Origin of the sequence: Roseomonas genomospecies 6, from assembly GCF_008365375.1 — a bacterium.
GTDB lineage: Bacteria > Pseudomonadota > Alphaproteobacteria > Azospirillales > Azospirillaceae > Azospirillum.
Genome location: NZ_QOKW01000005.1, coordinates 1 through 112,169, shown reverse-complemented (window position 1 = coordinate 112,169; position 112,169 = coordinate 1). Strand labels below are relative to the sequence as shown.

Annotated in this window: 111 protein-coding genes and 1 tRNA gene (1 of these 112 running past the window's edge); 56 read left to right on the top strand and 56 right to left on the bottom strand. The window is 69.6% G+C overall.

The window, feature by feature from the left end; translation table 11 throughout:
• From DS843_RS08680 to leuC, 3 genes are all read right to left on the bottom strand, one after another.
• Window positions 1-225 carry the 5' portion of a VOC family protein gene (locus tag DS843_RS08680; protein ID WP_149468492.1) on the bottom strand. The gene continues 153 nt to the left of window position 1, outside the view, so only the first 225 of its 378 coding nucleotides appear in the window; its start codon is at window positions 223-225; its stop codon lies off the left edge, out of view.
• A gap of 105 nt (window positions 226-330) precedes the next feature.
• On the bottom strand, window positions 331-1,020 hold the full coding sequence (locus DS843_RS08675; protein WP_149468491.1) for a helix-turn-helix transcriptional regulator: 690 nt from the start codon (window positions 1,018-1,020) through the stop codon (window positions 331-333).
• A gap of 86 nt (window positions 1,021-1,106) precedes the next feature.
• Window positions 1,107-2,510 (bottom strand): 3-isopropylmalate dehydratase large subunit, encoded by a 1,404-nt coding sequence (gene leuC / locus DS843_RS08670; protein ID WP_149468490.1) that lies wholly within the window; start codon window positions 2,508-2,510, stop codon window positions 1,107-1,109.
• A gap of 249 nt (window positions 2,511-2,759) precedes the next feature.
• Here leuC and DS843_RS08665 point away from each other — a divergent pair, with 249 nt between their 5' ends.
• Together DS843_RS08665 and DS843_RS08660 are read left to right on the top strand one after the other, a co-directional pair.
• On the top strand, window positions 2,760-2,957 hold the full coding sequence (locus DS843_RS08665) for a hypothetical protein (protein ID WP_149468489.1): 198 nt from the start codon (window positions 2,760-2,762) through the stop codon (window positions 2,955-2,957).
• Window positions 2,958-3,066: 109 nt separating this feature from the next.
• Window positions 3,067-3,981, top strand: coding sequence for a DMT family transporter (locus DS843_RS08660; RefSeq protein ID WP_167525243.1), 915 nt, complete (start codon window positions 3,067-3,069; stop codon window positions 3,979-3,981).
• Window positions 3,982-4,075: 94 nt separating this feature from the next.
• Here the strand turns inward: DS843_RS08660 and rplS are convergent, their stop codons facing one another.
• From rplS to ffh, 5 genes are all read right to left on the bottom strand, one after another.
• Complete coding sequence (gene rplS / locus DS843_RS08655; protein WP_109070757.1) at window positions 4,076-4,468, bottom strand: 50S ribosomal protein L19; 393 nt, start codon at window positions 4,466-4,468, stop codon at window positions 4,076-4,078.
• A gap of 40 nt (window positions 4,469-4,508) precedes the next feature.
• Window positions 4,509-5,309: a tRNA (guanosine(37)-N1)-methyltransferase TrmD gene (gene trmD / locus DS843_RS08650; protein ID WP_149468487.1), complete on the bottom strand. Its 801-nt coding sequence runs from the start codon at window positions 5,307-5,309 to the stop codon at window positions 4,509-4,511.
• Window positions 5,306-5,902, bottom strand: a complete 597-nt coding sequence (rimM, locus tag DS843_RS08645; RefSeq protein ID WP_149468486.1) for a ribosome maturation factor RimM — start codon at window positions 5,900-5,902, stop codon at window positions 5,306-5,308. The genes trmD and rimM overlap by 4 nt, the downstream gene beginning before the upstream one ends.
• Window positions 5,903-6,001: 99 nt before the next feature.
• Window positions 6,002-6,355 (bottom strand): 30S ribosomal protein S16, encoded by a 354-nt coding sequence (rpsP, locus tag DS843_RS08640; RefSeq protein ID WP_149468485.1) that lies wholly within the window; start codon window positions 6,353-6,355, stop codon window positions 6,002-6,004.
• An 82-nt stretch (window positions 6,356-6,437) separates the two neighbouring features.
• The gene (gene ffh, locus DS843_RS08635) at window positions 6,438-7,805 is read right to left on the bottom strand and encodes a signal recognition particle protein (RefSeq protein WP_149468484.1); all 1,368 of its coding nucleotides are present in this window, start codon (window positions 7,803-7,805) and stop codon (window positions 6,438-6,440) included.
• A 384-nt stretch (window positions 7,806-8,189) separates the two neighbouring features.
• On the opposite strand from ffh, the gene DS843_RS08630 reads away from it, so the two are divergent.
• Window positions 8,190-9,554: a pentapeptide repeat-containing protein gene (locus tag DS843_RS08630; RefSeq protein ID WP_149468483.1), complete on the top strand. Its 1,365-nt coding sequence runs from the start codon at window positions 8,190-8,192 to the stop codon at window positions 9,552-9,554.
• A 21-nt stretch (window positions 9,555-9,575) separates the two neighbouring features.
• On the opposite strand, the gene DS843_RS08625 is transcribed toward DS843_RS08630, so the two are convergent.
• The 4 genes from DS843_RS08625 to DS843_RS08610 all read right to left on the bottom strand — a co-directional run bounded on the left by DS843_RS08625 (window position 9,576) and on the right by DS843_RS08610 (window position 14,201).
• A complete protein-coding gene (locus DS843_RS08625; protein WP_149468482.1) occupies window positions 9,576-10,349 on the bottom strand; it encodes a hypothetical protein in 774 nt (257 codons plus the stop codon).
• A gap of 128 nt (window positions 10,350-10,477) precedes the next feature.
• The gene (locus tag DS843_RS08620; protein WP_286192011.1) at window positions 10,478-11,110 is read right to left on the bottom strand and encodes a hypothetical protein; all 633 of its coding nucleotides are present in this window, start codon (window positions 11,108-11,110) and stop codon (window positions 10,478-10,480) included.
• A 32-nt stretch (window positions 11,111-11,142) separates the two neighbouring features.
• Entirely contained in the window at window positions 11,143-12,489 is a 1,347-nt protein-coding gene (locus DS843_RS08615) for a DUF2336 domain-containing protein (protein ID WP_149468481.1), read from the bottom strand.
• On the bottom strand, window positions 12,486-14,201 hold the full coding sequence (locus DS843_RS08610) for a sensor domain-containing diguanylate cyclase (RefSeq protein ID WP_149468480.1): 1,716 nt from the start codon (window positions 14,199-14,201) through the stop codon (window positions 12,486-12,488). Before DS843_RS08610 ends, DS843_RS08615 begins: the two co-directional genes overlap by 4 nt.
• Before the next feature lie 190 nt (window positions 14,202-14,391).
• Between DS843_RS08610 and DS843_RS08605 the strand changes: the two genes are divergently transcribed.
• The 4 genes from DS843_RS08605 to DS843_RS08590 all read left to right on the top strand — a co-directional run bounded on the left by DS843_RS08605 (window position 14,392) and on the right by DS843_RS08590 (window position 17,819).
• A complete protein-coding gene (locus tag DS843_RS08605; protein ID WP_286192010.1) occupies window positions 14,392-15,066 on the top strand; it encodes a pyrimidine 5'-nucleotidase in 675 nt (224 codons plus the stop codon).
• A 96-nt stretch (window positions 15,067-15,162) separates the two neighbouring features.
• Complete coding sequence (gene dapD / locus DS843_RS08600; protein WP_149468478.1) at window positions 15,163-16,005, top strand: 2,3,4,5-tetrahydropyridine-2,6-dicarboxylate N-succinyltransferase; 843 nt, start codon at window positions 15,163-15,165, stop codon at window positions 16,003-16,005.
• 19 nt (window positions 16,006-16,024) lie between these two features.
• Entirely contained in the window at window positions 16,025-17,203 is a 1,179-nt protein-coding gene (gene dapE / locus DS843_RS08595) for a succinyl-diaminopimelate desuccinylase (RefSeq protein WP_149468477.1), read from the top strand.
• A 46-nt stretch (window positions 17,204-17,249) separates the two neighbouring features.
• Window positions 17,250-17,819, top strand: coding sequence for a hypothetical protein (locus DS843_RS08590; RefSeq protein WP_149468476.1), 570 nt, complete (start codon window positions 17,250-17,252; stop codon window positions 17,817-17,819).
• Between the two features lie 75 nt (window positions 17,820-17,894).
• On the opposite strand, the gene cobT (DS843_RS08585) is transcribed toward DS843_RS08590, so the two are convergent.
• Window positions 17,895-18,923, bottom strand: coding sequence for a nicotinate-nucleotide--dimethylbenzimidazole phosphoribosyltransferase (cobT, locus tag DS843_RS08585; RefSeq protein WP_149468475.1), 1,029 nt, complete (start codon window positions 18,921-18,923; stop codon window positions 17,895-17,897).
• 172 nt (window positions 18,924-19,095) lie between these two features.
• On the opposite strand from cobT (DS843_RS08585), the gene cobS (DS843_RS08580) reads away from it, so the two are divergent.
• The 3 genes from cobS (DS843_RS08580) to DS843_RS08570 are packed head-to-tail and all read left to right on the top strand — an operon-like array spanning window position 19,096 to window position 21,044.
• Complete coding sequence (gene cobS, locus DS843_RS08580; RefSeq protein WP_149468474.1) at window positions 19,096-19,872, top strand: adenosylcobinamide-GDP ribazoletransferase; 777 nt, start codon at window positions 19,096-19,098, stop codon at window positions 19,870-19,872.
• Window positions 19,869-20,498, top strand: a complete 630-nt coding sequence (locus tag DS843_RS08575) for a histidine phosphatase family protein (protein WP_149468473.1) — start codon at window positions 19,869-19,871, stop codon at window positions 20,496-20,498. Before cobS (DS843_RS08580) ends, DS843_RS08575 begins: the two co-directional genes overlap by 4 nt.
• 36 nt (window positions 20,499-20,534) lie before the next feature.
• Complete coding sequence (locus tag DS843_RS08570; protein WP_149468472.1) at window positions 20,535-21,044, top strand: pyridoxamine 5'-phosphate oxidase family protein; 510 nt, start codon at window positions 20,535-20,537, stop codon at window positions 21,042-21,044.
• Window positions 21,045-21,188: 144 nt separating this feature from the next.
• On the opposite strand, the gene lpxD is transcribed toward DS843_RS08570, so the two are convergent.
• From lpxD to DS843_RS08555, 3 genes are all read right to left on the bottom strand, one after another.
• Window positions 21,189-22,316: a UDP-3-O-(3-hydroxymyristoyl)glucosamine N-acyltransferase gene (gene lpxD, locus DS843_RS08565; protein WP_149468471.1), complete on the bottom strand. Its 1,128-nt coding sequence runs from the start codon at window positions 22,314-22,316 to the stop codon at window positions 21,189-21,191.
• Between the two features lie 80 nt (window positions 22,317-22,396).
• Window positions 22,397-23,233 (bottom strand): ABC transporter permease, encoded by an 837-nt coding sequence (locus tag DS843_RS08560; protein WP_286192009.1) that lies wholly within the window; start codon window positions 23,231-23,233, stop codon window positions 22,397-22,399.
• Entirely contained in the window at window positions 23,220-24,032 is an 813-nt protein-coding gene (locus tag DS843_RS08555; RefSeq protein WP_149468470.1) for an ABC transporter ATP-binding protein, read from the bottom strand. Before DS843_RS08555 ends, DS843_RS08560 begins: the two co-directional genes overlap by 14 nt.
• 110 nt (window positions 24,033-24,142) lie before the next feature.
• On the opposite strand from DS843_RS08555, the gene DS843_RS08550 reads away from it, so the two are divergent.
• The 4 genes from DS843_RS08550 (at window position 24,143) to DS843_RS08535 (ending at window position 27,368) form a co-directional block, all read left to right on the top strand.
• Window positions 24,143-25,495, top strand: a complete 1,353-nt coding sequence (locus DS843_RS08550; protein WP_149468469.1) for an ActS/PrrB/RegB family redox-sensitive histidine kinase — start codon at window positions 24,143-24,145, stop codon at window positions 25,493-25,495.
• A 14-nt stretch (window positions 25,496-25,509) separates the two neighbouring features.
• Window positions 25,510-26,094, top strand: coding sequence for an ActR/PrrA/RegA family redox response regulator transcription factor (locus tag DS843_RS08545; RefSeq protein ID WP_014239303.1), 585 nt, complete (start codon window positions 25,510-25,512; stop codon window positions 26,092-26,094).
• Between the two features lie 451 nt (window positions 26,095-26,545).
• The gene (locus DS843_RS08540) at window positions 26,546-26,773 is read left to right on the top strand and encodes a hypothetical protein (protein WP_149468468.1); all 228 of its coding nucleotides are present in this window, start codon (window positions 26,546-26,548) and stop codon (window positions 26,771-26,773) included.
• Between the two features lie 58 nt (window positions 26,774-26,831).
• A complete protein-coding gene (locus tag DS843_RS08535) occupies window positions 26,832-27,368 on the top strand; it encodes a hypothetical protein (RefSeq protein ID WP_149468467.1) in 537 nt (178 codons plus the stop codon).
• 55 nt (window positions 27,369-27,423) lie between these two features.
• Here DS843_RS08535 and DS843_RS08530 read toward each other — a convergent pair whose 3' ends face one another.
• Both DS843_RS08530 and DS843_RS08525 read right to left on the bottom strand, forming a co-directional pair.
• A complete protein-coding gene (locus DS843_RS08530) occupies window positions 27,424-27,615 on the bottom strand; it encodes a YgaP family membrane protein (protein ID WP_149468466.1) in 192 nt (63 codons plus the stop codon).
• A 77-nt stretch (window positions 27,616-27,692) separates the two neighbouring features.
• Window positions 27,693-28,415, bottom strand: coding sequence for a Crp/Fnr family transcriptional regulator (locus DS843_RS08525; protein WP_286192008.1), 723 nt, complete (start codon window positions 28,413-28,415; stop codon window positions 27,693-27,695).
• Window positions 28,416-28,624: 209 nt separating this feature from the next.
• Here DS843_RS08525 and DS843_RS08520 point away from each other — a divergent pair, with 209 nt between their 5' ends.
• From DS843_RS08520 to DS843_RS08480, 9 genes are all read left to right on the top strand, one after another.
• Entirely contained in the window at window positions 28,625-30,889 is a 2,265-nt protein-coding gene (locus DS843_RS08520) for a GNVR domain-containing protein (RefSeq protein ID WP_149468465.1), read from the top strand.
• 158 nt (window positions 30,890-31,047) lie between these two features.
• Window positions 31,048-32,493: a flippase gene (locus DS843_RS08515; protein ID WP_149468464.1), complete on the top strand. Its 1,446-nt coding sequence runs from the start codon at window positions 31,048-31,050 to the stop codon at window positions 32,491-32,493.
• Window positions 32,494-32,725: 232 nt separating this feature from the next.
• Entirely contained in the window at window positions 32,726-34,081 is a 1,356-nt protein-coding gene (locus tag DS843_RS08510; protein ID WP_149468463.1) for a nucleotide sugar dehydrogenase, read from the top strand.
• A 53-nt stretch (window positions 34,082-34,134) separates the two neighbouring features.
• Window positions 34,135-35,136, top strand: a complete 1,002-nt coding sequence (locus DS843_RS08505) for an NAD-dependent epimerase/dehydratase family protein (RefSeq protein WP_149468462.1) — start codon at window positions 34,135-34,137, stop codon at window positions 35,134-35,136.
• 13 nt (window positions 35,137-35,149) lie between these two features.
• Window positions 35,150-36,118, top strand: coding sequence for a GDP-L-fucose synthase family protein (locus DS843_RS08500; protein WP_149468461.1), 969 nt, complete (start codon window positions 35,150-35,152; stop codon window positions 36,116-36,118).
• 6 nt (window positions 36,119-36,124) lie between these two features.
• Complete coding sequence (locus tag DS843_RS08495) at window positions 36,125-37,396, top strand: glycosyltransferase family 4 protein (RefSeq protein WP_149468460.1); 1,272 nt, start codon at window positions 36,125-36,127, stop codon at window positions 37,394-37,396.
• Complete coding sequence (locus DS843_RS08490; RefSeq protein ID WP_149468459.1) at window positions 37,393-38,616, top strand: glycosyltransferase; 1,224 nt, start codon at window positions 37,393-37,395, stop codon at window positions 38,614-38,616. Before DS843_RS08495 ends, DS843_RS08490 begins: the two co-directional genes overlap by 4 nt.
• Window positions 38,616-39,776 (top strand): glycosyltransferase family 4 protein, encoded by a 1,161-nt coding sequence (locus DS843_RS08485; RefSeq protein ID WP_167525242.1) that lies wholly within the window; start codon window positions 38,616-38,618, stop codon window positions 39,774-39,776. Before DS843_RS08490 ends, DS843_RS08485 begins: the two co-directional genes overlap by 1 nt.
• Window positions 39,777-39,900: 124 nt before the next feature.
• Window positions 39,901-40,329 (top strand): hypothetical protein, encoded by a 429-nt coding sequence (locus tag DS843_RS08480; RefSeq protein WP_149468458.1) that lies wholly within the window; start codon window positions 39,901-39,903, stop codon window positions 40,327-40,329.
• Window positions 40,330-40,332: 3 nt separating this feature from the next.
• Here the strand turns inward: DS843_RS08480 and DS843_RS08475 are convergent, their stop codons facing one another.
• Window positions 40,333-40,923: a demethoxyubiquinone hydroxylase family protein gene (locus tag DS843_RS08475; protein ID WP_149468457.1), complete on the bottom strand. Its 591-nt coding sequence runs from the start codon at window positions 40,921-40,923 to the stop codon at window positions 40,333-40,335.
• Window positions 40,924-40,927: 4 nt separating this feature from the next.
• Window positions 40,928-42,880 (bottom strand): right-handed parallel beta-helix repeat-containing protein, encoded by a 1,953-nt coding sequence (locus DS843_RS08470; RefSeq protein WP_149468456.1) that lies wholly within the window; start codon window positions 42,878-42,880, stop codon window positions 40,928-40,930.
• A gap of 292 nt (window positions 42,881-43,172) precedes the next feature.
• On the opposite strand from DS843_RS08470, the gene DS843_RS08465 reads away from it, so the two are divergent.
• From DS843_RS08465 to DS843_RS08450, 4 genes are read left to right on the top strand one after another with little or no spacing between them, the layout of a single operon-like run.
• On the top strand, window positions 43,173-44,570 hold the full coding sequence (locus tag DS843_RS08465; RefSeq protein WP_149468455.1) for a hypothetical protein: 1,398 nt from the start codon (window positions 43,173-43,175) through the stop codon (window positions 44,568-44,570).
• 8 nt (window positions 44,571-44,578) lie between these two features.
• Window positions 44,579-45,757 carry a hypothetical protein gene (locus DS843_RS08460; RefSeq protein ID WP_149468454.1) on the top strand — a complete coding sequence of 393 codons (1,179 nt, stop codon included), beginning with the start codon at window positions 44,579-44,581 and terminating at the stop codon, window positions 45,755-45,757.
• A 29-nt stretch (window positions 45,758-45,786) separates the two neighbouring features.
• Window positions 45,787-46,776 (top strand): glycosyltransferase, encoded by a 990-nt coding sequence (locus tag DS843_RS08455; protein WP_286192007.1) that lies wholly within the window; start codon window positions 45,787-45,789, stop codon window positions 46,774-46,776.
• Window positions 46,776-47,699, top strand: coding sequence for a glycosyltransferase family 2 protein (locus DS843_RS08450; RefSeq protein WP_286192006.1), 924 nt, complete (start codon window positions 46,776-46,778; stop codon window positions 47,697-47,699). The genes DS843_RS08455 and DS843_RS08450 overlap by 1 nt, the downstream gene beginning before the upstream one ends.
• An 18-nt stretch (window positions 47,700-47,717) precedes the next feature.
• On the opposite strand, the gene DS843_RS08445 is transcribed toward DS843_RS08450, so the two are convergent.
• A complete protein-coding gene (locus tag DS843_RS08445) occupies window positions 47,718-49,175 on the bottom strand; it encodes a hypothetical protein (RefSeq protein WP_149468453.1) in 1,458 nt (485 codons plus the stop codon).
• A gap of 277 nt (window positions 49,176-49,452) precedes the next feature.
• On the opposite strand from DS843_RS08445, the gene rpmH reads away from it, so the two are divergent.
• The 6 genes from rpmH to DS843_RS08415 all read left to right on the top strand — a co-directional run bounded on the left by rpmH (window position 49,453) and on the right by DS843_RS08415 (window position 54,222).
• Entirely contained in the window at window positions 49,453-49,587 is a 135-nt protein-coding gene (rpmH, locus tag DS843_RS08440; RefSeq protein WP_149468452.1) for a 50S ribosomal protein L34, read from the top strand.
• Between the two features lie 5 nt (window positions 49,588-49,592).
• Window positions 49,593-50,072 carry a ribonuclease P protein component gene (gene rnpA / locus DS843_RS08435; RefSeq protein ID WP_149468451.1) on the top strand — a complete coding sequence of 160 codons (480 nt, stop codon included), beginning with the start codon at window positions 49,593-49,595 and terminating at the stop codon, window positions 50,070-50,072.
• Window positions 49,958-50,389, top strand: coding sequence for a membrane protein insertion efficiency factor YidD (gene yidD, locus DS843_RS08430; protein ID WP_353618340.1), 432 nt, complete (start codon window positions 49,958-49,960; stop codon window positions 50,387-50,389). The genes rnpA and yidD overlap by 115 nt, the downstream gene beginning before the upstream one ends.
• Before the next feature lie 26 nt (window positions 50,390-50,415).
• Window positions 50,416-52,152: a membrane protein insertase YidC gene (gene yidC, locus DS843_RS08425; protein WP_149468449.1), complete on the top strand. Its 1,737-nt coding sequence runs from the start codon at window positions 50,416-50,418 to the stop codon at window positions 52,150-52,152.
• A 146-nt stretch (window positions 52,153-52,298) separates the two neighbouring features.
• On the top strand, window positions 52,299-52,961 hold the full coding sequence (yihA, locus tag DS843_RS08420; protein ID WP_149468448.1) for a ribosome biogenesis GTP-binding protein YihA/YsxC: 663 nt from the start codon (window positions 52,299-52,301) through the stop codon (window positions 52,959-52,961).
• 4 nt (window positions 52,962-52,965) lie between these two features.
• Window positions 52,966-54,222 carry a cation:proton antiporter gene (locus tag DS843_RS08415; protein WP_149468447.1) on the top strand — a complete coding sequence of 419 codons (1,257 nt, stop codon included), beginning with the start codon at window positions 52,966-52,968 and terminating at the stop codon, window positions 54,220-54,222.
• 4 nt (window positions 54,223-54,226) lie between these two features.
• Here the strand turns inward: DS843_RS08415 and DS843_RS08410 are convergent, their stop codons facing one another.
• A complete protein-coding gene (locus DS843_RS08410; protein WP_149468446.1) occupies window positions 54,227-54,460 on the bottom strand; it encodes a hypothetical protein in 234 nt (77 codons plus the stop codon).
• Between the two features lie 233 nt (window positions 54,461-54,693).
• Here DS843_RS08410 and argB point away from each other — a divergent pair, with 233 nt between their 5' ends.
• Genes argB through DS843_RS08395 form a run of 3 tightly spaced genes read left to right on the top strand, consistent with a single transcriptional unit; the run spans window position 54,694 to window position 56,871 of the window.
• On the top strand, window positions 54,694-55,527 hold the full coding sequence (argB, locus tag DS843_RS08405) for an acetylglutamate kinase (RefSeq protein ID WP_475849065.1): 834 nt from the start codon (window positions 54,694-54,696) through the stop codon (window positions 55,525-55,527).
• A gap of 22 nt (window positions 55,528-55,549) precedes the next feature.
• Window positions 55,550-55,873 (top strand): hypothetical protein, encoded by a 324-nt coding sequence (locus DS843_RS08400; RefSeq protein ID WP_149468444.1) that lies wholly within the window; start codon window positions 55,550-55,552, stop codon window positions 55,871-55,873.
• Between the two features lie 14 nt (window positions 55,874-55,887).
• Window positions 55,888-56,871, top strand: coding sequence for a magnesium transporter CorA family protein (locus DS843_RS08395; protein WP_149468443.1), 984 nt, complete (start codon window positions 55,888-55,890; stop codon window positions 56,869-56,871).
• A 12-nt stretch (window positions 56,872-56,883) separates the two neighbouring features.
• On the opposite strand, the gene DS843_RS08390 is transcribed toward DS843_RS08395, so the two are convergent.
• The 9 genes from DS843_RS08390 to DS843_RS08350 form a co-directional block, all read right to left on the bottom strand.
• Window positions 56,884-57,144 (bottom strand): hypothetical protein, encoded by a 261-nt coding sequence (locus DS843_RS08390; protein ID WP_149468442.1) that lies wholly within the window; start codon window positions 57,142-57,144, stop codon window positions 56,884-56,886.
• A gap of 87 nt (window positions 57,145-57,231) precedes the next feature.
• Complete coding sequence (locus tag DS843_RS08385) at window positions 57,232-57,771, bottom strand: MAPEG family protein (protein ID WP_149468441.1); 540 nt, start codon at window positions 57,769-57,771, stop codon at window positions 57,232-57,234.
• A 6-nt stretch (window positions 57,772-57,777) separates the two neighbouring features.
• Complete coding sequence (locus DS843_RS08380) at window positions 57,778-58,734, bottom strand: acetyl-CoA carboxylase carboxyltransferase subunit alpha (RefSeq protein ID WP_149468440.1); 957 nt, start codon at window positions 58,732-58,734, stop codon at window positions 57,778-57,780.
• 87 nt (window positions 58,735-58,821) lie between these two features.
• Window positions 58,822-59,739, bottom strand: coding sequence for a DMT family transporter (locus DS843_RS08375; protein WP_149468439.1), 918 nt, complete (start codon window positions 59,737-59,739; stop codon window positions 58,822-58,824).
• Between the two features lies 1 nt (window position 59,740).
• Window positions 59,741-60,223 (bottom strand): DUF29 domain-containing protein, encoded by a 483-nt coding sequence (locus tag DS843_RS08370; protein WP_149468438.1) that lies wholly within the window; start codon window positions 60,221-60,223, stop codon window positions 59,741-59,743.
• Window positions 60,224-60,312: 89 nt separating this feature from the next.
• Entirely contained in the window at window positions 60,313-61,917 is a 1,605-nt protein-coding gene (gene aceB, locus DS843_RS08365; RefSeq protein ID WP_149468437.1) for a malate synthase A, read from the bottom strand.
• A 141-nt stretch (window positions 61,918-62,058) separates the two neighbouring features.
• Complete coding sequence (xerD, locus tag DS843_RS08360; RefSeq protein ID WP_286192005.1) at window positions 62,059-63,114, bottom strand: site-specific tyrosine recombinase XerD; 1,056 nt, start codon at window positions 63,112-63,114, stop codon at window positions 62,059-62,061.
• A gap of 5 nt (window positions 63,115-63,119) precedes the next feature.
• Window positions 63,120-65,108, bottom strand: coding sequence for a hypothetical protein (locus tag DS843_RS08355; protein WP_149468436.1), 1,989 nt, complete (start codon window positions 65,106-65,108; stop codon window positions 63,120-63,122).
• Window positions 65,089-65,229: a hypothetical protein gene (locus tag DS843_RS08350; RefSeq protein ID WP_286192004.1), complete on the bottom strand. Its 141-nt coding sequence runs from the start codon at window positions 65,227-65,229 to the stop codon at window positions 65,089-65,091. Before DS843_RS08350 ends, DS843_RS08355 begins: the two co-directional genes overlap by 20 nt.
• 236 nt (window positions 65,230-65,465) lie before the next feature.
• Between DS843_RS08350 and DS843_RS08345 the strand changes: the two genes are divergently transcribed.
• The 4 genes from DS843_RS08345 to DS843_RS08330 all read left to right on the top strand — a co-directional run bounded on the left by DS843_RS08345 (window position 65,466) and on the right by DS843_RS08330 (window position 68,593).
• Window positions 65,466-66,104, top strand: coding sequence for a shikimate kinase (locus tag DS843_RS08345; RefSeq protein ID WP_149468434.1), 639 nt, complete (start codon window positions 65,466-65,468; stop codon window positions 66,102-66,104).
• Window positions 66,105-66,111: 7 nt separating this feature from the next.
• Window positions 66,112-67,248: a 3-dehydroquinate synthase gene (gene aroB / locus DS843_RS08340; protein ID WP_149468433.1), complete on the top strand. Its 1,137-nt coding sequence runs from the start codon at window positions 66,112-66,114 to the stop codon at window positions 67,246-67,248.
• A 114-nt stretch (window positions 67,249-67,362) separates the two neighbouring features.
• Window positions 67,363-67,848 carry a CBS domain-containing protein gene (locus tag DS843_RS08335; protein WP_149468432.1) on the top strand — a complete coding sequence of 162 codons (486 nt, stop codon included), beginning with the start codon at window positions 67,363-67,365 and terminating at the stop codon, window positions 67,846-67,848.
• Window positions 67,849-67,972: 124 nt separating this feature from the next.
• A complete protein-coding gene (locus DS843_RS08330; RefSeq protein WP_149468431.1) occupies window positions 67,973-68,593 on the top strand; it encodes a DUF2889 domain-containing protein in 621 nt (206 codons plus the stop codon).
• Between the two features lie 97 nt (window positions 68,594-68,690).
• Here DS843_RS08330 and DS843_RS08325 read toward each other — a convergent pair whose 3' ends face one another.
• Window positions 68,691-69,104 carry a ribbon-helix-helix domain-containing protein gene (locus DS843_RS08325; protein WP_286192003.1) on the bottom strand — a complete coding sequence of 138 codons (414 nt, stop codon included), beginning with the start codon at window positions 69,102-69,104 and terminating at the stop codon, window positions 68,691-68,693.
• Between the two features lie 311 nt (window positions 69,105-69,415).
• Entirely contained in the window at window positions 69,416-69,688 is a 273-nt protein-coding gene (locus DS843_RS08320; protein ID WP_149468429.1) for a BolA family protein, read from the bottom strand.
• Window positions 69,689-69,857: 169 nt separating this feature from the next.
• Here DS843_RS08320 and DS843_RS08315 point away from each other — a divergent pair, with 169 nt between their 5' ends.
• The 4 genes from DS843_RS08315 to cobT (DS843_RS08300) all read left to right on the top strand — a co-directional run bounded on the left by DS843_RS08315 (window position 69,858) and on the right by cobT (DS843_RS08300) (window position 73,945).
• On the top strand, window positions 69,858-70,442 hold the full coding sequence (locus DS843_RS08315; protein WP_149468428.1) for a J domain-containing protein: 585 nt from the start codon (window positions 69,858-69,860) through the stop codon (window positions 70,440-70,442).
• Window positions 70,443-70,515: 73 nt separating this feature from the next.
• Window positions 70,516-71,520, top strand: a complete 1,005-nt coding sequence (cobS, locus tag DS843_RS08310) for a cobaltochelatase subunit CobS (protein ID WP_149468427.1) — start codon at window positions 70,516-70,518, stop codon at window positions 71,518-71,520.
• 76 nt (window positions 71,521-71,596) lie between these two features.
• Entirely contained in the window at window positions 71,597-71,977 is a 381-nt protein-coding gene (locus DS843_RS08305) for a GxxExxY protein (RefSeq protein ID WP_208852205.1), read from the top strand.
• 102 nt (window positions 71,978-72,079) lie between these two features.
• Entirely contained in the window at window positions 72,080-73,945 is a 1,866-nt protein-coding gene (gene cobT / locus DS843_RS08300) for a cobaltochelatase subunit CobT (protein WP_149468426.1), read from the top strand.
• A 79-nt stretch (window positions 73,946-74,024) separates the two neighbouring features.
• On the opposite strand, the gene DS843_RS08295 is transcribed toward cobT (DS843_RS08300), so the two are convergent.
• A complete protein-coding gene (locus DS843_RS08295) occupies window positions 74,025-74,537 on the bottom strand; it encodes an invasion associated locus B family protein (RefSeq protein WP_149468425.1) in 513 nt (170 codons plus the stop codon).
• A 283-nt stretch (window positions 74,538-74,820) separates the two neighbouring features.
• On the opposite strand from DS843_RS08295, the gene DS843_RS08290 reads away from it, so the two are divergent.
• Window positions 74,821-75,849, top strand: a complete 1,029-nt coding sequence (locus DS843_RS08290) for a Fe(3+) ABC transporter substrate-binding protein (protein WP_149468424.1) — start codon at window positions 74,821-74,823, stop codon at window positions 75,847-75,849.
• Window positions 75,850-75,916: 67 nt separating this feature from the next.
• On the opposite strand, the gene DS843_RS08285 is transcribed toward DS843_RS08290, so the two are convergent.
• From DS843_RS08285 to ihfB, 13 genes are all read right to left on the bottom strand, one after another.
• Window positions 75,917-76,765: a pirin family protein gene (locus tag DS843_RS08285; protein WP_149468423.1), complete on the bottom strand. Its 849-nt coding sequence runs from the start codon at window positions 76,763-76,765 to the stop codon at window positions 75,917-75,919.
• Between the two features lie 105 nt (window positions 76,766-76,870).
• Entirely contained in the window at window positions 76,871-78,607 is a 1,737-nt protein-coding gene (locus DS843_RS08280) for an ABC transporter permease (protein ID WP_149468422.1), read from the bottom strand.
• Window positions 78,608-78,757: 150 nt separating this feature from the next.
• Window positions 78,758-79,408, bottom strand: a complete 651-nt coding sequence (upp, locus tag DS843_RS08275) for a uracil phosphoribosyltransferase (protein ID WP_094301708.1) — start codon at window positions 79,406-79,408, stop codon at window positions 78,758-78,760.
• A gap of 111 nt (window positions 79,409-79,519) precedes the next feature.
• The gene (locus DS843_RS08270; protein WP_149468421.1) at window positions 79,520-80,419 is read right to left on the bottom strand and encodes a diguanylate cyclase; all 900 of its coding nucleotides are present in this window, start codon (window positions 80,417-80,419) and stop codon (window positions 79,520-79,522) included.
• Between the two features lie 185 nt (window positions 80,420-80,604).
• Window positions 80,605-81,249 carry a phosphoribosylanthranilate isomerase gene (locus DS843_RS08265; protein WP_149468420.1) on the bottom strand — a complete coding sequence of 215 codons (645 nt, stop codon included), beginning with the start codon at window positions 81,247-81,249 and terminating at the stop codon, window positions 80,605-80,607.
• A 12-nt stretch (window positions 81,250-81,261) separates the two neighbouring features.
• The gene (pyrF, locus tag DS843_RS08260) at window positions 81,262-81,990 is read right to left on the bottom strand and encodes an orotidine-5'-phosphate decarboxylase (RefSeq protein WP_149468419.1); all 729 of its coding nucleotides are present in this window, start codon (window positions 81,988-81,990) and stop codon (window positions 81,262-81,264) included.
• A gap of 132 nt (window positions 81,991-82,122) precedes the next feature.
• Window positions 82,123-83,208, bottom strand: a complete 1,086-nt coding sequence (locus DS843_RS08255) for a YsnF/AvaK domain-containing protein (protein WP_286192000.1) — start codon at window positions 83,206-83,208, stop codon at window positions 82,123-82,125.
• Window positions 83,209-83,212: 4 nt separating this feature from the next.
• Window positions 83,213-83,656, bottom strand: a complete 444-nt coding sequence (locus tag DS843_RS08250; protein ID WP_167525241.1) for a YsnF/AvaK domain-containing protein — start codon at window positions 83,654-83,656, stop codon at window positions 83,213-83,215.
• A gap of 17 nt (window positions 83,657-83,673) precedes the next feature.
• The gene (locus tag DS843_RS31110) at window positions 83,674-83,814 is read right to left on the bottom strand and encodes a hypothetical protein (RefSeq protein WP_167525240.1); all 141 of its coding nucleotides are present in this window, start codon (window positions 83,812-83,814) and stop codon (window positions 83,674-83,676) included.
• Between the two features lie 91 nt (window positions 83,815-83,905).
• Window positions 83,906-85,033, bottom strand: coding sequence for an NAD(P)/FAD-dependent oxidoreductase (locus tag DS843_RS08245; RefSeq protein ID WP_149468417.1), 1,128 nt, complete (start codon window positions 85,031-85,033; stop codon window positions 83,906-83,908).
• A 13-nt stretch (window positions 85,034-85,046) separates the two neighbouring features.
• A complete protein-coding gene (lhpI, locus tag DS843_RS08240; protein ID WP_149468416.1) occupies window positions 85,047-86,003 on the bottom strand; it encodes a bifunctional Delta(1)-pyrroline-2-carboxylate/Delta(1)-piperideine-2-carboxylate reductase in 957 nt (318 codons plus the stop codon).
• Window positions 86,004-86,081: 78 nt separating this feature from the next.
• Window positions 86,082-86,471 carry a lipopolysaccharide assembly protein LapA domain-containing protein gene (locus tag DS843_RS08235; RefSeq protein ID WP_149468415.1) on the bottom strand — a complete coding sequence of 130 codons (390 nt, stop codon included), beginning with the start codon at window positions 86,469-86,471 and terminating at the stop codon, window positions 86,082-86,084.
• Window positions 86,472-86,544: 73 nt separating this feature from the next.
• Window positions 86,545-86,829, bottom strand: a complete 285-nt coding sequence (gene ihfB, locus DS843_RS08230; RefSeq protein WP_014239239.1) for an integration host factor subunit beta — start codon at window positions 86,827-86,829, stop codon at window positions 86,545-86,547.
• A gap of 260 nt (window positions 86,830-87,089) precedes the next feature.
• Here ihfB and DS843_RS08225 point away from each other — a divergent pair, with 260 nt between their 5' ends.
• A complete protein-coding gene (locus DS843_RS08225; protein ID WP_149468414.1) occupies window positions 87,090-87,896 on the top strand; it encodes a DUF2189 domain-containing protein in 807 nt (268 codons plus the stop codon).
• Window positions 87,897-88,023: 127 nt separating this feature from the next.
• Here DS843_RS08225 and rpsA read toward each other — a convergent pair whose 3' ends face one another.
• The 4 genes from rpsA to ggt form a co-directional block, all read right to left on the bottom strand.
• Entirely contained in the window at window positions 88,024-89,730 is a 1,707-nt protein-coding gene (rpsA, locus tag DS843_RS08220; protein ID WP_149468413.1) for a 30S ribosomal protein S1, read from the bottom strand.
• Between the two features lie 154 nt (window positions 89,731-89,884).
• The gene (gene cmk, locus DS843_RS08215) at window positions 89,885-90,547 is read right to left on the bottom strand and encodes a (d)CMP kinase (protein ID WP_149468412.1); all 663 of its coding nucleotides are present in this window, start codon (window positions 90,545-90,547) and stop codon (window positions 89,885-89,887) included.
• 5 nt (window positions 90,548-90,552) lie between these two features.
• Window positions 90,553-91,890 (bottom strand): 3-phosphoshikimate 1-carboxyvinyltransferase, encoded by a 1,338-nt coding sequence (gene aroA, locus DS843_RS08210; protein ID WP_149468411.1) that lies wholly within the window; start codon window positions 91,888-91,890, stop codon window positions 90,553-90,555.
• A 264-nt stretch (window positions 91,891-92,154) separates the two neighbouring features.
• Window positions 92,155-93,933 (bottom strand): gamma-glutamyltransferase, encoded by a 1,779-nt coding sequence (gene ggt, locus DS843_RS08205; protein WP_149468410.1) that lies wholly within the window; start codon window positions 93,931-93,933, stop codon window positions 92,155-92,157.
• Between the two features lie 206 nt (window positions 93,934-94,139).
• Between ggt and DS843_RS08200 the strand changes: the two genes are divergently transcribed.
• The 4 genes from DS843_RS08200 to DS843_RS08185 all read left to right on the top strand — a co-directional run bounded on the left by DS843_RS08200 (window position 94,140) and on the right by DS843_RS08185 (window position 96,180).
• A complete protein-coding gene (locus tag DS843_RS08200) occupies window positions 94,140-94,538 on the top strand; it encodes a TIGR02300 family protein (RefSeq protein WP_149468409.1) in 399 nt (132 codons plus the stop codon).
• Window positions 94,539-94,679: 141 nt separating this feature from the next.
• Window positions 94,680-94,755: transfer RNA gene (locus tag DS843_RS08195), tRNA-Ala, on the top strand.
• Window positions 94,756-94,908: 153 nt separating this feature from the next.
• A complete protein-coding gene (locus DS843_RS08190; RefSeq protein WP_149468408.1) occupies window positions 94,909-95,187 on the top strand; it encodes a hypothetical protein in 279 nt (92 codons plus the stop codon).
• A gap of 75 nt (window positions 95,188-95,262) precedes the next feature.
• Window positions 95,263-96,180: a pirin family protein gene (locus tag DS843_RS08185; protein ID WP_149468407.1), complete on the top strand. Its 918-nt coding sequence runs from the start codon at window positions 95,263-95,265 to the stop codon at window positions 96,178-96,180.
• On the opposite strand, the gene DS843_RS08180 is transcribed toward DS843_RS08185, so the two are convergent.
• Genes DS843_RS08180 through DS843_RS08160 form a run of 5 tightly spaced genes read right to left on the bottom strand, consistent with a single transcriptional unit; the run spans window position 96,158 to window position 106,892 of the window.
• Window positions 96,158-98,143: a molybdopterin biosynthesis protein gene (locus DS843_RS08180; protein ID WP_286191999.1), complete on the bottom strand. Its 1,986-nt coding sequence runs from the start codon at window positions 98,141-98,143 to the stop codon at window positions 96,158-96,160. The two genes, DS843_RS08185 and DS843_RS08180, sit on opposite strands and share 23 nt — an antisense overlap.
• Window positions 98,144-98,170: 27 nt before the next feature.
• Window positions 98,171-99,403, bottom strand: a complete 1,233-nt coding sequence (locus DS843_RS08175; protein ID WP_149468406.1) for a molybdopterin-binding protein — start codon at window positions 99,401-99,403, stop codon at window positions 98,171-98,173.
• A 30-nt stretch (window positions 99,404-99,433) separates the two neighbouring features.
• Entirely contained in the window at window positions 99,434-100,354 is a 921-nt protein-coding gene (locus DS843_RS08170; RefSeq protein ID WP_149468405.1) for a diguanylate cyclase, read from the bottom strand.
• Window positions 100,355-100,392: 38 nt separating this feature from the next.
• Window positions 100,393-104,214, bottom strand: coding sequence for a response regulator (locus tag DS843_RS08165; protein WP_149468404.1), 3,822 nt, complete (start codon window positions 104,212-104,214; stop codon window positions 100,393-100,395).
• A gap of 59 nt (window positions 104,215-104,273) precedes the next feature.
• Window positions 104,274-106,892 carry a hybrid sensor histidine kinase/response regulator gene (locus DS843_RS08160; RefSeq protein ID WP_167525239.1) on the bottom strand — a complete coding sequence of 873 codons (2,619 nt, stop codon included), beginning with the start codon at window positions 106,890-106,892 and terminating at the stop codon, window positions 104,274-104,276.
• Between the two features lie 538 nt (window positions 106,893-107,430).
• Between DS843_RS08160 and DS843_RS08155 the strand changes: the two genes are divergently transcribed.
• The 6 genes from DS843_RS08155 to DS843_RS08130 all read left to right on the top strand — a co-directional run bounded on the left by DS843_RS08155 (window position 107,431) and on the right by DS843_RS08130 (window position 111,683).
• A complete protein-coding gene (locus DS843_RS08155) occupies window positions 107,431-108,504 on the top strand; it encodes a glycosyltransferase family 2 protein (protein WP_149468402.1) in 1,074 nt (357 codons plus the stop codon).
• Window positions 108,501-108,926, top strand: coding sequence for a GtrA family protein (locus tag DS843_RS08150; protein ID WP_149468401.1), 426 nt, complete (start codon window positions 108,501-108,503; stop codon window positions 108,924-108,926). The genes DS843_RS08155 and DS843_RS08150 overlap by 4 nt, the downstream gene beginning before the upstream one ends.
• Window positions 108,927-109,127: 201 nt before the next feature.
• Window positions 109,128-109,607: an Hsp20 family protein gene (locus DS843_RS08145; protein WP_149468400.1), complete on the top strand. Its 480-nt coding sequence runs from the start codon at window positions 109,128-109,130 to the stop codon at window positions 109,605-109,607.
• Between the two features lie 91 nt (window positions 109,608-109,698).
• The gene (locus tag DS843_RS08140; RefSeq protein WP_149468399.1) at window positions 109,699-109,932 is read left to right on the top strand and encodes a DUF1150 family protein; all 234 of its coding nucleotides are present in this window, start codon (window positions 109,699-109,701) and stop codon (window positions 109,930-109,932) included.
• A 207-nt stretch (window positions 109,933-110,139) separates the two neighbouring features.
• Window positions 110,140-111,225 carry a hypothetical protein gene (locus tag DS843_RS08135; protein ID WP_149468398.1) on the top strand — a complete coding sequence of 362 codons (1,086 nt, stop codon included), beginning with the start codon at window positions 110,140-110,142 and terminating at the stop codon, window positions 111,223-111,225.
• 11 nt (window positions 111,226-111,236) lie between these two features.
• Window positions 111,237-111,683, top strand: coding sequence for a VOC family protein (locus DS843_RS08130; protein ID WP_167525238.1), 447 nt, complete (start codon window positions 111,237-111,239; stop codon window positions 111,681-111,683).
• Window positions 111,684-112,169 lie beyond the last annotated feature (486 nt).

Genomic DNA, 112,169 nt, shown 5'->3' with positions numbered 1-112,169 from the left:
GGCCACGCGGAAACCGATCTCGCCGCTGCCGCCCAGCGGTCCGACAGAGGCCGCCGGCTGCACCGTGTGGCGCGACCACAGCCCCAGCATGACGCCGGAGTCCAGGGCGAACATGGCGAAAGTGGGCGACGCCTCGACCGGCGGCTTGCCGGTCAGGTCGGCGTAGAAGGCGGCGCTGGCGGTGGGGCTGTCCACATAGAGAAGGATGATGTTGGCGCTGAACATGGGCTGGCTTCCTCGCTGGTCTCCGGTACGGGCGATCCCGTCCGGCGAAGACCAAGCTAGGGCAACACACTGACAGTTTCTGTCAGCAGCCGTGCGCGGACGCGCTCACCGCTCCGGGATGCCCTCGGCCTCGCGCCACTCCTTCAGCAACGCCTGCCGCCGCCGCGGGTAGCGGGCGTCCAGCGGACTCACGGACACGATGCGGTCGGCGCGGAAATGGCGGATCGCCCCGCGCAGCTCGCACCACGCGACCAGGACGCGCAAACGGTCGAAGAAGCCGAGCGCGAAGGGCCAGACGATGCGGTCGGTGGCGGCCCCGTCGCGGTCGCGGTAGGCGATGGAGAGCTTGCGCTCGCTGCGGATGGCCCGCCGGACGATGGCGAGGTCGACGCCGTCCCCGACGATTGGTTCGCCCGGCCCGACGAGCAGCGCGGAGGCGTCCATCCGGTCGCGGAGGTCCGGCGGAAGCACCGCCGCGATCTTGGCGAGCGCGTTCTGCGCCGCCGCCCCCAGCGCGCCGTCCGCACGGTCGGCCACCCAGCGGATGCCGAGGGCGAGCGCCTCGATCTCCTCCTCCGCGAACATCAGCGGCGGCAGCAGGAAACCGGGCTGCAGGAGATAGCCGACGCCCGGCTCTCCGTCGATCCTCGCCCCCTGCGCCTGCAAGGTGGCGATGTCGCGGTAGATCGTGCGAAGGCTGACGCCGAGTTCGTCGGCGAGGACATGCCCGCTGACCGGCCGGCGGTGGCGCCGGAGGCATTGGATCAGATCGATCAGCCGTTCGGCGCGCGACACCGCAGCAGGCCCCGAAAATGCCGAAGCGGAGACGGCTTGACTGCCATCCCCGCTTCGGGCGTCACATCGTGAAGGCGTACGGCCTGTTACAGGCTGCGGACGTCCGTCAGGTGCCCGGTCACCGCAGCCGCGGCGGCCATGGCCGGGCTGAGCAGGTGGGTGCGCCCGCCGCGGCCCTGACGGCCTTCGAAGTTGCGGTTGGAGGTCGAGGCGCTGCGCTCGCCCGGCGACAGGCGGTCGGCGTTCATGGCGAGGCACATGGAACAGCCCGGCTCGCGCCACTCGAAACCGGCCTCGGTGAAGATCTTGTCCAGACCCTCTTCCTCCGCCTGCTCCTTCACCAGACCCGAGCCGGGGACGACCAGGGCGCGCACGCCCTCGGCCACCTTGCGGCCCTGCGCGATCACCGCGGCGGCGCGCAGATCCTCGATGCGGCCGTTCGTGCAGGAACCAATGAAGACGGTGTCCACCTTCACGTCGGTCAGCTTCTGGCCGGGCTCCAGGCCCATGTAGGCCAGCGAGCGCTCGACGGCGGCGCGCTTGCCGGCGTCGGCCACGTCCGCCGGGTTCGGAACGGTGGCGGTGATCGGCAGCACGTCCTCCGGGCTGGTGCCCCAGGTGACCTGCGGAACGATGTCGGCGGCGTTCAGAACGACGGTGGTGTCATAGACCGCGCCCTCGTCCGACGGCAGGGTCTTCCAATACTCCACCGCCTGCTCCCAGGCGCCGGCCTTCGGAGCCAGGGCACGGCCCTTCACATACTCGAAGGTCTTCTCGTCCGGGGCGATCAGGCCGGCGCGGGCGCCACCCTCGATGGCCATGTTGCAGACGGTCATGCGGCCTTCCATCGACAGGCCGCGGATGGCCTCGCCGGCGAATTCGATGACGTGGCCGGTGCCGCCGGCGGTGCCGATCTTGCCGATGATCGCCAGCACGATGTCCTTGGCGGTCACGCCCGGCGGCAGTTCGCCGTCGACGCGGACCAGCATGTTCTTGGCCGGCTTCTGCAGCAGGGTCTGGGTGGCCAGCACATGCTCCACCTCCGACGTGCCGATGCCGAAGGCGAGCGCGCCGAACGCGCCGTGCGTGGCCGTGTGGCTGTCGCCGCAGACGATGGTGGCGCCGGGCAGCGTGAAGCCCTGCTCCGGGCCGACGATGTGCACGATGCCCTGGCGGACGTCGTCCATCGGGAAATAGCGGATGCCGAAGTCGCGCGCGTTCTTGTCCAGCGTCTCGACCTGGATGCGGCTTTCCTCCTCGACGATGCCCTTGGAGCGGTCGGTGGTCGGCACGTTGTGGTCGGGCACGGCGAGGGTCGCTTCCGGACGGCGCACCGGACGGCCGGCAAGCCGCAGCCCCTCGAACGCCTGCGGGCTGGTCACTTCATGGACCAGATGGCGGTCGATGTAGAGGATGCAGGTGCCGTCGTCCTGACGGTGGACGACGTGGCTGTCCCAAATCTTGTCGAACAGGGTGCGCGGCTTGGACATAGCAACTCTCTCTCGCGGCAATTCTCTCTCGCAAACCACAGACCGGACGAACGAAGCGTGCGGTAAGAGGGCCGCACAATAGCCGTCTCTTTCAACCAGGACAAGGCCGAGCCTGTGGAAAACCCCCGCATTCCGCATCGGGGGAAACGGGCGATTCCTTTTGCCCGTCCGCCGGGTGGCGGCCCGCACGCTCCTATGATAGCGTCCGCCCACCCATCTCCATCGCCCCATATGCCGAAGGGTCATACCGTGACGGACCGCACTGTCCGCTGTGAACGCTGCGAGCGGCCTTATCCCGCCGACCTGCCCGGCTGCCCGAACTGCCGGCGCATCCGCCAGACCAACATCGCCATCGCCACCACCATGATCCTTCTGGTGCTGTTCGCCATCGGCGGCTGGTTCGGCATCCAGGTTCTGACCGGCTTCTCGACCGGCGCCACACCGTAAGACGGACCCCGCGCGGAGCAGCCGCCCGGGGAACGCAGACCTTCCATCTCCGCCCGCGCCGTAGGATGCGGCGACATTCGGGGTGGGAGGACTCATGGCGGATCAGGCCATGCCACGCGCCGCGCCCGGCGACGGCCCGATGGGCGGGCCGGGCGCTGCGGTCTACGCGCAGCTTGCGGGAATCGTTCTGTTCTGGGGGGCCAACTGGCCCCTGATGAAGCTGGCCCTGTCCGACATCGGGCCGCTGACCTTCTGTCTCCTGCGCTTCGCCGGGGCGGCGGCGGTTCTAGCGCTGCTGTCGCGGGTGCTGCGCTTTCCCCTTCTGCCGCAGCCGGGGGAGCGCTGGCCGCTGGCCCTCGTCGGGCTGCTGCAGATCGCCGGCATGCTGGACCTCAGCGCCCTCGCCCTGCGGGTGGTGCCTCCGGGTCGGGCCGCGGTGCTGGCCTACACCATGCAGATGTGGGCTCTGCCGCTGGGCGTGCTGCTGGCCGGGGAGCGCGTCACGCGCGGGCGGGTGATCGGCGCGCTGCTGACCTTCGCCGGCGTCCTCGTCTTCTTCAACCCGGCCCTGCTGGACTGGAGCAACCCGGCGGTGCTGCTCGGCAACGGGCTGCTGCTCGCCTGCGCGCTGAGCTGGGCGCTCGGCGCCACCCTCTACCGCCGCCGGCGCGGCGGATGGCGGACGCCCTTCTGGACCCAGACCTTCTGGCAGATCGCGGTCAGCGCGCTGGCGACCGCCCCGCTCGCCCTGGCGGCGGAGCACGCCCGGCCCATCCACTGGACGCCCGCGCTGGGCACCGTTCTGGCCTTCAACTGGGTGATCGCCACGGGGCTGTGCTTCTGGTGGTGGGCGAAATCGCTGACCGCAATGCCGGCGGCCCAGGCTGGGCAGATCATCTGCCTCGTCCCCGTCACCGCCCTGCTGCTGAGCGCGGTCTTCATGGGCGAGCCCCTGACGGCCGGCGTGTTGATCGCGGTGGCGCTGATCGGGGCGGGGATATTGACGACGATGCGGACACGGTAGGGCGAAAGCTTCTCATCGCCCCCAACGCCAAACACCCGCCCGGATCGCTCCGGGCGGGTGCTGGTGTAGGCGTACCGAACGGAAGGGCGCCGGATTACTCCGCGGCGGCCTTCGTGTTCATGCCACGGCCGGTCGTGCGCTCGGCGATACGGGCCGACTTGCCGCGACGGTCGCGCAGATAGTACAGCTTGGCGCGGCGGACGGCGCCCTTGCGGACCAGCTCGATCGACTCCAGACGCGGGGAGTAGAGCGGGAACACGCGCTCCACACCCTCGCCGTAGCTGATCTTGCGGACGGTGAAGGACGAATTCACGCCGGCGTTCCGGCGGGCGATCACGACGCCCTCGTAAGCCTGGACACGCTCGCGCGTGCCCTCGACCACCTTCACGTTCACGCGGACGGTGTCGCCCGGCGAGAACTCCGGAATGGTCTTGCCGCCGAGGGCCTTCTCGATCTGCTCCTGCTCGAGCTGCTGCAACAGGTTCATGACACTACCCCTTTCCATCGGTGCGCCTCGCGGCGGACCGTCACTCTGGTTTCGGGCCGCGCCGGCGACCCCGTTTCCCAATCTGACCCTCGGCCTTGCGCCCCGCCTCGTAGCGGTCCCACAGGTCCGGTCGCCGGGCCTGGGTGATCCGCTCCGCCTCGGCGAGCCGCCAGGCGCGAACCTTCTCGTGGTGGCCGGACAACAGGATGTCCGGGACCGACCGTTCCACACCCTGCCCGTCGGTCCAGACCGCGGGCCGGGTGTAGTGGGGGTATTCGAGCAACCCCCGTTCGAAACTTTCCTCGCCCGCCGTCTCCACATTGCCCATGACACCGGGGAGCAAGCGCACCACGGCGTCGATCAGGCACAGGGCGGCGGTCTCGCCGCCGGACAGCACGAAATCCCCGAGGCTGACCTCCTCAAGGCCGTGCGCATCCAGCACCCGCTCATCCACCCCTTCGTACCGGCCGCAGAGCAGGGTGACCACCGGGGTGGCCGCCAGCTCCTTGACCAGCTCCTGGTCGAGCACCCGTCCGCGAGGCGACAGGTAGATCGCCCGTCCGCGTCCAGGAGTGCCCGGAGGACCCGCCGTCGCGGTCAGAGCCGCGTCCAGCACGTCGGGCCGCATGACCATGCCGGCCCCTCCGCCGAAGGGGGTGTCGTCGACGGAGCGGTGTTTATCGCGCGCGAACGTGCGAATGTCCACTGATTCCAACGCCCAGACTCCATTTTCCAGCGCCTTTCCCGCGAGGCTGAGCCCCAGCGGACCCGGAAACATCTCCGGGAACAGCGTCAGAACCTTGACCGTCCAGGCAAGAGAACCGGAAGCGCCGTGATTCACGGGCGGGTTCCCTTGTTTTCAACGTCGTCTTCAGCGTCATCCGCGCCATCCGGCGCGTCCGCTCCATCCTTTTCCGCCTCGCCTTCGCGCGCTTCGACGACGGCGGGAAGATCGACCACGACGCGGCCTCCCTTCACGTCCACCACCGGAACGCAGGCGCGGGTGAAGGGCAGCATCTCCAGCGGCCCCGATTCCGTGCGGATCTCCAGCACGTCACCGGCTCCGAAGTCGTACAGCGCCTTCACCGTGCCCCAGACGGTGCCGTCGGCGAGTTCCGCACGCAGGCCGATCAGGTCGGCGTGGTAGAACTCGTCCTCGTCCTCCGTCTCGGGCAGAGCGGAACGGTCCACATAGAGGCGGACACCGGTCAGCTCCTGCGCCTGTTCGCGCGTGGCGATGCCATCGACGCGGACCAGGAACAGGTCCTTCATGGCGCCCTGAAGCGTCAGCGTGTAGCGCCGGGCGCCCCGCTCGTCCGAGAGGGGGCCGTAGGACGCCACGGCTTCCGGGTCCTCCGTGAAGCTTTTCACCTTCACGAGGCCACGGACGCCATGCGCCCCGGCGAATTGGCCGACACAGACTTTTGTGGACATGGGTTGAGCGTGTGCTTTGCGGGCGCCGCTTGCCCCCTCCCTACCCCTCCCCCGCTTCGCAGGGGAGGGAATCGGAGAAGGCTGACGCCTCTGTCCCTATCAGCCCTCGGCGGCGGCCTTGGCGGCGGCCTCGGCCTTCAGACGCTCCTGCGCCTTGGCCTTCGGGGCGGACTTCTTCGGGGTCTCGCGGATTTCCGGCTTGGCGATCAGGCCGGCGTTCGCCAGGAACAGGGCGACGCGGTCCGTCGGCTGGCCGCCGACCGACAGCCAATGCTTGGCGCGCTCGGCGTCCAGGACGATGCGCTGCTCGTGCTCGCGCGGCAGCATCGGGTTGTAGGTGCCGATCTTCTCGATGAAGCGGCCGTCACGCGGGCTGCGCGAATCGGCGACGACGATCGAGTAGAACGGACGCTTCTTGGCGCCGCCACGGGCCAGACGGATCTTCAGGGACATGGGACAGTCGCTTCCTTGGTGTAGTCGCTTGGTGTGCGGTTGAACGTGATCGCGCTCGTCGCGCGGTGCTTTCGCCGGAGGCTTAGTTCGGCCCCCGGAAATTCTTCGGCAGGAGGCTTTGCAGCCCGTGGCGCATCAGCCCCTTCTGCCCCAGCTTCTGAACCTGCTTCATCATGCCGCGCATGGTGTCGTACTGCTTCAGCAGCTTGTTCACCTCCTGCACGCTGGTGCCGGAGCCGGCGGCGATGCGCTTGCGGCGCGACGCCTTGATGAGTTCGGGGTTCTTGCGCTCCTTCTTCGTCATCGAGGAGATGATCGCCTCCTGGCGCTTGATCATCCCGTCGTCGATGTTCGCGTCCTTGAGCTGATTCTTGATCTTGCCGATGCCCGGCAGCATGCCCATCAGGCCGGACATGCCGCCCATCTTGCGGAGCTGCTTGAGCTGGGAGGCCATGTCGTCGAGGTCGAAGCCCTGGCCCTTCTCCATCTTGCGGGCGAGCTTCTCGGCCTCTTCCTTGTCGATGCTCTCGGCGGCCTTCTCGACCAGCGACACCACGTCGCCCATGCCGAGGATGCGCCCGGCGATGCGGTCGGGATGGAAGGCCTCCAGGGCGTCGATCTTCTCGCCCATGCCAAGCAGCTTGATCGGCTTGCCGGTGATCTGGCGCATCGACAGGGCGGCACCGCCGCGGGCATCGCCGTCCACGCGGGTCAGCATGATGCCGGTGATGCCCACCTTGTCGTTGAAGTTGGTGGCGACCGTCACCGCGTCCTGGCCGGTCATGGCGTCGGCGACCAGCAGCGTCTCCGCCGGCTTGGTCGCGTCGCGCACGGCCGCGACCTCGGCCATCAACTCCTCGTCGATGGACAGGCGGCCGGCGGTGTCGAGCATGACCACGTCGTAGCCTTCGCGGCGCCCGGTCTCGATGGCGCGCCGCGCGATGGCGACGGGGTCCTGGCCGGGAACGATGGGCAGCGTGGCGACGCCGGTCTGCTCGCCCAGAACCTTGAGCTGCTCCTGTGCCGCCGGACGGCGCACGTCCAGCGAGGCCATCAGGACCTTCTTGCGGTCCCGGTTCTTCAGGCGCAACGCGATCTTGGCGGTGCTGGTGGTCTTGCCCGAGCCCTGGAGGCCGACCATCAGGATCGGCACGGGGGCGGCGGCGGCGAGGTTGATGTCCTCGCCCTGCCCCAGCATCTCCACGAGGTTGTCGTGGACGATCTTGATGACCTGCTGGCCGGGGGTGATCGAGCGCAGGACCTCCTGGCCGATCGCGCGTTCCTTGACCTGGTTGACGAACTGCTTGACCACCGGCAGGGCGACGTCGGCCTCCAGCAGCGCCACGCGCACCTCGCGCAGCGCGGCGTTGACGTCCTCCTCGCTCAGCGCGCCGCGGCGGCGCAGCTTGTCGAAGATGTCGCCCAGGCGTCCGGTCAGGCCATCGAACATGGGTCAGCGGTCCTCAGTTTCGGTCTCCATCCGTTCGAACGCGATCGGCTCAAGCACAAACGAGCCAGTGCGCGAAACTCGCGGACTGGCGGAGGTCCCCGGCACTCAGGCCGATGGTACCCGGTCGATGGCTCGACGGATGCAGGTCGGCGGACCATACGCATCGCGGGGGGCGGAGTCAACCATGCCGGAACGAGTTTTCTTGCCGAACAGCCCGTGAAGGTCCACCATCCCCCTACACAGTCCAGGGCTTTTCCGCCTGCGGAACGACGCCGGCAATGGAACGCATTCGAGGCGCACTTGAATAAAGCGTTACCGATTGTTAACTCTTTCTTCGCGGCTCCCCTTTAGAGTGGGCGGCGCCACCAACCCGGGATTTCCCTGATGCCGCCCGCGCAAGGCCTCGGAACGAACACGCCGCGCACGAAGCTGACGCAGAGTCAGCTCAACACGATCCTGCTCCGGCATCAGGCTTTCCGGAAAAGCCAGCCGGGCGGGGTGCGCGCGAACCTGAAGATGCGCGACCTGTCGCATCTGGACCTGTCCGGGATCGACCTGTCCGACGCCGACCTGTCGGGGGCGAAGCTGTTCAGCGCGCGGCTGACGCGGGCCAACCTGACCAACGCGAACCTCTACGCCGCCGACCTGCGGCTGGCGAACCTGGAAAAGGCCGACCTGCGCCGCGCCGACCTGCGCGGCGCCTGCCTGCGCGGCGCCGTCCTGTCGGAGGCCATGCTGGTGGAGGTGGACCTCCGCGACGGCACGCTGCTGCACTACACCCCGTCGGGGGAGATGATGCCGCACAATTTCGAGGATTCGGTCCTGACGTCGGAGCTGACGGCGGCGGTCATCCGCGGCGCCGACCTGTCGCGGGCCAAGGTGGCGAACGCCTTCGTGATGCAGACCGACCTGACCGACGCGATCCTGCGCGGCACGAAGTTCATGCGCGCCAACCTGACGAACTCCAACCTGACGGGCTGCGACCTGACCGACGCCGACCTGTCGGAGGCGAACCTGTCCGGCGCCCGGCTGTCCGGCGCGGTGATGACCGGCTGCGCCATCGGGCGCGCCAACTTCACCAACGCCATCCTGATCGGCGCCATCCTGGACGCGGCCCAGCTCCGCTCCCCCAACCTGTCCGCCGCGATGATGGCGAAGGTTCTGGAGAATCCGGACGACGACCTGCGCAACATCCTGACCCTGCATCTCGCCTGGATCGACAGCGGCGGCAAGGACGGCAAGCGCGCCGACCTGTCCTCGCTCGACCTGTCGGGGCGCAAGCTGGACGGCATCAACCTGTCCGCCGGCATCCTGCAATGCATCACGCTGCGCGGCGCCTCGATGACCGGCACCTCGCTCGCCATCGCGGACCTGTCGCTGTCGGACCTGCGCAAGGTGGACTTCACCAAGGCCGACCTGCGCGGCGTGAATTTCGAGCGGGCGACCCTGACCGGCGCCAACCTGACCGAGGCCCAGCTCGGCCCCGTGCACATCCAGGGGTCCGGCAGCCACGTCTGGCGCGCCAACCTTCAGCGCGCCCGCATGGGCATGGCCGTTCTGAAGGGCGCCGACCTGCGCAAGGTGAACCTGTCCGGAGCCAACCTCGCCGGGGCCGACCTGCGCGGCGCCAACCTGAGCGAGGCCGACCTGTCGGGCACCGACCTGACCGGAGCGGATCTCGACGGGACGGTTCTGGACGGCACCAGCCTGACCGACGCCATCGGGGTCGAGACCCTCACCGGGACCTGAACACCGTCTTGAGCACCGCCCTCAGGGCTGCCGCCGCGTCCAGGGGCCGGACCGGTAGGCCGTGCGGACGTGGTTGATGAGCAGGTTGCGCGCGTCGATGAGCTGCGCCATGCGGTCGCGGCAGGCGACCACGCCGGTGTCGGGGTGATAGACCGGGGCCAGCTCGCGGAAGCGCTTCACCACCCGGTCCTCGTCGAAGCACCATTCGTTGACGAAGCCGAACATCTGCGCGGCGTCGCGCACCTGGGTCAGCTTGCCGTCCAGCGGGCGGAAGGACACCCGCTCCAGCGCGTGCGCCAGCGCCTTGTTCCGGTAGGTCAGGGTTTCCACCGCCGCCTCCAGCCGCCCCGCCTCCTCGGCGGCGACCAGCCGGCACCCCGGATCGGCCAGGGCCAGCACCGCCGCCAGCGCCCGGCGGATGGCCGATTCGGCATGGCCCGGCGGTAGCCTCATCTCCAGAACGGTCCGCTCCCCGCCGTCCGGAGCGCCTGGATCGGGCATCCGGTCGGGCACCAGAAGCAACGCGGAGGCCGCCAGTGTGGAGACGTCCGTGCCCCGTCCGGCGGCCAGACGGATCACCGCCGCGGCGAACTCGACGGCGCAGGGAACGGTGTAGGGAATGAACTGCGGACCGCTGCGCACCGGGATCGGGCTGACCGGGACTGGGCTGACCGGGACTGGGCTGACCGGGACGGCACTGGCCGCGGCGGACGGGAAAAGCCCGGCGCCCGCGTCGTCGAACGCGGTGCGCCGCGCGTCCAGCGCGTCGAAGGGATAGCCATCCGGAGCGGTCATCAGGGGGCACCAACGCTTAGTGCGTGTGGCGCGACTCTAACGCAATCCCTGGATTCCACGCAACGGTCCAACCCGCCGCAGGAGGTGTAACGCGCAACGCGACGCCACCCTATCCCTTCGCGGTCGCCTTACCGGTGGATCATCGCCGGCTTGGCGGGCAGCTTTTGGAGCATGTCCTCGATGTAGGCCTCCTCGCTCTTGCCGGACATGGCGGCGAAGCCCTTCAGCATCTGGCTGCCGAAGCTGAAGACGCCGGTCAGATCGATCTTCCAGGCCCCGCCCTCGCGCACGAAGTCGGCGGGAACCAGGGCCGGGCGGTTGTCCACCATCAACAGGGCTGAGGCGCGGTCGCCCCGCACCCGCACGGGTCCGAGCCCGCTGCTGCCGATGACGTTGGGGCCGAGCCAGCCGTTCTTCATGCCGTGATCGGCCAGTTCGCCCAGCGACATGCGGCGCAGGTCCGCCGGGCTGACGTAGCGGCGCAGCCCCATGGCGGCGAATTTCTCCGCCGGCTCCAGCTTGGCGAGGCCGGCGTCACCGCCGCTGCGGGCGGCGGAGCGCACCTGCTCCAGCTTGTCGAGCGACGCGCGGGACAGCATGGGGACAACCGCCGCGCCGCGCTTCTGCGCCAGGGCGGAGCGGGCGCTGTCGAACACCGCGGCGACCTCCCGCTCCTCTGGCGAGGCCGGAGGCGGGGCGGCGAAGGCCGGAACGGAAAGTCCGAGGAGAAGCAGCAGGATGGCCAGGGCGCGCATGGGCATCTTTGGTGACGGGTCCGTGTGGTGGCGCGGCGTCAGGCTTTCTCCTCGACTCCGAAGAAGGCGAGCTGCCAGCGCATCTCGTCGTCGGACATCGGGTAAAGGACGCCTTCCCGAGCCATAAGCGCGGTTTTTGGCGGAATCTGGGCGATCCGCAATTGAACCTGCCGGGCGAAGCGCATGGACAGGCCGCAGCGCCACACCAGCGAGGTGACGGCGCGGGGGGCGTGGGTGCCGATGATGCGGTCCACGATGGGCATCGGAAGCTGCGCCAGCTCGGCCATCCCGGCCAGGACCAGGGCGCGGTCGCCTTCCGCCAGCGCGCCTTCCAGCAGCTTTTCCGTCAGCTTGCCTTCCTTGTTCAGCCGCGCGGCCTTGTCGGACGGGCGCTCCGCCGCCTTGTCCTTGTCGCCGGGCGAATGGCCCAACTCCTCCTCCCCGAAATCGACGAGGCCGCGGGGGGCACCGGGACCGCCGCCGTTGCCGGCACCCCCGGCCCCGCGGTTGACGCGCGCCCGCACGCCCTCGGCCAGGGCGCGGGCGGCGGCGGGGTCGAGATCGGTGCGCTCCTGCAGGACCTTCAGCAGGTTGTCGGCGACGAAGCTGGCCAGACGCGCCACGGCGCGGGCCGGCAGGCGCGGGCGGCGCACCAGCGGGGCGTGCCAGGGTTCGTGCTGCGGCGCCTGATCCAGGATGCGGTCCAGCGTCTCCTCGCGGATCTGGGCCGACGGGTTGGCGAGAAGGGCGGTCACCGCCGCCTCGTCGTCGGACCGCGCGATGGCGTCGGCGACGGAGGCCGACACCTCCCTGCGCCCGGCGATGGCCGACATGGCCCCGGCCGCCGGCCCGCGCATGATGATGTCCGACAGGTCCTCGTCGCTCAGGATCGGCGAGAATTGCAGGACCGGGGCGCAGACCGACAGCTCCACGTCGCGGGCCAGCGTGTTGATGACGCCGTGCGGCGCGCCGGGCAGGTCCTTCAGCGCCTCCGCCAGGATGCCGCGCACCTCCGTCGCCTGGTCGCGGGCCAGCGCCTCCAGGCATTCCAGGGTCAGCCGCTCGACCTGCGACGCCTGGTCGGCGGACAGGTCGGGCAGGAGCCGGGCGACCTTCTGGGCCACGGCGCCGCGCACCGCGACCTCGCGGTCCTTGGCCAGCATCAGGTCGGCCTGCCGGGGCGTTCCGGCGTTGGTGGCGATGGCCTCACGGACCTCCGCCGCGGTGTCGGCGGCCAGGAAATACAGCAGCTCGGGCCGGGTCTGGGGCGACGCGGCGACGCGGCGGCGCACCGCCGGGTCGGCGCTGCGGGCCATCCGCTTGGCCGCCTCGTAATCGGTGGGGTCGAGGACGTGGGGGTCGGCGCGGTCGCCGCCGGGGGTCATGGGGACATCTCCGCCACGGAGGAATTCTCCACCCCGGGGGAATTCTCCACATCGGGGGCTGGGGCCAGGGCGTAATGGCCCTTCCCGCGCTTCTTGGCATCGTACATCGCCGAGTCGGCGCGGTCGGTCAGTTCCTGCACGGTCTCGCGGCCCACCCGGTGGACGGCGATGCCGATGGACAGGCCCAGCGGCTTGTCCGGGCCGGCGGACAGGTGGCGCAGCGCGGCCATGCCGGACAGCAGCCGCTCGGCGACGGTCGCCGCCCGCTCCTCGTCGGTGCGGCCCAGCCACAGGACGAACTCGTCCCCGCCCAACCGCCCCGGCAGGTCGCCGGGCCGGACGCCGTTGGTCAGCAGGCCGCCGATGGCCTTCAGCACCGCATCCCCCTGATGGTGGCCGTGCAGATCGTTCACCGCCTTGAAGTTGTCGAGATCGACATAGAGCAGGGCCGACGGCCCGGTGTCCGTGCGGCCGAGCGCCTCCTCCAGCCGTTCGAAGAAGGTGCGGCGGTTGAACAGGCCGGTCAGCCCGTCGCGCTCCGACAGGCGGCGCAGCCGCTCCTGATAGGCAAGATGCGCGTGGGCGATGCCGATGTGGTCGGCCACGCCGGACAGCAGCATCCGGTCCTCCTCGTCCCAGGGGTCCGAGTCGTCGCCGCGCCAGATCACCACGGCGCCGTTGACCGCCTGCCGGTGTTCCGTCCGGGCGGCCAGCAGCCGGTTCGTCCCCAGCGTCAGGTCCTGCGGTTCCTCCCCGGCGGCGACCTCCTCCAGGACGGACCGCGAGAGGTCGGACAGCAGCTCTTTCGGGATTTCCGCGGCGAAGTCGGCGGCGGGGCGCAGGGCGCCGGTTTCCGTCGCGCGGTAGATGCGGCAGCCGTCGGCGCCCAGCGCGCGGGCGGTCTCCACCGCGGCGACGTGCAGCGCCTTCTGGCCGTCGAGCTGGTCGCGCAGCGTGTGGACGATGTGGGCGAGCATCTTCTCGCGGTTGCGCACCCGCGCCAGTTCGGCGGAGCGCAGCACCTGCTCCGTGGTGTCGCGGCAGACGCCGCGCGCGCCCAGCCATTCACCCTGCGGCCCGAACAGCGGCACCGCCGACACGACGAAGCAGGACGGCAGCTCGTCCACCCGCTTCAGCCACAGCTCCGCCTGATCGACCGGGCGGCGCGTGTCGAACGGCAACGGCAGGTCGCCCCACTCGTTGACCGCGAGATCCCTAGGGTTGCGACCAATCAACGCATCGGCGCTGTAACCCAGCGCGCCCTTCGGCGTGACGAAGACGAATCGCCCGTCACTGCCCGTTTCCCAGGCAAAATCGCTGGAAACCTCGACCAGATCCTTGTAGCGGCGGCGCGACTCGATCAGCGTCTGGCGGAGCTGCCGCTCCAGCGTGGCGTCGCGCCCCAGCAGAAGGACGCCCCCGTCGGGAAGCGGCGTGGCCGCCCATTCGACGATCATCACGCCGCGCGGCAAGTCCACTGGAACGGAGCGCAGGCCCGGCGCCACACTGCTGGCCGCAAGCCACGCCTGGACGTCCGCCAGCCAGCGCCCGTCGCCGGACAGAAGCTCTTCCGCGGCGGCGTTGGCGGCGGCGACGCCGTGACCGGAATCCAGCCAGATCGCCGGGCCGGGGAAGGCGGCCAGGATCGTGGGCGTCGGAACGGTGCCGGGCGGGCCGGGCGGATGAGCGTCGGATGTGGGGTCTGGGGACACGGTGCGAACCTGAAACTGCGCGCCGGGGAGTATACCGGAAAAATGCGTTCCATTGCCGAATCTTTCTTCCGGCGGTCCTGGCGGCTCCCCGCCACAACCACTCATTGAGAGCAAGGCCATTCCCGAACGGAAGAGCGCCATGCGGCGAAGCGGCTTGCGGGCGGGTGATCGAACCCCCATTGTTCAGCCCATGACTGCTTCCCTCCGCGACACCGGGGTCTGGATCTTCGACCTCGACAACACCCTGTATCCCGCCTCCTGCAACCTGTTCGCCCAGGTGGACCGGCGCATCGGCGATTTCATCGCCGGGCATTTCGGCATCTCCCGGGAGGAGGCGCGCGTCATGCAGAAGCGCTTCTTCCGGGAGCATGGGACGACGCTGCGCGGTCTGATGGTGGAGCACGACGTCGATCCGGTGCCGTTCCTGGATTATGTCCACGACATCGACGTCACCCCCGTGTCCCCCTGCCCCGATCTGGCGGGCACGCTGGACCGGCTGCCGGGACGCAAGATCATCTACACCAACGGTTCCGTCCGCCATGCGGAGAACGTGACGCGGCGGCTGGGCATCGACGGCTGCTTCGAGGCGACCTTCGGCATCGTCGAGGCCGGCTACGTGCCCAAGCCCGACCCGCGCCCCTACGCCATTCTGGTGGACCATTACGGCATCGACCCCTCCCGCGCCTGCATGGTGGAGGACATCGCCCGCAACCTCGTCCCCGCCCACGCCATGGGCATGACGACCGTGTGGGTGCGCAGCGAGGCCGACTGGTCGCGCCCCGACGAGGGCGGAGTCGGCACCGGCAGCCACATCGACCACACCGTGGACGACCTGCCCGCCTGGCTGGAGGAGGTCGCGGGCTGAGCCGCCCGCCCCCCTAAGAACAAGGCAACGTTGACAAGGCGGCGCGGCGCGGCCCATGTTCCGAACCCTCGAACAGACAGCCCAGCGAATGCCGACATGAGCCACGCCAGCCTCGAATCCGCCGTCAACGCCGCGTGGGAAACCCGCGACACCCTGAACGCCTCGACCAAGGGCGCCGTCCGCGACGCCGTGGAGGAGGCCCTGTCCGGCCTCGACGCCGGCGACCTGCGCGTCGCGCAGAAGACCGACGGCGGCTGGGTGGTGAACCAGTGGCTGAAGAAGGCGGTGCTGCTGTCCTTCCGCCTGAACGCCAACGAGACGATCCCCGGCGCGCCGGGCGGCGCCTCCTGGTACGACAAGGTGCCGCCGAAGTTCGAAGGCTGGTCCGAAGCGCAGTTCCAGGCCGCCGGCTTCCGCGCCGTTCCGGGCGCGGTCGTCCGCCGCTCCGCCTACGTCGCGCCGAACGTCATCCTGATGCCCAGCTTCGTCAACGTCGGCGCCTATGTGGACAGCGGCACGATGGTGGACACCTGGGTCACCGTCGGCTCCTGCGCCCAGATCGGCAAGAACGTCCACCTGTCGGGCGGCGTCGGCATCGGCGGCGTGCTTGAGCCGCTCCAGGCCAACCCGGTCATCATCGAGGACGACTGCTTCATCGGCGCCCGGTCCGAGGTGGTCGAGGGCGTGATCGTGGAGCGCGGCGCCGTGCTGTCCATGGGCGTCTTCATCAGCGCCTCGACCAAGATCATCGACCGCAACACGGGCGAGGTCTTCGTGGGCCGCGTCCCGGCCTACTCCGTCGTGGTCCCCGGCACCCTGCCGGGCAAGCCGCTGCCGGACGGCACGCCGGGTCCGGGGCTCTACTGCGCGGTGATCGTGAAGCGCGTGGACGAGCAGACCCGCGCCAAGACCTCCATCAACGACCTGCTGCGCGACTGACGCCGGGGAAGACGCCACGATGACCACCGACGCCGCCCTGTCCTTCGATCCCTGCGATCCCGTCGCGGTGGCGCAGGCCCTGATCCGCTGCCCCAGCGTGACGCCCGAGGACGGCGGCGCGCTGGGCGTGCTGGAGGCGGCGCTGGCGCCGCTGGGCTTCGCCTGCCACCGCCTGCGGTTCGAGGAGGCGGGCACGGCGCCGGTGGACAACCTCTACGCCCGGCTGGGCACGGAGGGGCCGAATTTCTGCTTCGCCGGGCACACCGACGTGGTGCCCCCCGGCGAGTTGAAGGGCTGGTCCATCGACCCATTCGCGGCGGAGATCCACAACGGGCGGCTCTATGGCCGGGGTGCCGTGGACATGAAGGGGGCGGTCGCCGCCTTCGTCGCCGCCGCCGCCCGCCACGTCAAAGCTGGGGGAGCGCCCAAGGGCTCCATCAGCCTGCTCATCACCGGGGACGAGGAAGGGGTCGCCATCAACGGCACCCGCAAGGTGCTGGACTGGATGCAGGCCCGGGGCGAGACGCTCGACGCCTGCGTGGTCGGGGAGCCGACCAACCCCAAGGCGCTGGGCGACATGATCAAGATCGGGCGGCGCGGCAGCATGACCGCCTTCCTGACCGTCCACGGCGCGCAGGGGCATGTCGCCTACCCGCATCTGGCCGACAACCCGCTGCCCCGGCTGGCCCGCATGCTGGCCGCCATCACGGCGGAGCCGCTGGACGCTGGCACCCCGCATTTCCAGCCGTCGAACCTGGAGCTGACCACCATCGACGTGGGCAACCCGGCGCACAACGTCATCCCGGCGCAGGGCAAGGCGACGCTGAACATCCGTTTCAACGACCTGCACACCGCCGACACGCTGCTGGCGTGGCTGCGCGAGCGGTTCGACCGGGTGGGCGGCTCCTACGAGCTGGACCATTTCGTGTCGGGCGACAGCTTCCTGACCCCGCCCGGCCCCCTGACCGAGCTGGTGGCCGAGGCGGCGGAGCGCGTCACCGGGCGCCGCCCCGAATATTCGACGACCGGCGGCACGTCGGACGCCCGCTTCATCAAGAACTTCTGCCCGGTGGTGGAGTTCGGCCTCGTCGGGCAGACGATGCACAAGGTGGACGAGCACACGACGCTGGACGACCTGACCCGCCTGACCGACATTTACGGCGAGGTTCTGCGGAACGTCTTCGACCGCATCGGTTGACAGAGCTTCCGCCCGACCACCCTTTCCACCCTCCGGTGACCGCAAGATGCCGCTGACCGCCCGGGACGTCGCCTCCTCCGTCTTCGGCGCCTATCGTCTGGCGCGGTTCGACCCCACCGGATTGCAGCACATGGACCGCACGCCTGAAGGGGCGTGGAAGTCCTTCTACGCCGCGGTGATCGTCGCCCCGGCCTGGACGCTGCTGCTGGCGATCCGGCTGTGGGGACAGGTGCCGGATACGCCGCTGTTCCAGATCGTTGTGGTGGAGGCCATCGCCTACGTCATCAGTTGGACGGCCTTTCCGGTCGTCATGCACGGGGTGAGCGGGATGCTGGACCGGCAGGCCCGCTATGTGGACTTCCTGTGCGCCTACAACTGGTCGTCGGTCGTGCAGATGAGCGTCTATCTGCCGGTGGTGATCCTGGCCGCCACGGGGGTGCTTCCCGGCCCGATTTCCGAAGGGCTGGTCTTCGGCATCATGCTGGCGATGCTGACCTACCAGTGGTTCGTCATGCGCACGGCGCTGGACATCTCCGGCGTGGCGTCGGCGGCTCTGGTCATGCTCGACCTGTTCCTGTCCGCGCTCATCACCGATTTCGCGGACGGGCTGTTGTAGGCAGCGCCTGTCCCCTCCCCTGCGTTAGCGGGGGAGGGTTAGGGTGGGGGAAAGTGTGCCTTGAACGCCCGCCCCTCACACCCCGCGCGTGCTGACGCCCGCGTCGGCGAAGGTCGCCATGCCGGCGTGGCAGGCGCAGGCCGACTTCACGATGTTGATCGCCAGCGCGGCACCCGAGCCCTCGCCCAGGCGCATTCCCAGATCGAGCAGCGGCTCCTTGCCGATGGCGGCGAGCAGATGGTCGTGGCCCGGCTCGACGGAGCGGTGGGCGACCATGCAATGGTCCAGCGCCCGGCGGTCGGCCTTGAACAGGACCGCCGCCGCCGCCGTGCAGGCGTAGCCGTCCAGCAGCACCGGCACCCGCGCCATGCGGGCCGCCAGGATGGCGCCGGCGATGGCCGCCAGTTCGTAACCGCCGAAGCGGCGCAGCGCCTCGAACGGATCGTCCTTGGCCTGCGGGTTGGCGGCCAGACCGGCCTCCACGGCGGCGACCTTGCGGGCCAGCCCCTCGTCGTCCACGCCGGTGCCGCGGCCCGTCCAGTCCTTGGCCTCACCGCCGAACAGGGCGTTGCAGAGCGCCGCCGCCGCGGTGGAGTTGCCGATGCCCATCTCGCCCAGCGCCAGGAGCTGAACGCCCGACTCCACCGCCATCATGCCGTAGGCCATGGCTTGGCAGCACTCCTCCTCGCCCATCGCCGGTCCCTGGGTGAAATCGGCGGTGGGGTTCTCCAGGTCCAGCTCGTAGACGCGGAGGTCGGCGTCGGCCACCTCGCAGAGCTGGTTCACGGCGGCGCCGCCGTTCTGGAAGTTGGCGACCATCTGGGCGGTCACCTCCGCCGGGTAGGCCGACACGCCGCGGGCGGCGACTCCGTGGTTGCCCGCGAAGACGGCGACGCGCGGGCGGCGCACCTCCGCCGGGTGCTGGCCCTGCCACGTCGCCATCCACTGCGCGATCTCCTCCAGCCGGCCAAGCGCGCCCGCCGGCTTGGTGAGCTGCCGTTCGCGCTGGAGCGCCGCCGTGCCGGAGTCGAGGTCCGGCCCCGGCAGGTTGCGCACCAACGCGCGGATTTCCTCGAAGGTGATGGCGGGCTGCGTGTTGCTCATGGCGAAGGGTCCTGGCGCTGACGGCAGAAGATGCGGTGAAGGGAGAAGCGATGAAAAAAGCGGCGCGACCTTGGACCATTCCCAAGCCCCTGTCAAAGAGGCTGTCAAAGAGCCTGTCGTCCCGTCGGTTAACCGTTGCGGCGGGCGTGGGGTTGCCGTACTCCGGAACGCCATGCTTGAGGAAACCGCCCCGCCCGCCCGCCGCTGGTCCGCCGAACTGGCGCTGGCCGTCGTCTTCCTGACGCGGTTGCCGCTGCGCCTGTCCGGCCCGTTGGCAGAGGACGCCCATGCCCGCGCCATGGGCTGGTTTCCCCTGGTGGGGGCCGGGGTGGGACTGTTCGGCGGCGCGGTCTATGGAGTGGCCGCGCTGGCGCATCTGCCGCCGCTGCCGGCGGCGCTGCTGGCGCTGGGCGCCATGGTCTGGATCACCGGCGCCCTGCACGAGGACGGGGCGGCGGACGTCGCGGACGGCTTCGGCGGCGGGCGAGACCGGGGCCGCAAGCTGGAGATCATGCGGGACAGCCGGGTCGGCAGCTACGGCGTGCTGGCCATCGTCTTCTCGGTGGCCGTCCGCGCCTCGGCGCTGGCGGCGCTGGCCGAGCCGCGCGTGGCGATCCCCGCCCTTCTGGCGTCGGGCGCCCTGTCGCGCGGCGGCATGGCGGCGATGGCCCGCCTCATGGCCCCGGCCCGCGCCGACGGCCTCGCCGCCCGGCAGGGGCGCCCGGCGCCCGGCACCGTGGCCCTGGCGCTCGCCCTGGCGCTGGCCGTGGCCGTGGCGGCGCTGGGCTGGACGGCGCCCGCCGCGATCCTCGCCGCGGCCCTGGCCGCCCTAGCGGTGGCGTGGCAGGCGCGGCGGCAGATCGGCGGCCACACCGGCGACGTGTTCGGCGCCGCCCAGCAGGTGGCGGAGGCCGCCGTCCTGCTCACCTTGGCCGCGACTGTTGTATGAAAAACACTCGCTGGTGGCTGATCCGCCACGCCCCCGTCCCGAATCCCGACAAGCTGATCTACGGGCGGAGCGATCTTCCCGCCGACACCGGCGACGTGGCGGCCCTGGCGGAGTTGGCGGCGCGCCTGCCGCCTCAGGCGGTCTGGGTGACCTCGCATCTGCGCCGCACGCGCCAGACGGCGGCGGCGCTGCGCCTGCCCGGCAGCGACATGGCGCTGATCGAGCGCGACCTCGCCGAGCAGGATTTCGGGCGATGGGAGGGGCTGTCCCACGGTGCGGTGGCGGAAACCCAGCCCGAAGAGGCCCGCCGCTTCTGGACCGACCCGGCGGCGGAAGCCCCGCCGGGCGGCGAGAGCTTCGCCGCTGTGATGCAGCGGGTGGCCGGCGCCGTCGCCCGCCTGACCGAGGCGCACGCCGGTCGCGACATCGTGGCGGTGATCCACGGCGGGCCGATCCGCGCGGCGCTGGCGCTGGCGCTCGACCTGACGCCTCAGGCGGCGCTCCGGCTGGCGGTGGCGCCGCTGTCGCTGTCGCGGATCGACCATTATGGCGGCGGCGAAGAGGGCGATTCCTGGTCGGTGGCGGCCCTGAACGCGCTCGGAACCTTTTCGGGCAGCGGGCGTTGACGGAACTCCGTTGGGCTACCGATAGAGGGTCAGACCATGGCAAGAAGCGCTGACGATCGCGAGGCCGCCGAGAAGCTCTGGGGCATGATCAAGGGCGTGCGCATCTGCATGATGACGACGCTGGACGAGAACGGCATCCTGCATTCCCGCCCGATGGCGACCCTGCCGCACGCGGGGTTCGACGACGGCACCTTGTGGTTCTTTACGCGGGCCGATTCGCCGAAGGTGCATGAACTGAAGACGCATTGGCGCGTCAACCTGTCCTACGCCGACCCGGACAAGCAGGATTACGTGTCGGTGTCCGGCGTGGCGGAAACGGTGCGCGACCGCGACAAGATCCGCTTCCTCTGGCGGGACATCCTGTCCACCTGGTTCCCGCAGGGGGTGGACGACCCCGATCTCGCGCTGCTGAAGATCAGCGTCGACCGGGCCGAATACTGGGACAGCCCATCCAGTGCCATGGTTTACGCCTACGGCTATGTGAAGGCGAAGATCACCGGCGAACCGCCGAAGCCGGGCGATCACGCGAAGATCGCGTTTCAGTGAGCGTTTGATCGGGGCGGTGCTTGCCCCCACCCTTCCCATGCTTCGCATGGGCCCCTTCCCTCCCCCGCTGACGCAGGAGAGGGAGTTCTATCCCCTCCCCTGCGTCAGCGGGGGAGGGTTAGGGAGGGGGCAATACTTCTCCGATCACTTCTCCTCGACCGCCGCCTTCCCGCCCCCATCCAGCGCCCCGACGCGCTTCTTCAGGTCGGTCACGTCCGCGTACATCCGCTTCAGGCGGGCCAGCCCCTTGTACTGGTCGAAGGCGCGGTCGCGCGGCACCGCCGGGTAGCCCATGTAAACGGCCTTCGCCGGGATGTCCGTCCCGACGCCGGAATTGGCGGCCACCACCGCGTCGTTGCCGATCTTCACATGATCCGCCACGCCCACCTTGCCGGCCAGCACCACGCGGTCGCCGATGGTCGTGCTGCCGGCGATGCCGACATGGCCGCACAGCATGCAGTTGGTGCCGATCTGCACGTTGTGGCCGATCTGCACGAGGTTGTCGATCTTCGTACCGGAGCCGATGCGGGTCGCCGTGATGGTGCCGCGGTCGATGGTGGCGTTCGCCCCGATCTCCACGTCGTCGCCCAGGATCACCGTGCCGATGGAGTTCACGCGGTGGATCAGCACGTTGGTGCCGACCACCCGGCCGGTCGCCTTGGCCGATTCCACGCTGCCCGGCTCGGGCGTCACGAAGCTGAAGCCGTCGTTGCCGACCGCGGCGTTGGGATGGATGATGCAGCGCTCGCCCATCACCACCCGCTCGCCGATGCGGGCGCCGGGGTGCAGCAGGCAGTCCTTGCCGATCACCGCCTCCGCCCCGACCGTGGCGTGCGGCATCACGATCACGCCTTCGCCCAGCACCGCCCTCGGCCCGACATAGGCGAAGGGGCCGACCGACACGCCCTGCCCCAGCACCGCCTCCGGCGCCACGAAGGCGGCGGGGTGGACGCCCGGCTCGGCGTGGACCGGCTTTTCGAAGACGGTCGTCAGCCCGGCCATGGCGAAGCGCGGGCGCTTCACGACGATCCAGCCCTTCAGGTTGGCGGGCACCTCCGCCCCCTCCGCGACCACGGCGGCGACGGCCTTGCCGTTGGCGAGCAGGTCCGTCAGACCCTTTTCCATGGCGAGCGCCAGATCCTCCGGCCCTTCGGCCTCCGACGGGTGGACGGCGCGGGCGATGCGGACGGAGCCGTCGCCCTCCAGCGCGGCGCCCAGGGCGGCGGCGATCTCGGCGAGGGTGACCGGGGCGGCGGGGGAAACGGGAGTCATGGCGGCGCTCTGGCTGTCGGTCCGAAGAGGCCGGGACGCTAGCACGGCTGGCCGGTGCTGGCGAGAGCCGGCACCTTTTGTCATTCCCCCGTCTGAAGCAGCGCCCCGCGCACCCGCGCCTGACGGAAGGAATAGAGGAAGGCCGCCGTGCACAGCCCCATGAACAGCGCGTTCAGGCCCACCGCCCAGGCCAGATGGTCCCAGCGCATGGTGCCGTCGAACAGGATGGCGCGCATCCCTTCGAAGACGTGGCTGGACGGCAGGGACAGCGCGACCCATTGCAGCCAGCCCGGCAGGACGCTGACCGGGTAATAGACGGCGCTGACCGGGGCCAGCATGAAGACGACGATCCAGGCCAGCCCTTCCGCCCCCATGCCGTAGCGCAGGATCAGCGCCACGATGACCAGCCCCAACGACCAGCCGAAGACGATCAGGTTGGCGAAGAAACCGGCCAGCGGAAGCCCCAGGTCGAACAGGGAGTAGCCGAAGAGCGGAATCGCCAGAAGCGCCGCCGGAACCACGCCGATGACGGTTCGGATCAGGCTCATCCCGAACAGCGCCGCCACCCATTCGCCGGGGCGCAGCGGGCTGACGAAGAGGTGTCCCAGGTTGCGCGACCACATCTCCTCCAGGAAGGACACCGACACGCCGAGCTGCCCGCGGAACAGCACGTCCCACAGAAGCACCGCGCTGACCAGCACCCCCGCCCCCTGCGCCACCCAGGCGCTGGAGGTGGCCATGAACTGGTTGATGTAACCCCACAGGATCATCTGCATGGTCGGCCAGTAGGCCAGCTCCAGGAAACGCGGCCAGGACCCGCGCAGCAGATACCAGTAGCGCAGGACCATCGCCCCGACCCGGCGGACGGAGAAGGCCGGGTTCGGGTGGACCATCACGGCGGCGTCACTCGGCGGCATCGGCGGCCTCCCGGTTGGCATCCCGGCTGGCGTCCTCGCCGTTGGCGCGGTCGCGGGCGATGTCCAGGAACACGTCCTCCAGCGAGGTCCGGCCATAGCGGGCCAGCAGCGCCGCCGGGGACCCGCGGTCGACGATCCGCCCCTGGCGCATCATCAGCACGTCGTCGCACAGCCGCTCCACCTCCAGCATGTTGTGGGAGGCGAGCAGGATGGTGGCCCCGGATTCGAAGCGGTAGCGTTCCAGATAGGTGCGAATCCAGTCCGCCGTGTCGGGGTCGAGCGAGGCGGTCGGCTCGTCCAGCAGCAGCAACTCGGGCCGGTTGAGCAGCGCCTTGGCCAGCGCCACCCGCGTCTTCTGCCCCGCCGACAGACCGCCGGAGGGGCGCTCCAGGAAGCGCGTCAATTCAAGATGCTCGGCCAGCTCCTCCACCCGCCGCTTCACGCCCTTCAAGCCGTAGAGGTGCCCGTAGACGGTCAGGTTCTCCCGCACGGTCAGCCGGTGCGGAAGCTCCACATAGGGGGAGGAGAAGTTCATGCGGGGAAGCGCCGCGTGGCGGTGGCGCACCATGTCCACCCCCAGCACCTCCACCGTGCCGGAGGTCGGCAGCAGAAGCCCCAGGAGCATGGAAATGGTCGTCGTCTTGCCGGCGCCATTGCCCCCCAGAAGCCCGGTGACCGTCCCCGCCCCCACGGTGAAGGAGATGCCGTCCACCGCGGTGACCTCGCCGGACCGGGCCGTGCCGTAGCGTTTGGTCAGGTTTTCGGCCCGGATGGCGTGCCGTTTTGCGCATTGATCCATAGGCGGAGAATATGGCCGCTTGGCGCGCAAACGCCAGAGTGGCAAAACAGCATCCAACAAATCGATACGAAGCCGCGGGAACAGCGGCCCCTGTTGGAAAGTCCGCCCCCATGACCGTCGGTTCCGCCGCCGCTGCCTCATCCGTCCGCCACGCCCCGACGCACGGCAATCGTCCTGGACCGGCCCAATGGACCAACCTGGACGGGCGCGTCACGCTGCGCACCCTGATCCTGATCCGCTGGATCGCCGTGATCGGTCAGCTCGCCACCGTGGCGTCGGTGCAACTTGTCATGGGCTTCCCGCTGCCGCTGGGGCCGGTGCTGGCGGCCATCGGGGCGTCGGTGCTGCTGAACCTCGTGGCGATGGCCCAGCGCGGCGGGAGGCTGCGGCTGGCCGACCGGGACGCGGCGCTCTATCTCGGCTACGACATGCTGCAGCTCACGCTGCTGCTCTATCTGACCGGCGGCCTCGCCAACCCCTTCGCCATCCTGCTGCTGGCGCCGATGACGGTGGCCGCGGCGATCCTGTCGCGCTACAGCGTGGTCCTGCTGACCGGCCTGAACCTCGTCTGCCTGACCGTGCTGGCGCTGTGGCATTTCCCCCTGCCCTGGCCGGAGCCGATGCCCTCGGTCGCCCCGCTCTACGCCTTCGGCATCTGGCTGTCGCTGTCGGTGTCCGCCGGCTTCATCAGCGGCTACGTCTTCCGCGTGGCGGAGGAGGCGCGGCGCTTCGCCAACGCCCTGTCGGCCTCGCAGGTGGCGCTGGCGCGGGAGCAGCGGCTGTCCTCGCTGGGCGCTCTGGCCGCCGCCGCCGCGCACGAGCTGGGGTCGCCGCTCGGCACCATCGCCGTGGTGGCGAAGGAGCTTCTGCACGACATGCCGCCGGACAGCCCCTACACCGAGGACGTGGCGCTTCTGCAAAGCCAGGTGATGCGCTGCCGTGAGATCCTGGCGGAGCTGGCCCGCAAGCCGGAAGCCGACGGCGGCGACCCGTTCGAGCGGCTGCCCCTGACCGCGCTGGTGGAAGCGGCGGGCGCGCCGCACCGGCTGGGCCACATCCAATTCGTGGTGGAGCGCAACAGCGCCGCGGGGGATACCGCCGGGGTGGAGGAGCCCATCGTCCGCCGCAGCCCGGAAATCATCCACGGTCTGGGCAACTTCATCCAGAACGCCCACCAGTTCGCCAGCGGGCGCGTGACCGTCGTTGCCTCCTGGGACGCGAAGTCGGCCACCGTGGCGGTGATGGACGACGGGCCCGGATACCCCGCCCATCTGCTGAGCCGCATCGGCGAGCCCTACCTGTCCGCGAGAAGCGAACGGTCGGGACATATGGGACTGGGAATCTTCATCGCACAAACGCTGCTAGAGAAAACGGGTGCCCTGGTAGCCTTTAGCAATAACCGTAGCGGCGGCGCGCGAGTTGTCGTACGTTGGGACCGTGGTGTCTTAGAACCAGAGGACTAGTGGTGGATAGCGCGATGACCACGGACGAGAGTCCAACGGGCGAAACCGCCAAGCTGACGTTCACGGGTGACGTTACCCGCAGCCTCCTCATCGTCGACGACGACGCTCCGTTCCGAACCCGCCTCGCGCGCGCCATGGAAAAGCGCGGTTTCAACGTGGTGGCCGTGGACAGCGTGCAGCTCGGGATCGACGTCGCCCAGGAATCGGCCCCGGCCTTCGCGGTGGTCGATCTGCGGCTGGCGGACGGCAGCGGCCTGGACGTGGTCAAGACCCTGCGCGACGCGCGCCCCGACGCCCGCATCGTCATGCTGACCGGTTACGGCAACATCGCCACGGCGGTGGCCGCGGTGAAGGCCGGCGCCGTCGATTACCTGCCGAAGCCCGCGGACGCCGACGCCGTGGAATCCGCCCTGCTGGCCGATGGCCGTCCCCTGCCCTCCCCGCCGGAAAACCCGATGTCCGCCGACCGCGTGCGGTGGGAACACATCCAGCGCGTGTTCGAGCAGTGCGACCGCAACGTCTCCGAAACGGCCCGCCGCCTGAAGATGCACCGCCGCACCCTGCAGCGCATCCTGAACAAGCACGCCCCGCGGGGGTGACGGCGCGTCACCGGACGCGATCGGCGCCCCTGTCCACGCCCTCTCTCCACACCGGCGAGGGGGCGTTTTCACGTCCGGGGGCACCCGCGACCCCATCCTCCCATCCGCGGGTCGGCAACTTTTGATGTCGCCAAGTCGACCGGACGCTTTGAATAGGCAACCCGTCGTACTTTCCGTTATGAATACCCACATATTCACTGTGTCTTGCCCACCATCGTCTTAGTCTTCTATTGGCGGCAGCAGGACCGCTATTGATCGCACACCTGCCGCAGCGCGAAAGGCAAGTGTATGTAATTTAATGTGCTTGAGAATCGCGTCAGCTCTGCATTAAAGTAGCCAAACACGCTGAAATTTCGGGACAGGACCGATGCCTTTTTCGGCACGCGCCGCAACCACCCAGCCGGTCGCCTCGCAGAAAGGCGCCGCCATTGGGAAGACGCTGGGGTCCCCCTTGACGCAGCCCAACCCGCCGCCGTCTTGGACCCGCTTTACGCTGGTCAGGGATGGAGCCAACGCGCTGAAGCAGTCCATCATGGACCACTTCGCCACGAAGGCTGTTCACCAGGGTTTCCGCATTCCGTCCGACGATGAGATCGAGGTTGGCGTCCGGAGTTTCCAGCGCGCCTTGAACGGCCAGAATTCGGAAGGCCGCGCAAAGCCGGAAAACAACCGATCTTGAACGAGCCCGGCCCTTCGGACCGGCTCTGCAAACCCTGCAATTCTGCGAATGCATATTCATGACGTCATCACAGGCTGACGCCGACGCAGAGTTATTAATAAACACTGTCTTCGGTGCCTTTAAGGCAAAATACGAATTCTATATGGTGCAACGGCGCCCGAACCCGGTTCACTTGACGCTGCACCTTAAGGAAAAGCCAGAGATTGCTTCATCACTACAAAGAATTGAGGAAGCCATAGACGGAGAAATCTCCCGGCTTAGAAGCCGTTTCTCCATCAGAAATATGATGGATCTGCGGAATTTCCGAGACATCCGGGGCCGAATTCTTCTTTTCGAGGCCCTTCACCGCCCCTTGATCCAAGTCGAATGCGCCGAAGGCGCCGACATCTACACCCACGAAGCCAACCTGAACTTCGCCTACATCCTCTGCCTTTCACAGATTGGCGACATCCGGACCGCACCGGATCTTTCCAGCGCGTTGATATCGACGATCAAGGAATACGAAGGCACCATCCGGAAGGCGCGGTCGCCGACCTTCGACACGCCGCTCAACCTCAAGGTCTTTCAGGCGATCACCGCCCTGGTCCGAGCATAGGACCCGCGCGGACGGAAGGAGCGCGGCCTTCCCCGGCTACGCCCTTCCCACGGCATCACTGCTTGATGGAGCAGGTCCTCACGCCGAACAGGGTGTAGGCCGGGCAGAAGCCGATCACCGCGGTCAGCAGCGGGACCAGACCGATCCAGCCCCAGGGGGTCTGCGGGCCGACGAAGACGAGGGCGATCAGGACGAGGCCGACGATGGCGCGGAGCGCGCGGTCGATGGTGCCGACGTTGATGGGCATGGACGCACCTTATGGATTGGGTTGGGCGATTGGTGCGCCCATCCAAGCCCATTTTACGCCAGCGGTCTGTGACTCCGTCACACGCCGTCCGCCTGCTCCAGCGCCAGCAGCGCGTCCGGGTCGCGCACCCCGACACGCCCGCGGGACAGCTCGACGAGGCCGCGCCGCTCGAACTCCTTCAACTGGCGGCTGACCACCTCGCGCGCGGTCCCCAGCTCGACGGCCAGCGTCTGGTGGGTGGTGTCCAAGCCGCCGCGCGCGTCGCGGTGGTCCACCAGGAAGCGGGCCAGCCGCAGGTCGATGCGCCCGAAGGCCACCTCCTCCACCAGCATCATCATGCCGAGCAGCCGCGTGCCGAAGGAGGCGAAGACGAAATCCCGGAACAGCGCTGACCGGGCCAGCAGCTCGTGGAAGGCCGCCGCCCCCAGGGCGATGGCGTCCAGATCGGTTTCCGCCACGCCTTCGGCGTTGTAGTCGGCCCGCGTCATCAGGCAGGCGGTGGTCAGGATGCAGGTCTCGCCCTGCCCGACGCGGTACAGGACGATCTCCCGCCCGTTCTCGGAGGTCATCTGCACCCGCACCGTGCCGTCCAGCAGCATGAGAAAATTGCGGCACAGGCTGCCGATGCGGAACAGCACCGTGCCGCGCGGCACCGCCATCCGCGTTCCTCGCGCGCGCAGAAGCGCCAGCGCGTCCGGCTCCAGCGCGCTCAGCGCGGGAAAGGCTCCAGCCCAGAAATCGTCAGCCTTCTCAATGCTCTCCGGCGGCATGCCCGGCCCCCTCTCGTCGGCAATGACCATTATCGGCGAAGGGGCTCCTCCGGTCCACCCCGGCGGCGGGTTCGGATGCGGACCACCCCGAAAGCGAACCCGGGCAGAGTACCCAATGAGCGTGTCTTCCTCACCGGATGCTCTCGGCGCAGCATGAAACGGTCGGACGGTGGATGGCGTTCTAGGCAACCGTAACGCCCCGAACGGGGTGCCGTTCGGCATGCGAGGAGGAACCCGCTTTGGCCACCCAGGACATTCAGGATCAGCCCCAGCGGCGCCAGACGGGACCGGTCTCCTTCGACCTGTCCACCGCGGCGGCCAGCGCGGTGCGCCGCACCACCGGCATGCTGCTGCGCCACAAGCTGCTGATCGGGGCGGTGATCGTGCTGGGGACGGGCATCGCGGCGCTCGTCGCCTTGCGGATGACGCCGCTCTACACCGCCCAGACCCTGATCATGGTGGAGCACCGCAAGAATCAGGTGATGAACTACCAGGAGGTCGTGTCCGGCCTGTCCACGGAACTGGGCGCCCTGCAGAGCGAGGTGGCGATCCTGAAGTCCCCCGCCTTCGCGGAGAAGGTGGTGGACAAGCTGGGCCTGATGAACGACCCGGAGTTCAACGCCGCGCTGCGGCCCGATCAGATCAACTGGTTCTATTACCTGAACCCGAAGAACTGGGTTCCCGAATCCTGGTGGAACAGCGCCCGCGGCGACCGGCCCGAGATCGCGCTGAGCCCGGAGGAGAAGGCGGCCAACGAGAAGACCTCCACCGTCAACAGTTTCCTTGAAAATCTGGCGGTCAGGCCGCAGGGCCGCTCCTACGTCATCGCCGTGGACTTCGACAGCGAGGACCCGCGCAAGGCCGCCCTGATCGCCAACACCATCGGCGAGCTGTACCTCGTCGATCAGCTCGACGAGAAGTTCAAGGGGGCCAAGCGCGCCACGGCCTGGCTGGAGGAGCGCATCACCGAACTGCGCCGCGAGGCCAAGACCACCGGCGAGGCGGCGGAGAAGTACCGCGCCGAGAGCGGCCTGACCAACGCCAACGGCGAAACCACCCTGATCGCCCAGCAGTTGGCGGAGCTGAACACCAGCTACGTCCTGGCCCGCACCAAGCGGCAGGAGGCGGAGTCCAAGCTGCGCGAGGTTTCCACCCTGGCGCAGAGTCCGCGCGGCGTGTCGGCCATCGGCGACGTGCTCGGCTCTCCCCTGATCCAGGCGCTGCGCCAGCAGGAGGTGGAGCTTCAGCGCAAGATCGCCGAGGCGGCCAACAAGTACGGCGCCCGCCATCCGACGCTGACCGCGCTCCAGAGCGAGCTGCGCGACCTGCAAGGCCAGATCAAGGCCGACGTGAACCGCATCGTCCAGAATCTGAGCAACGAGGTGGAGGTGGAGCGCGGGCGCGAGGCCGCCCTGAAGGCCAACCTCGACCAGCTCCAGGCCCAGCGCAACCAGCAGCAGGAATCCAACGTCACCCTGCGCACGCTGGAACGCGACGCCGAGACCTCGCAGACCATGTACGAGGCGATGCTGACCCGCTTCCAGGAGATCGCCGGCCAGACCGACATCCAGCAGCCGGACGCCCGCATCGTGTCGGAAGCGGCGATCCCCCTGAACCCGTCGCAGCCCGACAAGAAGATGATCGTCCTGCTGGCCCTGATCGCCTCGGCCACGCTGGGCGTGCTTCTGGCCATGCTGCGCGAGCAGTCGGAGCGCGGCTTCCGCAGCCCGCACCAGTTCGAGGCGGCCACCGGCGTGCGGTCGCTGGGCATCGTCCCGTCGATCGGGCGGCGGCGGCGCCTCGGCACCTCGCCCGCCGCCTACGCCATCGACAAGCCGATGTCGGCCTTCGCGGAGGCGATGCAGAACCTGCGCACCACCCTGCTGCTCGCCAACCCGGACGGGCACCAGCGGGTGATCCTGTTCAGCTCCTCCGTCCCCGGCGAGGGCAAGAGTTCGATCGCCGCGGCCTTCGCGCGCATCTGCGCCAACGCCGGCCAGAAGACGATCATCCTGGACTGCGACATGCGCCGCAAGGGGCTGCACCAGATGCTGGGGATGGAGAACCAGCGCGGTCTGTACGAGGTGCTGTCCGGCGAATGCGCGCCGAACGAGGTGATCCAGACCGACCCGCGCACCGGCCTGCATTTCATCGCCTCCGGGCGCGGGTCCGCCCTGCCGCAGGACATGCTGGGGTCCAGCCGGATGCACCAGCTCATCTCGCGGCTGGCGCTGGAGTACGACCGGGTGATCCTGGACAGCCCGCCGGTGCTCGCCGTGTCGGAGGGCAAGCTGCTGGCGGCGCTGGCCGACCAGACCGTCTTCATCGTGCATTGGGGCAAGACCAAGCGGGAGACCGCCATGGCCGGGCTGAAGGAGATCGTCGAGGCGGGCGGCGAGGTCGTCGGCGTCCTGTTCTCCCAGGTCGATATCCGCCGCCACGCCCAATACGAGTTCCCGGACAGCGGGCGCTACCACGGCTACCGCCGCTACTACGCGAACTGACGACAACGACGGCGCGCCGAGAGAAGCGGTCGCGTCGGGCCCCCCTCCCGACCTCCCCCCGCTTACGCAGGGGGAGGAGAAAGCCCTCCCCTGCGTAAGCGGGGGAGGGTTGGGTGGGGGCCCAGCGCCCGCACGTGCCATTACACCCGAAAAAGCCCATGACCGCCGGACGACGCATCTTCCTGAACATCCGCGCGCTGGGGCTGGCCCGCGTCGCCACGCTGCTGAGCGGGCTGGTCACCACGGCCTGGACCGCGCGCGCCCTGGGTCCGGACGGATTCGGCGTGCTGGGCTTCGGCACCTCCATGCTGGCCTACGCCGCCCTGTTCGTGAATCTGGGCCTGTCCACCTACGCGATGCGCGAGATCGCCCGCGACCGGGAAAAGGCGACGGTGCTCGCGGACCATGTGCTGACCCTGCGCCTGCTGCTGGCCGTTCTGGTCGGCGGGCTCTACGCTGTGTTCGTCCTTCAGCTCGACAAGCCGGCGCTGGTCAAGGCGGTGCTGCTGGTGCAGGCGGTCCAATTGCTGGGCAACGCGCTGCTGCTCGACTTCGTCTATCAGGCGACGGAGCGGATGAGCGTCATCGCCGTGCGCGAGATCGGCACGTCGCTGGGCAACATGGTCGCCGTGCTGGCGCTGGTGCGCGGGCCGGAGGATCTGGCGGTTGCCGCCGGGATCACCGCCGCCTCCTTCGTCATCAACGCCGCCCTGATGCTGGCCCGCTTCAGCCACGACTTCCGGATGCCGCGTCCGCGGGTGGCTCCGGCCGTGTGGGCGGGAATCCTGAAGACCTCCGCCCCCATGGCGGTCAGCGTCTTCGCCTGGGCGCTGTTCTCCCACCTGGATCTGGTGATGCTGGGCTTCATGGTCCCGCAGACGGAGGTCGGCTGGTACGCCGCGGTGACCAAGCTGCTGGTGCTGTCGCTGACCGCGGGGAACATCATCCTCAGCGCCTTCATGCCGCAGCTCGCCGCCGCCTACGGCGACCGCGAGGCGATGCGGGCGCGGATGCGCGACTACGCCGCGACCACCCTGTCCATCGGCGCGCTGATCGCGGCGGGAGGCTTCACGCTGGCGCCGGCCGTCATGAGCACCGTCTTCGGCCCGGCCTACGCCCCCGCCGCGGACACGCTGCGCCTGCTGATGATCGCGGTGGCCGTCGTCCACATCAACCTGACGATGGGCAACCCGCTGCTCGTCTGGCACCGGCAGACCGGCTACATGACCGCCATCCTGATCGGCGGGCTGACGAACGCGGCGCTGAACCTGCTGCTGATCCCGCGCTATGGGATCGAGGGGTCCGCCGTGGCGACCATCCTCGCCGAGCTGACCGCCATGACCGGGCTCGCCTGGCTGCACCGGCGGGAGGTCGGCCAGCTTTACCTCGGCATCGCCGCGCGGGCGGCCCTGTGCGGCGCGCTCGCCATGGGGGCGACTCTGGGGCTGACCCACGCCTTTCCGCATCTGATGGCCCCCGGCCATCCGCTGGCCGCCCTGCTGATCGGCGGGACGGTTCTGGTCGCGGTCTACGCGCTGGCGGCGCTGGCGACCGGTCTGGTCCGCCCGTCGCGGCTGCGCCGGCTGATCGTGGCGGCGGCATGACGCGCCCGCCCTATCCCGAATCCCAGAGCGCGCCGACCGGACGCACCCTTGCCACCGGACCGGATTACCACCAACAAAACACCGTCCGATCAACGGCATAGCCTGTTCACGCCACTCCGAATGGCCGGAACAATGCCGCGTCGCAAGACGTTCGGATTGCGCATGGCGCGGGTGGCGGATGGCGGCGGCGCCTTTGGATGCATGCTCCAATCAACGGCAGGATCGAAAGACTATGCTCCCAAAATCCTTTCCCGACCGGAACGTCTGCGTGCTCGGTCTCGGCTATGTCGGGCTGACGCTGGCCGTCGCCATGGCGGACGCGGGGTTCCAGGTGCACGGCGTGGAAGTGCGGGGCGAGGTGCTGGACAAGCTGGCCCGCGGCGTTCCCCATTTCCATGAGCCGGGCCTCGCCGAGAAGCTTCGGCATGTGATGGAGCGCGGGCGCTTCACCTTCGGCCGCACCCCGGAGGGTTGCCGGGATTGCAGCGTCTTCATCATCACCGTCGGCACCCCGCTGGACCGCGATGGCCGCGTGCGCACCGACATGATCGAGGCGGCGACCCGGCAGGTGGCCGACTGCATCCACGACGGCGACCTCGTCATCCTGCGCTCCACCGTGAAACTGGGGACGACCCGCGAGGTGGTGGCGCCGATCCTGCGGCGCACCGGCAAGCGCTTCGACATCGCCTTCTGCCCGGAGCGCACGCTGGAGGGGCAGGCGCTGATCGAGCTGAACCAGCTTCCCCAGATCATCGGCGCGGAAAGCGTCGAGGTGGCGGCCCGCGCCTCGCAGATCTTCGGCATGCTGACCCCGACGACGGTGAAGGTCTCCACGCTGGAGACGGCGGAGATGATCAAGCTGGTGGACAACACCTACCGCGACGTCACCTTCGCCTTCGCCAACGAGATCGCCCGGCTGTGCAACGCCATGGAGGTGTCGGCGCTGGAGGTGTCGCGGGCGGGCAAGCTGGGCTACCCGCGCACGCAGCTTCCGCTGCCCGGCCCGGTCGGCGGCCCCTGTCTGGAGAAGGACCCGCACATCCTGATCGAATCCGCCCGCGAACTGGGGGTGGAGATGGACATCACCGCCGCCGGGCGCCGCATCAACGAAAGCCAGCCCGTTGAGGTCTCGCGCTTCCTGGAAACCCTGACCGGCTCCATGCAGGGCTTCCCGCAGGACCCGACCATCAGCCTGATGGGCCTCGCCTTCAAGGGCCGCCCGGCGACCGACGACCTGCGCGGCACCATGGCGAAGCCGCTGTTCGAGGAGTTGCGGACCCGCTTCCCCAGGGCGCGCTGGCGCGGCTTCGACGCGGTGGTGGCGGCGGACGACATCCGCAGTTTCGGGCTGGAGCCCGCCAACAGCATGGCGGAGGCGGTGGATGGCGCGAACCTCGCCGTCATCCTGAACAACCACCCGGTCTTCACCTCCATGCCGCTGCCGGATCTGGCGCGCCGGATGGACCGTCCGGGGGTCATCTACGACTTCTGGAACAACTTCAACAGCCGCGAGGTGGACCTGCCCGAAGGCACGGCCTACGTGGCGCTGGGCAGCCACGGCGCCGCCCGCTTCGCCCATGTCGCTTGAAAAATTGTCGCTTGAAGAAGCGTCGCCCGACGCTGTCGCCTGAGGAAAGACGAATGCCGAAACATTACCTTGTGACCGGAGGCAGCGGCTTCATCGGCGCCGCCCTGGTCCGCCGGCTGGTGCGCGACGGACACCGCGTCCGCGTTCTGGACGACAACTCCCGCGGCCACCCGCGCCGTCTGGGCGACGCCGCGCAGGCGGTCGAGTTCGTGTCCGGCGACATCCGCGACCCGGCGGCGGTGGGCAAGGCGGTGCGCGGCGTCGACGGCGTTCTGCATCTGGCCGCCGTCAACGGCACCCGGCACTTCTACGAGAAGCCGGAGGTGGTGCTCGATGTCGGCGTGCGCGGCATGCTGAACGTTCTGGACGCCTGCCGGTCGAACGGGGTGGGCGATCTGGTCGTCGCCTCCTCCTCCGAGGCCTACCAGACCCCCCCGGTGGTGCCGACGCCGGAGGACATCCCGCTGGTCGTGCCGGACGTTCTGAACCCGCGCTACAGCTACGGCGGGTCGAAGCTGATCTCGGAGCTTCTGGCGGTCAACTGGGGCCGCACCGGCTTCGACCGCGTCGCCATTTTCCGCCCGCACAACGTCTACGGCCCCGACATGGGGTGGGAGCATGTGGTGCCGGAGTTCGTGCGCCGTGCGGTGGATGCCATCGACCGCAGCCCGGAGGTCCTCGTGCCTTTTGCCATCCAGGGCGACGGCACCCAGACGCGCGCCTTCGTCCACATCGACGACGCGGTGGACGGCATCATGACGGTGGTCGAGCGCGGCGAGCATCTCGGCATCTACCATGTCGGCAACCCGGAGGAGATCTCCATCGCCGAACTCGCCCGGCAGATCGTCGCCGTGCTGGGGCGGGTGGCGGACATCCGGATCGGACCGCCAGCGCCCGGCGGCACCCAGCGGCGCAGCCCCGACATCGCCCGCCTCTCCGCACTCGGCTACGCGCCGCGCATCCCGCTGAAGGACGGCCTGCCGGGCGTGGTGGACTGGTACGCCGCCCGCTGCCGCGGCGACGCCGCCCCGGCGACCGCCAGCGCCGCCGAATAAGGAACGGAAGCTCATGGAACGAAACAGCCGCATCTTCGTCGCGGGGCACCGCGGCCTCGTCGGCTCGGCCATCGTCCGCCGTCTGGTGGAGGACGGCTACGGCGACCTCGTCCTGCGCGGCCGCGACGAACTCGACCTGACCGATCAGGCGGCGGTGCGCGCCTTCTTCGACCGGGAGACGATCGACTATGTGATCCTGGCCGCGGCCAAGGTCGGCGGCATCCTGGCGAACGACCGCTTCGGCGGCGACTTCATCCGCGACAACCTGCTGATCCAGGCCAACGTCATCGACGCGGCCTGGAGGGCGGGGGTGAGGAAGCTGCTGTTCCTCGGCTCCTCCTGCCTCTATCCGAAGTTCGCGGAGCAGCCGCTGAAGGAGGAGGCGCTGCTGACCGGCCCCCTGGAGCCGACCAACAAGCCCTACGCCATCGCCAAGATCGCCGGGATCACCCAATGCCAGGCCTACCGGCGGCAATACGGCTTCAACGCCATCTGCGCCATGCCGTCGAACCTCTACGGCCCCGGCGACCATTTCGACCCGGAGGGCTCCCACGCCATCCCCGGCATGATCCGGCGCTTCCACGACGCGAAGATGGAGCGGGCGTCCAGCGTCACCCTGTGGGGCACCGGCACGCCGCGGCGCGAGTTCCTCTATGTCGACGACATGGCCGACGCCTGCCTGCACCTGATGGAACGCTACGACGGGGAGGACATCATCAACGTCGGCCCCGGCGACGACATCGCCATCGGGGATCTGGCCCGGCTGATTCGGGACGTCGTCGGCTACGAGGGCGCTCTGACCCAGGACCTGAGCAAGCCGGACGGCCACCCGCGCAAGCTGATGGACGTGTCGCGCCTGTTCGCCACCGGCTGGCGGCCCAGGGTCGGGCTGGAGGAGGGCTTGCGCCGCACCTACGCTTGGTTCCTTGAGAACGCCGCCCCGCCGGTCCCCCGGGCCGCCACCGGCGAAGCCGCGGAGTGAGTGCCGATGCCCGATGACTCCGCCCCCCTGCGCGCACCGGTCTCCGATGGGCCGGCGCCACCCGCCGTCTTGCCTCCATCGGTCCTTCTGGTGGCGATGAGCTACTGGCCGGAACCCGCCGGCAGCGCGCCGATGATGACCGACCTCGCCACCGCCTTCGCCGCGGCGGGGACGGACATGACCGTTCTGACCGCGCGTCCCAACTATCCGGGTCAGGCCATCTACGACGGCTACGCCGACGGGAGCGAGGACCACCGCACCGTGAACGGCGTCCGCATCGAGCGGCTGTTCACCATCCCGCCCAAGGGCGGCGGCATGAAGGGCCGGCTGATCCACGAAGGGGTGCTTCACGCCGGTTTCCTGGCGGCCCGCGCCCGCGGGCGCGTCGGGCGGCACAAGGCGGTGCTGTCGCTCTGCCCCTCCATCTTCAGCGTCGCCGTCGCGGACCGCTTCCGGGCGCCGGGCGGGCGGCACATCGCCATCGTGCACGACATCCAGTCGGGCCTCGCCGGTGCCCTGGGCATGGGCGGCGGGGCCGCGCTGAAGGCCATCCAGGCGGTGGAGCGCACCGCGCTGAACCGCGCCGACGGCATCGTCGTGCTGTCGGAGGCGATGGCCGACGTGCTGCGCGACCTGGGCGTGCGGCGGCCCATCACGGTGATCCCGCCCCATGTGGACGCCGACGCGGTCCGCCCCCTGCCCCGGCCCGAGGGGCAGCCGCCGACCGTCCTCTACAGCGGCGCCTTCGCCCGCAAGCAGGGGCTGGACCAGGTGCTGGAGATGGCCCGCCACCTCCACGGGCTGCGCCCCGACGCCCGCGTGCTGCTGCGTGGTCAGGGCGGGCTGGAGGAGGAGCTGAAGGCCCAGGCCGAGGCCATGGCGCTGTCCAATGTGGAGTTCGCCCCCTTGATCCCCTCCGGGCAGCTCGCCGAGGGGCTGGCGGAAGGCGACGTGCATCTGGTGCCGCAGCGTCCGGAAGGGGCGGCCTTCGCCATGCCGGGCAAGGCGGTGACCATCCTGTCCGCCGGACGGCCTTTCGTCTGCACCTGCCTTCCGGGCTCCGCGCTGGACCGGCTGGGGACGGAGATCGACGCCTTTCTGCGCACCCCGCCCGACGCGCCGGAGGCCATGGCGCAGGCCGTGGCCGAGTTGTTGAACGATCCCGCCCGGCGCGCCGCCATGGGCCGCCGGGGCCGCGCCTGGGTGGAGGGCAACGCCAGCCGCAGCGCCGTCCTGGCGCGCTACGCCGCCCTGCTGCTTGGGGAAGACGCCGCATGACGAAACCCGCCCTGGTCTTTTCCTGGGAGATGTTCGGCCCCTATCACATGGACCGGCTGGAGGCGGTCGGGCGACGGCTCGGCCATCTCTACGACGTGGTCGGCCTGGAGGTCGGGTCGAAATCCCACACCTACGCCTGGGACTCCACCGGGGAGGGGCAGCATTTCCGCAAGGTCACGCTGTTCCCCGGACGCTCCAAGGCGGACATCCCGTCCTTCCAGGTCTACCGCGCCCTGCTGCGCGAATGCCGCAAGGCTGGGGCCAGCCACGTCTTCCTGTGCCATTACGAGGAGCCGGACGTCTTCGCCCTGGCGGTGACGATGCGGCTTATGGGGCGGCGCGTCGTCAACATGAACGCCTCCAAGTTCGACGACAAGCCGCGCGTCCTCTGGCGGGAGGCGCTGAAGTCCCTGCTCTACAAGCCCTATCAGGCGGCCATCGGGGGCAGCCACCGCACCGTCGACTACTACCGCTTCCTGGGCCTGCCCAAGGACCGGCTGTTCATCGGCTACGACACCCTGTCTCTGGAGCGGGTGCGCCGCCTGTCCGGCATGACCCCGGCCCCGGACGGCGTGCCCTTCGCCGAGCGGCACTTCACCATCATCGCCCGCTTCGTGCCGAAGAAGAACCTGTTCCGCGCGGTGGAGGCCTACGATCTGTACCGCCGGCTGGCCGAGGCCAGGGAGGGTGACGCGGCGCGGCCCCTGCACCTCTGCGGCTCCGGCCCGCTGGAGGCCGACCTGCGGGCGGAGGTCGGCAGGCGCGGGCTGGAGGGGCACATCCTCTTCCGCGGCTTCCTGCAGGAAAAGGGGATCGCGGAGACGCTGGGCTCCACCCTGTGCCTTCTGTTGCCCTCGTTGGAGGAACAGTTCGGGCTGGTGGTGAACGAGGCTCTGGCGATGGGCGTGCCGACCATCCTGTCCGACCAGTGCGGGGCCCGCGACGTGCTGATCCGCAGCGGCCTGAACGGCCACATCGTCGAACCCGACAACCCGGAAGGGCTGGCCCGCCACATGCTGTCCGTCGCATCGGACGAGACGGAATGGCGCCGCCTGAGCCTCAACGGACGGCCCTTCCAGGCGCTGGCCGACGCAAGTTTCTTCGCCGAATCCGTGGAGAAGGCCCTGCACAGCCTGGGCGCCCGCAAAGATGCCGACCAAGGCGCCGCCCGAAGCGCCGACCAAAGCGCCCGGAAGGGCACCCGTGAAAGCGAAGCTTGATGACCGACCGCCGCAACACCCCCCACATCGTCGTTTCGGGCCGCCTTCCCCCGCCCACCGACGGGATGAGCCGGGTCACCGCCCTGGTGCTGGACCGCCTGCGCGAGCGCGGCCCCCTGGGAGCCCCCCAGGGAGCCTCGGTGGAGGTCGCGGACCTGTCGCCGGGCTGGAACGGCGGCGGCCTGCGCTATCACGCCGCCAAGGCGATGCGCGTTCTGCTGGCGGGGTTGCGGCTGGCGGCCGGGGCGGCAACCCCCGGACGGCGCTTCTACATGCCGGTCGATTCCGGCCTGGGGATCTTCTACACGGCAGCGCTGGCCGGCACGGCGCGGCTGTTCGGCTATGAGCGCACGCTGCACCACCATTCCTTCGCCACCATTTCGAAGCCCACCTGGCGGATGAGCCTGCTGGCACGCATCGCCGGCACGGACTGCATGCATGTGCTGCTCTGCCCCGCCATGCAGGCGCGGTTCCAGACGCTCTACCCGGCGGCCCGGATGGCGATGAGCGTGTCCAACGCCATCTTCACCCCGCCGGTGCCGCGCCCGCGCCATGGAAAGACCGGCCCGCTGCGCATCGGCCACCTGTCCAACCTGTGCGCCGACAAGGGGCTGGACACGCTGTTCACCCTGCTGCGCGCCCTGAAGGCGGAGGAGGTGGACGTCAAGCTCGTACTGGCCGGGCCTGGGCTGGGGCGCATGGACAACGCGCTGGTCGCGGCGGGACTGGTCGCCTTCGACGGCGACGTGGAATACCGCGGCCCGGTGGACGGGGACGCCAAGGCGGCCTTCTACCGTGACATCGACGTGTTCGTCTTCCCCACCCGCTACCGCAACGAGGCGCAGCCTCTGGTCCTGTTCGAGGCCATGGCGGCGGGCGTGCCGGTGCTGGCCTATGACCGCGGCTGCATCGGCAGCGACATTCCCCGCCCCGGACTCGTCCCGCAGGACCGGGATTTCGTCCAGGCGGTGATGCCGGCGCTGCGCCTCTGGGCGGAGGACCGCGACGCGCTGGCGCTCGCCTCCGAACAGGCCCACGCCCGCGCCCGCGCCGCCCATGAGGCCGGACACGCCGGCCTCGACGCCCTGCTGGACCGCATCGCCGGCCCGCTTCCCAAAGCCGCCGGAACCGCCGTCCGCCCGAAGCGCGCCATGGGATGACCGCCCTCCGGTGGAAAATTGCCGAATCTTGATCGCCTTTTCGGGTGTGGTGGCTGGACGCGCGCGCCGGAATGCGCCATCATCGGCGCATACATCCGCAATCCGACCGCCCCCGACCGTTCCCATGAATCCCGCCGGCAAAGCTCCAGCCATCCGCTTCACCCAGGCCAAGGCGATCCTGCCGGAAGAATCCATCGACAGGGGCGCGAAAGCGGTTCACCCTGAGACGACCGGGGGCTCCACCGCCCCGGCTTCCGCGCAGGAACGGACGGCACGCATGGCCTATGTGACGCAGGACAAGTTCAACGAAGCCATCGACCATCTCGGCAGCCACATCGACCGCCGGCTGACCGCGCTCGAAACCGAGGTGAAGTCCCTGCGCACCGACATGGTGCAGGGCTTCGAAAAGGTGGACCAGCGGTTCGAGGCCATCGACCAGCGCTTTGAGAATCTCGAAGGATCGCTGGCCGCGTCGAACAAGGTCCACAACGACAATCACCTGGAGTTGAAGCAGATGCTCGGCGTCCTGCTCCAGGAAATCCGCAACAAGTAGACGTCACACCCAGCGGGCGACCCTCACACCCGCGCGGGACAGGAAGACCGCCAGCCTGGCCAGCGCGCGGGCGGCCCAGGGCGGCGCCGGGTCCAACCTTGCGGCGTCGTGGCTGTGGAGGCGCTCGTCGAGGCGGCAGGCCTCCAGCAGGCGCAGCAGCTCCGGATCGGGGGCGAGCCGCCGCACCAGGGCGATCTGGCCGGCGTAGTGGCCGTCCACCCACGCCTCCACCCCGGCGACCACCGCGTAGAAATAGGATGGGCCGAGCCAGGCCGGCAGACCGCCCATCACCCGTCCCGACCAGCGCCAGAAGCCCAGCGGCGCGCTGCGCTTCTCCGGCGGCAGGACCGCCTCGAACAGCCGCAGGTGCCGCCGCTCCACGCGGCGGTGGGACGCGGCGAAGCGCAGAATCTCCGGGTCGGTGGTGGCGCCCGCGACACCGTCGTAGAGGCTCACCGCCACCGTCTCGCCCACATGGCTGGCGCGCAGTTCGCGCAGGATGCGGGGCGGCAAGGCGGACAGGTCGAGTCTGGGCGGCGCCAGCCCGATGGTGGCGGACGGCGCGGCTTCGGGGGATGGAATGCGGGTGTCCACGGGCTCAGCGCGCCCCTTCCGGGCCGATGCGCGCCCAGGGAAGCTCCTGAAAGCCGATCTTGAAGGCCGGGGAGTTCGGGCGCAGGCGGTAATCGTCCTTCGCCGGGTTCATGAAGTAGGGGTCCGGCAGGTTGCCCCCCTGGATGGAGCGAGCCTGGGTTCGCTCCATGGGTGCGCCCGGCGCGCGCAGGCCGCGGCCCGGACGGTCGAAGATGTTGTTCTCCAGCCGGTAGTCCCCACCGGTGAGCGCGGTCACCATCTGCTCCACCGGCACGCGGGCGTGGATGATGTTCCGGCTGGCCTCGTTGTCGTGCAGGAAGCCCGCCGTTCCCGCCTTCGGCACCCATTCGAAGCGCAGGAACCGGTCACGCTCGTTCGTCAGGACGGCGATGTTGTTCTCCACCCGGTTGCCATCGCCCCCATGGATGAAGACCGAGGCCCAGCCGGTGTCCTCCAGGAAGTTGCCTTCCACCCGCACGCCGTTGGTCTGGTCGTCCAGATAGATGCCGAAGCCCTTGTAGCGCGTCAGCCAGCGCCCTGCCGCGTCGGTGGCGAGCCCGCCGGTGCCCCGGATGTCGTTGAAGCGGATCACCAGCTTCGTGTCGATGTCGCTGCGTCCCAGCGTCTCGATGGCGCCGAGGTCGGCGGTTTCCCGCCCGACGTCGCGGATGCGGTTGTACTCGATCACGTTGTCGACATTCTTCGTCTCCGCGTTCCAGTTCTTCATGGAGATGCCGTAGCGCGCGGCGTGCCGGATGTCGTTGTGGGCGATCAGGGTCCGGGTCACCCCCGCGGTCAGGATGCCGGCGCCGTAGAAATTCACCTCGCCAATGTGGTGGATGGTGTTGGCGACGACGCGGTTGCCGGCGCTGCCGGGGGTGAGTTCGATGCCGCTGCGTCCCAGATGCTCCAGGCTGTTGCCGCGCACCTCGCTGTCCGACGCGGCCACCAGGAGAACCCCCGTGCCGACGGCGGAGAAGCGGTTGTTCAGGACGCGGTGCCCGGTGCCGCCCGCCAGCCTCACGGCGGCCCCGTTGTAGGGAACATCGGCGAAGGACAACCCGTCGATGGTGATGGAATCCGCCTTGTCGGCCTGGATCAGGGGCGCGGTCCGGGCGACCACCGCCTCGCCGGAGCGGACGAATCCATCCGGGTCCTGGGGGCGGACCAGAAGCCGGCGGTCCCTGGCGCTCCAGGCGAACTGGCCGGGAAACTTCAGGAAGTCGGGGTGGCCCAGCAGGCGGAAGGTGCTGCCGTCGCGGAACGGGTACCAGCCGTCGCGGTCCAGCACCAACGTGCCGTTCCGGTCGATGCGCTCGATGCCGCGGATGTCGTCGGCCTGCCGCTCGCGGTCGAGCGCCTGGACACGCACGCCGGGGGCCGCCCAGCCCGCCTGGACGGTGCCGGGGGGAAAGCGGAACTGCCGCTTGTCGCCCCCGCCCTTGGTCTGCTGGGCGATGAACCAGCCGCTGCGGATCGGGTCGTGGGGATCGAAGGCGCCGCTCTGCGCCGCGCGCAGCCGCACCCCGGCGGCGGTCACGTCCAGGCCCGGTTCCCGCGCCAGGGGGGCGGAGACGATGCCGTCCCGCTCCGTCTTGAAGCCCGTCACCGCTTCCCCGCCCGACAGGACCGGGGTTTCGCCGGGAAAGGCCGCGATGCGCAGGCCGGAATCCTCCGGCCCCAGCGTCACCGTGTCGGCCAGCCGGTGGGTGCCGCCGCGCAACAGGATAAGGCGCAGCCCGCGCTTGCGCGCCTCCTCCACCGCGCGGGCCAGCGTGGCAACGGGGCCGTCCCGCCCGTCCGGGGTGGAGGCGGCGGACCGTCCGGACCAGCGGTCGTCGCCCTGGGGGGACACATGGATCGCCGGCTCCGCCCCGTGGGAAAGCGTGGGCGTGACCAGCGACAGGACCAGCCACAACAGACCGCCCGCGAAGAGTTCAGGAAACCGGCGCGTCATATCACCTCCGTTCGGCACCCCAGCGAAACTGGCGGCGGGGGGCGGACGAAGCAAAAGCGCGGACGGGGTGCCACGAAGGCGCTGCGCGGATAGCCCTGACCGGGCCGCCTTCGCCGTCTGCGTTCCCGGACGGGGGGACCCGACCGGTGCCGGCGGTGTTGCTTTCGGCGGTGTTGCCTTCGGTCACGACGGCAGGCACGACGACACCGCCCCACCGGCCGTCACCACCGGCCGTGGCCGGCGGTGACGCGCGTTCACGAGGAAGGCGTTCACGAGGAAGGCGGAGCCCGGCATGATCGAAACGGCGTTGATCGCACAGGTGCTGGTCGTGGCTCTGGTCGTCGTGGTGTTCCTGAGCACCGGCACCGCGTCGATGTTCCACCCTCTGACCTACTATCTGGTCTTCCACACGCTGGTCTTCGTGATCCGCCCGCTGCTGGTCCACGGCTTCGGGATCGACAACGCCTGGCTCTTCATGGGCTACTGGCCGAGTGCCGCGGAATTCGTGAAGTCGCTGACGGTCAGTTCGGTCGCGCTGGTCGCCTTCTCCGTCGCCTGCGGCTGGTCCGGACGGGTGAAGCCGGACTTCAGCCGGGCGCCCACCTTCACCTTCGACCGGCTGGACATCACCGCCTTCGCCCTGACCGTGGCGGCGCTGGGGCCGCTGGCGATCTACTCGGCGATCCTGCGGCAGGATGGAGCGGATTTCACCGGCACCGGCGACGTGCAGATGGAGCGCGACCCACTGACCGGACAACCGGTCTACGTCAACACCACGGGCTACATCGCCGAAGCCCATTCGATGGGCCTGCCGCTGACGCTGGGCATCATCTGGGTCAGCCGCTTCCACCCGCTGTCCTTCATCCCCTTCCTCGCCTTCGTCAGCTACCGCGCCTATCTGGGCTGGGGGCGCTGGGCGATCATCATGGGCGTGCTGGGCATGGTGCTGCTGGTGCTCTACCACACCCGCACGAAGTGGTTCCGCTGGTGGCAGCTCGCCATCGGCCTGCCGGTGCTTCTGCTGTTCCACACGCTGGGCAACAACCGCGACTTCCTGCGCGGCGTTCTGGCCGGCACCGAGAGTCCGGGCAAGCTGTTCAGCATCTTCCAGGGCGGCCAGGGCTCCTTCGTGGAGAGCGTGTCGAACCAGGACATCGCCAACTTCGACTTCCTGGCCTTCATCCTGTGGGCGGTGCCGCAGCAGTCGGGGACCTACACCTGGTTCACCCAGTACCTGCAACTGTTCACCGAACCGATCCCGCGCATGCTGTGGCCGGACAAGCCCATCGGCGCGCCGGTCAAATGGGTGTCGCTCCACGATTACGGCAACTTCTCCAACCTGACCACCTCGCTGGCCGGCGACGGCTGGATGAGCGCGGGGTGGATCGGGGTGATCGTCACCATGGTGGTGGTCGGGCTGATCCTGGGCCGGCTGCACCGCTGGTTCTGGGAGTCGGGCTTCACCAACCGATACGCGGTGCTGTTCTATTGCGCCTTCATCCCGCTGTCGCTGCAATGGTACCGCGACGGCAACATCACCATCGTCAAGTTCGGCTTCTTCTCGCTTCTGCCCATCCTCCTGTGGATCGGCGCGACCAAGGCGTTGCGCGTCTGGATCGGCAGCGGCGCGGAGCTGCGTCTTCCCCTGCGCCGCCCGCCCGCCTTCCGCCTGCCCGCGGACCGGGCGTGAGGCGACCCGTGAGAGGCGGGCTGGACCGGATCGTGCTGCGCGGGCTGGCCCTGGGCGTGGCCGTGCTTATGCCGCTTGCCTTCGCGCTCGACCCGCCGGACGGCGATCTGACGCGCCTGGGCGGCTTCGCGGAGAACCGCTTCGGTCCGACGGCCCCGCAGGCGATCTTCGTGCCGCCGCTGGCCGAAGCGGCGCGGCCCGGCGCCTCCTACGACGTGCTGGTGTTCGGCGACGGCTTTTCCCGGCCCGGAGCGGAGGAGCGCCACGCCCCCCACGGCCGTTACTGGACCGACCATCTGCGCAACCTGACCGGCCTGACCGTGGGCGTGCAGCCGGCGGACGCCCCGCCCCTGTCCGCGTCGCTGTCCGCCTATCTGGCCTCTCCGGATTTCCGGGAGCGTCCGCCGCGGACGCTGGTGCTGCAACTGTCCGAACGCGACCTGAGGGAGCGCGTCGGCAGTCTGGAGCTGTCCACCGTCACCGCCGCCCGCCCCCACAAGGCCGCGGACCCCGCCCCCATCGCGGCCCAACCCCTCGACCGCTCGCCGCGGCCCTTGCAGCGCGCCCGCGCGCAGGTCTGGGACCCGCCGCCGGTCGGCCACGCGCTGGACCTGCTGGTCAAGGCGCTGCCGCGCGCGGTGCTGAACATGGTGGACGGGCCGGTGGAGGAGCGGACGCTGGCCTATGCCGGGCTGTTCAGCTCCGCCGCCGCGACGACGACGCTCTTCCACGCCGAGGACTTCCGGCCCTGGCGCACCGACCGCCGACTTCTGGAGGACCGGCGCGCCGGCCTGCACGCGATCCAGGACGCGGTCGAAGCCAACGGGGTGACACGCTTCCTGCTGCTGGTGGCGCCGGACAAGGGCACGGTCTACGCCGATTTCCTTCTCGCCCCCCCGCCCCACCGGTCCGCCGTGGACGAGGTCCTGAGCGCCGACCCGACCCTGCGGACGGTGCCGCTGGCCTCCGGCCTGACGGCGCTGGCCGCGGGCGGGGTGCGGGATCTCTACGCGCCCAACGGCAGCCGCTGGGGCCTGGAGGGGCAGCTCTACGCCGCGCGCACGGTCGCCCGGACGCTGGAGCGGATGGGGGTGCTGACCGCCGCCGACCGGTCGCCGAACGTCGCCATCCTGCCCTGCCGGCCGACACAGCCCGATTGCCCCCCTTATCGCACCCGAACCGATTGACGGACAGGACCAGGAAGGACCGCCCGGCCATGGCACAGGACACACTCCCGGCGGACGTCGCCCACGGCGTCGTGGCGATCGTCGTGACCCACAACCGCCTGCCTCTGCTGGCGACCTGCGTCGCGGCGATCCTCGGGCAGCATCCGCGTCCGGAACGGCTGGTGGTCGTTGACAGCGGGTCCGGCGACGGCACGCCGGAGTGGCTGGCCGCGCAGAGGGAGGAGCGGGGCGACGTTCTGGTGGTGGTGCGGCAGGCCAATTGCGGGTCCGCCGGTGCCTACCACACGGCGTTCGACACGGCGCTCGGCCTCGGCTGCCGCTGGGTCTGGAGCACCGACGACGACGGCATTCCGCAGCCGGGCGCGCTGGCCGAACTGCTGGCCCAGGCGCAGCGGCACGGGCTGGACATGGTCGGCCCGCTGGTGCTGGCGGCGGAGGACCGCTCCACCCTCGCCTTTCCCATGCAGGGCACCCGCGACCCCGACAGCCTGACGGCGCGGGCGGTGGACGGGCTGGTTCCGGGCACCATCGCGCTGTTCAACGGCACGCTGATCGGGCGCGCCGTGTTCGAGCGGATCGGCAACGTGAAGCGCGAGATGTTCATCTGGGGCGACGAGTACGAATTCACCCTGCGCGCCCGCCGCGCCGGGCTGAAGGCCGGCACCGCGGTGAAGGCGGTCCACATCCATCCCGGCATGTCGCGGACGGAGCACAAGGTGCTGGGCGGACGGCTGGGCACGGTGGAGACGATGCGGGCCGACCGGGCGCCGCACTTCTTCCGCAACATGGGCTACATCCACGCCAATTACGAGAAGGCGGCGGTGATTCCCCGCATGATCGCCAAATACACCGCCCATTATCTGGCGAACCGGGATTTCCGGGGCCTGCGGGTCTTCCTGAACAGTTACCTGGCCGGCCTGCGCGACGACTATCCGGAGGAGCTGAAGCGCCCGCCGGTCATGCTCCCCCTGCCGGAACGCCCGCGCGCCTCCTCGTCGTCGTCCAGCGAGGTCGCGTGATGCCCACGGTCAGCGCCGTCATCGCCACCTTCAACCGCGCGCCGGAGCTTCGCACGGCGCTGTCCCGCCTGCTCGCCCAGACGCACCCGGTGGCGGAGATCCTGGTGGTGGACGACGGGTCCACGGACGGCACCGACGCGATGGTCCGGACGGAGTTCCCCACCGTCCGCTATGTCCGGCTGCCGCACAACGCCGGGCTGATCTACGCCCGCAACTTCGGCTTCGTGAACACGGCGGGCGATTACGTGCTGTCGGTGGACGACGATTCCTGGTTCGCCGAGCCGGACGGCCTCGCCCGCGCGGTGGCCTTCATGGAGGCGCACGCGGACGTGGCGGCGGCGGCCTGCAACATCGAGACGCGCGACGGGCTCGTCTATTTCCCGCCGCGGGCCGATCCCTTCGACGCGCCCTGGTACGTCGGCTGCGGGCACCTGCTGCGCCGCCGCGCCGTCGCCGCCATCGGCCTCTACATGCCGGAGCTGTACCGCCAGGGGGAGGAGAAGGACCGCTGCCTGCGGCTGATCGGCGCCGGCCACCGCGTGGTCGCCCTGCCCGGAATCATGGTCTATCACGACAAGAGCGAGAAAGGCCGCAAGCCGGGGCTGGAGCGTTTCTACAACCACCGCAACGATCTGATCCGCGAGATCGCCCGCTGCCCCGCCGGCCTGCTGCCCCGGCGCTTCCTTCGGAGCTGGATCGGCAACAGTTGGAAGAACCTGCGCCACGGCCCGCGGCTGACCGACCTGAAGGTGTTGCTGGCCCTGCCGGAAATCCTCCGCATCGGCCTGAAGCACCGCGCCCCCGTGAGCGAGGACGCCTACCGCCGCTGGCTGCATCTGGCCGCCACCGCTGCGCCGGGCTCGCGCCACACTCCCCCGCCACCGCACCCCGATCGCCTCCCCTGCGAAGCGGGGGAGGGTTAGGGAGGGGGCAAAAGCCTCTTACGCCGACGTCCGCGCCAAGTGATGCCCGATCGCCGTGCGCAGCTTGTTCAGGCGGCGCGGCAGTTTGCGGAGCTGGCGCAGGACGGCGGGCTGCGGCGGGTTGATCGGTTCGCTCAGCAGATCGGGGGCCATGCGGCGGATCAGCTCCGCCTGATGCTGGCTGGAGCGGCGGACCTCCACCGGCATGGCCAGGGCGATCGCCAGGAAGTCCGCGCAGTTGCCGACCTGGAAGAGCTGCCGCCCGGTCAGGTCCACCCCCTGGTCGATGGCCGACAGCCAGCCGGCCACCCGCTGCTCCAGATAGAAGCGGTCCCGCAGATCCATGGTGCCGCCCGGCAGGACGTCCGGCGTGCGGGCCACCCAGGCCAGCCATTCGCGCAACGCCTCGCAATGGGACGGCGGGTTGTAGAGCTTGCCGCGGAAGGCGTCGAACAGGCGGGCGGCGGTGTCCTCTCCGTCCGGGGCGAGGCCCGGCGGGATCTGGCCCCAGTAGAAGCAGCGCGCCACCTCGAACACCCCGCCGTGCAGCACGACGGCCCCCTCCGGAACGCCGTCCCAGGCGCCGTTGGCGTAGAATTCCCCGTCCATCGCCGCGGTGTGCCCGCCGGTGTGGGCGGCGTAGTCCCGCGCGCGCTGGGCGTCCAGCGGCGGACAGGGGATCAGGTGATGCTCCACCCCGGCCAGCCGGGCCAGCTTCGGCGGCAGCTTGCGGTCGCCCGGCGTCAGGTCGCGGTGGTCGAAGGTGAAGGTGGCAAAGGGCACCTCCGCCTTGTGGGCCGCGGCCAGCAGCAGCCGCGTGTCGTACCCGGCGGTGAGCTGGAGCATCAGCGGGCGGTTCCCGCCCTCCGGCCCCGAGGCTTCCGGATTCGACAGGGTGCGGTGCAGGTTGCGGATGGCGGTGACCAGGATCGATTCCATCCGGTCATAGGCCAGCGAATCGGAAAAACCCGGCGGAACCGGCGGGAAGGGCCGGCGGAAGGTCAGGAACCCCTCGTCGTCCATCGGACGCGCGGGGTCGAGCACCTGGGTCGGCAGCAGCCGGCGCACCCCCGCCAGCCCGGAGCCCGGCAGCGGGTACCAGTCCAGCCCGGCCTCATGGGCCAGCGGGCGGCGGAAGACGGCCTTGTCCCCCAGCAGTTCGGCCATCACCCCGGCGCTGGAGGCCAGCGTCAGATCGCCGTCCACCATCCCGTAGAAGCAGCCGAGCGTGCCGCCGGTGTCCAGGTGAACGGCGCGGTTGTTCAGCAGAAGCCAGCGGCCCGTCCAGGAGCGGCAGAGGTCCGCGATGGCCCCGGCCCGCGATTCGGCCAGCGCCTCCGCCGGGTCGGGGCGGGCGGGGTCGGTCTGCACGGGAAGACCCAGCAGATGCCACACCGTCTTGTCCGCGCCCAGCACGCGCCGCACCGGCAGGTCCGGCCCATGCGACAGGACCAGCCCTCCGATGTCACGCGTCACCCAATCCGGACGAAGGGCGCGGGCGTTTCTGGACACGATGAATTGCCGCCGGTGCAGCATGCCGACTTCCCCCGGACCTTTCGCGATTTCAGGGGGTAAACACGCCGCACGGCGGGGGAGGCAGCCGCCTACCCCTTTTCACCCCCCTTTGCACCGCCGTCCATCCGGACGGAGAATATTTCCCCCGCTTGGGTGGCAGCGCGTGATTGACTCCGGGGGGCGGTACCTCTATACAGCGGGGCTCATTTTTTGCCCTGAGATCGAGGAGTATGGTGCCGTGAAACGCACGTTCCAGCCCAGCAAAATCGTGCGCAAGCGCCGGCATGGCTTCCGCGCCCGCATGGCGACCGTCGGTGGCCGCAAGGTGATTGCCCGCCGTCGCGCCAAGGGCCGCAAGGTCCTGAGCGCCTGATACGCATGGCGGCGCCGGACCCCAGGGTCGGGCGCCTGAAGCGGCGGCCGGAATTTCTGGCCGTGGCCGGCACACGGCGCAAGCATGTGGCTCCCGGCCTTATCCTGCAGGTGCGCCGACACGACGAACGGCAGCGGCCCGCCCCTGGCGAGCCGCCGATTCGTCTTGGCCTGACGGCGAGCCGCAAAGTGGGGAACGCGGTCGTGCGCAATCGCGCACGCCGCCGCCTTCGCGAAGCGGCCCGCCAAATTCTGACCGCCCACGCGGCCCCCGGTCACGATTTCGTGCTGGTGGCCCGCGCCGCGACGGCCGAAAGGCCGTGGACGGAGCTGCTGGGCGATCTGACAGCGGCGCTGAAACGTCTCGGCCTGTGGCGCGACGCGTCGAGGAACGAGGCCAAGAACGAGGCGACTGGCGGGCCAAACGCCGTCACACCCAACGGCGGGACCGGCAACGGTTCCGGCGGCGGGGAGGCCGGCGCGTGAGCCCGCTCGCCCTTTTTCTGCGCGCGCTCGTGGTCGGCTATCAGTGGACCCTGTCGCCCTTCATCGGGTGGCACTGCCGATTTCAGCCGACCTGTTCAAACTATGCGCTGGATGCGCTATCTAAGCACGGAGCGATCCGGGGCAGTTGGCTGACCGTCCGGAGGCTTCTGCGCTGCCATCCCTGGGGCGGGTGGGGGTATGACCCCGTGCCCGAACCGGGGCGGTCCACCCGCTGTTCGCACGGGCCGGACGAGGCGGCGCATCGATGCAGCAATTCGCATGCCGGCCTGAAAACCGGCGTTCGGCCCCCTTCTTGAAGAAGGCCCACGGCAACCGGGATGCCATGACCGATCAACGCAACCTCATCCTCGCGATCGCTCTGTCGATCGCCATCCTCCTGGGATTCCAGTATTTCTACGAGGGACCCCGGGTGCAGCAGCAAGCTGCGCAGCAGGCCGCCCAGACGGAGCAGTCGGTCGCCCCGGGCGCCGCGCCCACGCCGGGCGCCGCTCCCGGTTCGGTGCCCGGTGCCGCCGCTCCCGCCGCGGTCCGCGACCGCGCCGGCCTGCTCGCCGAGCAGATGGCCGCCGGAACGCGCGTCAAGATCAACACGCCGTCGCTGCACGGATCGGTCAATCTGGTTGGGGGACGCATCGACGACCTGACGCTGGCCGACTACCGCGTCACCCCCGACCCCAAGAGCCCGGAAATCGTGCTGCTGGCCCCCGCCGGCACGCCCGAGGCCTATTACGCCGAGTTCGGCTGGGTTCCGGAGGACAAGTCGCAGCCGGTTCCCGGTCCCGACACCCGCTGGACCGCCACCGGCACGGCGCTGACGCCGGACCAGCCGCTGACCCTGACCTGGGACAACGGCAAGGGCTTGGTGTTCGAGCGCACCATCGCGGTCGATCCGAACTTCATGTTCACGGTCACCCAGAAGGTGCGCAACACCGGTTCCACCCCGGTCAGCCTGCTGCCCTACAGCCTCGTCAGCCGCGCCGGCACGCCGCACACCGACGGCTACTACATCCTTCACGAAGGCCCGCTCGGCGTCTTCGACGGCAAGCTGAACGAGCACAAGTACGACGACCTGCGCAAGGCCGGCACCATCTCCGCCCAGTCGACCGGCGGCTGGATCGGCATCACCGACAAGTACTGGCTGGTCTCGCTGGTCCCGGACCAGAAGGCCCCGGTCACCGCCCGCTTCGTCCACACCGCGCCGGGAGGCACCGACCGCTATCAGGTGGACACGCTGGGCAAGGCCGTGGAGGTCGCCCCCGGCGCCACCATCGAGCTGACCGACCGCCTGTTCGCCGGCGCCAAGCAGGTCCGCCTGCTGGACGAGTATTCGGACAAGCTGGGCATCGCCAACTTCGATCTGGCGATCGACTTCGGCTGGTTCTACTTCCTGACCAAGCCGTTCTTCTATGGGCTCGACCTGCTGGGCCGCCTGTTCGGCAACTTCGGCGTCGCCATCCTGGTCTTCACCGTGATCGTGAAGCTGGCCTTCTTCCCGCTGGCCAACAAGTCCTATCACGCTATGGCCAAGATGAAGAAGCTGCAGCCCAAGATGATGGAGCTGCGCGACCGCTTCGGCGACGACAAGGTCCGCCTGAATCAGGAGATGATGGCGCTGTACAAGCGCGAGAAGGTCTCCCCGGTGTCGGGCTGCCTGCCGATCCTGATCCAGATCCCGGTCTTCTTCGCGCTGTACAAGGTGCTGTTCGTGACCATCGAGATGCGGCACGCGCCGTTCTTCGGCTGGATTCACGACCTGTCCGCGCCCGATCCGACCACCATCTTCAACCTGTTCGGTCTGATCCCGTGGCAGCCGCCGCACCTCCTGATGCTGGGCCTGTGGCCGATCATCATGGGCATCACCATGTACTTCCAGCAGAAGCTGAACCCGGCACCGCCCGATCCGATCCAGCAGAAGGTGTTCCAGTTCCTGCCGATCATCTTCACCTTCATGCTCGCCAGCTTCCCCGCTGGTCTGGTGATCTACTGGGCCTGGAACAACACCCTGTCCATCGCCCAGCAGTGGATCATCATGCGGCAGGACGGGGTCAAGGTGACCTGACGCTCCTTACCGTCTGACCGTCCGGCTCCCCTGGATATCAGGGCATCGACCGCCGGCAAGCGCCTCCCTTGACGGGCGTTTGCCGGCGGTTATGTTTTGGGCCGGTCACGATCATCCGCAGCCTTTGTCCTTTGAAAGCGCCGTCCATGACCTCTTCCAACAGCTCCCCGATCTCCGGTTTCGACGAGGAGGCCCTGGAAGCGGGGCGGCTTCTGTTCGCCAAGGAATGCGACTTCATCTGGGGCGCCCAGACGGCGGAGCAGCTTCCGGAGGCCGACCTGCCGGAGGTCGCCTTCGCCGGCCGCTCCAACGTCGGCAAGTCCAGCCTCGTCAACGCGCTGACCGGGCGCAAGACGCTGGCCCGCACCTCCAACACGCCGGGCCGCACCCAGCAGCTCAACTTCTTCAACCTCGGCAACCGGCTGAAGCTGGTGGACATGCCCGGCTACGGCTACGCCAAGGAATCGAAGGAGAAGATCGAGATCTGGAACGACATGGTCCGCCGCTTCCTGCGCGGCCGCGTCACGCTGCGCCGGGCGCTGGTTCTGGTCGATTCGCGCCACGGGCTGAAGCCGAACGACGAGGAGATCATGACCATGCTCGATCAGGCGGCGGTGCCCTACGTCGTCGTCCTGACCAAGTCGGACAAGGTCAGGTCGCAGGAGCTGGCCGAAGTGAGCAAGCGCACCGTGGCGGCGCTGAAGAAACACCCCGCCGCCTTCCCGGAGATCCACGTCACCAGCTCCGAGAAGGGCCAGGGAATCGCGGAGTTGCGGGCCAGCATCGCCCAGCTCGCCAGCCTGGGCTGACGCCTTGTCCGCCGCGCTGACCCCGGCGCTGCTGTTCCTGATCCAGGCCATCCTGCTGATCGCCGGCCCCTTCCTGCTGTGGCGGCTGACCGGGTTGAGGCGGGTGGTCCCGATGGTCGTGGTGCAGATCCTGTTCGGGATCGCGCTCGGCCCGTCGCTGCTCGGCCATCTGGTCCCGGACCTCTGGCAGGCGCTGTTCGCCAAGCCGTCGCTGGCGCCGCTGTCGGGTCTGGCTCTGCTGGCCGTGGTGTTCTTCGCCTTCCTGACCGGCCTTCACCTGGATCTGGCGGAGTTTCGCGGACGCGGGCGCGCCTTCGCCGGGATCAGCCTGTCCAGCATGATGGTGCCGACGCTGGTCGGCGGGTCGCTCGGCTGGTGGATCGCGGGCGCCTTCCCGGAGATGGCCGGACCGAAGGCCGACCCGCTGCTCTTCGCCGCGGGTTTCGGCATCTGCGTCGGCGTGACGGCCCTGCCGGTGCTGGGGGCGATCCTGCGCGAGATGGGTCTGCTGAGGGAGCGGGTCGGGCGGCTGGCGCTGGGCTACGCGGCGGTCAACGATGCCCTGCTCTGGCTGCTCATCACCGGCGTTCTGGCCTGGGCGGCGGGGGGAAGCGGCGGCTTCGGCGGGGTGGCGATGGTCGCCGTCCTGGGATTCGCCTATCTCGCCGCGACGGAGCTGCTGGCCCGGCCCCTGCTGGCCCGGCTGATGGACCGCATCGCCCCGAACGGCGAGGTCGGCGATATGGCCGTGGTCGTCACCTGCGCGGCGCTCCTGGGCTCCGCCGCGGTGACGGAGCTGATCGGGCTTCACTACATCCTGGGCGCCTTCGTGGCCGGCACCGTCATGCCGCGGCGGCTGGCGGCGGCCATCCTGGACCGGCTGGAGCATTTCGCCACGCTGATCCTGCTGCCCTTCTTCTTCACCCTGACCGGTCTGAAGGTCGATCTCGACCTCGGCGCCTCGGCGCAATGGTGGGTCTTCGCGCTGGCGACGGTGGCCACGGTCGCCGGCAAGGTCCTGGGCACCACCCTGCCCGCGCGGCTGGCGGGTGAAAGCCGGGCGGACTCCTGGCGGCTCGGCACGCTGATGTCCTGTAAGGGGCTGATGGAAGTGATCGTCCTGACCATCCTGCTGGAAGCGGGCGTGCTGTCGGACGCCTGCTTCTCCGCCATGGTGCTGATGGCCGTGGTGGTCACCGCGCTGACCCAGCCGATGACGCTGCTGGCCGGACGGATGGCCGGACGGGCGGACCCGGCCTGATCCCTCACGAGGCGGGTTTGCGGACGTTCCCGGTCACCACCGGATCGGCGCCCGGCCCGTCCGACCCGGCCTTTCCACCCGCGCGGGCCTGTTCCTTCAGCGCCTTGTTGGCCTCCGTCACCTCTTGCGCGTCGGGGGAGCCGTAGATTTCCTCGGCCCGCCGGGCGGTTTCCTCCATCTCGGCCTTGTGGGCCTCGGTGAAAGGGTTGCGCGGGGTCGGCATGATGCGGTCGTTCATGGCGCCATCCTTTACGGTTCATCCCATCCGAGCGAACCGCCGGACGCCGCGAGGGTTCCCGGACGCGGCGCCCGCCTGAAAAAGCCCCCTAGGCACCCCCCGCGCTTTCCGTTAAAGAGTCGACGGATTTCACCCGACCGGCCCACCCCGACGAACGGCTCCATCCCGTGCAGAACACGACCCGCGACGAGTGGCTTGCCAAGGCCCGCACCCTGTCCGAAGCCCTGCCCTACATGCGCCGCTACGCCGGGCGCACCTTCGTCATCAAGTACGGTGGCCACGCCATGGGTGACGACAGCCTGGCGGAGAAGTTCGCCCGCGACATCGTCCTGCTGAAGCAGGTGGGCATCAACCCCGTGGTCGTGCACGGCGGCGGCCCGCAGATCGGGCAGATGCTCCAGCGGCTGGCCATCAAGTCCAGCTTCATCGACGGCCTGCGCGTCACCGACAAGGAGACGGTGGAGGTGGTCGAGATGGTGCTGGCCGGCTCCATCAACAAGCAGATCGTCGCCGCCATCAACAACGCGGGCGGCCGCGCGGTCGGCCTGTCGGGCAAGGACGGCAGCCTGATCACCGCGCGCAAGCTGCGCCGCACCCAGCGCGACCCGGACAGCAACATCGAGAAGGTGCTGGACCTGGGCTTCGTGGGCGAGCCCTATCAGGTGAACCCGCAAATCCTCACGTCGCTGGCCCAGTCGGACATCATCCCGGTCATCGCCCCCATCGGCTTCGACCGCAACGGCGACACCTACAACATCAACGCCGACACGGCGGCGGGCGCCGTCGCCTCGGCGCTGGGCGCCACCCGCTTCTTCCTGCTGACCGACGTGGCCGGCGTCCTGGACAAGAACAAGGAGCTGGTGCCGCGCATGTCGCTGGAGCAGGCGCGCGCGGCCATCGCCGACGGCACCGCCACCGGCGGCATGATCCCGAAGATCGAGACCTGCATCGACGCCGTGGAACAGGGCGTGGACGCCGCCGTCATCCTGGATGGCCGGGTGCCGCACGCCCTGCTGCTGGAGATCTTCACGGAGGGCGGGGCCGGCACGCTGATCGGCCGCGACTGATCCGGGACGAAGGGGGACCGCCATGTCCGACGCACGCAAGGACCTGCTCCGCCAGATGCAGGCCATCCGCGAACGGATGGACCCGAAGCTGCTGGAGCGCGCCAAGCTGTCGGTCTTCGGCAAGGTCCCCTACGACCGCGACTCCGCCAAGGAAGCCGTCGGGCATTTCCTCGATTCCAAGGACGACGGCGGCGCCTTCCGGCGCAAGCTGGAGGACGCGCTGCGCAAGGACGGCGCGCCGCTCGACCTGCCGCCGGAGGATGCCGGAACCGGGGCCGGAGCCGGGAACAGCTCCGGCGAACCGCCCCAGCCGCGCAAACCCCGCCGCTTCGGCCGCCTCCTTTAAGGCGCGCCGCCGCCATGCTGCACGTCTTCGCCCGTGACGGCGACCGGCTGCGCTGGGCCAGGGAGGCCGAGGGCCTTTCATCCCCGCTGCCGCCAGAGGCCGTCTGGCTCGACCTTCAGAACCCGACCCCGGAGGAGCTGGCCCGCGCCGAGGCGCTGATGGGGGTCAAGCTGCCGACGCGGGAGCAGATGGCGGAGATCGAGGAATCGAGCCGCCTGCGGATCACCCCCGGCGCCGTCCACATGACGGCGCTCGTCCTGGTCTGGGCCGACACCGACCAGCCGCGGATCGTCCCGGTCAGCTTCGTTCTGGCCGGTGGACGGCTCGCCACGATCCATCCCGTCGATCCGCAGCCCTTCCTGGCCTTCCGCCGCCGCGTGACCCGCAACGGCGGCGCGGAGGCGACGGCGGAGGCCGTTCTGGCCGCCCTGCTGGACGGTGTGGTGGAGCGCACCGCCGCCGTCTTGCGCCGCGTCGGGCTGGAACTGGACACCATGGGTGGCCGGGCCTTCCGCGGACGTGCCCTGCCCGTCAAAGGCGAGCGGCGCGACGATTCCCGCACGCTGAAACGCATCGGCCACACCGGCCACCTGATCGGGAAGGCGCATGTCAGCCTGTCCACGCTGAACCGGATGCTGACCTTCCTGACCCGCGGCGAGGGCTGGACCCCGGCCAAGCGGACCCGGCGCTGGGCGCGCGCGGCCTTGCAGGACGTGACCGGCCTCGGCGAGTACGCCCGCTTCCTGTCGGGGAAGGTCAACCTTCTGCTGGACACCACGCTGGGCCGGATCAACGTGGAGCAGACCGAGATCGTCAAGATCGTCTCGATCCTGACGGTCGCCCTGTTCCCGCCGACCCTGGTCGCCAGCGTCTACGGCATGAATTTCGTCCACATGCCGGAAAAGGACTGGACGCTGGGCTACCCGCTGGCGGTGATGCTGATGATCCTGTCGGCGGCGCTGCCCATGCTCTTTTTCAAACGGCGGCGCTGGCTGTAGACGCCGCGCCGTTCAGCCGGCGCCGGTGGAGGCCGCTTCGGTCTTCCGCGGCCCGCCCAGCTTCTCCCGCGTTTCGGAGAACTCCTTGCGGACCTCCGCCCACTCCTTGACGATCTTCGCCGTGGCGAAGAGGAACAGGCCGTGCGCGGTCCCGATCTCGATGCCGACGATGTCCTCCAGCATGGTGTCGAACAGTTCGAGCACCGCGGTCAGAAGGAGGATGGCGGACAGCGCGATCTGGAACAGCGAGGGGCAACGGGCGAGGGCGCTCATCGGTTCACCGGTGGTCAGACAGCATACGGCGATATCTATGCCATAAGTCCAGGGCGCTGTGGAGACAAGTTGCGCAAATGCGGTGAATTAGACGATAGCGAGCATCCCCGCCCATCCCAGCACGAAAAGGTTGACGGTCAGCGTGACCGCCATGCCCGGTGCCCGTGCATAGGGGTGGATCAGATAGCCCGCCCAGAACAGCAGGCGGCCCAGCACGAACAGAACCACCGCCAGCCGGGCGAAGCCCAGGTCGGGCAACGGCAACTGCGCCACCAGCGCCGCCAGGGCGGGCAGGAAGATCAACGTCTGCTCCACCGTGTTGGTCAGCACGCGCTGGCTGATCCGGTGGAGGCGCGACTCGGGATCGTCGATGGGATTGAGCGCGACGGAGCGGGCACGGGCGACCAGCACCCCGCCCACCGTCAGGAACAGCACCAGCGCCGGCCACAGGGCCAGCCGGCCCCAGAAGGCCATGCGCGCGCCCGGATCGGCGATGCCGGGCGGGGGCGCGAACAGCGGGGGCAGCAGCCACAGGGCCAGCAGAGCCGCCACCGCCGCGGAGAGATTGACGATGGCCGCCAGTCGCAGAAGACGGGTCTTCGGAGGACGGGTCTTCGGGGCGGCCACGGCGTCTTACCCCAGGCCCTTCTGGCCCATGTCCAGGAACTTCTGGCGGCGCTGGGCGCGGATCGCGTCGCCGTCCATGCCGTCCAGATCGCCCAGCGACTCCTCGATGGCGTCGCCGAGCGCCTTGACGGTCTCCGCCGGGTCGCGGTGCGCGCCGCCGATGGGCTCGCTCACCACCCGGTCGATGACGCCGAGTTCCTTCAGGTCGTGGCTGATCAGGCGCAGCGCGACGGCGGCCTCGCCGGCCATGTCGGGGTTGCGCCACAGGATCGACGCGCAGCCTTCCGGCGAGATGACGGAGTAGATGGCGTGTTCCAGCATCAGCACCCGGTCGGCGGTCGCGATGGCGATGGCGCCGCCGGACCCGCCCTCGCCGATCACCGCGGCCACCATGGGCACGGTCAGGCGCAGGCAGCGCTCGATGCTCTTGGCGATGGCCTCGGCCTGGCCGCGCTCCTCCGCCTGGACGCCGGGGAAGGCGCCGGCGGTGTCGACCAGCGAGACGACCGGCAGATTGAAGCGGTCGGCGAGGTCCATCAGGCGCTGGGCCTTGCGATAGCCCTCGGGCTTGGCCATGCCGAAGTTGTGGCGCACGCGCGATTCGGTGTCGTGGCCCTTCTCCTGCCCGATCACCACGACCGAGCGGCCGCGGAAGCGGCCCAGCCCGCCGATGACCGCGCGGTCTTCGGCAAAGCCGCGGTCGCCGGCCAGCGGCGTGAAGTCGTCGATCAGCCCCTTCACATAGTCCAGACAGTGCGGACGGTTCGGGTGGCGGGCCACCTGCACCTTCTGCGCCGGGGTGAGCTTCGCGTAGGTCTGCCGGAGGAGCTTGTCGACCTTGGTCTGCAGCTTCGTCACTTCGTCGGCGATGTTGATGTCGCCGGCGTTGGTCAGATGGCGCAATTCCTCGATCTTGGCTTCAAGCTCGGCGATCGGCTTTTCGAATTCCAGGAAGGTTTGCATGCCGGAAGGATCACGGACCGAATAGGATAGGACGCGGACGTCGCGGACCGGCCTTGGTAACACGGTGCGCGGCGGCGATGCCACAGCTTATCGCGCGAAACGCCGGCCAAAACTGACCAGAAGCACCCCCGCCACGATCACCGCCGCCCCGCTCCACACCCAGGGGGAATAGCGCTCCCCGAACAGGACCGTTCCGGTGCCCAGCCCGACGGAGGTCGCCACATAGCCGATCTGGCTGAGATAGACCGGCCCGGCAACGACCTGGAGCCGGAAATACAGCACGTAGGTCAGCGCGGTCACCGCGATCTGAAGCAGGGCGAGCCACGGCGCGAGGCCCAGCGCCGGCAGCTCCGTCACCGCCCCGGTGAGGAGCAGCGCCAGCGCGACCCAGCCCGCCCCCCCCAGCATGGTGCCCGCGGCCAGCGCCACCGGCTTCGCCCCCGGCGGCCACGCCACGGTGCGGTAGATGTTGCCCGCCGCGACCGAGGCCGGCATGACGAAGGCCAGCGCCATCCAGCCCGCCAGATCGGGCGAGGGCAGACTGCCGCGCGGCCCGACGATCATCAGCGCCCCGGCGAACCCCAACAGGATTCCCACCGCCCGCCCGCGGTCGGGCGTCTCGATCCGCACCGCCAGGGCCATCAGCAGGGTCAGGATCGGCGGCAGCGTGTAGACCACCGCCGACAACCCGGCCCCCAGCCACGGCATCACGAAGAACAGCACCACGTTGGGCAGCGCCATGGACAGCAGCCCCGACACCGCGAAGTACCGCAGATACCGTCCGGTCACAGGCATGGGTTGCCGTTTGAAACGCGCCAGTCCGGCCAGGATCGCCCCGGCGCCCAGCATCATCGAAAAGGCCCAGGGCAGCGGCGGCACCCCCGCCGCCTGCGCGACCTTGGTGACCGGAAAGATCACCCCGATCATCCCGCCGACCAGAAGCAGCAGCGCAAGCGATTCGGCCCCGCGCGAGGCCGGCGGAACAGTGGTGGGTGCGGACGTCAATTCAGATCCGCGGAGTCCGGGGGCTGCGGCGCCAGCCGTCCTCCAGATCGTCCGGATAGGCCGGGTCGAGGGTCTGGTCCAGGGTGAAGGGGCTGTCCTCGGGGAAGCGCTCCACCGGCAGATCGGTTTCGCGGGCGGCCTCGCGCCGGGCAAGCTGGTAGGCTTTGGCGAACAGCGCGGGCAGCTTGGGAGTCAGGCTGGGGTTGTCCTCCAGGACGAGGGCCACGTTGTCCCGCTCCCGCTGGATGCTGTTGCGCCAGCTCCGCGACCGGCGGGCGGGCTGCTCGCGCCATTTCAGGAGATGCAGAAGGATCAGGCGCAGACAGCTCCGCAGGCGGTCCGCCTCGCTGCGGCCCATGCTCTCGATCTCCTCCGCGAGGTTCTCGGCGTCCACTTCGGACAGCTTGCCGGCGCGCAGAAGCCCGGCCTGCTCCTGCGTCCAGCCGTAGAAATCGTCCCCATACGCGGCGGCGTTGCGTCCCATGGCGGCCCCTTCGGGTGATGTGCCGACACCAATATGGTGAAGACGCCACGGGCTTGGCAACGCCCTCACGCTCCCCTCACGCCCTCCCTTCACGCCCCTTGAGCGACGATGCGGTCGTAGGCCGGCAGGGTCAGGAAGTCCACGAAGTCCCGGCGCTCCACGAGGTCGCGCAGCATCACCGCGGCCTCCTCGTACAGGCCGAGGTCGAAGGCGCGGTCGCCGACGCGGGCCTTCCAGGCGGCCAGCTCCTCCGCGATGGCATCGTCCACCAGTTCCATGGTCACCGGGCGCCCGTCGTCCAGCGCGGCGCCATGGTGGACCCACTGCCAGAGTTGGGTGCGGCTGATCTCCGCGGTGGCGGCGTCCTCCATCAGATTGAACAGCGGCACGCAGCCGACACCGCGCAGCCACGCCTCCAGATAACCGATGGCGACGGCCACGTTGTTGCGCAGGCCGCGCTCCGTCTTCGGCCCCTCCGGCACGGCCAGCAGGGCGGCGGCGGTCACCGCGACGTCGGCGCGCTTGCGGTCGATCTGGTTGGGCTTGGGCATGTAGGCGTCGAACACCTCCCGCGCGACGGGGACGAGGCCCGGATGCGCGACCCAGGTGCCGTCATGGCCGTTGGACACCTCCCGCTCCTTGTCGGCGCGGACCTTGGAGAAGGCGGTCTCGTTGGCCGCGGGATCGTCCTTCACCGGGATGTAGGCCGCCATGCCGCCGATGGCCGGGGCGCCGCGGCGGTGGCAGGTCTTGACCGCCAGCAGGCTGTAGGACTGGAGGAAGGGCGTCGCCATCGTCACCTCCGCCCGGTCGGGCAGGACGGCGGCGGGGTCGTTGCGGAACTTCTTGATGAAGCTGAAGATGTAGTCCCAGCGCCCGCAGTTCAGCCCGGCGGAATGGTCGCGCAGCTCGTAGAGGATCTCGTCCATCTCGAAGGCGGCGAGGATGGTTTCCACCAGCACCGTGGCCTTGATGGTGCCGTGCGGGATCTTCAGGTAATCCTCGGCGACCGTGAACACCTCGTTCCACAGCCGCGCCTCGAAATGGCTTTCCAGCTTCGGCAGGTAGAAATAGGGGCCAGAGCCGCGCGCCAGAAGCTCCTGCGCGTTGTGGAAGGCGTAGAGGGCGAAGTCGAACAGCGCGCCGGACACCGGTTCGCCGTCCAGCCGGACGTGCTTCTCCTCCAGATGCCAGCCGCGCGGGCGGACCTTCAGGACGGCGGTCTTGTCGTTGAGCCGGTACTTTTTCCCCGACACGGGATCGTCGAAGGCGATGGTCCGGCGCACGGCGTCGCGCAGGTTGCTCTGCCCCTCGATCAGGTTGGTCCAGGACGGGCAGCTCGAATCCTCGAAATCCGCCATGAACACCTTCGCGCCGGAATTCAGCGCGTTGATGATCATCTTGCGGTCGACCGGCCCGGTGATCTCCACCCGGCGGTCGAGCAGGTCGTGCGGCAGCGGCGCGATGGTCCAGTCGGCCTCGCGGATGGCGCGGGTCTCCGGCAGGAAGTCCGGCTTGTGCCCCTGGTCGATCAGCGCCTGCCGCTTCGTCCGCACGTCGAGAAGGCGCAGCCGCTCCGACCCGAACCGGCCCTCCAGCTCCGCCAGGAAGGCCAGCGCCTCCGGCGTCAGGATCTGTTCGAAGCCCGGCTTGATCGGACCCAGGATTTCAAGCCCGGAGATGGTCGTGGCCATGCGGTTCCCCCCTGATCGTCACGCGGTGGTCCGGCGCAGCGGCCGCCCACCCCCCTTTGACCAAGGGCTATACCACAGCGGGAGGAGCCGCCATAGCCGGTTTGGTATTTTTTGAATGCCGCAACCCCTTTGCGCGCAACGCTATTGCGTACGAACGGATTTTCGCCGGGCCAGCGGGTGATGCTCGTGCACGACCTGTTTCAGCCGCTCCGACACCACATGGGTGTAAATCTGGGTGGTGGCGATGTCGGCATGGCCCAACATCTTCTGCACCGACCGCAGGTCCGCCCCGCGGTCCAGCAGATGGGTGGCGAAGGCGTGGCGAAGGACGTGCGGGCTGACCTTCTCCGGGTCGATGTTCGACTCGATGGCCAACTCCTTCAGCAACTGCGCGAAGCGCTGGCGCGTCAGATGCCCGTTGGTGGAGCTGCGCGAGGGGAAGAGGAAGGCGATCGGCCCGTTCTCCCGCCCGGCCAGGATGAAGTGGCTTCGCCAGGGCAGATAGGCGGCCAGAGCGGCGGAGGCCGGTTCGGACAGCGGCACCATGCGCTCCTTCCCGCCCTTGCCGCGCACGATCAACCCGCGCCCGTCGCGCAGGATGGCCGCCATGGGCAGGCCGACCAGCTCCGACACGCGCAGCCCGGTGGCGTAGAGCACCTCCAGCAGGGCGACCAGCCGCAGCCCTTCCGGACCGCCGCGGGTCTGGGCGGAGTCGATCATGCGGGTGACCTCCTCCACCGTCAGGATCTTGGGCAGCGGGCGGCCCTGCTTGGGGCTGTCGAGCGCCGAGGCGGGGTCGTCCTGCCGCCGGCCTTCCGAGACGAGGAAGCGGTAGAACTGGCGCATCGCCGACAGGCGGCGGGCCAGCGTGCGGGGCGCCGGCTTCTGCCCGCCCTCCACATACTGGAAGGCGAGATAGGCCCGCAGGTCCTCCGTCCCCGCCTTGTCCAGCGGCTGCCCGCGCTGGGCCAGCCAGAGGGCGAGGTCAGCGAGGTCGCGCTCGTAGGCCATGCGGGTGTTCAGCGCGGCGCCGCGCTCCGCCGTCAGCATGTCCAGGAAGGCGTCGACATGGGGCGAGGCCGCGACCGGGCGCGGTTTGCAGGGGCGCCCACGCCGCTTCGGCTGGGCTTTCGGCGCCTGGGTCTTCGGCGCCTGGGTTTTCGGCGCCGGGGTTTTAGATGGGGTCGTTTTGGGCATGGGACTCATCCGGCCAGGGCCGCGGCGGCTTCACGGGCGATGGCGCGGGCGTCGTTGTCCAGCCCGACGGCGCGCAGGGCCGCCACCACCCGCGCCACCACCGGGGGCGGCGCGCCCACCGGCCCGGCGTTGCCGAGAAGCAGCAGGGAGGCCAGCACCGTCTCGCCCACGCGCCCGGCGGCGGAGGCGTCGGTCAGGCGCTGCCACAGGGCGGGGTCCGCCGTCGGCGGACGGGCGCCCGGGGTTGCGGGGGCGTCGCTCTCCGGGTCGGCGATGCGGCGCCACGCCTCGTCCGGGACGGCGACGCCGACCGCCTGGAGCAGCGCCAACTGCCCGGCGACGCGGGCGCGGGCCTCCGAATCGGCGCCGCGCAGCGATTCGTCCAGCCAGCCGGCGAGGCCGAGCGCCCCGCCGCCCGGCGGCGGACCCAGCGCGATGACGGCCAGCGGCCAGAGCCGCGCCACTTCCGCCGTGGGACGGCTGCGCAGGGCGAGGTCGTGCCAGCGCTTGCCCTGGTCGGCGCGGCCCAGCGCGAAGCAGAGGCGGGCGGCGCCGGGAGCCAGGGCGGCGGCGTCCGGAGTCGGCGACAGGGTGTCGAGCATGTTGGCGACCGCCGCCCCCACCGGCCCGGCGCGCATCGGCGGGTCCAGAAGCTCCAGCGCCAGTTCGGCCAGCTCCACGCGCCGCCCGCCGCTCATCGCGCCGAGCATGGCCTGTTGCACCAGCGCGCGGGTGCGGGCCGTACGGTCGCGCGCCGCGGCGTCCTTCAGCCGCAGAAGCTCGTCCCCCTTGGCCGGGGCGGCGCGGTACGCCTCCTCCAACCGCCGGACATCGAGGAACAGGGCCACGGCGGCGCGTTCCGCCGCGGTGACGCGGGTCGCCGGGTCGGCGCCGGTGTTGGACGCGACCGCGGCCAGACGCGCCGGGTCGTTCAAGGACAGGATGTCGGGCGGTACCCCGGCCTGGAGCGCCCGCAGGGCGGCCAGGGTCAGCGGGCTGGGGTCCTTCAAGCTGCGCAGCCGCGGCGGCGGCCCGCCCGCCATGGCCTCGGCCACCCGCAGGAACTCGGGATCGCCGCCCGGCTGCTCGCGCAGCATGTCGAAGGCGAGATCGTCCCCCGCCGGGCCGGTCCCGGCCTCCATCGGCGGAACGCCGCCGATCCGCCCGGCGCGCAGGCGGCAGAACAGCTCCACCCGCTGCCAGTAGGGGCCGGAAAAAGGCTTGGCGCGCTCCGTGGCGGCGGCGCAGTCCAGCGGGCCGGCAATCAGTTCGGCATCGGTCAGGGCGCGGGCGGCGGCCTCGTCGGCCATCATCGCTTCGGGAAGCAGCGCGGCGAGGTCGGCGGCTCCCCGCGGGTCGCCCATGGCCGCAAGCTTCTCCACCCGCAGGCCGCCGAAGCGGCGCGCCGGGTCGGGCTCGCCGGGAGCGGCGGCGGGCGAGCCGCGGCTGAGCAGCAGGCGGCGCTGCAATTCCTTCACGGCGGGCGACGGGGTGAGGGTGGGCAGTTCCGGCAGCAGGGCCAGCACCTCGGCACGCGGAATGCCGCGCCAGGGGTCGCTTCCCAGCCCCGCGGCCCCCGCCAGCGGGCCAGCGCCGTCGGGGTCCAGCGGACCCAGCGACTCCACCGCGATGGCCGACGGAGGCGCCACCGTGGGCACCACGTCGAAGGACGGCGGACGGGACGGGGCCGTCAGCGGCAGCGGAGCGGCGGACGGCCCCGGCGACGCCAGGGGATCGTCCAGCACCCGCCCGGCATTTCGGGCGGCCTCACGGGCGGCATCCGGAGGAGCCACCGCCTCCGGCGGCGGAAACAGGCGAATCGGCGCCCCGGACGGCACGCCCTGGGCCTGCGCGGGCGGCGCGGCTCCCATCAGCGTCCAGAGCAGGGCAAGAACGGAAACGGCGCCGGCCCCGGCCCTCCTGCCCCAGGACGGGGCGGCGGACCGGCGGCGGCGCCACACGGCGTCCCCAGCCTCAGCGGGGGAACCGCTCATCCGGAATGACCTTTTCCATCGTCTTGGACGGCACCGGCATGTCCCAGGAGGCGAGGAAGGCCATGCCCCCCCCGATGACGAACAGGAACAGCACGAAAAGAACGGAAATAACCCGGTTCATGGCGATCGGAGACGTGTTTCTGTGGAAGGAACGGCGGCGCTGTATCACGGTCTGCGTCCGTGCGGCTTGGGACAAGGGTGCGCTTTCATGCTAATCATCGCACACCGTCCGCACCGCTGGCCTGACGGCCGATGAACGCGGGACGTACCACTTTAGCCACAGGGGGCACCGCTGCGCAACATGCGGCGGCTCCCGCGACCGAATCGAACACCGGTACCAGGAAAGTCAGCAACGCCATGACCGCCCGCCTTCCACCGCAGGGACAACCGCCGGACCCGTCGAAGATTTTGCCGAAGACGGTGGTGCTGGTCGGTCTGATGGGGGCCGGCAAGAGCGCGATCGGGCGGCGGCTGGCCGCGCGGCTGCACCTGCCCTTCATCGACGCCGACACGGAGATCGAGGCGGCGGCGGGCTGCACCATCGCGGAAATCTTCGCCCGCGACGGCGAGGCCGTCTTCCGCTCGGTGGAGCGCCGGATCATCACCCGCCTGCTGACCGAACAGCCGGTGCACATCCTGGCGACCGGCGGCGGCGCCTTCATGGACCCGGAGACGCGCGCGGCCATCCGCGCCCACGGCCTGTCGGTCTGGCTGCGCGCCGAACTGGACGTGCTGCTGGCCCGAACGGCGCGGCGCACCCACCGCCCGCTGCTGAACTCCGGCGACCCGAAGGAGATCCTGAGCCGGCTGATGACCGCCCGCTACCCCATCTATGCGGAGGCCGAACTGACCGTCATCAGCGACGAACGCCCGCCGGAAGCGACGGTGGAGCAGGTGATCGAGGCGCTGGAGGCGCATTTCGGCATCGCTCTGCCCCACTCGCCCCATCACCACCATCACCGCCACCCGGCGCACCACCACCACGACAAGCCCTGAACCCGCCATGACCCCTTCAGACACCTCCGCCGTCACCGACACCGTCCGCCTCGACCTCGGCCCGCGCAGCTACGACATCCTGGTCGGCGACCGGGTGCTCGACGGCGCCGGGCCGCGCATCGCCGCCGTCACGAAGGGCAAGGCCCCCATCGTCGTGACCGACGAAAACGTCGCCCCGCTGCACCTGCCGACGCTGGAGCGCACGCTGCGCGACTCCGGGATCGAACCGACCCAGGCCATCGTCCTGCCGGCGGGGGAGAAGACCAAGGACTTCGCCCATTTCGAGCGGCTGATGGACGCCATCCTGGCGCGCGGGATCGAGCGGTCGGCGGTCCTGCTGGCGCTCGGCGGCGGGGTGATCGGCGACATCACCGGCTTCGCCGCGGCCTCCGCGCTGCGCGGGATCGACTTCATCCAGGTGCCGACCACGCTGCTCAGCCAGGTGGACAGCTCGGTCGGCGGGAAGACCGGCATCAACAGCCCGCACGGCAAGAACCTGATCGGCGCCTTCCACCAGCCGCGGCTGGTCATCGCCGACACCGCCACGCTGGACACCCTGCCCCGGCGCGAGGTGCTGGCCGGCTATGCCGAGGTGGTGAAGTACGGGCTGATCCGCCTGCCCGGCTTCTTCGACTGGCTGGAGGCGCATGGCGAGCGGGTGGTGGCCGGCGACAGCGACGCCCGCCGCACCGCCGTCACGGAAAGCTGCCGGGCCAAGGCCGCCATCGTCGGGGTGGACGAGCGCGAGAGCGGCGACCGCGCCCTTCTGAACCTGGGCCACACCTTCGGCCACGCGCTGGAGGCGGCGACCGGCTTCGGCTCCCGCCTGCTGCACGGCGAGGCGGTGTCGATCGGCATGGTGCTGGCCTTCGACCTGTCGGTGCGGCTGGGGCTGTGCCCGGCGGCGGACGCGGAGAAGGCGCGCGCCCATCTGGCCCGCGTCGGCCTGCCGGTCCGCCCCGCCGACGTGCCCGGCGTGGAGTGGGACGTGGACGGGCTGATCCTGTCCATGGCCAAGGACAAGAAGGTGAAGGACGGGCGGATCACCTTCGTTCTGGTGCGCGGGCTGGGCGACGCCTTCACCCAGCGCGACGTCGATCCGGCGGTGGTGCGTTCCCTTCTGGAGGATGCCGTCGCGCGCTGATGCGGTGCACCATAATCCCTTGACCGTTTGGGTGGCGAACTGTCAGACTTCACGACAGTTCCGATTTGCGTCCGACACGCTGCGGAACGCCGCCCCAAATAAGGGAGAAGGGACATGCCGAACCGCAAGCTCATCCCCGACGTCATCAAGGATCAGCAGCTCGTTTGCCTGCCCCCGGAGGCCAGCGTCCAGGACGCCGCCATTCTGATGGCGGAGCGCCGGGTCGCCGCCGTTCTGGTCACGCAGAGCCAGTTATCGGGAGGCCATTCGCTCAAGGGCATCTTCACCGAGCGCGACCTCGCCGCCCGCGTCGTCGCCACGGGCCGCGACCCGGTGGCCACCCGGCTGGCCGAGGTCATGACCGCCTCCCCCGACACGCTGGGGCCGGACGCCCGCGCCTACGAGGCGCTGGACCTCATGGAACGCCACCATTACCGCCACCTGCCGGTCACCGCGGACGGCGAGTCGGACGGCACGGTGATGGGCATCGTGTCCATCCGCGATCTGTTCGCCGTGGTCCGCGCCCATTTGGAGGACGAGATCCGCGACCGCGAGGCCTTCATCTTCGGGTCGCACTACTCCGCCAGCGCTCCCCCCTGAGCGCCGGACGCGTAATGCTGCAATGCGGCGGAGCCGGCTTGACCTGAACGCTGGCCCCACCGATATTCCAGGGCACGCCCCAACAATCAGGCCGTCCGAACTAGGCCGAACGTCAGAGAGTCCCATGCCCCTGTCCGAACCCGCCGCGCGCGAACCGATCCACACCCGGGAAGTCACTTGCCGGGGCTATCGGCGGACCGATGGGTTGTGGGACGTCGAGGGTCACCTGACCGACGTGAAGAGCTATGCCTTCAACACCGACCAGCGCGGCCAGATCCTGCCCGGCGACCCGGTGCACGGCATGTGGATTCGCCTGACGGTGGACAACGACCTGACCGTCCATGCGGTCGAGGCGGTGACGGAGAAGAGCCCATACCGCACCTGCGGCTCCGTCACCCCCAATTTCCAGCGTCTGGTCGGGCTGAAGATCGGTCCGGGCTGGACCCGCTCGGTGAAGGAGCGGCTGGGCGGCGTGCAGGGCTGCACCCATCTTGTGGAGCTTCTGGGGCCGGTCGCCACCACCGCCTTCCAGACCATCTACCCCATCCTGGCGCGCGAGCAGGCCGAGAAGGCGAAGGGCCGGACGCCCGGAAGCACCGAGGCGGACGGCAAGGAAGATATGCTTCGCACGAAGCGTCCGGTTCTGCTGAACACCTGCCACATCTTCGACAGCAACGGCGAAGTCGTGCGCAAGAACTGGCCCGACCACTACACCGGCGACCGCCCGCGCGACGCCGCCGATTGAAAGGCGGCAAGACGGCAAAAATTCAAGACGGCAAAAATTTGGGCGTGCCCGCGAGGCCACGCCCTTTTTCATGCCCGAATCGGGACGGCGAGGACCGTCACGCCTCCAGGGAGGTCCGGACACCCTCGCCCGAGGCCACGGCCGGCACGCCCGCGGACGCCGTCGTGCCGGTCCCCGGCGCCGGCTGGTCCAGCTCGTCCGGCGGCGGCAGGTCGAACGGCGTGCCGACGAAGGGATCGCCGCCGCCGTGGCCGGCCCGGAAGTGGCCGTCCTCGGTGCAGGCCCGGCGGAAATAGGCCGCGATGAAGACGCGGACCGCCGAGGTCAGGGTCACCTCCGAATTGTCCGTGGCCGGACCGCGGCGCCGGAGCTGCTCGTCCAGCCGATCCTTGATCAGGGTGCAGAGGCCGTTGACCGTCAGGCCTTCGCGGCGGGCGATGTCCTCCAGAGCGTCCCACATGGTCGGCTCCAGACGCATGCTCGTGCGGCGCCCGGCAATCATGATGTTCATGCTCTTCAGCGGTTCCACACACGCGTTGGGGTTCACTGTTAACCGCTTCTTCGGCCCGCGCTTCGCCATACGCCGCCCTCTCCACGAACCCGCCGGACGACGCGCGAAGAGTGCGTCGCCCACGGCGCATTGATTGGTTGCATGCGCTGCACTCTACTAAATACAGCGAGAATTGCAACCATGGCCGCACTCGAATTATGCTTACAGACGGAAAAGAACCTCCAGTAGTTGCATGCGTATGTATGCATTTGCAGGTGGCGCTTTTCCCTTGGCGCACGGACCAAGGCCGGGCGTTCTTGTGGGCGTTGCTGTCAGCGGGCCTCGTCGGGCGTCAGCGTGGTCAGGCCGAGGGCGTGAACGCGCTCCGCCATTTCTTGGGCGAGAAGGCTGTAGACCAGCCGCTGGCGCTCCACGCGCGATTTTCCGGCGAAGGCGGCGGAGACGATGGTGACGTGGAAATGGGTCTCCCCCTCCGGATGGGCGCCGCCGTGGCCGGCGTGGCGGCCGGAGTCGTCCTGGATGTCGAGCCGTTCGGGGGCCAGCGCGTCGGTCAGCTTCCGGCGCATGCGGGTTGCGTATTCCATGGGGTCCTCGCTCAGGTCTGGTCGGGGCAAGTCTGGTTGGGAATTGAGGTGAGGGCTCCGCGCCGCCACAGTCAAGACGGCACAGCCGCAGACCGGCCATTTTCCGCAGACCGGCACCGCCCCCTTGCGTGCGCTTGCCAGAAAGGGAGCCTCTTCCCATACTTCGCACATGAGCAAGCCACGGACCCGCTACGACTTCAGCCGATATGACCAGCCGCGCGCCGCCGTGCGCGCCTGCGACCATCCGGGCTGTGCGGGCGAGGGCGAGTACCGGGCGCCGAAAAGCCGCCGGCAGCTCAACGACTACTACTGGTTCTGCCTGGACCATGTGCGGGAATACAACCGCGCCTGGGACTATTACGCCGGCATGAAGCCCGAGCAGATCGAGGCCGAGGTCCGCCGCGACACCACCTGGCAGCGGCCGAGCTGGCCGCTCGGCTTCTGGGGGATGCAGGAGAAGTTCCTGCGCGACCGCGCGATGCACGGCTTCAGCTTCGAATTCGGGCGCGAGGCCGGCAAGGACCAGTCCGAGGAGAGCAAGCAGCGCCGCCAGGCCGCCCGCACCGCGGAGGAGGAGGCGCTGGTCGTTCTGGACCTTGTCCCGCCCGTGGACTTCCCACGCATCAAGGCGCGCTACCGCGAGCTGGTGAAAACGCACCATCCCGACGCGAACGGCGGGGACAAGGCGGCCGAAGAAAAGTTGAAGGAGATCAATCAGGCCTACAACACGCTGAAAGCCTGCTATGGTGCGTAAACCCGACGGTTGGCCGGACCACAATGGCCGGGCGGCCCCGACAACAGACACGTTGGAACGATAAGAACCTCCCATGCCTTCTCAAGGAGCCACCCAGGCCAGCTCGGCCCTGTTCGATCACGTTCCCGACATCACCCTGTCGGTGCGTCAAGTGTTCGGCATCGACAGCGACATGCAGGTGCCGGCCTTCAGCCAGCGCACGGAGCATGTGCCGGACATCGACGAAGCCTACCGCTTCGACCGCGACACCACGCTCGCGATCCTGGCCGGCTTCGCCTACAACCGTCGCGTCATGGTCCAGGGCTATCACGGGACCGGCAAGTCCACCCACATCGAACAGGTGGCCGCCCGCCTGAACTGGCCCTGCATCCGCATCAACCTGGACAGCCACATCAGCCGAATCGACCTGATGGGCAAGGACGCCATCGTCCTTCGCGACGGCGTGCAGGTGACGGAATACCGCGAAGGCATCCTGCCCTGGGCGCTCCAGCACGCCTGCGCGCTCGTCTTCGACGAGTATGACGCGGGCCGCCCCGACGTGATGTTCGTGATCCAGCGCGTGCTGGAGGTGGAGGGCAAGCTGACCCTTCTCGACCAGAACCGCGTCATCCGCCCCCACCCGGCCTTCCGCCTGTTCGCCACGGCGAACACCGTCGGCCTGGGCGACACCACCGGCCTCTATCACGGCACGCAGCAGATCAACCAGGGCCAGATGGACCGCTGGAACATCGTGGCGACGCTGAACTACCTGCCGGTGGACGCCGAGGTGAAGATCGTCGCCTCCAAGGTGCCGGAATACGACGACGAGGCGGGCCGCAAGACCGTGGCGTCGATGGTGCGTCTGGCCGACCTGACCCGCGCCGGCTTCATCAACGGCGACATCTCCACCGTGATGAGCCCGCGCACGGTCATCACCTGGGCGCAGAACGCCAACATCTTCAACGACGTCGCCTTCGCGTTCCGGATCACCTTCCTGAACAAGTGCGACGAGGTGGAGCGCCCGACGGTCGCCGAATACTACCAGCGCTGCTTCGGCACCGAACTGCCGGAGACGGGGGTGCAGGCGAATCTGGTGTGATCGGAGCTAAGATCCCGCCCGGTTGCGGAGCACTGATTCTTCACGGATTTCGCGGATTTGAGCACGGATTTCATGGATGAGGGTCGTTCTGGACCATAGCATTGAAGCCCTGACGGAGCGTGTCATTGGAGCCGGTTTCGAGGTTTTCAACACGCTCGGACAAGGCTTCGTCGAATCGGTCTATCAGAACGCCCTCGTTCACGAACTCCGAAGCCGGGGCCTAAACGTCGGGTTGGAGGTGCCTTTCGGCATCTCCTACAAGGGCAGCAGCGTCGGGACTTACTTCGCGGACGTCGTGGTCGAAGACCAAGTGATCGTCGAACTGAAAGTCGCCGAAGCCATAGCCCAGCCGCACATCAAGCAGGTGGTGAATTACCTGAGGGCCAGCGGGATGCCGGTTGGGCTTCTGCTGAATTTCGGCACGCCGAGCCTGACGGTCCGGCGCGTTCTTCCATAGGATAAGATCCGTGTAATCCGTGCCCAAATCCGCGAAATCCGTGCCCAAATCCGCGAAATCCGTGAAGTTTCCGCACTTCCCCAACTCTATCGACAGCCCGCCATGACCGATCGTGAAAATCCCGTCGAGGCCTTCAAGCGCTCCACCGCCGCCGCGGTGCGGGCCCTCTCCCGCCGGGCCGACGTGCAGGTGGGCTTCTCCACCGAGCCGCCCGGCGTCGCCGGACTGCGCGTGCGCATTCCCACCCCGGCGCGCGACCTCAACCCCCACGACGTCGCCACGCTGCGCGGCGCCGCCGACGCCGTGTCGCTGCGGCTGCGCTTCCACGACAACGCCATCCACCTGCAGCGCATGCCGCTGGGCGACAGCGCCCGTGCCGCCTACGACGCGCTGGAGCAGGCCCGCTGCGAGGCGCTGGGCGCCCGCCACATGCCCGGTGTCGCCGCCAACCTGGAGGCGGCGCTGGACGAGCGCTACCACAAGCAGGGCTTCGAGCGGCTGGAGGAGCGCGAGCAGGTGCCTCTGCCCGAGGTGCTGCGCCTGATCGCCCGCGAGGCGATGACCGGCGCCGCCCCGCCCCCCGCCGCGGAGCACGCGGTCAGCCTGTGGCGCGGCTGGATCGAGGAGCGGCTGGGCAAGGATCTGCACGGCCTCGCCGGTCACATGGCCGACCAGGATTCCTACGCCCGCGCCGTGCGCAAGCTGCTGACGGAACTCGACATGGAGGTCGGCAGCGACCCCGACGACCCGCAGGAGCAGGAGGAGGACGAGCGCGACTCCGGCGAGAACGAGAACGAGCCGAACAAGGGCCAGACCCAGGGCGAGGACGACGTCCAGAGCCAGGCCGAGTCGATGACCTCGCAGGAGATGCAGGAGTCCGACCAGGGCGAGCAGGCCGACGAGGGCACCGGCGAGGAAGGCGACACCGAAATGGGCCAGGGCGAGGGGGCGGAGGAGCCCGCCGGCCCCGGCCAGCCCTGGCGCCCGGAGGCCAGCCGCCGCAACGAGCCCGACCCCAACGCCTACAAGCCCTTCACCACCCAGTTCGACGAGGTGGTGGACGCCTCAGACCTGTGCGACCCGGACGAGCTGGCGCGGCTGCGCCACATGCTGGACCAGCAGCTCGTCCATCTCCAGGGCGTGATCTCCAAGCTGGCCAACCGCCTGCAGCGCCGCCTCCTGGCGAAGCAGCAGCGGTCGTGGGAGTTCGACCTGGACGACGGCATCCTGGACGCCGCCCGCCTCGCCCGCATCGTCGTGAACCCGGTCCTTCCCCTGTCCTTCAAGAAGGAGAAGGAGATGGACTTCCGCGACACGGTGGTGTCGCTGCTGATCGACAATTCCGGTTCCATGCGCGGGCGTCCCATCTCCATCGCCGCGATGAGCGCCGACATCCTGGCCCGCACGCTGGAGCGCTGCGCGGTGAAGGTGGAAGTGCTGGGCTTCACCACCCGCGCCTGGAAGGGCGGGCAGGCGCGCGAGCACTGGATCGCGTCCGGCAAGCCCGCCAACCCGGGCCGCCTGAACGACCTGCGCCACATCGTCTACAAGGACGCCGACCAGCCCTGGCGCCGCGCCCGCAAGAATCTGGGCCTGATGCTGCGCGAAGGAATCCTGAAGGAGAACATCGACGGCGAGGCGCTGCTGTGGGCGCACAACCGCCTGATCGGGCGGCCCGAGCAGCGGCGCATCCTGATGGTCATCTCCGACGGCGCGCCGGTGGACGACTCGACCCTGTCGGTCAACGCCGGCAATTATCTGGAACGCCACCTGCGGCAGGTGATCGAGTACATCGAGACCCGCTCGCCGGTGGAGCTGGTGGCCATCGGCATCGGCCACGACGTGACCCGCTATTACCGCCGCGCCGTCACCATCGTGGACGCGGAGCAGTTGGGCGGCACCATGATGAACAAGCTGGCCGAACTGTTCGACGAGGACGACCGCCGGGGCCGCACCGGCTGGCGGTGAACCGGGACAAAGGTCATCTTGAAAGCGAAACGGCGCGGGGATCACCCGCGCCGTTTCGTTGCCGGAATGTCCATTCGGCTCATTGCAGGCTGCGCTGCATCTCTTCGAAATTCCGGGAGAAGCCGTTCAGCGGGAAGTCGATGTCGCGCTTGCCGGCGCGCATGAAGTTGACGCGGACCAGAACGGTGGAACCGTTGCGGAACTGGTCCACCACGCGGCCCGACACGAAGTTCGGGAACATGCACATGTTCAGCGTGGCGATCTGGGTCTCGATCCGCGGCTGGCGGTCCACGCGGATGGCGCAATTCTCCACCATGCCCTGGCTGGTCGTCAGGAACAGGTGATAGTCGTTGCCGGTCGGGATGACGCTCAGCGCCACGAATCCGACCTCCTTCCCGTCATCGAACAGGCGGTAGTTCATCAGCCGGCAGACCTTGGTGTCGGTCATGCGGTCGATCTCGCACCGGCTGGTCCAGGCGCCCTCCGGCCCGAATTCGGCGGCGGACTTGGAGAAATCGACGGCGGAGGCCGGCGTCACGGCCAGCGCGGACAGAAGCGCCGCACCAATAGCGAAGAGACCTGTCCAACGCATCCTGTCGCCCCCATGAATCGCCTGCAAGCCGCCCCATCGATCCCAAGCGGCTTCGCCGGACGATGGGTACTGCGAACGGATTATAGGCATACCCAAAAGGCGGACAAGCATTTACGCCTCCGGACGGGGCCGGCGCGGGGAAAGGCGCCGGAGCCGGATGGTTGAGAAAGTTGAGAACAGTTATCATTCGCGCTTGACACCCTTGGTCCCCAATGGTCAAGTCCGTCCTGAGAACGCTTCGCAAGAGCGGGCGCAGAGAGGCAAGATTTCGGGAGTCCCCAGGATGCACATCGTGTCGCGCGGCGCCTTTGCCGCCACTTTCGCCGCAACGTTGCTGGCCGTGGCCGGCGCCGCCAACGCCGCCGAGGTGAACGTCTACTCCTCGCGCCATTACGATGTGGACAAGGAACTCTACGACACCTTCACGAAGCAGACCGGCATCAAGGTCAACGTCATCGAAGGCAAGGAGGACGAGCTGATCGAGCGGATGAAGACGGAGGGCGCCAACAGCCCTGCCGACGTCTTCATCACCGTGGATGCCGGCCGCCTGTGGCGCGCCCAGGAGGCCGGTCTGCTTCAGCCGACCCGTTCCAAGACGCTCGAATCGGCCATCCCGGCCCACCTGCGCGAGCCGGAAGGCTATTGGTTCGGCATCTCCAAGCGCGCCCGCATCCTGGTCTACAACAAGGCCACGGTGAAGCCGGACGACATCAAGACTTATGAGGAGCTGGCCGATCCGAAGTGGAAGGACCGCGTCCTCGTCCGCTCCTCGACCAGCGTCTACAACCAGTCGCTCGTCGGCTCGCTGCTCGCCGCCCATGGCGAGAAGGCGACGGAGGAGTGGGCCAAGGGCGTCGTCGCCAACATGGCCCGCAAGCCGCAGGGCGGCGACACCGACCAGATCAAGGGCGTGGCCGCCAACGAAGGCGACGTGGCCGTGTCGAACACCTACTACTTCGCCCGCCTCGCCTCCTCCGCCAAGCCGGAAGACAAGGCCATCGCGGACAAGCTGGGCGTGATCTTCCCCAACCAGGGCGACCGCGGCACCCATGTGAACGTGTCCGGCGCCGGCGTGGCGAAGAACGCGCCGAACAAGGACTCCGCCGTGAAGTTCCTGGAATATCTGGCCAGCCCGGAAGCCCAGACGATGTTCACGGAAAAGAACTTCGAGTACCCGATCGTCGCCGGTGCCAAGGTCGCGCCGGTGCTCGTCTCCTGGGGCACCTTCAAGGAAGACCCGCTGAACGCGGCGGTCTACGGCAAGAACAACGCCGAGGCCCTGAAGATCATGGATCGCGCCGGCTGGAAGTAAGCCACCGTCCGGCGTAACGAAGGGGCGCGTCCCAGCGGTGGAGACGCGCCCTTTTCCTTTGTGCGGTTTAGAATTTTCCTTCTTCATAGTCGCGGTAGGCCTGCATCACCTCCTCGCGGCTGTTCATGACGAAGGGGCCGCCCCAAGCCACCGGCTCGCCGATGGGTCGTCCGGAGAGCAGCAGGAAGCGCGCGCCGGACGGTCCGGCGGAGACCTCCACCCGGTCGCCCTCGCCCAGCACCAGAACCCGTGGGCCGCCCAGCCGGACCGACGTGCCCGGCGCCACCACCGAGCCTTCGAAGACCACCAGAGCCGCCGTGTAATCCGCCGGCACCGGTTCGGCGAAGGCCGCGCCGGGCGGCAGGGTGACATCGAAATAGCGGGGCTCCGTGGGGCCGCCTTGCACCGGGCCGGCGGTGCCGTTCCCCGTGGTGCCCGCGATCACCGTTACCGTGGCGCCGCCCTCCCGCCTTTCCACCGGAATGCGGTCGGCGGAGAACTCCTGATAGGCGGGCTCCGTCATCTTCAGCCGGGCCGGCAGGTTGATCCAGAGCTGGAAGCCCTTCATCAGCCCTTCGGTCTGCTCCGGCATCTCGGAATGGATCACGCCCCGCCCGGCGGTCATCCACTGCACGCCGCCCGTCTCGATTACGCCCTCATGGCCGTGGTTGTCCCAATGGCGCATGCGGCCCGCCAGCATGTAGGTGACCGTCTCGAAGCCGCGGTGCGGGTGGTCGGGGAAGCCGGCCAGATAGTCCTGGGGCGTATCGGACCCGAAATGATCCAGCATCAGGAAGGGGTCGAGCATGCGCAGGCGCGACGTGCCGACCATGCGGGTCATGCGCACGCCGGCCCCGTCGGACGCCTCCATGCCTTCGACGGCGGTCAGGATGGGACGGACGGTTTCGGCGGTCATCGGACGCTCTCCTCAGGCAAGATGGCTGAGTGAGAGGTAATCTTTCCCCGACACCGGATAAAGCCCCGCCGCCGCGCAACACTGTTGCGGCAGCGGGAACAGACGTCACGCGTCGGTCTGGCCGGGGCGGGAGCGGCTGATGGACAGGCTCAGAAGGATCACCGGCACGATGCCCACCGCGACGATGGCCAGTGCCCCCGTGGCGGCCTCGGTCAGCCGCTCGTCGGAGGCCAGCGTGTAGACCCGCACGGCCAGCGTGTCGAAGTTGAAGGGCCGGACGATCATCGTCGCCGGAAGTTCCTTCATCACGTCCACGAAGACCAGAAGGCCGGCGGTCAGCAGGCTGCCCCACATGATCGGCGCGTGCACCCGGATCAGCGTCCGCCCCGCCGTGTGGCCCAACACGCGCGACGCGAAGTCCATGGTCGGGCGGATCTTGCCCAGGCTGGCCTCGATGGTGTTGAAGGACACCGCCAGGAAGCGGACCAGATAGGCGAACAGCACCGCCGCGATGGTGCCGCTCAGCAGCAGGCCGGTGGACACCCCGATGGTCTGGCGCAGGAAGGCGTCGATGGCGTTGTCGAGATGGGCGAAGGGGATCAGCACGCCGACCGCGATCACCGAGCCGGGGATGGCGTAGCCCATGGCGGCGACGCGGACGGCACCCTTCAGCAGCGGCGTCGGGCGCAGACGCTGCCCATAGGCCAGGATCAGCGCTAGCGACACCGCCAGAACCGCGGCCAAAGCGGCCAGCGTGAAGCTGTTGCGGGCCAGCGTCAGGAACACCGGCCCGAAGGCCTGATCCCCCGCGGTGAGGGCCATGCGGACCAGCAGCCCGGCGGGCAGCAGGAAGCCCAGAAACAGCGGCAGGCCGCAGGCGGTCATCGCGGCGGCGGCGCGCCAGCCCCTCAGTTCGTGCTTCGGCAGGCGGCGGTAGCGGGTGGTGGTGTGGTGATAGCGGGCCTGCCGGCGCGACCAGCGCTCCATCAGCACCAGCACCAGGACGAACAGCATCAGCACCGCCGCCAACTGCGCCGCCGCCACCGGTTGCCCCATGGCGAACCATGTGCGGTAGATGCCGGTGACGAAGGTGTTCACGGCGAAATACTGCACCGTGCCGAAATCGGCCAGCACCTCCATCAGCACCAGAGCGAGACCCGCGACGATGCTGGGGCGGGCCAGCGGCAGCGCCACCGTGAAGAAGCTGCGCCACGGCCCGCGTCCAAGCGTACGGCTGACCTCAAGCACGCAGACGGACTGTTCCAGGAAGGCGGCGCGCGACAGCAGATAGACGTACGGGTACAGCACCAACGTCATCATCAACGCGGCACCTTCGAGCGTACGGATGTCCGGGAACCAGTAATCCCGGCGCGACCAGTGGAAGGCCTCGCGCAGGGCGGTCTGGATCGGGCCGACGAACTGGAGCAGGTCGGTGTAGACGTACGCCATGACGTAGGCCGGAACCGCCATGGGCAGAAGCAGCGCCCATTCCAGCATGCGGCTGCCGGGGAAGCGGCACATGGTGACCAGCCAGGCGGTGCCCACCCCGATCACCAGCGTGCCCACCCCTACCCCGAAGACGAGGCGTACGGTGTTCAGCACGTATTCGGCCAGCACCGTGTCGACCAGATGCTGCCACACCCCGCCCGTCGGCACGAAGACGCGGCTGACCACCGCCAGCACCGGCAGGGCGACCAGCGCCGCGATCACCAGCGTCGCCAGCGTCCAGCCGCTGAAGCCGATGCGGTGCCACAGGGAGGAGTAGGAGTCCGCGGCCTGAGCCGGGCCGTCCGGGGTCTGGCCGGGGGGGTGGCCAGGAGTTTGGAAGGTGTCCGTCGTCAAGGCCGCATACGCCCATAGGGAAGTGTCGAACGGGACCCCTATGGTGTCACAGTGTGCGAATAACTCGCAATGACAACATGCCGCATCCCCTATTCCCCACGGGGCCTTTTTCCCGACGGGGAGGACGAGGGATGCGGCGGAACGCGGTGCTTACTTCGTGCCGAACATGCGGTCGCCCGCGTCGCCCAGGCCGGGGACGATGTAGGCGTTCTCGTCCAGATGGCTGTCGAGCGAGGCCGTGAAGACCTTCACCCGCGGGTGGGCGGCGGCGAAGACGCGCATGCCCTCGGGCGCGGCCACCAGCGCCATGAAGCGGATGTTCTCGTCGTCCACGCCATGGCGGTTCAGCACGTCGCAGGCGTGGACGGCGGAATTGCCGGTGGCCAGCATCGGGTCCACCACGATGAACAGGCGGCCTTCCGCCTCCGGCAGCTTCACCAGATACTCGTGCGGCATCTTGGTGTCGTGGTCGCGGTAGAGGCCGATGTGCCCCTCGCGCGCCGACGGCACCAGCTCGTGAAGCCCCTGGGCCATGCCCAGCCCGGCGCGCAACACCGGCACGATGGCCAGCTTCTTGCCGGCGATGACCGGCGCGTCCATGGGCTGGAGCGGCGTGTCGATCCGCTCCGTCGTCAAAGGCAGGTCGCGGGTGATCTCATAGCCCATGAGCAGCGAGATTTCCCGCAGCAGGGTGCGGAAGCCCCCGGTGGAGCGCTCCTTCGCCCGCATCAGCGTCAGCTTGTGCTGGATCAGCGGGTGGTCGAGGATGAACAGATTGGGAAATTCGGAATTGGTGCGCATGGGTCTCGTGCCGCGGCCTGTATCGGCACCGATCCTAACCCGGCAGACCCGATTCGGCCAATCCGCTTTAAGCGATGCCGCCGGATGCGCCCGCAAATCCCTCTTCCGCCCTCACCGGCGGTTCGGCGGCGCAGCCTCCGGACGGTCCAGGCCGTAACGGACCACGCGGTTGCGCCCGCTGTTCTTCGCCTGATAGAGCGCGCGGTCGGCGCAGACCACCATCTCGTCCACCGGCAGCCCCTCCTGCGCCTCGACCAGCCCGAAGGAGGCGGTGACCGGAATCCGCCGCCCGTCCGGCAGCAGCACCGGCGTTCGCGCCAGATCGCCGCGCAGCCGTTCGATGACCTGGAAGCCTTCGGCAAGCCCGGTTTCCTTCAGGCAGATCAGGAATTCCTCCCCGCCCATGCGGAACGCCTCGTCGAAGCTGCGGATGCCCCGGCTGATCGCGGCGGCGGTGGCGGCGAGGACGCGGTCGCCGATGTCGTGGCCGTAAGTGTCGTTGATGCCCTTGAACCGGTCGATGTCGCAGATGGCGATGCAGAAGGTCGGGCCGGACCGGCGGAAGCGGTTGTGCTCGCGCTCCAGCGCCTCCTGCATGCCGCGGCGGGTGCGCAGGCCGGTCAGCGGGTCCAGCCCGCTCGCCGCCGCGCCGAAGGCGCGCTCCACGCGGCGCAGATGCAGAACGAACTCCTCGAACCGCGCGATCACCGTCTCGTATTCGGCCTCGCTGGGGCTGCCGCCGTCGGCGGCCTTCAGCAGAAGCAACTTGGCCTTCCGGTGCATCTGCTCATGCAGGGTCACCAGCTTTTCCACGGCGGGCTGGTGCGCCAGATCGTCCGCGTTGACCGCCACGCACCACGCCGCGAAGGACGCCGGAGCCGACACCCGCTCCCCTCCCTGGCCGCCGCGGAAGAAGACGGCACGGTGCCATTGCCCGATCCATCGCAGATGCTCGTCGAGCACGATGCCGAGGCTGTCGGATGGCGATCGCGTGTCGGATGAGGTGGGCATCGGGCTTGCGGGGCTTCCCTTGGGGCACATCCGCCGGTGGCGGCCGGCGGATGCCAACTGTATCACACGAACCCATACCGCGTGCACGCAACCCGGTGGTGCGATCAAGTTGCGCCCGGCCTTTTCGGGAGAGGATCGCCCCCGCGCATCGCATTTTAGGAAAATGCGGCCCGTGCCGGGCGCGCCTACAGCCCGGCGACGCTGTCCAGGAAGCGGCGGATCAGCGCCGGGTCCTTGTGGCCGGGGCGGTCTTCCACGCCCGACGACACGTCGAGCGCGGTGGCTCCGGTCGTCCGCACGGCCTCCGCGGCGTTCTCCGGCTTCAGCCCGCCGGACAGCATCCAGGGCTTCGGCCAGCTACGCCCGGCCAGCAGCGTCCAGTCGAAGGCGATGCCGTTGCCGCCCGGCAGGGCCGACACCTTGGCCGGCGGCTTGGCGTCGAACAGCAGGCGGTCGGCCACCTCGGCGGCCTCCGACGCGGCGGCCAGATCCTCCGGCCCGCCGATCTTGATTGCCTTCATCACGGGGATGTTGAAGGCCGCCTTCACCTCCGCGATGCGGCGCGGCGTCTCCTTGCCGTGGAGCTGGATCAGGTCGAAGGGGACCTGGGTGACCACATGCTCCAGGAAATCGTCGTCGGGATCGACGAACAGCCCGACCGTGCGCACGCCGGTGGGGACCATGCGCGCCAGTTCCGCCGCCATGGACGGCGCGATGGAGCGCGGGCTGGGCGGATAGAAGACGAAACCGACGTAACGCGCCCCGCCGGACACCGCGGCGTGCAGCGACAGGGGCTCGGTGAGGCCGCAGATCTTCACGCTGACGGGCATGGGGAGAGGTCCTTACAGTTCCGAAACGATGCGGCGGGCGGCGGCTTCCGGGTCGGCGTCACCGGTGATCGGGCGCCCGATGACCAGATGGTCCGCCCCGGCGGCCAGCGCCTCGGCGGGGGTCATGACGCGCTTCTGGTCGTTGGCGGCGGCCCAGGAGGGACGGATGCCCGGCACCATCAGGATGAAATCCGGCCCGCAGGCCTCGCGAATCAGCGCCACCTCGGCGGGGGAGCAGACGACGCCGTCCACGCCGGACTCCTTGGCGAGCAGGGCCAGCCGCTTCACCTGATCGGCCACCGGGACGCTCTGGCCGACGGCCTGGAGGTCGGCCGCGTCCATGCTGGTCAACACGGTGACGGCGAGGATCTTCGGACGCTTTTCTGCGGCGTTGGCTTCCCCGGCGCTGGCCGCGGCTTCCGCCGCCGCGCGCATCATGGCGGGGCCGCCGGAGGTGTGGATGGTCATGAAGGCCGGCTTCAGCGGCAGCGCCGCGCGGATGCCGCCCGCGACGGTGTTGGGGATGTCGTGCAGCTTCAGGTCCAGGAACAGCGGCGGGCCGTCCTCGCCGATCACCGCGCGCACGCCCGCCGGACCGTGGGCCACGAAGAACTCCAGCCCCAGCTTGATCCCGCCGACCACCCCGGCGATCCGCCGGCCAAGGTCGCGGGCGGTGTCGAGGTCGGTCGTGTCGACGGCGCAGAAAATGCGCGAGGCGGGCGCGATGCTGGGCGTGCTCATGGAAAAACGGCTCTCCGAACCCTGGAAGGTGGTGATGCGGCGCAGCCTAACAAGGGCGGGCGGCAATCACCAGACTTCCAGGGCGCGAAGACGCCTTATCCCTCCGGTGGGAGGGTCATGGGCCGATTACGGTCAGATCTTCCGGTCCGGATCGCGGTCGAGCCCGCGGTCGACCGGCCGGTCACCGGTCAGGCGGTCATCGGTCAGGCGGTCACGATCCGTGGGAAGATCGGCGGGACGGTCGGTGCCCGTGTTGCGGGCGTCGTCGATCTCCACCTCGGTCCGGCGGACCGTGTCGGACACCGTCTGCGCGCGCTCCTCGGCCTCCTTGCGGATCACCACCTCCTCCCGCACCCGCGCGGACTTCTGGACCACCGCCTCCTCGTCCGTCTCGCTCACCTCGATGGTGCGCTCCTGGAACGCCTCGGGGGGCAGGTCGCCGGCGGGGCGGTCCACCGGGCGGCGTTCGACCGTCACCTTTTCGTCGCGCAGGCGAACCTGCTCTTCCACCGGCGTCTCGGTCATGTAGCTGCGGACGCGGACGGTCCCGCGCTCGACCTCCCGCTTGCCGACGTTCAGCCGCTCCTCGACGACGGGAATGCGCTGCTCTTCGCCCGATCCGACCGCCCCGGCATGGCGGGTGGTCTCGCTGCCGTAGGTGGTGTCGGTTTCGACGCGCCCCGCCGTGCCTTCGGCGTTGACGTCGCGCAGGGACGCCGCGGCGGCGCCCAGGCCGGGGCTGTAGCGCGTGCGCTCCTCGGTGGCCTGGGAATGGTCGTAATCCGTGGCGGAGGCGTCATAGCCGGTCCAGCCGGTCTCCCGATAGCTCCGCCCACGGTCGGCGATGTCCACCGGACCGTGCTGCTCGACGATGGCCAGGGCCTCGTCGCATTGCGCGTCCTCCACGCGGCCGACCAGCAGAACGCCGCCGCGGCGCACACCCTCCGCGAAGACCTCCGCGTCGTCCCGCGTCACACCCATGCGGGTCAGCATCGACACGCGCTTGTCGCGGGCGTTGAAGTTCGGGTCCTGCCCGAAATCGGCGGCGTGGCGCCAGCTTTCCAGCCGGCCCTCGGTGGCGGTGGCGGTTCCCAGGTTGGCGCTGTCGGCGCCCATCATGGTGAAGTCCTGGCGCAGGTTCCGGGCCTGCAAATCGCCAAGCACGCGTTCGGCGCTGGACAGATCGTCATACAGCGCGACGATGGTCTTCCTGTTCATCAGCCTACTCCTGTGGAGGCAATGTTTCGGACCGCGGCGCGTCGGCGCGCGCGGAGTCGTCCCTGGTGACGACGGCGTCTTCGGAGCGCAGCGTCTCGGTGACGCGCTCGGTGCGCCGGGTCGCCTGTTTGCGGATGTGCAGTTCTTCTTTGAGGACCAGCCGTTTCGTGACGACCAGTTCCTCTTCGAGGATTGGAACGATCAGCACGTCGCCCTCGTACCGCGGCTCCGGCGCGGCATCGACCAGGCGGCCCACCGGAACGCGAAGGACCTCCACCGTCTCGCTGGAGAGGTCCTGCTCCACGGTTTCCTCACGCTCGCGGACGACCGTGGTGATCCGCAAGCGGCCGGTTTCGACCGTGCGCTTCCCGACAGACAGGATTTCCTCGTAAAGGGGGACCGCTTCCTCGGAGACGGTCCGCTCCGGCGGCGCCCGTTCCTGTGGCATGGCCGCCGTCCCGGCGCTCAGAGGAAGATGAAGAGGGCGATGATGATCGCCAGCACGACGAGCGCGATGACCCACCAGTTCATCCCGGTCGTGCCGCCCGGCGCCGTCCGGTTCCCGTCCGTGTCGTAGACACCCACTTTCCGCGGTTCGTCGGCCATGGGGCTTACTCCCTGTCTGTTTGGATTGGGGCGGTTTGCCTTGGTTGCCCATGTCCAACAGGGGGGACGCGGCGCCGTTCCGTGCGCCCGGTCAGCGCCCCGCGGCCCAGAGGGATAGCCCGGAGGCCCCCGCCGAATCTTTGGGCCCCGGATCGCCGATGGCGGCGGCCAGCGCCTCGCCCAGCGCCGGGGCGAATTTGAAGCCGTGGCCGGAACAGGCGCTCATCAGCCAGCAACGGGCGGACAGCGGCTCGACCACGAAGCGCTCGTCCTCGGTCACCGTGTAGAAGCAGGTCGCCGCGTTGGCGAGGCTGTAGCGGTGCCCGTCCGCCAGCACCCGGCGGGCGCGGTCCAGCACGTCGCGCGCCTCGTCCGGATCGGGGTCGCGGTCGGTGTCCGGGTCGCCGACTCGCGAAAAGCGGTGGTCGCCCGCCTTCATGGTCGTGCCGGCCACCGGGGGAACGACGTAGACCCCGCTCTCGCCGTCCGCGTCGATCAGCATCGGCGCGTTGGCCCAGACGCCGCGCAGCCCCTCCGGCGGCATCAGATAGGCCACCACCTGCCGCGACGGGGTCAGGCGGGCCGCCGTCTCCGGCAGCAGCTTCGTCACCCAGGCCCCGGCGGCGACCACCAGCGCGTCGGCGCCGATGGTGCGGCGGTCGGCGAGCGTCACGGCGGCGCGCTCCGGGTCGATGGCCGTCACGGGGGCACGCGCGTGAACCGTCACCCCCAGCGCGTTCAGATGGTGGCTGAGCAGCTCCACGATGCGCCCGGCCAGCAGCACCCCGCCCGACTCCAGATGCAGCCCCTCCGCCACCGCGGCGGCGTCCACCAGCGGGAACTCCGCGGCGATCTGCGCCGGGGTCAGGCGGCGGAAGGGATGGCCCAGCGACTCCAGGACCGCCGCGCTGTCGGCCAGCCAGCGCCGCCCGTCCTCCGCCGAGGCGGTGCAGAGCGTGCCGCTGGGGACCAGAAGCCGTTCGCCGAGATCGCCCCACAGCCGCTCCCACGCCTGCAACGCGGTGTCGGCCATCCGGGCGTAGCCGGCGCTGGCGCCGTAGGCGTGGCGGAACAGCCGGTGCTGGTCCACGGAGCTGCCGAAGGGGTTGGGTACGTGGCCCTGGTCGAAGACCGCGACCTCGTGCCCGGCACGGGCCAGCGCCCAGGCGGTGCACAGCCCCATGATGCCGGCGCCGACGACGGTGATGCGGAGTGTCATGACGGAAGAAGCCTCAGCGGATCGTGTCGTTGTGGACCACCATCTCCACCGCCAACTGGGCGGCGCAGAGGTCCTCCAGCGCGGTGCCGACCGATTTGAACAGGGTGATCTGGTCGTAGAAGCGGCGCCCGGCCCGCTGGCCGCGGGTCAGGTCGTACAGGTCGCCGGCGATGTCCTCGTCCGTCAGGATGCCGGCCTTCATCGGCTGCACGATGTCCCCCGCCTCCGTGCAGGCGCCCTCGCGCGTGTCGACGAAGACGCGGGAGCGGCGGATGCAGTCGTCGTCCGCCTCGCGCATGTCGGGGGTGAAGCCGCCGACGAGATCGAGATGCACGCCCGGCTGGAGCCACGCGCCGCGGATCAGCGGTTCCTTCGCCAGGGTGGCGCAGGAGATCACCTGGGCACCGCGCACCGCGCCCTCCAGATCGTCGGTGGCCTCGATGCGGAATTTCGGGCGGTGGAAGCGGCTGGCGACCTTCTTCGCCTTCTCGAGGCTGCGGCCCCAGACCAGCACATGCTTGATCGGCAGGACGGTGGCGTGGGCTTCGATCAGCTCGGGCGCCAGCGCGCCGGTGCCGACCATCAGCAACCGTTCCGAATCGGGCCGCGCGAGGTAGGAGGCCGCGAGCGCGGAGGCCGCCGCGGTGCGCCGCTTGGTCAGGGCCGTGCCGTCCAGAACCGCCTGGGGCACGCCCGTCTTGCCGTCCATCAGCAGGTAGAGGCCCTGCACCGCCGGCAGATCCTTCGCCCCGTTGTCGGGGAAGACGGTGACCACCTTCACGCCGATGGACTGGTTGACCTGCCACGCCGGCATCAGCAGCAGCGTGCCGTCGTTCTGCCCGAAGGTTCCGACCGTGTGGTGATGCCGCAGCGGCACCTCGACCCCGGCGCGGAAGGTCTGCCGCATGCGCTCGATCAGCATGCGGAAGTGCAGGACGGATTTCAGCTCGGCTCCGGTGATGGTGCGCATGGGCGGCTCCCTCCACAGGTCCGGAAAAGGAAACCCCTCCTGCCCGTCATGGACCGAAGGGGGAAATCCGGCAGGCGGTCAGTGCATGGTCGGGGCGGGCAGGGCGTTCCCCGAACCGGTCACGGCGGGCAGGCCGGCGGTGCCGGACACCGGGCGGTTCATCTCCGCCAGACGCTTCTCCGCGGCGGCGGCGCGGGCCTGCGTCTCCTTCAGCTCGCGCTCCAGGTAGGACACGCGGTCGGTGGAGCGGCGGGCGCGGCGGCGGTGGCGGCGCTGGGCGTTCCAGGCGACGACGCCGCCGGCCAGGAAGCCGATCACCAGCGCCACCAGCGTGGCGAGATAGACCGGGACTTCCAGCGTGAAGGGCAGCGGCCAGAGCGACAGCGTGACCAGGCCACGGTTGGAGATGGCGAACAGCACCGCGGCCAGCGCGATGGGAACGGCGATGATGAGGGCGATGAAACGCACGGGTGGGGTCCTCGTGTCCGTGGTCGGGGGCAGCGCGGCTCTGAATCCGGGCCGATGAATCAATGAACGGGTCTCATTCGTCGGTGTTCAGGCGCTCGCGCAATTGCTTTCCGGTCTTGAAGAAGGGAATCGCCTTCTCGCCCACCTCGACGGCTTCACCCGTGCGCGGGTTTCGTCCGGTGCGGGCGTCGCGGCGCTTGACGGAGAAGGCACCGAATCCACGCAACTCCACCCGGTCGCCGCGGGCGAGCGCTTCCGAGATTTCGTCGAAGATGGTGCCGACGATCTTTTCGATGTCGCGCTGGTACAAGTGCGGATTGCGCTCCGCGAGCCGTTGAATCAGCTCTGATTTGGTCATGGCGATTCCGTTTCCCCCGGTTCGAGCGCTTTGAACCGCGCTCCTTGACCTGCGCGCAAGCGTGCCACCGGGTCCGGTGACCGTCAAGCTAAGCCTTTCTGCCGGAACCCTTTTCCCGGCGACGCTCCGGCTTGCCCCGGCATCGCCGGGGAAAAGGTCCGAAATATGATTAATCCGTCTTACTGATTGCCTTTGTAGACACCATTTCCGAAGAGATGGATCGGACGGTCCTCGTCGCCGGCCGCGGTTGGAGAATTGCCATGACTCACGCCCATCACACCGGTCCCGCCGACCCGCTGGCCGGATTGCCCTACGCGGACCGCGTCCGCTCCGTCACCGCCGCCCAGGCGATGGGCTGGCTGAGGGCGGGGTGGATGGATTTGCGGGCGGCGGGCTGGGTCAGCCTCGCCTACGGCGCCCTGTTCGTGGCGATCGGCTTCGCCCTGACCGGCGGACTGGTCCTGGCGGGGATGGCCTACCTGATCGCGCCGATGATCGGCGCCTTCCTGCTGATCGCCCCGCTTCTGGCGCTCGGCCTCTACCGGATTTCCAAGGATGTGGAGGAGGGGCGCCGGCCCAGCCTGTGGCGGGCGCTGACCGCGTGGCGGGCGAACCCCTACCACATCCTGACCGCCGGCCTGATCCTGATGCTGTATGTGATGATCTGGGCGCGGATGAACGTGGTGGCCTTCGCCCTGTTCTTCCCGCACGAGGCCATCGCGCTGGACCATTTCGTCGCGCAGATGTTCAGCCTGGACGGTCTGGTCTTCACCGCCTTCATCACGGCGCTGGGCTTTGCCTTCGCGGCCTTCGCCTTCGTCACCAACGTCACCGCCCTGCCCATGATGATGGACCGCCCGGTGGACGTTTTCGCCGCGGCCCTGGCCTCGGCCATGGCGGTGCTGCGCAACCCGCGGGTCATGGCCCTGTGGGCCGGGCTGATCGTGCTGGTCACCGGGGCCGGGCTGCTGACGGGCTTTCTCGGGCTGATCGTGGCCCTGCCCCTGATCGGGCATGCGAGCTGGCACGCCTATCGTGACCTCATCAAGGAGGACGAGGAGGAGTGAGGAAAGTGCTTTAACGGAAAAAGCCGCCGCGGGTGACCGCGGCGGCTCTTTCTTTGACGCAGGTGCGGGAGACGGGCCCCCTCCCCGACCCTCTCCCACTTTCGTGGGGGAGGGAGAGAGGAACGCCTTACTCGTCGGTCTGCTGCTTGCGCTTCAGAGCCGCACCCAGGATGTCGCCCAGCGAGGCGCCCGAGTCGGACGAGCCGTACTCGGCCATCGCCTGCTTCTCCTCCTCCATCTCGCGGGCCTTGATGGACAGCGAGATGCGGCGGGAGCCGCGGTCGATCTGGGTGACCTTCGCGTCGACCTTCTCGCCGACGGCGAAGCGGTCCGGACGCTGCTCCGAACGGTCGCGGGAGAGGTCCGACTTGCGGATGAAGCCGGTGTAGCCCTCGCCCACCGCAACCTCGATGCCACCGTCGGTGACCTGGGTGACGGTGCAGGTGACGACGTCGTTCTTCTTCAGGCCGGCCGTGGCAGCCTCGAACGGATCGTTCGCGAGCTGCTTGATGCCGAGGGAGATGCGCTCCTTCTCGACGTCGACGTCCAGGACCTTGACCTTGACGCGGTCGCCCTTCTTGTACTCGGCGATGGCCTCTTCACCCGACTTGTTCCAGTCGAGGTCGGACATGTGGACCATGCCGTCGATGTCGCCCGGCAGACCGACGAACAGACCGAACTCGGTGATGTTCTTGACCTCGCCTTCCAGCTCCGTGCCCGGGCCGAACTTCTCGAGGAAGGTCTCCCACGGGTTGTCCAGGCACTGCTTGAGGCCCAGGCTGATGCGGCGCTTCTGCGGATCGACGTCCAGGACCATGACCTCGACTTCCTGAGACGTCGACACGATCTTGCCCGGATGGACGTTCTTCTTCGTCCAGGACATCTCCGAGACGTGCACCAGGCCCTCGATCCCCGGCTCCAGCTCCACGAAGGCGCCGTAGTCGGTGATGTTGGTGACGCGGCCCTTGAACCGCGAGCTGACCGGGTACTTGGCTTCCACGCCTTCCCACGGATCGGCCTCGAGCTGCTTCATGCCGAGGCTGATGCGCTGGGTCTCCGGGTTGAAGCGGATGACCTGGACCGTGACGGTCTGGCCGATCTGCAGGGCCTCGGACGGGTGGTTGATGCGGCGCCACGCGATGTCGGTGACGTGCAGCAGGCCGTCGACGCCACCCAGATCCACGAACGCGCCGTAGTCGGTGATGTTCTTGACCACACCCTGCAGAACCTGGCCTTCCTTGAGGTTGGCCACCAGCTCCGAACGGGCCTCGGCGCGGCTCTCTTCGAGAACGGCGCGGCGCGACACGACGATGTTGCCGCGCGAGCGGTCCATCTTCAGGATCTGGAACGGCTGCGGGGTGCCCAGCAGCGGGGAGATGTCGCGGACCGGACGGATGTCCACCTGCGAACCCGGCAGGAACGCCACGGCGCCCGACAGGTCGACGGTGAAGCCGCCCTTGACGCGGCCGAAGATGACGCCGGTGACGCGGGTCTGGTCCTGGAAGGACTTCTCCAGCAGCGCCCAGGCCTCTTCGCGCTTGGCCTTCTCACGCGACAGAACGGCTTCGCCGTTCTTGTCTTCCATACGCTCCAGATACACCTCGACGGTGTCACCCGCCTTCAGCTCGGGCGGCTGGCCGGCAACGGCGAATTCCTTCAGCGCAACGCGGCCTTCCGACTTCAGGCCGACGTCGATGGTGACCATGTCGTTCTCGACGGAGACGACGCGGCCCTTGACGACCGAGCCTTCGAGGGACTCGGCCGTGCCGAGCGACTCCTCGAGCAGAGCCGCAAAGCTTTCCTTCTCGCCGGTCCGGGCCATAGCTTGTGCCATTGAAACTCCTAAGGTTGGCCGAAAGCGATCCCGCCATGGTCCGTCCCGCGGCAAAACGGGCCGGCCCCCGATGGGACCACCGCGCCGGGCACCACGCCCGGCGACTTGGTTGACATGCGTTCCATGGAGGGCCGAAGCGCCCGGACCCTGATGCTCAGACCTTGGGGCCGAAACCGGTTTTCGTTCCGATAAAGGCGGTCGCCGCTGCGAACGCCTGGTCGGCGTCGAGGGCGGAGGTATCAAGCACAAAAGCGTCGGCAGCCGGCCGGAGCGGTGCTACCGTCCTCTGGCTGTCGCGCGCGTCACGGGCCTTCATGTCCTCCAGGACGTCGGACGGTATAGCCGGAATCCCGCGTTCCCGCAACTCCTTGAGTCGGCGCTCGGCCCGCACCTCTACCGAAGCGGTAACGAACAGCTTGGCGTCGGCGTTCGGGCATACGACGGTACCGACATCCCGCCCATCCAGCACCGCCCCCGGCGCGCCGCCGGGCGGGGTGGCGGCGAATCGCCGCTGGAAATCGAGCAGGGCCGCCCGCACCTCCGGCACCGCCGCGACCTTGGAGGCCGCCTGCGCCGCCTCGTCGCTGCGCAGCGCCGGGTCGTTCAGGATGCCGTCCTCCGGCTGCAACACGCGTGCGGCCTTCGCCGCGGCCTCCGCGTCCGCCGGATCGCCGCCCGCGCGCAGAACGGCCACGCCGACGGCGCGGTAGAGCGCTCCGGTGTCGAGATGAGCGAAGCCGTAGACTTGCGCGATCCGCTTGGACAGCGTGCCCTTGCCCGCCGCCGCGGGGCCGTCGATGGCGATGATCACACCCATCGCCCTCACACCCCTTCGATCTTCGCGCCGACGCCGTTCATCAGATCGACGAAGCCGGGGAAGCTGGTCTCGATGAAGGCGCCGTCGTCCACCTGGACCGGCTCGGCGGTGGCCATGCCCAGCACCAGGAAGCTCATGGCGATGCGGTGGTCCATGGCGGTGGCGACGGTGGCGCCGCCCTGCGGCGGCTTGCCGGTGCCGTAGACGGTCAGGCTGTCGTCGGCCCCGACCTCCACCTTCACGCCGCACTTGGTCAGCCCGTCGGCGACCATGGCGAGGCGGTCGCTCTCCTTCACGCGCAGTTCCTTCAGGCCGAGCATGACGGTGGTGCCCTCCGCGCAGGCGGCGGCGGCGGCGAGGATCGGGTATTCGTCGATCATGCTGGGCGCGCGGTCCGCCGGGACGACGATGCCCTTCAGCGGGCCGTGCTTCACCCGCAGGTCGGCCACCGGCTCGCCCGCCTCGTCGCGGCGGTTCTCGAAGGCGATGTCGGCGCCCATCTCCACCAGCGTGTCGTAGAGGCCGGTGCGGCGCGGATTCATGCCGACGCCGGGAAGCAGGACCTCCGAACCGGGGCGCAGAAGCGCCGCGACCGCCGGGAAGGCGGCGGAGCTGGGGTCGGCGGGAACGACGACCTCGCGCCCCGTCAGCTCCGGCTGGCCGACGACGGAAACGGCCAGCGCGCCGTCCTCCATCCGCTCGGTCGTCACGGTGGCGCCGAAATGGCGCAGCATCAGCTCGGTGTGGTCGCGGGTCGGCTCCGCCTCGATCACGGTGGTGGTGCCGGCGGTGTTCAGACCGCACAGGATGATCGCCGACTTCACCTGGGCGGAGGCCACCGGCAGGCGGTAGGTGATCGGAACGGTGCGGTCGCTGCCCACCACGGCCAGCGGCAGCCGCCCGCCGGACCGACCGACGAAGCGCGCGCCCATCTGCTCCAGCGGGCCGGTCACGCGGGCCATCGGGCGCTTGTTCAGCGAGGCGTCGCCAGTGAAGACGCAGGTGATCGGGTGCGACGCGACGAGGCCCATCAGCAGGCGCGCCGCCGTGCCGCTGTTGCCCATGTCGAGCACCTGGGCCGGCTCCCCCAGCCCGCCCAGACCGACGCCGCGCACGCGCCACACGCCGTCCTCGCCGCGCTCCGCCCGGGCGCCCAGCAGGCGCATGGCGGCGGCGGTGTTCAGCACGTCCTCCCCTTCCAGCAGGCCGTGGATGACGGTTTCGCCCACCGCCACGGCGCCCAGCATCAGCGACCGGTGCGAAATCGACTTGTCGCCCGGCACGCGGATGGTGCCGGCCAGCGCGCCGGTGACGGATGAGCGAAGCGGCTTCGCCTGCAGCATGGGAACGGACCCTCAAGAAAACGGTGGACTGGCCGCAGTACCTAGCACAGTGGCGGGATCGAAGCGAGTGGGCCGCCCATACGGGGACGGGGCAGCGGGTCCGGGATGGTTCATGAAGCGGGACAGGAGACGAACCACAGAGACACGGAGACACGGAGGATGGTCATGCTCGCGGCAGCACCCCCTCCGTGTCCCCGTGCCTCTGTGGTGAAAAAGCCGGCCGCCCTGCTTATCCGACCGCTGCTTATCCGACCGCTCCGGCGATCAGTCTCCGACCGCCACCCCCTCGCGCCGGGTGTCCGCCCCTCCCGCAAGCCCCTGGCCGGTCACCCGGATCGCCTGCGTGCCGGAAGTCAGCTCCATCGCCTTGACCGTGTGCCCCCGGGCCTCCAGCGCCGCCGCCCAGCCTTCCGCCTCGGTGCCCTGCTCCAGCTCGGTCGGGCCGTTGCGGCTGCCGAAGTTGGGGACGTCCACCGCCGCCTGCGGGTCGAGGCCCCAGTCGAGAAGCGCGACCAGCGTCTTGCCCACATAATTGATGATGTTGCTGCCCCCCGGCGATCCCACCGCCGCCACCAGCGCGCCGTCACGGAAGACCAGCGTCGGCGCCATGGAGCTGCGCGGACGCTTGCCCGGCTCCACCCGATTGGCGACGGGCTTGCCGTCCTCCGTCGGGGTGAAGGCGAAATCGGTCAGTTCGTTGTTCAGCAGGAAGCCCCGAACCATCAGGCGGGAGCCGAACCCGTCCTCGATGGTGGTGGTCATGGCGACCGCGTTGCCCGCCCCGTCCACGACGGAGATGTGGCTGGTCCCATGCTCCTCCGCCTCGGCATGGCCCCAGGCGCGGCCCTCCTTGAAGGGCGGCTCGCCCGGCTGGGCCTTGCCCATCGAGCGCTCGCCGACCAGGGCGGCGCGGCCCGCCAGATAGCCGCGGTCGAGCAGCCCGCGCACCGGCACCGTCACGAAATCCGGATCGGCGAGGTAAAGCCCCCGGTCGGCGAAGGCGAGTCGCCCGGCTTCGGAGAACCAATGCGCCGCCAGGGCCGGATCGTTGCGGGTGGCGGCCATGTCACGGCTCTCCAGAAAGGCCAGCATCTGAAGCACCGCGATCCCGCCGGAGCTTGGCGGCCCCATGCCGCACAGGGTGTAGGCGCGGTAGGGGCCGCAGACCGGTTCCCGCTCCTTCACGCGGTAGGCTTTCAGGTCGGCCTCGGTCATGTCGCCGGGGTTGGTGGGGTGGCCGGTCACCGCCGTCACGATGTCGGCGGCGACGGGACCCTCGTAGAAGGCGGCGGAGCCCTTCTCCGCGATGGCGCGCAGAGTCGCCGCGAAGTCCGGATTTCTCAGCACATGGCCGACCGGCCAGGGCGTGCCGTCCGGCTGGTAGAAATAGGCCCGCGCCGCCGGGTTGGCCGGCAGATGCCTTTCCATCGCCAATTGGCCGTTCAGCCGCGGGCTGACCGTGAAGCCGTTCTCGGCCAGCGCGATGGCGCGCGCGAACAGGCGGGGCCAGGGCAGCTTGCCGTGCATCTGGTGGGCATGCTCCAGAAGCATCACCGTGCCCGGCACGCCGACGGACCGCCCGCCGACCACCGCGTCGTAGAAGGGCATCGGCTTGCCGTCCGCCCCCAGGAAGCGGTCGGGCTTGGCCGCGGCGGGCGCCGTTTCACGCCCGTCGATGGCGGTCACCGCTTTCGTGATGGCCTCGTAATGCAGCAGGAAGGCGCCACCCCCGATGCCGGAGCTTTGCGGCTCCACCAGATTGAGCACGAGCTGCACGGCGATGGCGGCGTCCACCGCGCTGCCGCCCGCCCGCAGGATCTCCCGCCCGGCCTCCGCCGCCAGCGGATTCGCAGCGGCGACCATGTAACGGGTGGCGGTGTCGACGCCGCGGCTGCCGCGCCCGGTCGCGCGCTCCGGCGCCACGTCCCCTGCGGCGCCGGGGGGTGGAGACGGCGCCGTCTGGGCCAGGGCCCCCATCGGCAACGCCGCCAGCAGGCCGGCGCACAGCATTGCCCGCCAACGGCGGGACGGCATCATCGACATCCGGTTCCTCCCCCATATTTTGTGCGTCCGGACCCGCGGACCGGCGGACCGTCGCATGGTGAAGTTTGGGAGCGACCGCCGGTCCCGCCACGGTGCCGGCGGGATTCGGCGAACTTTTTTTTGACAAGCGCCCGCTGGCATGGCAAAGGGCGCGGCTTGTAATTCCCGAATTGGGCATCCCCTAGGAACGTGACGGAGGACGAGGCGTGGCCAAACCCGAATGGGGCGTCAAGCGCATCTGCCCGAGCTGTGGCGCGCGCTATTACGATCTGCGCAAGGACCCGCCGGTGTGCCCGAGCTGCGGATCGCAGTTCGATCCCGAGGCGTTGCTGAAGTCCCGCAAGGCGCGCCCGGCGCCGGTCGACGACGTGAAGAAGGCCCCGGTGGTCACTTCGGATGACGAGGACGTCGAGACCGAGACCGAGGACGAGGAGTCGACCGAACTCGACGAGGTCGAGGACGACGTCTCCGTCGAGGACATCGAGGAGGCGGACGAGACGTCCGAGGACGAGGACGACGTCCTGATCGAGGACACCTCGGAACTGGGCGAGGACGACATGGACGAGGTCGTCGACGTCGAAGGCGAGGACGAGGAGGAGCGCTGACCGGCGCCCCTTGGGAAAGACGGGTTCGGAGGGGCGGAAAAAAGCGGGGCGGGGCTGAATTTTTCTCTTGCATCGGACCCCCGTCCTGACCAATATCCCGCTCCACCGAGGCAGGCCGCAAGGCTCGCCACCCAGAGTTTCGGGGCCATAGCTCAGCTGGGAGAGCGCTACAATGGCATTGTAGAGGTCAGGAGTTCGATCCTCCTTGGCTCCACCAAACACCCGAAGGGCCTGCGCAGCGATGCGCGGGCCCTTCGGCGTTTCGGGGCGTTTTCCTCCCCACCTCCGCCTTGACAGGGATCAAGGAACCCTTTTTGGTCGGGCCGCAGTTTCGGCTGCTCCCCATCCCTTTTCCCGCTTCGGATACGCCATGGCCGACATCCTGATCGCCGACACCCTGACGGGCGACACCACCCTGGGCGCTCTGACCGCCCTCGATCCGGACGCGCTGGGCCGGCTGGCGCAGATCCACCCGGTCTTCAATCCCGGCGTCGGCGTGCCGGACAGCGCCAGCCTGGGCGACCTCGCCAAGGCCACCGGCATCCCGCTGGACGTCCTGCTGGCGGCCGCGCGCGGCGCCATCCACGTCACCGCTCCGGCGGGCGGCTGCGGGTGCGGCGGCGGAGGCTGCGGCACGCCCAAGCACTGAGCGCTTTTTCCCTCCCATTCGCGGCACCGGCCCCCACCTGTTGATGAAACCAATCATCGGGAACGGGAGGACGGCATGACGACGGCCCCACCATCGACCGAGTCTCCGGCAACCGAGTCTCCGGACGGCTGGCTGGAAACGGTGGTCGTTCCGCGAACGAGCGACATCGGCGGGTTCGAGGTGCGGCGCGCCCTGCCTTCCGTCCGCAAGCGGATGGTCGGGCCGTTCGTGTTCCTCGACCAGATGGGGCCGGCGATCCTCAAGGCCGGCTCGGGCATCGACGTGCGCCCCCACCCGCACATCGGGCTGGCCACCGTCACCTACCTGTTCGACGGCGAGATCCTGCACCGGGACAGCCTGGGCACCGTCCTGCCGATCCGCCCGGGCGCGGTGAACTGGATGACCGCCGGGCGCGGCATCGCCCATTCCGAGCGCTCCGCCACCGACGAGCGCGGGCGCGACCGGCTGCTGTCGGGCATCCAGTCCTGGGTCGCCCTGCCCAAGACGCATGAGGAAACCGACCCCGCCTTCGTCCATCTGGGCGCCGACGAGCTGCCGGTGGTGGAGGGCGAGGGCAAGCGGCTGCGCGTCGTGGCGGGTGAGGCGTACGGCGTACGTTCGCCCATGAACACCCTGTGGGACACGCTGTACGTCGATGTTTCGCTGGACGCCGGCGCCCGCCTGCCCATCGACCGGGAGACGGAGGAGCGGGCGCTCTACATCGCCGACGGAACCGTCACCATCCAGGGCGACCGGTTCGACTCCGGACGGCTTCTGGTGCTGCGCCCCGGCGACGCCATCACCGTGGAGGCCGAAACCGCCGCGCGCCTGATCCTGCTGGGCGGCGCGGTGATGGACGGCCCGCGCCACATCTGGTGGAACTTCGTGTCCAGCCGCCAGGACCGCATCGAACAAGCCAAGGCCGAATGGAAGGCCGGCCGGTTCGACGCCGTTCCCGGCGAGACGGAGTTCATTCCTCTTCCGGAACGGTGAAGCCCAGCGCCGTCAGCCTCTCCCGCACCGCCGGATCGGCCAGCGCCGCCAGGAAGCGCCGGACCGCGGGCCGCTCCCGGCGGTCGTTGGGGATCACGAAGTCGTAATGCTCCGCCTGCAAGGGTAGGAAGCCCAGCCCGTAGAGCGTGGCGACGCTTTCGATGGCGACGCCCCAGTCGGCACGGCCCTGCGCCACCGCCACCGCTACCGCGTTGTGCGACTTGGCCTGCGACCAGTAGCCGGTGGGGCGCGCCGCTCCCAGCAGCCGGTCGGTCAGGATGCGCGTGCCGCTGCCGGCGTTGCGGTTGACCAGGATGCAATCGGGGGCCTGAGCCGCCGCAACCCCGGCCTCCTCCGCCGTTTTGCCTTCGAAACGACCGTCGCCCTTGCGGAAGACGATGCCCTGAAGGCGGCGGTAGCCGGTCACGAGGCCCAGCGCCGGGGTCAGGAAGGGGCGGTTGTACTCCCCACTCTTCGGGTCCATCAGGTGGATGGCCGCCACGTCGCATTCGCCGCGCCGGGCGGCGGCGAGGCCGCCCATCGAGCCGACGTTCAGCGCCTTGACCGTCAGCCCCTCCCCGACCAGTTGCCCGAGGATGGCGTCCAGCCCGACGCAATGGCTGCCGATCACGATCAGGTCGGCCGGACGGGTGTCGCGCCCGATGCGCTGGACCGACACCGGGGTCCCGGCCTCCACCGCCTCCGCCTGCGGGTCGATGGCGATGAAACCATCCGCGGCGCTGAAGGCGGTCACCGAACCGGAGCCCTTGGACAGCGGATAGGCGGCCAGCGCCCCGTCGCCCCCGCGCACCAGGGAAACCATCACATATTCGGTCCGGCCCCGTTCCGACCCCAGCCGCATCGGCACCGTTGCGTCCACGCTCTCCTTCGCCGCAGGGGGCAGACCGGCCAGCGCCCGCAGCACCGGGGCCACGAACTCGTGGAAGGTGAACATGGCGGAGGTCGGGAAGCCGGGCAGGATCACCACCGGCTTGCCCTTCGTTACGGCGAGGCACAGAGGCTTGCCGGGCTTCAGCGCCACGCCGTGCGCAACGATGCCCGGATCGGTCAGGCGGCTGACGATGCGGTAGGACAGGTCGCCCGCCCCCTTCGACGTGCCGCCCGACAGCAGCAGCGCGTCGCAGGCCAAGCCCTGCTCCACCAGCGGGGCCAGTTCGGCCTCGTCGTCGCGCGCGATGCCCAGCCGGACAGGCTCCCCGCCCAGTTCCTCCACCGCGGCGGCGAGGATGGCGGCGTTCGAGTCATAGACGGCGCCGGGGCGGATCGGTTCGCCGGGGGCGACGATCTCGTCGCCGGTGGACAGGATCGCCACGCGGGGACGGCGGACCACCGATACCTCCGCCCGTCCGATGGCCGCCAGCACGCCGATTTCGCGGGAGGTCAGCACCTGCCCGCGGCGCATCACCGTCTCGCCGCGCCCGATGTCGGACCCGGCGGCGGCCACGAAGGCGCCGGGCACCAGCGGCTTGCGGACCTCCACCAGAAGAACGCCGTCCTCTTCGCGCGACTCGGTGTGCTCCACCATCACCACGGCGTCGGCGCCGCGCGGCAGCATCCCGCCGGTGGCGATCACCGTGGCGGTGCCGGGGGCGACGGTCAGCGCCGGAACGCGCCCGGCGGACAGCACCTCCTCGTTCAGGCGCAGCATCACCGGCGTGTCCTCTCCCGCGCCCTGGGTGTCGGCGGCGCGCACCGCGAAGCCGTCCACGGACGAGCGGTCGAAACCGGGAACATCCACCGCCGCCACCACGTCGGCGGCCAGAACGCGGCCCAGCGCCGCCGTCAGCGGCACCGTCTCTTCACCCTTGGGCGTCAGGTCGAGATGGCGGCGGAACCGCGCCTCGGCCTCGTCGCGGCCCACCACCTCCAGAAACTGCTCCTGCCGGGCCGCCTGGGCGACAAAACGCCGGATGTCGATTTGCCGGATGTCCTGGTTGGACACGCCCTTACTCCCCTCGCTCGATGCCGTTCAGAGACTTGTACCGTCAAAACAGCGCAGGGTCACGGTCGCCCCCGCGGGAACGCCCTCACTTTCCGCCGGGATCACGACGAAGCCGTCCGCCCGCACCGCACCGGCCAGACCGGGCCGGTGGGGAGAGGCGACCGGCTCCACCATGCCCTCCGCTGTCCAGCGCAGGCGGTGGAGTTCGGTGCAGCCGATCTCCGACACCAGCTTGCGAGCCGTCACCGCCGCCACCGCCGGGTGCGGCAGGGCGGAACCACGCCCGGCCAGACGACGCACGGCGCGACCGGCGAGCAGCTCGTAAGCCGTCAGGCAGGCCATCGGCTCGCCCGGCAGCAGAACGGCGGGCACCAGAACGGAGGAGACGGCGCCGGCACGCCCCAGCGCCGCCGAATCGCCGGGGCGCAGAGCCACGCCGTGCAAGGCCAGTTCGCCCGCGTCGGCCAGGGCCAGCGGGGCCACGTCGTCCTCCCCCACCCCGGTGCGCCCGGCGGAGATCAGCAGGTCGGCGCCGTGGGCCGCATAGGCGGCGGCCAGAGCGGCGCGGTCGGCGGGCAGCGGCCCCACCAACTCCACCACCCCACCGTCGCGCGCCACCAGCGCCGACAGCATCGCGCCCAGCGTTTCGGGTCCGGAACGAGGACCACCGGCCAGCACGATCCGTACCCGCGGGCGGGCGCCGATGCGCAGCGTCCCAATGCCCAGGGCGGCGAGCAGCCCGATGTCCTGCGGTCGCAGCCGGTGCCCGGCCGTCAACAGCACGGTTCCGGCGCGCACCCCCTCGCCCCGCCGCTCCACCCCGTCGCCCGGAGCGGCGCTGCCCAACGCCTCGACGAAGGGACCATCGACCTGAAGGGCTTCCACTGGCAGGACCGCGTCGGTCCCCGGCGGCATCGGCTCTCCCGCCGCGACCGTCACGGCCCCGGGCAGCGGAACGGGATTGTAGGAGCCGGCGCCCAACGTGTCGCTGGACGCCACCGCGACCCCGTCGCGGGCGGCGCGGTCGGCGGTCGGCCAGTCGCCCGGCGCGGTCACCGGCTCGGCGAGAACCACACCCTCGCCCAAGGCGGACGCGGCGGCGGCCAAAGCCACGACGCGCGGCGGCAGAGGGACGACGGAGGCGTCGACCCATTCTTCCACGGCGGACAGCGCGGCCCGGCTGGTGAAGCCGCGCCCGCGCACGTCGTTGGTTCCGCTTTCCGGGGTTCCGCTGTCGTTTCCGGCTCTGGCCGCGGTCATGGCTGCACCCGTGATGCCTCAGGTCAGCCCTTATACCCCAACCTCCACGACGCCGCCGCACACTCGGTTGCGGCCCGCGCGCTTGGCCTCGTAGAGAAGGCGGTCGGCAAGCTGGGTCAGCCGGTCCGGCGTGTCCTCTCCCCTCGGGCGGGCGGTGGCCGCGCCCAGGCTGATGGTCACATGGTCGGAGATCGAGGACACCGCGTGGGGCAGGCGCCGCTCGGCCACCGTGACCCGCAGGCGCTCGGCCACCTGGAACGCTCCATCCTCGTCGGTTTCCGGAAGCAGGCAGACGAACTCCTCCCCGCCGTAGCGGGCGACCAGATCGGCCGGCCTCATCACCTGCTCGGCCAGCAGCCCGCCCATCACGCGCAGGCATTCGTCGCCCGCCTGATGCCCGTAATGGTCGTTGTAGGGCTTGAACTGGTCCACATCGAGCATGATGAGCGACAGCGGAAGCTGCACCCGCGCACAGCGCCGCCATTCGCGCGACAGCACCTCGTCGAACCGGCGGCGGTTGGCGATGCTGGTCAGGCCGTCGATGAAGGACAGGGTGCGCAGCAGGTCGGTCTGCCGTTTCAGCAACAGATGGTTGCGGACGCGCGCCTTCACGATGGGTGGGCTGATCGGCTTGGAGATGAAGTCGATGGCGCCGACCTCCAGCCCATAGGTCTCGTCCTCCACCTCGCTCTTGGCCGAGATGAAGATGACCGGGATGTCGCGGGTGATCGGATCGGCCTTGATGCGGGAACAGACCTCGTACCCGTCCATACCCGGCATCATGATGTCCAGCAGGACGAGATCGGGCAGGCGCGCCTGCACGAGCTCCAGCGCCTTCGCCCCGTCCGTGGCGAAATAGATGTCGTGGTCGTCCTTCAGGATGCGGCTCAGCACATGCACGTTGGACGGGATGTCATCGACCACCAGGATCTTGGAGCGCGCGTCGGTCATGGTCGTTTTCCTAGAAGTCGGTTCCTCGTCGGGGCGGGTCAGTCGGCCGGAACGGACAGGCCGAGATCCTGCGTGATCCTCCGCAGTATTCCCTGGGCCTTGGTGAAGTCGAGACCATCGACGGCGGACGAGAGCGCCTTCATGGCCGCCGGGTCGATCCAGTCGGCCAGCGGCGGCGCCAGCACGGCGAACTCCTCCGCCGCGGCGAAATTGCTGTCGCGCAGCAGCAGGGCGAAGCGCTCCAGCATGGGCTCCAGCGTCCGGATGTCCACCGCCGGCCCGCTGCGGCCCAGGGTGCCCCCTGGCGTCACGGCCAGCCGGGCGGCGGACTCCAGCACGGCCTCCAACTCGGCGCGGAGAACCGGCAACGGCTCCGCCGCCGCCGCCGCATCCCCGCGGAAGGCGGCGACCTGGACGGCGTCCGCCGCGGCGGACAGCGTCCGGGCGCCGATGTTGCCCGCCAGACTCTTCAGCTCGTGCCCCAGCGCCTTGGCCCGCGGCAGGTCCCCGGCGGCCAGGGCGGCGGCGATTCCGTCCGCCGCGCCGTCGTAGGTCCGGGCGAAGTCGATGACGAACTTGCGGAACAGCCCCACGTCGCCGTCCAGCCGGTTCAGCGCGTCCTTCAGGTCGATGCCCGGCAGGTCGGCGGGAAGCGCCGCGCGGGCGGCGGACGGCACGGCCTTGGGCAGAGCCGGCGCGCCGGCCGGCAGGCCGCCGCCCATCGCCGGCTGGCCGAGCCAGCGCGACACCACGGAGAAGAGCTGCTCCACGTCGATGGGTTTGGCGATGTGGTCGTCCATGCCGCCGTCCAGGCAGCGCTGCCGGTCGGACGGCAGGGCGCTGGCGGTCATGGCGATGATCGGCAGCCCCTGCCCGGCGGGCCGGGCGCGGAGCTGGCGCGTCGCCTCGAACCCGTCCATCTCCGGCATCTGCACGTCCATCAGGACCAGATCGAAGGGCGGGTCCGCCTCCTCCACCCGCGCGACGGCCTCGCGCCCGTTGCCGGCCAGCGTCACGCGGGCGCCGGCGCGCTCCAGGATCTCCCGGGCGACCTCCTGGCTGATGCCGTTGTCCTCCACCAGCAGCAGGCGCTGCCCGAACAGGGGGCGCAGATGCGGCGGGCGGAGAAGGCCGGCGGGGACCGGCGCGCAGGGATGCAGACGGAGGGTCCCCGGCGCGTCCCCCTCCCCGCGCCCGAAGGCGTCGACCACGGCGTCCAGCAGGGAGGAGGCGGTCACCGGCTTCACCAGCGCGCGCCCAAGCCCCAGATCGCCCGCCCCCGGCTCCTCGGACGCGGCGTTCATCCGCTCGCGCCCGAAGGCGGAGACCACGATGATGACGGGCGCCTTCACCAGCCCGTCCTCGCGGATGCGGCGGGAGGTCTCCAGGCCGTCCATGCCCGGCATCTTCCAGTCCATCAGCACGATGTCGTAGGGCTTCCCGGCGGCGGTCGCGCGCTCCAGCTCGGCGATCGCCTCGGCACCGGAGGCGCACAGCGAGGCCCGCCAGCCGAAGGAGGCGACCAGCTCGCCCAGCACCTCGCGCGCGGTGCCGTTGTCGTCCACCACCAGCACGGACAGGCCACGCGGCACGGCGCCGGATCGCGGCGGGCGCTCCCCCACCCGGCCCGCCGGCCCCGAGGCGACGTTTCCGGCGGCGTTTCCGGCGGCGTTCCCGAAGGCGGCGGTGAAGTGAAATTCGCTGCCCCGCCCAGGCTCGCTCGTCACATCCATGGCGCCGCCCATCAGGGCGACCAGCCGGGTGCAGATGGCCAGCCCCAGGCCGGTGCCGCCGTAGCGGCGGGTGGTGGAGCTGTCGGCCTGGCTGAAGGCCTGGAACAGCCGCTCCTTCTGCTCGGCGTCGATGCCGATTCCGGTGTCGCGGATCGAGAAGGTCAGGACCGCCCGCTCCTCCGTCACCTCCACGGCGCGGACGGACACCACCACCTCGCCCGAATCGGTGAACTTGATGGCATTGCCGGCGAGGTTGATGAGCACCTGCTGAAGACGCAGCGGATCGCCGACGAGGTCGAGCGGAACCTCCGCCCCGACCGAGAACAGCACCTCGATGTCCTTGTCCTGCGCCGCGGCGCCGACGATCACCGCAAGGTTCTGAAGCAGGTCGTCCAGGCGGAACTCCACCCGCTCCAGCTCCAGCTTGCCCGCCTCCACCTTGGAGAAGTCCAGGATGTCGTTCAGGATGCCCAGCAGCGACTGCGCCGACACGCGGATCTTCTGGGCGTAGTCGCGCTGGCGCGTCGACAGGTCGGTCTGCTGGAGCAGATGGACCAGACCCAGGATGGCGTTCATCGGCGTGCGGATCTCGTGGCTCATGTTCGCCAGGAATTCGCTCTTGGCGCGGTTGGCGGCCTCGGCGACGGACTTGGCCTGGCGCAGCGTCTCCTCGGCCCGCTTGCGCTCGGCGATCTCGTGGAAGACGACGACGGCGCCCTCCACCCGCCCATCCTCCAGCATGGGCGACGCGGCGAACTCCACGGGGAAGCAGGAGCCGTCCTTGCGCCAGTAGATATCCTCCGACCCGCCCCGCGCCTCGCCGGTGCGCAGCACCTCGAAGACCGGGCAATCGATGGTCGGCGACGGCGTGCCGTCGGCGCGGGTGTGGTGCAGCAGCACGTGCAGGCTGCGGCCCAGCATCTCCTCGTTGGCGTAACCGGTCAGCGCGCAGGCGGCGGGGTTGGCGAAGGTGATCCGCTCGTCCCGGTCCACGCCGCAGATGCCTTCCGAGGCGGATTGCAGAATCAGGTTCAGCCGCCGGTTGGCCCCGGCGAAGGCGCGGTTGGCCTGTTCCAGCCGGCGGGCGGTGGCGTCCAGGTCGGCGTTCGTCTCGGCCAGCCGGCGGCGCCCCACCTCCTCCCGCGACAGGCTGCGCACCGCCGCCATAGCCAGCGCGGCGCAGGCGGCCACCGCCAGAAGAACCAGAAGGCCGCCGTGGACGGTGCGTTCGCGCCACGGCCCCAACGCCTCGTCCTTGGACATGCCGACCTGCACGATCAGCGGCAGATCCTGCACCCGCAGGTTGGCGACGATCCGTTCCGACCCGTCCGCGGGGGACTGGCTGAGGATCGTGCCGCCGGTGCTCCGCGGCGCCTCGTCCGTCGCGCGGGTGGACAGCGGCACGCCGGGCGGCGCCGCGGACAGGGACGCGCCGGGGTCCTGGCCGGACAGGCTGAACAGCAGCGTCCCATCCTCGCGGTACAGGGCGACGGCGCCGCGGCGGCCGATGTTCAGCCCCTCGAAGAAGGAGCGGAAATAGTCCAGGTCCAGGGCGATGTGGGCGACGCCCTGGAAATTCTCCACCGTCCCGATCCGGCGGCTGATGGTGAAGGTCGGCTTTCCGGATAGCCGGCCCCGGATCATCTCGCCGATGTGGAACGCCTCGCCGTTCCGATGGGCCTGGAAAAAGGGACGGTCCGCGTTGTTGGTGGGCGGCACCGGGAACTGGCGCGTGGTCAGCAGCCCGTTTCCGGCGGCGTCGTGAATCCAGATCGCGCTGATCTCAGGCATGGAATCGGACATGGCGCGCAGTTCCTGCCACAGCGGCAGGTCGCGCCCGACCGCCTCCGCGTTCACGTCCCGCGGGCGCAGGCGGTCGTCCACCCGCTGAAGCACGAGGTCGCCGGTGGCGACGGTCCGGCGCACATGCTCGTGCAGCAGGCGGGCCGCGCTCAGCGTCCGGTCGCGGGCGTGGCCCACCGCTTCGTCGCGGTCGGCCCAGGTGGCCGCTCCCCACAGGCCGACGCCGAACAGGGCGATCACCCCGACGATGGTCGTCAGCAGGGTCCGCAGCCGCGTGCGGGTGACCACGGCGGTTCCTTCCGCCGTCAGGATAGCGTCGTCCATCACCGGTGTCCGCCAGATCCGGCACACGCCGGAGGAGAAGAAGTTGCCGCACACGGGAATTATGACGTCCGGGGGATATCCTCCGCAAGTGACTTGAAGCGGGGTGCCGCCGGATCGGCGGGAAGTGCGCCGCGCAGGGCCTCCGCCCCCTCCTTCGCGGCATCCGCCACGCTGCGGAGGAGCCCGTCCGCTTCGTGGCTGCGGCCCGCGCGGAGGGAGGCGCAAAGGGCGCGGCAAGCGGAGGCCAGGCGGACCAGCCCCAGATTGGCCGACGGCGCGATCAGCGCCCGCGCTTCCGCCAGCATGCGGTCGGGATCGCCGGCGGCGCGCAGCCGGTCGATGCGGCGGGGCAGATGGTCGAGAAACGCGGCGGCCAGGCGGGCGAAGGCGTCCTCCCCCCGCTCGTCCAGGACGCGGCGCAGCATGGCGCGGTCGAGCGGCTGGCGCAGCGGAATCGGCTCCGCCGCAAGATTGGCCGCAAGATTGGCCGCCGGAATGGGCGCCGGAATGGCCGGCACGACGGTCGCAGCGACCGCTTCCGCGGGGGCACCCGGCATCGCCTCGTCGATGGCGTCCAACAGGACGGCCCGGTCCACCGGCTTGGCGAGGTGGCCGTTCATGCCGGCCTCGCGGCAGCGCCGGACCTCCTCCGGCAGCGCGCCGGCGCTCATCGCCAGGATCGGGATGGTTCCCACGGGCGGCGGCAGGGCGCGAATCGCCCGCGTGGCGGCATGGCCGTCCATCTCCGGCATGTGCACGTCCATCAGGACGAGGTCGTAGGAGCCGCGCCGCACCGCCTCGACCGCCTGCCGCCCGTCGCCGACGGTGTCCACGCGATGGCCGGCGCCCACCAGCATGGCGACGGTCAGCTCCCGGTTCATCGCCAGATCCTCGGCCAGCAGGATGCGCGCGGAGCGGCGGCGCACCAGCAGTTCCGCCGCGCAAGGGGTGCCATGCCCGGCGGGCGGGGCGGATTCGGGAAGCACCAGCGACAGCCAGAAGGTGGAGCCGACCCCGGCCTGGCTTTGCACCCCGACCGTCCCGCCCATCATCTCCACCAGCCGCCGGCTGATGGCGAGCCCCAGCCCGGCGCCCCCGCGCGACCGGTCGATCTGGCTGAAACGCTGGAAAAGCCGGTCCTGCCGGTCCGGCGGGATGCCGATCCCGGTGTCGGCGACGCTGATCGTCAGATGCGGCCCGGCGGGGGTGTCGGCGGTCTTCACGATGGTCAGGCCGACGCTGCCGTGCTCGGTGAACTTGACGGCGTTGGCCAGCAGGTTCAGCACCACCTGCCGCAGCCGGTCGGGATCGCCGCGCAGCCAGTCCGGCACGTCCGGGGCCACGGCGGCGTGCAGTTCCAGCCCCTTCGCCTCGGCCTCCAGCCGCAGCACCGCCTCGCAGTTGGCGATCAGATCGCGCACGGCGAAGGGGACGTCGCTCAGCGCCAGCCGTCCCGCCTCGATGCGGGAGAAGTCCAGGACATCGTTGATCACCGTCAGCAGCGACCGCCCGGCGTCGCTCACCATCCGGGCGTGGCGGCGCTGTTGCGGCGTCAGGTCCTCGTCCAGCAGCAGGCGGGTGAAGCCCAGGATGCCGTTCAGCGGGGTGCGCATCTCGTGGCTCATGGTCGCCAGGAATTCGGCCTTGGCGCGGCTGGCCTCCTCCGCCTCCAGGCGGGCCTGGATCAACGCCCGCTCGTTGCGCTTGGCCTCGGTGACGTCGGTGACGATGCCGTCCCACACGATGTCTCCGTTGTCGCGCCGGGCCGCCCGGCTGGAGGCGCTGATCCACCGGATCTCGCCATCCGGACGGACGATCCGGAATTCCAGCATCCAGGGCTCCAGCGTCTCGGCGGACGCGTGGATCGAGGCGATCATGCGCGGACGGTCCTCGGGATGAAGGATGCGGTTCAGCGCTTCCGCCGTCACCCGCTCCGTCGCCGGAAGGCCCATGACCAGGAAGAAGCCGGGGCTGCAATAGGGAAAGCGCAGCCGGCCCGCCGCCGTCAGCACCCGCTGGTAGACGCCGCCCGGTATGTTCACCACCGTCGCGGCAAAACGGCGCTGGCTTTCGGTCAGGGCGCGGTGGAGTTCCTGGCGCTGCTGTTCCTTGCGCAGGAAGGTGCCCAGCGCCAGCGTGCCGACGAAGTTCCCGATGCACAGCGGCACCAGCGCCTCGTCCACCAGGCGGAGCGCCAGATCGGGCGGCAGCAGGAGGAAGCTGAAGGGCGGCATCACCGTCACCAGCAAGGCCAGCGCGACCAGATGACGGTTCCCGAAGCGCCCCTGCCGCCGCGCCGCCGCGCCCACCAGCACGCCGATCAGCGCCGCCCCGCCCAGCGACACCACCCCCGCCAGCGCGCCCGGCCCGCCCAGCCAGAACCGGAAGGCGCCGGCCAGCAGCGCCGCCGTCACCCCGGCCAGAGGGCCGCCGAACGGACCGGCCAGCCCCATCATCACGTTGCGCGCGTCGATGAGCAGGCCCGGCGCCACATGCACCGGGTCGGCCATGCCCAGAACCGCCACCCCGCCGAAAAGCAGGCCCAGCAGACCATTCGCCATCAGGTCCGGGATTTTTCCGGGACGGGCGCGGATCTGCAGGAAGACGATGGCCACGACCGCGAACAGGCCGATGTTCTGCGCCAGCCCGAGCAGCAGTTCACTGGTGACCATGCTCATCACAACCCCCCGGCGGCCCCGCTTTGCATTCTGCCCGCGTTGCAGGATGCGAATTCGCATCGTGCAACGCATTTCGGACATACGGGCGGATGCCGTGCCGATTCGCTCCGCCCTTCGGTCCTCCTTACGCAAGCGCCATGCCGCACCGAAGGTGGTCGCCCGCCCGGGGCAACCCCGCCGGGGCACCCCGTCCGGCATCCCCGACCGGGGTGCCGGGGCGGCGGGGGGCGGGGAACCGGACGGCCGCGCGTTCCGCGCCGCACCACGACCCATGGGGCACCCCGTCCGCACGCGCAATCGTCGCAAATGCCGTAGGACCGAGGCGGCCGGGACGATCCCCCCGGCCGGACCGGCGCCACGGGGGCATGACCGGGTTAGTACGGAATTCCGGCGGTGCAAAAGGGCCTGCAATCCCGTTGCGGAAGCGGGATGCCGGCGGTACCGCGCCGGTGTCGCCCGAGGAATGCGCTCTCGCCCGAAGGGGTTCGCCCGGCGGATCTTTCCGGGACAGGGGGGAGGCGGTGACGGGAGAAGGTTCATGCAGCACGCCGTTGCCGGGACCCCGCGGTTGTCCGTGGTGGTTCCCTGCTACAACGAGGCCGAGGGGATCGGCGAATTGCACCGCCGGGTGTCCGCGGCCTGCCGCGCCGAGGTCGGGGAGGGCTATGAGCTGATCCTGGTGGACGACGGATCGCGGGACGGCACCTGGAACCGCATCGCCGATCTGGTCCGCGGCGACCCGGCGGTGACGGGGGTGCGGCTGTCGCGCAACCATGGGCACCAGTTGGCCTTGACCGCCGGCCTGCACGTCTGCCGGGGGGAGCGCATCCTGATCATCGATGCCGACCTCCAGGACCCGCCGGAGCTGCTGGGCACCATGATGGCCCGCATGGACGCCGGGGCCGACGTGGTCTACGGCACCCGCATGGCCCGCGACGGCGAGACCTGGTTCAAGAAGGGCACCGCGGCGCTGTTCTACCGGCTGCTCGACCGTCTGGTGGACATCGAGATCCCCAAGGACACCGGCGATTTCCGGCTGATGAGCCGCCGCGCGCTGGAGGTGTTGAACGCCATGCCGGAGCAGCACCGCTTCATCCGCGGCATGGTGAGCTGGATCGGGCTGAAGCAGGAGCCGCTGCCCTACGACCGGCAGGCCCGCGCCGTCGGCGAGACCAAGTACCCTCTGGGCAAGATGATCCGCTTCGCGGTGGACGCCATCACCAGCTTCTCCATCAAGCCGCTGCGCGCCGCCTCCTACATCGGCTTCTTCTTCGCGCTGTGCGCGGTTCTGGCGCTCGGCTACGCGCTGGTGAGCTGGGCGCAGCACGCGACGGTTCCCGGCTGGACCAGCGTGATGGTCGTCTCGCTGGTGCTGGGCAGCACCCAGCTTCTGATCCTGGGGGTGCTGGGCGAGTATCTCGGGCGGCTCTACATGGAGACCAAGCACCGGCCCCTGTTCGTGGTGGACAGCATCGCCCGCCACCCGGACGCCGCTCCCGCCGTCATCGTCACCGGAAAGGGACAAGCCGCGCCGGCCCCCGCCGAGGTCCATCTGGGAACCGGCATCGCGGCGGCGGCGGGCGCCTTCTCCCGCATCGAGGCCAACAGTTGAAGGGTGCCGAAAGCCGGGCGCGAGGCGTTCCCTGGACGGCCATCCGCTTCGCCGCGGTCGGCCTGCTGAACACCGGGGTCGATTTCGCGCTGTTCCTGGCGCTGGTGTCGCTGGCCGGGGTGCCCGTGCTGGCGGCCAACGCCGTGGGTTACGGCGCCGGGGTGCTGTGCAGTTTCCTGCTGAACCGGAGCTGGACCTTCCGCCTGCGCCGGGAGGCGGCCCCCATGGCCCGCCGCCTGCCGCTGTTCCTGGCCTTCAACCTCGTCGGGCTGGGGCTGTCCACCCTGGTGGTCGGGCTGCTGGTGCCGGCCCTGCACCCGCTGGCCGCCAAGATCGCGGCGACCGCCGTGACCTTCGCCTGGAACTACTGGTCCAGCCGGCGCTTCGTCTTCGCCACGCCCGCCGGCAATTCCATGGCCTGAGCGGGCGGCCTGAACGGGCGGCCTGAGCGCCCCCTCCGGCGGATGACGGCGCTTTGCCGCAACGGCGAACCTTGACCGCCGGGCGGCCTACCCCAATCTATGACGGAGCGGCGCCGATCCTCCCCTTTCGGGCCGCCAGCCAGCCGGGCGCCGGAAACGGGCCCAATGTGCAACTCGCTCGCGTCTCGAGGAGGATGCGCCGTGACGACTCGCCTTTCTCTCTTCAACAGTCCGCTGCTCCTGGGATTCGACCAGTTCGAGCGCACGCTGGACCGTATCGCCAAGAATTCCGCGGAAGGCTATCCGCCCTACAACATCGAACAGATCGGGGACGAGGGCCTGCGAATCACGCTGGCCGTGGCCGGTTTCACCTCCGAAGACCTGTCGGTGCAGATCGAGGACAACCAGCTCGTCATCCGGGGCCGCCAGACCGACGACCGCTCGCGCATCTACCTGCACCGCGGCATCGCCGCCCGCCAGTTCCAGCGCAGCTTCGTGCTGGCGGAGGGGATCGAGGTGGTCGGCGCCTCGCTCGACAACGGCCTTCTCAACATCGACCTGAAGCGGCCCCTGCCGGAACCGAAGGTCCGCACCATCAAGATCGAGCAGCCCGCCCAGGCCGCCAGCGGCACCGCCGGACCGCAGACCATCGACGTCGCCCCGGACCGGAACGATGGTTAACCGGAACGATGGCTAACCGGAACGACGCCTGACCGAAACGAAGGCCGACCGCCCGCCGTCTCCTCGACCGATTCGTCCAAAGGACAGCATCATGAACAGCTTCGACATCGACAAGGCCGCAACCTATCTGCGCCAACTGTCGCCCCAGGACTTCGCCGCCTTCGGCTTGGACCATGTGGCCTATGTGCGGCCCGTGACGGTCGACGACGCTCCGGCCTTCTCCGTCCACGCCGCCGACGGCACGCCGCTGACCGTCCTGCCGGAACGGGACGTGGCCTTCGCCACCGTCCGCCAGAACGACATGGAGCCGCTGAGCGTCCACTGACGCCCACGCTCCACGGTAAAATCCATCTGGGGTTGTGAAAGGGCCGGTCCGCCGTGGACCGGCCCTTTTCGTTCGTGGGCTGCCGGTGCTATGACATGGGTCCGGAACATCCCATCCGCTCTTGCCTGCCCTCCCCAAGCCGCTATCCTTATGGGGGACCTCGAAGGGACGGCGGGCGGTCGAGGGCCGGCTTGCGGGGAGAAGGCTTTGAGCGACGGGTTTGAGACGAACGAGGCCGTGACCGACAAGCCGCCCCGCCCCCAGGGCGGAGGCCGGCGCAAGGCGTGGGAGGACGAGGCCCGCGACGCGCTGCACATCATGCCGCTGTCGGCCATCCCGCTGGAGACCCCCGGCCTTCAGCACGCCCGGCTCATCAAGAACGTGCGCCTGCAAACGGTCGTGGAGATGTTCCACGACGTCCAGACCGGCAGCGGGCAGGTGTCGCCGCGCCACCTCACCGCCTATTTCGAATCCTACAAGGAGGAGGTGGAGCGCGATCTGGTGAAGATCGAGAAGATCGCCGCCGCCTCCAGCTTCGACGTCTACACCTCCCGCATCGAACTGCGCCGGCTGAACATCGACGTCAACAGCGTCGAGTCGCTGACCCTGTCCGACCGCAAGAAGGAGGAGCTGACCAACTACATGCGCGTCTTCACGCGCCCGTTGGTCGAATATGTCTACGGGTCCGAGGACATGCAGGTCCAGGACGTGAAGGACATCATCGGCATGTTCTCCAATCCCAACCGGGAGGAGGCGCTGCGCAACCTGCGCATGATGGCCGACCGGCTGGACATCGAGCTGGGCGAGATCCCGCAATTCCTGGAGGAATACGGCGACATCTTCCTGTCGCTGGCCTATTTCAAGAAATGCCTGGACGACATCGTGCCGGAGATCCAGCGCTTCCTGTCCTGGATGGCCGAGATCCGCGGCTCCGCCGAGGTCAAGCGCGACGCCCGGCAGATCCGCATGCTGGATGAGATCAGCCGCGACCTGACGGACATCTCCACCTCCATCACCGGACGATTCGAGAGCTTCGACAACCGATCCAAGGACTTCTGGCGCGACATCAACGCCGAGACCTTCCATTCCATCCGCGAGCTGATCGCGTCCCACCACGTCACCATCGGCGGCGTGCTGTGCGGGCTGGCGGTGAAGATGGACCTGTGGAAGGCCCGCTTCGCCCGTGGCGGCGGCGGCCCGAACCGGCGCATGGAGTTCGTGAAGTCGGAAATCCTGCCGGGCCTGTCCCACATCAAGTCGCTGGAACAGTCCGCCCGCTCCGCCAGCGCGTGAGGAGGCCCCCGGTGTCCGGTGCCCGCTTCGACCATGTCAACATCCGGGTCCGCGACCTGGACCGCGCCGTCCGCTTCTACAGCGATGCCTTCGGCCTGACGGTCCTGCTGCGGGAGGAACTGTCGGGCGGCTGGTTCGACGCCATCCGCGGCACGACGGGCGCCGTCGCCGACTGCGCGATCCTGGTCAACGGCGACCACAGCCTGCGCGTGGAGATGCTGTGCTTCGCCGAACCGGCCCCGGGACCGGGCGGCCTGGACGATGTGGGCATCGGCCACTTCGCCATCGCCGTGGACGACATCCAGGCGGTGCGCGACCGGGCCATCCGGGCCGGGGCGGTGCCGGTGGGCGCGGTGGTGGACGTGCCGCGCGCCATCCTCCCGGCGGGCAAGCGGATGTGCTATCTGCGCGACCCGGACGGCATTCTGCTGGAATTGGCGCAGCGGCTCGGTCCGTAAGGGCGAAGACACCGCCGAACGCATCATACCGGCTCGCCCGAAGACCGTGCTTTCCACGCAATAATGGATGCGGCGTCTATCCCCATCGGTCGGCGATTGCCTTTGAATTCCTGTTACGTCACTCAAACTGTCGACGACCTAAGTATTCAACATCAGAATTCTCTTCAAGACTCCTTCGCGGTGCCATACCATCGAATTCAACGGCATTTTTCCATCAATGACGCCGAAAACATCAAGGCACCTTGCGCGATAATCACAGCGACCTCACGACCATGACGCGAAGCCTTTCCTTCGGACTGGACTCGCGAATGACCGGCGCATCGCTTCGCCTTCCATAGCCGGGCATTTCCAAACTCTTTCCGCTCGCTTCCCGCCGCAGAACCGGACCCGGGGAACCGATCCGCGTTCCCGCCCCACTCAAGCCTCACGGTCCCCATGACGTACCGTCCCGACATCGATGGCCTTCGCGCGGTATCGATCCTCGTG

Excerpts from the sequence above, each read along its gene's own strand:
- DS843_RS08530 (WP_149468466.1), bottom strand. The coding sequence starts at position 27,615 with ATGCCCATCAACGTCGGCACCATCGACCGCGCGCTCCGCGCCATCGTC.
- DS843_RS08380 (WP_149468440.1), bottom strand. The coding sequence starts at position 58,734 with ATGCAAACCTTCCTGGAATTCGAAAAGCCGATCGCCGAGCTTGAAGCC.
- DS843_RS08155 (WP_149468402.1), top strand. The coding sequence starts at position 107,431 with ATGCAGCACGCCGTTGCCGGGACCCCGCGGTTGTCCGTGGTGGTTCCC.
- DS843_RS08630 (WP_149468483.1), top strand. The coding sequence starts at position 8,190 with ATGCCGCCCGCGCAAGGCCTCGGAACGAACACGCCGCGCACGAAGCTG.
- argB (WP_475849065.1), top strand. The coding sequence starts at position 54,694 with ATGCGCCGCTACGCCGGGCGCACCTTCGTCATCAAGTACGGTGGCCAC.
- aroB (WP_149468433.1), top strand. The coding sequence starts at position 66,112 with ATGACCCCTTCAGACACCTCCGCCGTCACCGACACCGTCCGCCTCGAC.
- yihA (WP_149468448.1), top strand. The coding sequence starts at position 52,299 with ATGACCTCTTCCAACAGCTCCCCGATCTCCGGTTTCGACGAGGAGGCC.
- DS843_RS08560 (WP_286192009.1), bottom strand. The coding sequence starts at position 23,233 with ATGCCGCCGAGTGACGCCGCCGTGATGGTCCACCCGAACCCGGCCTTC.
- DS843_RS08345 (WP_149468434.1), top strand. The coding sequence starts at position 65,466 with ATGACCGCCCGCCTTCCACCGCAGGGACAACCGCCGGACCCGTCGAAG.
- DS843_RS08455 (WP_286192007.1), top strand. The coding sequence starts at position 45,787 with ATGGCACAGGACACACTCCCGGCGGACGTCGCCCACGGCGTCGTGGCG.
- DS843_RS08265 (WP_149468420.1), bottom strand. The coding sequence starts at position 81,249 with ATGCCCGTCAGCGTGAAGATCTGCGGCCTCACCGAGCCCCTGTCGCTG.
- DS843_RS08390 (WP_149468442.1), bottom strand. The coding sequence starts at position 57,144 with ATGAGCGCCCTCGCCCGTTGCCCCTCGCTGTTCCAGATCGCGCTGTCC.
- DS843_RS08325 (WP_286192003.1), bottom strand. The coding sequence starts at position 69,104 with ATGAACATCATGATTGCCGGGCGCCGCACGAGCATGCGTCTGGAGCCG.
- xerD (WP_286192005.1), bottom strand. The coding sequence starts at position 63,114 with ATGCCCAAAACGACCCCATCTAAAACCCCGGCGCCGAAAACCCAGGCG.
- DS843_RS08485 (WP_167525242.1), top strand. The coding sequence starts at position 38,616 with ATGACCGACCGCCGCAACACCCCCCACATCGTCGTTTCGGGCCGCCTT.
- DS843_RS08410 (WP_149468446.1), bottom strand. The coding sequence starts at position 54,460 with ATGAACGACCGCATCATGCCGACCCCGCGCAACCCTTTCACCGAGGCC.
- rplS (WP_109070757.1), bottom strand. The coding sequence starts at position 4,468 with ATGAACCTGTTGCAGCAGCTCGAGCAGGAGCAGATCGAGAAGGCCCTC.
- DS843_RS08335 (WP_149468432.1), top strand. The coding sequence starts at position 67,363 with ATGCCGAACCGCAAGCTCATCCCCGACGTCATCAAGGATCAGCAGCTC.
- lpxD (WP_149468471.1), bottom strand. The coding sequence starts at position 22,316 with ATGACTCCCGTTTCCCCCGCCGCCCCGGTCACCCTCGCCGAGATCGCC.
- DS843_RS08480 (WP_149468458.1), top strand. The coding sequence starts at position 39,901 with ATGAATCCCGCCGGCAAAGCTCCAGCCATCCGCTTCACCCAGGCCAAG.
- DS843_RS08270 (WP_149468421.1), bottom strand. The coding sequence starts at position 80,419 with ATGCCCACCTCATCCGACACGCGATCGCCATCCGACAGCCTCGGCATC.
- DS843_RS08160 (WP_167525239.1), bottom strand. The coding sequence starts at position 106,892 with ATGAGCATGGTCACCAGTGAACTGCTGCTCGGGCTGGCGCAGAACATC.
- DS843_RS08590 (WP_149468476.1), top strand. The coding sequence starts at position 17,250 with ATGCCGCTGACCGCCCGGGACGTCGCCTCCTCCGTCTTCGGCGCCTAT.
- DS843_RS08315 (WP_149468428.1), top strand. The coding sequence starts at position 69,858 with ATGAGCAAGCCACGGACCCGCTACGACTTCAGCCGATATGACCAGCCG.
- DS843_RS08295 (WP_149468425.1), bottom strand. The coding sequence starts at position 74,537 with ATGCGTTGGACAGGTCTCTTCGCTATTGGTGCGGCGCTTCTGTCCGCG.
- rimM (WP_149468486.1), bottom strand. The coding sequence starts at position 5,902 with ATGTCCACAAAAGTCTGTGTCGGCCAATTCGCCGGGGCGCATGGCGTC.
- DS843_RS08255 (WP_286192000.1), bottom strand. The coding sequence starts at position 83,208 with ATGAACAGGAAGACCATCGTCGCGCTGTATGACGATCTGTCCAGCGCC.
- DS843_RS08175 (WP_149468406.1), bottom strand. The coding sequence starts at position 99,403 with ATGACCGCGGCCAGAGCCGGAAACGACAGCGGAACCCCGGAAAGCGGA.
- DS843_RS08165 (WP_149468404.1), bottom strand. The coding sequence starts at position 104,214 with ATGGACGACGCTATCCTGACGGCGGAAGGAACCGCCGTGGTCACCCGC.
- DS843_RS08225 (WP_149468414.1), top strand. The coding sequence starts at position 87,090 with ATGACTCACGCCCATCACACCGGTCCCGCCGACCCGCTGGCCGGATTG.
- leuC (WP_149468490.1), bottom strand. The coding sequence starts at position 2,510 with ATGTCCAAGCCGCGCACCCTGTTCGACAAGATTTGGGACAGCCACGTC.
- DS843_RS08490 (WP_149468459.1), top strand. The coding sequence starts at position 37,393 with ATGACGAAACCCGCCCTGGTCTTTTCCTGGGAGATGTTCGGCCCCTAT.
- DS843_RS08555 (WP_149468470.1), bottom strand. The coding sequence starts at position 24,032 with ATGGATCAATGCGCAAAACGGCACGCCATCCGGGCCGAAAACCTGACC.
- DS843_RS08290 (WP_149468424.1), top strand. The coding sequence starts at position 74,821 with ATGCACATCGTGTCGCGCGGCGCCTTTGCCGCCACTTTCGCCGCAACG.
- DS843_RS08620 (WP_286192011.1), bottom strand. The coding sequence starts at position 11,110 with ATGCCCATGCGCGCCCTGGCCATCCTGCTGCTTCTCCTCGGACTTTCC.
- DS843_RS08495 (WP_149468460.1), top strand. The coding sequence starts at position 36,125 with ATGCCCGATGACTCCGCCCCCCTGCGCGCACCGGTCTCCGATGGGCCG.
- DS843_RS08505 (WP_149468462.1), top strand. The coding sequence starts at position 34,135 with ATGCCGAAACATTACCTTGTGACCGGAGGCAGCGGCTTCATCGGCGCC.
- DS843_RS08570 (WP_149468472.1), top strand. The coding sequence starts at position 20,535 with ATGGCAAGAAGCGCTGACGATCGCGAGGCCGCCGAGAAGCTCTGGGGC.
- cobS (WP_149468474.1), top strand. The coding sequence starts at position 19,096 with ATGCTTGAGGAAACCGCCCCGCCCGCCCGCCGCTGGTCCGCCGAACTG.
- ggt (WP_149468410.1), bottom strand. The coding sequence starts at position 93,933 with ATGTCGATGATGCCGTCCCGCCGTTGGCGGGCAATGCTGTGCGCCGGC.
- DS843_RS08320 (WP_149468429.1), bottom strand. The coding sequence starts at position 69,688 with ATGGAATACGCAACCCGCATGCGCCGGAAGCTGACCGACGCGCTGGCC.
- dapE (WP_149468477.1), top strand. The coding sequence starts at position 16,025 with ATGACCACCGACGCCGCCCTGTCCTTCGATCCCTGCGATCCCGTCGCG.
- DS843_RS08285 (WP_149468423.1), bottom strand. The coding sequence starts at position 76,765 with ATGACCGCCGAAACCGTCCGTCCCATCCTGACCGCCGTCGAAGGCATG.
- DS843_RS08185 (WP_149468407.1), top strand. The coding sequence starts at position 95,263 with ATGACGACGGCCCCACCATCGACCGAGTCTCCGGCAACCGAGTCTCCG.
- DS843_RS08395 (WP_149468443.1), top strand. The coding sequence starts at position 55,888 with ATGCTGCACGTCTTCGCCCGTGACGGCGACCGGCTGCGCTGGGCCAGG.
- DS843_RS08370 (WP_149468438.1), bottom strand. The coding sequence starts at position 60,223 with ATGGGACGCAACGCCGCCGCGTATGGGGACGATTTCTACGGCTGGACG.
- cobS (WP_149468427.1), top strand. The coding sequence starts at position 70,516 with ATGCCTTCTCAAGGAGCCACCCAGGCCAGCTCGGCCCTGTTCGATCAC.
- yidC (WP_149468449.1), top strand. The coding sequence starts at position 50,416 with ATGACCGATCAACGCAACCTCATCCTCGCGATCGCTCTGTCGATCGCC.
- DS843_RS08465 (WP_149468455.1), top strand. The coding sequence starts at position 43,173 with ATGATCGAAACGGCGTTGATCGCACAGGTGCTGGTCGTGGCTCTGGTC.
- ihfB (WP_014239239.1), bottom strand. The coding sequence starts at position 86,829 with ATGACCAAATCAGAGCTGATTCAACGGCTCGCGGAGCGCAATCCGCAC.
- DS843_RS08525 (WP_286192008.1), bottom strand. The coding sequence starts at position 28,415 with ATGGTCATTGCCGACGAGAGGGGGCCGGGCATGCCGCCGGAGAGCATT.
- DS843_RS08245 (WP_149468417.1), bottom strand. The coding sequence starts at position 85,033 with ATGACACTCCGCATCACCGTCGTCGGCGCCGGCATCATGGGGCTGTGC.
- cobT (WP_149468475.1), bottom strand. The coding sequence starts at position 18,923 with ATGAGCAACACGCAGCCCGCCATCACCTTCGAGGAAATCCGCGCGTTG.
- DS843_RS08535 (WP_149468467.1), top strand. The coding sequence starts at position 26,832 with ATGACGTCATCACAGGCTGACGCCGACGCAGAGTTATTAATAAACACT.
- DS843_RS08605 (WP_286192010.1), top strand. The coding sequence starts at position 14,392 with ATGACTGCTTCCCTCCGCGACACCGGGGTCTGGATCTTCGACCTCGAC.
- DS843_RS08330 (WP_149468431.1), top strand. The coding sequence starts at position 67,973 with ATGCCCCTGTCCGAACCCGCCGCGCGCGAACCGATCCACACCCGGGAA.
- lhpI (WP_149468416.1), bottom strand. The coding sequence starts at position 86,003 with ATGCGCACCATCACCGGAGCCGAGCTGAAATCCGTCCTGCACTTCCGC.
- rnpA (WP_149468451.1), top strand. The coding sequence starts at position 49,593 with ATGGCGGCGCCGGACCCCAGGGTCGGGCGCCTGAAGCGGCGGCCGGAA.
- DS843_RS08470 (WP_149468456.1), bottom strand. The coding sequence starts at position 42,880 with ATGACGCGCCGGTTTCCTGAACTCTTCGCGGGCGGTCTGTTGTGGCTG.
- DS843_RS08140 (WP_149468399.1), top strand. The coding sequence starts at position 109,699 with ATGAACAGCTTCGACATCGACAAGGCCGCAACCTATCTGCGCCAACTG.
- DS843_RS08450 (WP_286192006.1), top strand. The coding sequence starts at position 46,776 with ATGCCCACGGTCAGCGCCGTCATCGCCACCTTCAACCGCGCGCCGGAG.
- DS843_RS08355 (WP_149468436.1), bottom strand. The coding sequence starts at position 65,108 with ATGAGCGGTTCCCCCGCTGAGGCTGGGGACGCCGTGTGGCGCCGCCGC.
- DS843_RS08625 (WP_149468482.1), bottom strand. The coding sequence starts at position 10,349 with ATGACCGCTCCGGATGGCTATCCCTTCGACGCGCTGGACGCGCGGCGC.
- DS843_RS08550 (WP_149468469.1), top strand. The coding sequence starts at position 24,143 with ATGACCGTCGGTTCCGCCGCCGCTGCCTCATCCGTCCGCCACGCCCCG.
- DS843_RS08170 (WP_149468405.1), bottom strand. The coding sequence starts at position 100,354 with ATGACCGACGCGCGCTCCAAGATCCTGGTGGTCGATGACATCCCGTCC.
- DS843_RS08190 (WP_149468408.1), top strand. The coding sequence starts at position 94,909 with ATGGCCGACATCCTGATCGCCGACACCCTGACGGGCGACACCACCCTG.
- cmk (WP_149468412.1), bottom strand. The coding sequence starts at position 90,547 with ATGGGTGTGATCATCGCCATCGACGGCCCCGCGGCGGCGGGCAAGGGC.
- DS843_RS08545 (WP_014239303.1), top strand. The coding sequence starts at position 25,510 with ATGACCACGGACGAGAGTCCAACGGGCGAAACCGCCAAGCTGACGTTC.
- DS843_RS08500 (WP_149468461.1), top strand. The coding sequence starts at position 35,150 with ATGGAACGAAACAGCCGCATCTTCGTCGCGGGGCACCGCGGCCTCGTC.
- DS843_RS31110 (WP_167525240.1), bottom strand. The coding sequence starts at position 83,814 with ATGGCCGACGAACCGCGGAAAGTGGGTGTCTACGACACGGACGGGAAC.
- aroA (WP_149468411.1), bottom strand. The coding sequence starts at position 91,890 with ATGCTGCAGGCGAAGCCGCTTCGCTCATCCGTCACCGGCGCGCTGGCC.
- cobT (WP_149468426.1), top strand. The coding sequence starts at position 72,080 with ATGACCGATCGTGAAAATCCCGTCGAGGCCTTCAAGCGCTCCACCGCC.
- dapD (WP_149468478.1), top strand. The coding sequence starts at position 15,163 with ATGAGCCACGCCAGCCTCGAATCCGCCGTCAACGCCGCGTGGGAAACC.
- pyrF (WP_149468419.1), bottom strand. The coding sequence starts at position 81,990 with ATGAGCACGCCCAGCATCGCGCCCGCCTCGCGCATTTTCTGCGCCGTC.
- DS843_RS08305 (WP_208852205.1), top strand. The coding sequence starts at position 71,597 with ATGAGGGTCGTTCTGGACCATAGCATTGAAGCCCTGACGGAGCGTGTC.
- rpsA (WP_149468413.1), bottom strand. The coding sequence starts at position 89,730 with ATGGCACAAGCTATGGCCCGGACCGGCGAGAAGGAAAGCTTTGCGGCT.
- DS843_RS08615 (WP_149468481.1), bottom strand. The coding sequence starts at position 12,489 with ATGACCCCCGGCGGCGACCGCGCCGACCCCCACGTCCTCGACCCCACC.
- ffh (WP_149468484.1), bottom strand. The coding sequence starts at position 7,805 with ATGTTCGATGGCCTGACCGGACGCCTGGGCGACATCTTCGACAAGCTG.
- aceB (WP_149468437.1), bottom strand. The coding sequence starts at position 61,917 with ATGGCCACGACCATCTCCGGGCTTGAAATCCTGGGTCCGATCAAGCCG.
- DS843_RS08515 (WP_149468464.1), top strand. The coding sequence starts at position 31,048 with ATGACCGCCGGACGACGCATCTTCCTGAACATCCGCGCGCTGGGGCTG.
- rpsP (WP_149468485.1), bottom strand. The coding sequence starts at position 6,355 with ATGTCCCTGAAGATCCGTCTGGCCCGTGGCGGCGCCAAGAAGCGTCCG.
- DS843_RS08510 (WP_149468463.1), top strand. The coding sequence starts at position 32,726 with ATGCTCCCAAAATCCTTTCCCGACCGGAACGTCTGCGTGCTCGGTCTC.
- DS843_RS08660 (WP_167525243.1), top strand. The coding sequence starts at position 3,067 with ATGCCACGCGCCGCGCCCGGCGACGGCCCGATGGGCGGGCCGGGCGCT.
- DS843_RS08250 (WP_167525241.1), bottom strand. The coding sequence starts at position 83,656 with ATGCCACAGGAACGGGCGCCGCCGGAGCGGACCGTCTCCGAGGAAGCG.
- DS843_RS08575 (WP_149468473.1), top strand. The coding sequence starts at position 19,869 with ATGAAAAACACTCGCTGGTGGCTGATCCGCCACGCCCCCGTCCCGAAT.
- DS843_RS08400 (WP_149468444.1), top strand. The coding sequence starts at position 55,550 with ATGTCCGACGCACGCAAGGACCTGCTCCGCCAGATGCAGGCCATCCGC.
- upp (WP_094301708.1), bottom strand. The coding sequence starts at position 79,408 with ATGCGCACCAATTCCGAATTTCCCAATCTGTTCATCCTCGACCACCCG.
- DS843_RS08350 (WP_286192004.1), bottom strand. The coding sequence starts at position 65,229 with ATGAACCGGGTTATTTCCGTTCTTTTCGTGCTGTTCCTGTTCGTCATC.